Annotated in this window: 102 protein-coding genes (1 of these 102 cut by a window edge); 50 read left to right on the top strand and 52 right to left on the bottom strand. The window is 72.4% G+C overall.

Annotated elements, in window-relative coordinates:
• From ACRAS8_RS25795 to ACRAS8_RS25785, 3 genes are all read left to right on the top strand, one after another.
• On the top strand, positions 1–93 hold the end of the coding sequence (locus tag ACRAS8_RS25795) for a DUF4240 domain-containing protein (RefSeq protein ID WP_438488381.1). The gene continues 426 nt to the left of window position 1, outside the view; 93 of the gene's 519 nt are visible here — the last part of the coding sequence; its start codon lies off the left edge, out of view; the stop codon is at positions 91–93.
• Positions 94–141: 48 nt separating this feature from the next.
• Positions 142–1,035 carry a TIGR01777 family oxidoreductase gene (locus tag ACRAS8_RS25790; RefSeq protein WP_438488380.1) on the top strand — a complete coding sequence of 298 codons (894 nt, stop codon included), beginning with the start codon at positions 142–144 and terminating at the stop codon, positions 1,033–1,035.
• Between the two features lie 185 nt (positions 1,036–1,220).
• Positions 1,221–2,477: an FAD-dependent oxidoreductase gene (locus ACRAS8_RS25785; protein ID WP_438488379.1), complete on the top strand. Its 1,257-nt coding sequence runs from the start codon at positions 1,221–1,223 to the stop codon at positions 2,475–2,477.
• A gap of 44 nt (positions 2,478–2,521) precedes the next feature.
• On the opposite strand, the gene ACRAS8_RS25780 is transcribed toward ACRAS8_RS25785, so the two are convergent.
• Complete coding sequence (locus tag ACRAS8_RS25780) at positions 2,522–3,988, bottom strand: regulator (RefSeq protein ID WP_438488378.1); 1,467 nt, start codon at positions 3,986–3,988, stop codon at positions 2,522–2,524.
• A 313-nt stretch (positions 3,989–4,301) separates the two neighbouring features.
• On the opposite strand from ACRAS8_RS25780, the gene lipB reads away from it, so the two are divergent.
• From lipB to ACRAS8_RS25760, 4 genes are all read left to right on the top strand, one after another.
• On the top strand, positions 4,302–5,117 hold the full coding sequence (lipB, locus tag ACRAS8_RS25775) for a lipoyl(octanoyl) transferase LipB (RefSeq protein WP_438488377.1): 816 nt from the start codon (positions 4,302–4,304) through the stop codon (positions 5,115–5,117).
• Between the two features lie 142 nt (positions 5,118–5,259).
• Positions 5,260–6,210: a lipoyl synthase gene (gene lipA, locus ACRAS8_RS25770; protein ID WP_438488376.1), complete on the top strand. Its 951-nt coding sequence runs from the start codon at positions 5,260–5,262 to the stop codon at positions 6,208–6,210.
• Between the two features lie 221 nt (positions 6,211–6,431).
• Positions 6,432–6,647, top strand: coding sequence for an SCO2195 family GlnR-regulated protein (locus ACRAS8_RS25765; protein WP_018539603.1), 216 nt, complete (start codon positions 6,432–6,434; stop codon positions 6,645–6,647).
• Between the two features lie 10 nt (positions 6,648–6,657).
• Complete coding sequence (locus ACRAS8_RS25760; protein WP_438488375.1) at positions 6,658–7,368, top strand: DUF4191 domain-containing protein; 711 nt, start codon at positions 6,658–6,660, stop codon at positions 7,366–7,368.
• Between the two features lie 191 nt (positions 7,369–7,559).
• Here ACRAS8_RS25760 and ACRAS8_RS25755 read toward each other — a convergent pair whose 3' ends face one another.
• A complete protein-coding gene (locus ACRAS8_RS25755; RefSeq protein WP_438488374.1) occupies positions 7,560–8,027 on the bottom strand; it encodes an RDD family protein in 468 nt (155 codons plus the stop codon).
• 306 nt (positions 8,028–8,333) lie between these two features.
• Between ACRAS8_RS25755 and glnA (ACRAS8_RS25750) the strand changes: the two genes are divergently transcribed.
• The 4 genes from glnA (ACRAS8_RS25750) (at position 8,334) to ACRAS8_RS25735 (ending at position 14,045) form a co-directional block, all read left to right on the top strand.
• Positions 8,334–9,743, top strand: coding sequence for a type I glutamate--ammonia ligase (glnA, locus tag ACRAS8_RS25750; RefSeq protein WP_438488373.1), 1,410 nt, complete (start codon positions 8,334–8,336; stop codon positions 9,741–9,743).
• Between the two features lie 624 nt (positions 9,744–10,367).
• Positions 10,368–10,901 carry a hypothetical protein gene (locus tag ACRAS8_RS25745; RefSeq protein ID WP_438488372.1) on the top strand — a complete coding sequence of 178 codons (534 nt, stop codon included), beginning with the start codon at positions 10,368–10,370 and terminating at the stop codon, positions 10,899–10,901.
• A gap of 203 nt (positions 10,902–11,104) precedes the next feature.
• Positions 11,105–13,261: a hypothetical protein gene (locus ACRAS8_RS25740; protein WP_438488371.1), complete on the top strand. Its 2,157-nt coding sequence runs from the start codon at positions 11,105–11,107 to the stop codon at positions 13,259–13,261.
• A 37-nt stretch (positions 13,262–13,298) separates the two neighbouring features.
• Positions 13,299–14,045, top strand: a complete 747-nt coding sequence (locus ACRAS8_RS25735; RefSeq protein WP_438488370.1) for a hypothetical protein — start codon at positions 13,299–13,301, stop codon at positions 14,043–14,045.
• Positions 14,046–14,207: 162 nt separating this feature from the next.
• On the opposite strand, the gene ACRAS8_RS25730 is transcribed toward ACRAS8_RS25735, so the two are convergent.
• Positions 14,208–14,741, bottom strand: coding sequence for an NUDIX domain-containing protein (locus ACRAS8_RS25730; protein ID WP_438488369.1), 534 nt, complete (start codon positions 14,739–14,741; stop codon positions 14,208–14,210).
• A gap of 1 nt (position 14,742) precedes the next feature.
• Positions 14,743–16,098: a tetratricopeptide repeat protein gene (locus ACRAS8_RS25725; RefSeq protein ID WP_438488368.1), complete on the bottom strand. Its 1,356-nt coding sequence runs from the start codon at positions 16,096–16,098 to the stop codon at positions 14,743–14,745.
• A 223-nt stretch (positions 16,099–16,321) separates the two neighbouring features.
• Here ACRAS8_RS25725 and ACRAS8_RS25720 point away from each other — a divergent pair, with 223 nt between their 5' ends.
• The 4 genes from ACRAS8_RS25720 (at position 16,322) to ACRAS8_RS25705 (ending at position 19,357) form a co-directional block, all read left to right on the top strand.
• A complete protein-coding gene (locus ACRAS8_RS25720) occupies positions 16,322–17,071 on the top strand; it encodes a hypothetical protein (protein WP_438488367.1) in 750 nt (249 codons plus the stop codon).
• A gap of 80 nt (positions 17,072–17,151) precedes the next feature.
• On the top strand, positions 17,152–18,063 hold the full coding sequence (locus ACRAS8_RS25715) for an aminoglycoside phosphotransferase family protein (protein ID WP_438488366.1): 912 nt from the start codon (positions 17,152–17,154) through the stop codon (positions 18,061–18,063).
• On the top strand, positions 18,064–18,750 hold the full coding sequence (locus ACRAS8_RS25710) for a class I SAM-dependent methyltransferase (protein ID WP_438488365.1): 687 nt from the start codon (positions 18,064–18,066) through the stop codon (positions 18,748–18,750). It abuts the gene before it with no gap.
• A gap of 28 nt (positions 18,751–18,778) precedes the next feature.
• Positions 18,779–19,357 (top strand): HAD domain-containing protein, encoded by a 579-nt coding sequence (locus ACRAS8_RS25705; RefSeq protein ID WP_438488364.1) that lies wholly within the window; start codon positions 18,779–18,781, stop codon positions 19,355–19,357.
• A gap of 92 nt (positions 19,358–19,449) precedes the next feature.
• Here ACRAS8_RS25705 and ACRAS8_RS25700 read toward each other — a convergent pair whose 3' ends face one another.
• The 4 genes from ACRAS8_RS25700 to ACRAS8_RS25685 all read right to left on the bottom strand — a co-directional run bounded on the left by ACRAS8_RS25700 (position 19,450) and on the right by ACRAS8_RS25685 (position 24,066).
• Complete coding sequence (locus ACRAS8_RS25700) at positions 19,450–21,126, bottom strand: relaxase/mobilization nuclease domain-containing protein (RefSeq protein WP_438488363.1); 1,677 nt, start codon at positions 21,124–21,126, stop codon at positions 19,450–19,452.
• A complete protein-coding gene (locus tag ACRAS8_RS25695) occupies positions 21,116–21,847 on the bottom strand; it encodes a hypothetical protein (RefSeq protein WP_438488362.1) in 732 nt (243 codons plus the stop codon). The genes ACRAS8_RS25700 and ACRAS8_RS25695 overlap by 11 nt, the downstream gene beginning before the upstream one ends.
• Positions 21,848–22,037: 190 nt before the next feature.
• Positions 22,038–23,243, bottom strand: coding sequence for a DUF3631 domain-containing protein (locus ACRAS8_RS25690; protein ID WP_438488361.1), 1,206 nt, complete (start codon positions 23,241–23,243; stop codon positions 22,038–22,040).
• 592 nt (positions 23,244–23,835) lie between these two features.
• Entirely contained in the window at positions 23,836–24,066 is a 231-nt protein-coding gene (locus ACRAS8_RS25685; RefSeq protein ID WP_438488360.1) for a helix-turn-helix domain-containing protein, read from the bottom strand.
• A 417-nt stretch (positions 24,067–24,483) separates the two neighbouring features.
• Here ACRAS8_RS25685 and ACRAS8_RS25680 point away from each other — a divergent pair, with 417 nt between their 5' ends.
• The 3 genes from ACRAS8_RS25680 (at position 24,484) to ACRAS8_RS25670 (ending at position 27,552) form a co-directional block, all read left to right on the top strand.
• Positions 24,484–24,750 carry a helix-turn-helix domain-containing protein gene (locus ACRAS8_RS25680; RefSeq protein ID WP_438488359.1) on the top strand — a complete coding sequence of 89 codons (267 nt, stop codon included), beginning with the start codon at positions 24,484–24,486 and terminating at the stop codon, positions 24,748–24,750.
• Positions 24,743–26,020, top strand: coding sequence for a tyrosine-type recombinase/integrase (locus ACRAS8_RS25675; protein ID WP_438488358.1), 1,278 nt, complete (start codon positions 24,743–24,745; stop codon positions 26,018–26,020). The genes ACRAS8_RS25680 and ACRAS8_RS25675 overlap by 8 nt, the downstream gene beginning before the upstream one ends.
• Before the next feature lie 299 nt (positions 26,021–26,319).
• A complete protein-coding gene (locus tag ACRAS8_RS25670) occupies positions 26,320–27,552 on the top strand; it encodes a hypothetical protein (protein ID WP_438488357.1) in 1,233 nt (410 codons plus the stop codon).
• Between the two features lie 623 nt (positions 27,553–28,175).
• On the opposite strand, the gene ACRAS8_RS25665 is transcribed toward ACRAS8_RS25670, so the two are convergent.
• Positions 28,176–28,448, bottom strand: coding sequence for a hypothetical protein (locus tag ACRAS8_RS25665; RefSeq protein ID WP_438488356.1), 273 nt, complete (start codon positions 28,446–28,448; stop codon positions 28,176–28,178).
• A 124-nt stretch (positions 28,449–28,572) separates the two neighbouring features.
• A complete protein-coding gene (locus ACRAS8_RS25660) occupies positions 28,573–30,147 on the bottom strand; it encodes an AMP-binding protein (protein ID WP_438488355.1) in 1,575 nt (524 codons plus the stop codon).
• A gap of 522 nt (positions 30,148–30,669) precedes the next feature.
• Between ACRAS8_RS25660 and glnII the strand changes: the two genes are divergently transcribed.
• The 3 genes from glnII to ACRAS8_RS25645 all read left to right on the top strand — a co-directional run bounded on the left by glnII (position 30,670) and on the right by ACRAS8_RS25645 (position 33,815).
• Positions 30,670–31,692 (top strand): glutamine synthetase, encoded by a 1,023-nt coding sequence (glnII, locus tag ACRAS8_RS25655; RefSeq protein ID WP_438488354.1) that lies wholly within the window; start codon positions 30,670–30,672, stop codon positions 31,690–31,692.
• A gap of 359 nt (positions 31,693–32,051) precedes the next feature.
• Entirely contained in the window at positions 32,052–32,714 is a 663-nt protein-coding gene (locus tag ACRAS8_RS25650) for a rhomboid-like protein (RefSeq protein ID WP_438488353.1), read from the top strand.
• A gap of 429 nt (positions 32,715–33,143) precedes the next feature.
• Entirely contained in the window at positions 33,144–33,815 is a 672-nt protein-coding gene (locus tag ACRAS8_RS25645; RefSeq protein WP_438488352.1) for a winged helix-turn-helix domain-containing protein, read from the top strand.
• On the opposite strand, the gene ACRAS8_RS25640 is transcribed toward ACRAS8_RS25645, so the two are convergent.
• A complete protein-coding gene (locus ACRAS8_RS25640; protein WP_438488351.1) occupies positions 33,791–34,741 on the bottom strand; it encodes a lysophospholipid acyltransferase family protein in 951 nt (316 codons plus the stop codon). The genes ACRAS8_RS25645 and ACRAS8_RS25640 overlap by 25 nt on opposite strands.
• Before the next feature lie 89 nt (positions 34,742–34,830).
• Positions 34,831–35,697 carry a GNAT family N-acetyltransferase gene (locus ACRAS8_RS25635; RefSeq protein ID WP_438488350.1) on the bottom strand — a complete coding sequence of 289 codons (867 nt, stop codon included), beginning with the start codon at positions 35,695–35,697 and terminating at the stop codon, positions 34,831–34,833.
• A gap of 377 nt (positions 35,698–36,074) precedes the next feature.
• Here ACRAS8_RS25635 and ACRAS8_RS25630 point away from each other — a divergent pair, with 377 nt between their 5' ends.
• From ACRAS8_RS25630 to ACRAS8_RS25605, 6 genes are all read left to right on the top strand, one after another.
• Complete coding sequence (locus ACRAS8_RS25630; protein WP_438488349.1) at positions 36,075–36,323, top strand: DUF397 domain-containing protein; 249 nt, start codon at positions 36,075–36,077, stop codon at positions 36,321–36,323.
• Between the two features lie 91 nt (positions 36,324–36,414).
• Entirely contained in the window at positions 36,415–38,412 is a 1,998-nt protein-coding gene (locus ACRAS8_RS25625) for a hypothetical protein (RefSeq protein WP_438488348.1), read from the top strand.
• A 164-nt stretch (positions 38,413–38,576) separates the two neighbouring features.
• Complete coding sequence (locus ACRAS8_RS25620; protein WP_438488347.1) at positions 38,577–39,494, top strand: metal-dependent hydrolase; 918 nt, start codon at positions 38,577–38,579, stop codon at positions 39,492–39,494.
• Positions 39,495–39,513: 19 nt separating this feature from the next.
• The gene (locus tag ACRAS8_RS25615; RefSeq protein ID WP_438488346.1) at positions 39,514–40,725 is read left to right on the top strand and encodes a PDR/VanB family oxidoreductase; all 1,212 of its coding nucleotides are present in this window, start codon (positions 39,514–39,516) and stop codon (positions 40,723–40,725) included.
• 94 nt (positions 40,726–40,819) lie between these two features.
• Entirely contained in the window at positions 40,820–41,521 is a 702-nt protein-coding gene (locus ACRAS8_RS25610; RefSeq protein ID WP_438488345.1) for a TetR/AcrR family transcriptional regulator, read from the top strand.
• A gap of 130 nt (positions 41,522–41,651) precedes the next feature.
• The gene (locus tag ACRAS8_RS25605) at positions 41,652–42,194 is read left to right on the top strand and encodes a GNAT family N-acetyltransferase (protein ID WP_438488344.1); all 543 of its coding nucleotides are present in this window, start codon (positions 41,652–41,654) and stop codon (positions 42,192–42,194) included.
• A 139-nt stretch (positions 42,195–42,333) separates the two neighbouring features.
• Here ACRAS8_RS25605 and pulA read toward each other — a convergent pair whose 3' ends face one another.
• On the bottom strand, positions 42,334–45,096 hold the full coding sequence (gene pulA, locus ACRAS8_RS25600) for a pullulanase-type alpha-1,6-glucosidase (RefSeq protein WP_438488343.1): 2,763 nt from the start codon (positions 45,094–45,096) through the stop codon (positions 42,334–42,336).
• 249 nt (positions 45,097–45,345) lie between these two features.
• On the opposite strand from pulA, the gene ACRAS8_RS25595 reads away from it, so the two are divergent.
• Positions 45,346–46,206: an SAM-dependent methyltransferase gene (locus ACRAS8_RS25595; RefSeq protein WP_438488342.1), complete on the top strand. Its 861-nt coding sequence runs from the start codon at positions 45,346–45,348 to the stop codon at positions 46,204–46,206.
• 184 nt (positions 46,207–46,390) lie between these two features.
• Here ACRAS8_RS25595 and ACRAS8_RS25590 read toward each other — a convergent pair whose 3' ends face one another.
• Both ACRAS8_RS25590 and ACRAS8_RS25585 read right to left on the bottom strand, forming a co-directional pair.
• Positions 46,391–46,588 (bottom strand): hypothetical protein, encoded by a 198-nt coding sequence (locus ACRAS8_RS25590; RefSeq protein ID WP_438488341.1) that lies wholly within the window; start codon positions 46,586–46,588, stop codon positions 46,391–46,393.
• A gap of 253 nt (positions 46,589–46,841) precedes the next feature.
• Positions 46,842–47,300, bottom strand: a complete 459-nt coding sequence (locus tag ACRAS8_RS25585; RefSeq protein ID WP_438488340.1) for an ATP-binding protein — start codon at positions 47,298–47,300, stop codon at positions 46,842–46,844.
• 156 nt (positions 47,301–47,456) lie between these two features.
• Here ACRAS8_RS25585 and ACRAS8_RS25580 point away from each other — a divergent pair, with 156 nt between their 5' ends.
• Both ACRAS8_RS25580 and ACRAS8_RS25575 read left to right on the top strand, forming a co-directional pair.
• Entirely contained in the window at positions 47,457–48,299 is an 843-nt protein-coding gene (locus tag ACRAS8_RS25580) for a helix-turn-helix domain-containing protein (RefSeq protein ID WP_438488339.1), read from the top strand.
• Positions 48,296–48,550: a DUF397 domain-containing protein gene (locus ACRAS8_RS25575; RefSeq protein WP_438488338.1), complete on the top strand. Its 255-nt coding sequence runs from the start codon at positions 48,296–48,298 to the stop codon at positions 48,548–48,550. The genes ACRAS8_RS25580 and ACRAS8_RS25575 overlap by 4 nt, the downstream gene beginning before the upstream one ends.
• Here ACRAS8_RS25575 and ACRAS8_RS25570 read toward each other — a convergent pair.
• The 5 genes from ACRAS8_RS25570 to ACRAS8_RS25550 are packed head-to-tail and all read right to left on the bottom strand — an operon-like array spanning position 48,522 to position 54,438.
• On the bottom strand, positions 48,522–49,574 hold the full coding sequence (locus ACRAS8_RS25570) for a LacI family DNA-binding transcriptional regulator (RefSeq protein ID WP_438488337.1): 1,053 nt from the start codon (positions 49,572–49,574) through the stop codon (positions 48,522–48,524). The two genes, ACRAS8_RS25575 and ACRAS8_RS25570, sit on opposite strands and share 29 nt — an antisense overlap.
• The gene (locus ACRAS8_RS25565; RefSeq protein ID WP_438488336.1) at positions 49,562–51,349 is read right to left on the bottom strand and encodes a glycoside hydrolase family 13 protein; all 1,788 of its coding nucleotides are present in this window, start codon (positions 51,347–51,349) and stop codon (positions 49,562–49,564) included. Before ACRAS8_RS25565 ends, ACRAS8_RS25570 begins: the two co-directional genes overlap by 13 nt.
• A gap of 1 nt (position 51,350) precedes the next feature.
• Complete coding sequence (locus tag ACRAS8_RS25560) at positions 51,351–52,229, bottom strand: sugar ABC transporter permease (RefSeq protein WP_438490592.1); 879 nt, start codon at positions 52,227–52,229, stop codon at positions 51,351–51,353.
• Positions 52,230–52,231: 2 nt separating this feature from the next.
• Complete coding sequence (locus ACRAS8_RS25555; protein ID WP_438488335.1) at positions 52,232–53,167, bottom strand: carbohydrate ABC transporter permease; 936 nt, start codon at positions 53,165–53,167, stop codon at positions 52,232–52,234.
• Positions 53,164–54,438: an extracellular solute-binding protein gene (locus tag ACRAS8_RS25550; RefSeq protein ID WP_438488334.1), complete on the bottom strand. Its 1,275-nt coding sequence runs from the start codon at positions 54,436–54,438 to the stop codon at positions 53,164–53,166. Before ACRAS8_RS25550 ends, ACRAS8_RS25555 begins: the two co-directional genes overlap by 4 nt.
• Before the next feature lie 221 nt (positions 54,439–54,659).
• Between ACRAS8_RS25550 and ACRAS8_RS25545 the strand changes: the two genes are divergently transcribed.
• The 3 genes from ACRAS8_RS25545 to ACRAS8_RS25535 all read left to right on the top strand — a co-directional run bounded on the left by ACRAS8_RS25545 (position 54,660) and on the right by ACRAS8_RS25535 (position 58,398).
• Positions 54,660–56,309 carry a glycoside hydrolase family 13 protein gene (locus ACRAS8_RS25545; RefSeq protein WP_438488333.1) on the top strand — a complete coding sequence of 550 codons (1,650 nt, stop codon included), beginning with the start codon at positions 54,660–54,662 and terminating at the stop codon, positions 56,307–56,309.
• A 25-nt stretch (positions 56,310–56,334) separates the two neighbouring features.
• Positions 56,335–57,399, top strand: coding sequence for a LacI family DNA-binding transcriptional regulator (locus tag ACRAS8_RS25540; RefSeq protein ID WP_438488332.1), 1,065 nt, complete (start codon positions 56,335–56,337; stop codon positions 57,397–57,399).
• A gap of 147 nt (positions 57,400–57,546) precedes the next feature.
• Complete coding sequence (locus ACRAS8_RS25535) at positions 57,547–58,398, top strand: phosphatase PAP2 family protein (protein WP_438488331.1); 852 nt, start codon at positions 57,547–57,549, stop codon at positions 58,396–58,398.
• Positions 58,399–58,427: 29 nt separating this feature from the next.
• Here ACRAS8_RS25535 and ACRAS8_RS25530 read toward each other — a convergent pair whose 3' ends face one another.
• From ACRAS8_RS25530 to ACRAS8_RS25515, 4 genes are all read right to left on the bottom strand, one after another.
• Positions 58,428–61,451, bottom strand: a complete 3,024-nt coding sequence (locus ACRAS8_RS25530) for a bifunctional [glutamine synthetase] adenylyltransferase/[glutamine synthetase]-adenylyl-L-tyrosine phosphorylase (RefSeq protein WP_438488330.1) — start codon at positions 61,449–61,451, stop codon at positions 58,428–58,430.
• 85 nt (positions 61,452–61,536) lie between these two features.
• Positions 61,537–62,898, bottom strand: coding sequence for a type I glutamate--ammonia ligase (gene glnA / locus ACRAS8_RS25525; RefSeq protein WP_274916014.1), 1,362 nt, complete (start codon positions 62,896–62,898; stop codon positions 61,537–61,539).
• A gap of 310 nt (positions 62,899–63,208) precedes the next feature.
• Positions 63,209–64,060: an alpha/beta fold hydrolase gene (locus ACRAS8_RS25520; protein WP_438488329.1), complete on the bottom strand. Its 852-nt coding sequence runs from the start codon at positions 64,058–64,060 to the stop codon at positions 63,209–63,211.
• Positions 64,057–64,836, bottom strand: coding sequence for a DUF998 domain-containing protein (locus ACRAS8_RS25515; RefSeq protein ID WP_438488328.1), 780 nt, complete (start codon positions 64,834–64,836; stop codon positions 64,057–64,059). Before ACRAS8_RS25515 ends, ACRAS8_RS25520 begins: the two co-directional genes overlap by 4 nt.
• A gap of 347 nt (positions 64,837–65,183) precedes the next feature.
• Here ACRAS8_RS25515 and ACRAS8_RS25510 point away from each other — a divergent pair, with 347 nt between their 5' ends.
• Positions 65,184–67,274: a multicopper oxidase domain-containing protein gene (locus ACRAS8_RS25510; RefSeq protein ID WP_438488327.1), complete on the top strand. Its 2,091-nt coding sequence runs from the start codon at positions 65,184–65,186 to the stop codon at positions 67,272–67,274.
• An 86-nt stretch (positions 67,275–67,360) separates the two neighbouring features.
• Positions 67,361–69,115: an NAD+ synthase gene (locus ACRAS8_RS25505; RefSeq protein WP_438488326.1), complete on the top strand. Its 1,755-nt coding sequence runs from the start codon at positions 67,361–67,363 to the stop codon at positions 69,113–69,115.
• A gap of 21 nt (positions 69,116–69,136) precedes the next feature.
• On the opposite strand, the gene ACRAS8_RS25500 is transcribed toward ACRAS8_RS25505, so the two are convergent.
• From ACRAS8_RS25500 to ACRAS8_RS25460, 9 genes are all read right to left on the bottom strand, one after another.
• Positions 69,137–70,303 carry an MFS transporter gene (locus ACRAS8_RS25500; RefSeq protein ID WP_438490591.1) on the bottom strand — a complete coding sequence of 389 codons (1,167 nt, stop codon included), beginning with the start codon at positions 70,301–70,303 and terminating at the stop codon, positions 69,137–69,139.
• A gap of 97 nt (positions 70,304–70,400) precedes the next feature.
• Entirely contained in the window at positions 70,401–71,615 is a 1,215-nt protein-coding gene (locus tag ACRAS8_RS25495; RefSeq protein WP_438488325.1) for an MFS transporter, read from the bottom strand.
• Between the two features lie 181 nt (positions 71,616–71,796).
• Positions 71,797–72,351 carry a GNAT family N-acetyltransferase gene (locus ACRAS8_RS25490; RefSeq protein WP_438488324.1) on the bottom strand — a complete coding sequence of 185 codons (555 nt, stop codon included), beginning with the start codon at positions 72,349–72,351 and terminating at the stop codon, positions 71,797–71,799.
• Positions 72,348–72,971: a lasso peptide biosynthesis B2 protein gene (locus ACRAS8_RS25485; RefSeq protein ID WP_438488323.1), complete on the bottom strand. Its 624-nt coding sequence runs from the start codon at positions 72,969–72,971 to the stop codon at positions 72,348–72,350. The genes ACRAS8_RS25490 and ACRAS8_RS25485 overlap by 4 nt, the downstream gene beginning before the upstream one ends.
• Entirely contained in the window at positions 72,968–74,653 is a 1,686-nt protein-coding gene (locus ACRAS8_RS25480) for an albusnodin/ikarugamycin family macrolactam cyclase (RefSeq protein WP_438488322.1), read from the bottom strand. The genes ACRAS8_RS25485 and ACRAS8_RS25480 overlap by 4 nt, the downstream gene beginning before the upstream one ends.
• 95 nt (positions 74,654–74,748) lie before the next feature.
• Positions 74,749–74,907 (bottom strand): albusnodin family lasso peptide, encoded by a 159-nt coding sequence (locus tag ACRAS8_RS25475; protein ID WP_438488321.1) that lies wholly within the window; start codon positions 74,905–74,907, stop codon positions 74,749–74,751.
• 625 nt (positions 74,908–75,532) lie between these two features.
• Entirely contained in the window at positions 75,533–75,796 is a 264-nt protein-coding gene (locus ACRAS8_RS25470) for a hypothetical protein (protein ID WP_438488320.1), read from the bottom strand.
• A gap of 678 nt (positions 75,797–76,474) precedes the next feature.
• Positions 76,475–76,675 (bottom strand): hypothetical protein, encoded by a 201-nt coding sequence (locus ACRAS8_RS25465; protein WP_438488319.1) that lies wholly within the window; start codon positions 76,673–76,675, stop codon positions 76,475–76,477.
• Positions 76,676–76,841: 166 nt separating this feature from the next.
• Positions 76,842–77,207 carry a hypothetical protein gene (locus ACRAS8_RS25460; RefSeq protein ID WP_438488318.1) on the bottom strand — a complete coding sequence of 122 codons (366 nt, stop codon included), beginning with the start codon at positions 77,205–77,207 and terminating at the stop codon, positions 76,842–76,844.
• A gap of 466 nt (positions 77,208–77,673) precedes the next feature.
• Here ACRAS8_RS25460 and ACRAS8_RS25455 point away from each other — a divergent pair, with 466 nt between their 5' ends.
• Together ACRAS8_RS25455 and ACRAS8_RS25450 are read left to right on the top strand one after the other, a co-directional pair.
• Complete coding sequence (locus ACRAS8_RS25455; protein ID WP_438488317.1) at positions 77,674–78,924, top strand: helix-turn-helix domain-containing protein; 1,251 nt, start codon at positions 77,674–77,676, stop codon at positions 78,922–78,924.
• Positions 78,909–79,448 carry a GNAT family N-acetyltransferase gene (locus tag ACRAS8_RS25450; protein WP_438488316.1) on the top strand — a complete coding sequence of 180 codons (540 nt, stop codon included), beginning with the start codon at positions 78,909–78,911 and terminating at the stop codon, positions 79,446–79,448. Before ACRAS8_RS25455 ends, ACRAS8_RS25450 begins: the two co-directional genes overlap by 16 nt.
• 200 nt (positions 79,449–79,648) lie before the next feature.
• Here the strand turns inward: ACRAS8_RS25450 and ACRAS8_RS25445 are convergent, their stop codons facing one another.
• The 3 genes from ACRAS8_RS25445 to ACRAS8_RS25435 form a co-directional block, all read right to left on the bottom strand.
• Positions 79,649–80,569 carry an endonuclease/exonuclease/phosphatase family protein gene (locus ACRAS8_RS25445; protein WP_438490590.1) on the bottom strand — a complete coding sequence of 307 codons (921 nt, stop codon included), beginning with the start codon at positions 80,567–80,569 and terminating at the stop codon, positions 79,649–79,651.
• Positions 80,570–80,883: 314 nt separating this feature from the next.
• On the bottom strand, positions 80,884–81,549 hold the full coding sequence (locus ACRAS8_RS25440; RefSeq protein WP_438488315.1) for a TetR/AcrR family transcriptional regulator: 666 nt from the start codon (positions 81,547–81,549) through the stop codon (positions 80,884–80,886).
• Positions 81,546–83,195 (bottom strand): DHA2 family efflux MFS transporter permease subunit, encoded by a 1,650-nt coding sequence (locus ACRAS8_RS25435; protein WP_438488314.1) that lies wholly within the window; start codon positions 83,193–83,195, stop codon positions 81,546–81,548. Before ACRAS8_RS25435 ends, ACRAS8_RS25440 begins: the two co-directional genes overlap by 4 nt.
• A 259-nt stretch (positions 83,196–83,454) precedes the next feature.
• Here ACRAS8_RS25435 and panB point away from each other — a divergent pair, with 259 nt between their 5' ends.
• The 3 genes from panB to ACRAS8_RS25420 all read left to right on the top strand — a co-directional run bounded on the left by panB (position 83,455) and on the right by ACRAS8_RS25420 (position 86,316).
• Positions 83,455–84,360 carry a 3-methyl-2-oxobutanoate hydroxymethyltransferase gene (panB, locus tag ACRAS8_RS25430; RefSeq protein ID WP_438488313.1) on the top strand — a complete coding sequence of 302 codons (906 nt, stop codon included), beginning with the start codon at positions 83,455–83,457 and terminating at the stop codon, positions 84,358–84,360.
• Positions 84,361–84,451: 91 nt separating this feature from the next.
• Positions 84,452–85,489 carry an ATP-binding cassette domain-containing protein gene (locus ACRAS8_RS25425; RefSeq protein WP_438488312.1) on the top strand — a complete coding sequence of 346 codons (1,038 nt, stop codon included), beginning with the start codon at positions 84,452–84,454 and terminating at the stop codon, positions 85,487–85,489.
• A complete protein-coding gene (locus ACRAS8_RS25420; protein WP_438488311.1) occupies positions 85,486–86,316 on the top strand; it encodes an ABC transporter permease in 831 nt (276 codons plus the stop codon). Before ACRAS8_RS25425 ends, ACRAS8_RS25420 begins: the two co-directional genes overlap by 4 nt.
• A gap of 6 nt (positions 86,317–86,322) precedes the next feature.
• On the opposite strand, the gene ACRAS8_RS25415 is transcribed toward ACRAS8_RS25420, so the two are convergent.
• Positions 86,323–89,757, bottom strand: a complete 3,435-nt coding sequence (locus ACRAS8_RS25415; RefSeq protein ID WP_438488310.1) for an AfsR/SARP family transcriptional regulator — start codon at positions 89,755–89,757, stop codon at positions 86,323–86,325.
• 255 nt (positions 89,758–90,012) lie between these two features.
• On the opposite strand from ACRAS8_RS25415, the gene ACRAS8_RS25410 reads away from it, so the two are divergent.
• The gene (locus ACRAS8_RS25410) at positions 90,013–90,825 is read left to right on the top strand and encodes a site-2 protease family protein (RefSeq protein WP_438488309.1); all 813 of its coding nucleotides are present in this window, start codon (positions 90,013–90,015) and stop codon (positions 90,823–90,825) included.
• Between the two features lie 31 nt (positions 90,826–90,856).
• Here ACRAS8_RS25410 and ACRAS8_RS25405 read toward each other — a convergent pair whose 3' ends face one another.
• The 6 genes from ACRAS8_RS25405 to ACRAS8_RS25380 all read right to left on the bottom strand — a co-directional run bounded on the left by ACRAS8_RS25405 (position 90,857) and on the right by ACRAS8_RS25380 (position 96,176).
• On the bottom strand, positions 90,857–91,087 hold the full coding sequence (locus ACRAS8_RS25405) for a hypothetical protein (protein WP_438488308.1): 231 nt from the start codon (positions 91,085–91,087) through the stop codon (positions 90,857–90,859).
• 108 nt (positions 91,088–91,195) lie between these two features.
• Positions 91,196–91,939 carry an NADPH-dependent F420 reductase gene (gene npdG, locus ACRAS8_RS25400; protein ID WP_438488307.1) on the bottom strand — a complete coding sequence of 248 codons (744 nt, stop codon included), beginning with the start codon at positions 91,937–91,939 and terminating at the stop codon, positions 91,196–91,198.
• A 42-nt stretch (positions 91,940–91,981) separates the two neighbouring features.
• Entirely contained in the window at positions 91,982–92,833 is an 852-nt protein-coding gene (locus ACRAS8_RS25395) for a carbohydrate ABC transporter permease (RefSeq protein WP_438488306.1), read from the bottom strand.
• A complete protein-coding gene (locus ACRAS8_RS25390) occupies positions 92,830–93,813 on the bottom strand; it encodes a carbohydrate ABC transporter permease (RefSeq protein WP_438488305.1) in 984 nt (327 codons plus the stop codon). Before ACRAS8_RS25390 ends, ACRAS8_RS25395 begins: the two co-directional genes overlap by 4 nt.
• Complete coding sequence (locus tag ACRAS8_RS25385) at positions 93,810–95,153, bottom strand: ABC transporter substrate-binding protein (RefSeq protein ID WP_438488304.1); 1,344 nt, start codon at positions 95,151–95,153, stop codon at positions 93,810–93,812. The genes ACRAS8_RS25390 and ACRAS8_RS25385 overlap by 4 nt, the downstream gene beginning before the upstream one ends.
• Positions 95,154–95,492: 339 nt before the next feature.
• Positions 95,493–96,176 carry a FadR/GntR family transcriptional regulator gene (locus tag ACRAS8_RS25380; RefSeq protein WP_438490589.1) on the bottom strand — a complete coding sequence of 228 codons (684 nt, stop codon included), beginning with the start codon at positions 96,174–96,176 and terminating at the stop codon, positions 95,493–95,495.
• A 173-nt stretch (positions 96,177–96,349) separates the two neighbouring features.
• Between ACRAS8_RS25380 and ACRAS8_RS25375 the strand changes: the two genes are divergently transcribed.
• Both ACRAS8_RS25375 and ACRAS8_RS25370 read left to right on the top strand, forming a co-directional pair.
• Positions 96,350–97,324, top strand: coding sequence for a dihydrodipicolinate synthase family protein (locus tag ACRAS8_RS25375; RefSeq protein ID WP_438488303.1), 975 nt, complete (start codon positions 96,350–96,352; stop codon positions 97,322–97,324).
• A gap of 53 nt (positions 97,325–97,377) precedes the next feature.
• A complete protein-coding gene (locus ACRAS8_RS25370) occupies positions 97,378–98,046 on the top strand; it encodes a hypothetical protein (protein ID WP_438488302.1) in 669 nt (222 codons plus the stop codon).
• Between the two features lie 55 nt (positions 98,047–98,101).
• On the opposite strand, the gene ACRAS8_RS25365 is transcribed toward ACRAS8_RS25370, so the two are convergent.
• Positions 98,102–98,371: a hypothetical protein gene (locus ACRAS8_RS25365; protein ID WP_438488301.1), complete on the bottom strand. Its 270-nt coding sequence runs from the start codon at positions 98,369–98,371 to the stop codon at positions 98,102–98,104.
• A 67-nt stretch (positions 98,372–98,438) separates the two neighbouring features.
• On the opposite strand from ACRAS8_RS25365, the gene map reads away from it, so the two are divergent.
• Together map and ACRAS8_RS25355 are read left to right on the top strand one after the other, a co-directional pair.
• The gene (map, locus tag ACRAS8_RS25360; protein WP_438488300.1) at positions 98,439–99,296 is read left to right on the top strand and encodes a type I methionyl aminopeptidase; all 858 of its coding nucleotides are present in this window, start codon (positions 98,439–98,441) and stop codon (positions 99,294–99,296) included.
• 243 nt (positions 99,297–99,539) lie between these two features.
• Complete coding sequence (locus ACRAS8_RS25355) at positions 99,540–100,199, top strand: heme oxygenase (biliverdin-producing) (protein WP_438490588.1); 660 nt, start codon at positions 99,540–99,542, stop codon at positions 100,197–100,199.
• Between the two features lie 46 nt (positions 100,200–100,245).
• Here the strand turns inward: ACRAS8_RS25355 and ACRAS8_RS25350 are convergent, their stop codons facing one another.
• A complete protein-coding gene (locus ACRAS8_RS25350; RefSeq protein WP_438488299.1) occupies positions 100,246–101,052 on the bottom strand; it encodes a PhzF family phenazine biosynthesis protein in 807 nt (268 codons plus the stop codon).
• 159 nt (positions 101,053–101,211) lie between these two features.
• Here ACRAS8_RS25350 and ACRAS8_RS25345 point away from each other — a divergent pair, with 159 nt between their 5' ends.
• Positions 101,212–102,198, top strand: a complete 987-nt coding sequence (locus tag ACRAS8_RS25345) for a hypothetical protein (RefSeq protein WP_438488298.1) — start codon at positions 101,212–101,214, stop codon at positions 102,196–102,198.
• Between the two features lie 143 nt (positions 102,199–102,341).
• On the opposite strand, the gene ACRAS8_RS25340 is transcribed toward ACRAS8_RS25345, so the two are convergent.
• The gene (locus tag ACRAS8_RS25340) at positions 102,342–103,082 is read right to left on the bottom strand and encodes a bifunctional DNA primase/polymerase (RefSeq protein WP_438488297.1); all 741 of its coding nucleotides are present in this window, start codon (positions 103,080–103,082) and stop codon (positions 102,342–102,344) included.
• Between the two features lie 141 nt (positions 103,083–103,223).
• A complete protein-coding gene (locus tag ACRAS8_RS25335; RefSeq protein WP_438488296.1) occupies positions 103,224–103,823 on the bottom strand; it encodes a TetR/AcrR family transcriptional regulator in 600 nt (199 codons plus the stop codon).
• A gap of 172 nt (positions 103,824–103,995) precedes the next feature.
• Between ACRAS8_RS25335 and ACRAS8_RS25330 the strand changes: the two genes are divergently transcribed.
• On the top strand, positions 103,996–104,175 hold the full coding sequence (locus ACRAS8_RS25330) for a DUF6243 family protein (RefSeq protein ID WP_438488295.1): 180 nt from the start codon (positions 103,996–103,998) through the stop codon (positions 104,173–104,175).
• Positions 104,176–104,232: 57 nt separating this feature from the next.
• On the opposite strand, the gene ACRAS8_RS25325 is transcribed toward ACRAS8_RS25330, so the two are convergent.
• From ACRAS8_RS25325 to ACRAS8_RS25315, 3 genes are all read right to left on the bottom strand, one after another.
• A complete protein-coding gene (locus ACRAS8_RS25325; protein WP_438488294.1) occupies positions 104,233–105,186 on the bottom strand; it encodes a small ribosomal subunit Rsm22 family protein in 954 nt (317 codons plus the stop codon).
• A gap of 52 nt (positions 105,187–105,238) precedes the next feature.
• Positions 105,239–106,321 carry a serine hydrolase domain-containing protein gene (locus tag ACRAS8_RS25320; RefSeq protein ID WP_438488293.1) on the bottom strand — a complete coding sequence of 361 codons (1,083 nt, stop codon included), beginning with the start codon at positions 106,319–106,321 and terminating at the stop codon, positions 105,239–105,241.
• Positions 106,322–106,386: 65 nt separating this feature from the next.
• Positions 106,387–107,712: a multidrug effflux MFS transporter gene (locus ACRAS8_RS25315; protein WP_438488292.1), complete on the bottom strand. Its 1,326-nt coding sequence runs from the start codon at positions 107,710–107,712 to the stop codon at positions 106,387–106,389.
• A gap of 319 nt (positions 107,713–108,031) precedes the next feature.
• Between ACRAS8_RS25315 and ACRAS8_RS25310 the strand changes: the two genes are divergently transcribed.
• The 3 genes from ACRAS8_RS25310 (at position 108,032) to ACRAS8_RS25300 (ending at position 111,141) form a co-directional block, all read left to right on the top strand.
• On the top strand, positions 108,032–108,964 hold the full coding sequence (locus tag ACRAS8_RS25310) for an SDR family oxidoreductase (protein WP_438488291.1): 933 nt from the start codon (positions 108,032–108,034) through the stop codon (positions 108,962–108,964).
• Positions 108,965–109,052: 88 nt separating this feature from the next.
• The gene (locus ACRAS8_RS25305; protein WP_438488290.1) at positions 109,053–109,955 is read left to right on the top strand and encodes a PhzF family phenazine biosynthesis protein; all 903 of its coding nucleotides are present in this window, start codon (positions 109,053–109,055) and stop codon (positions 109,953–109,955) included.
• A 160-nt stretch (positions 109,956–110,115) separates the two neighbouring features.
• A complete protein-coding gene (locus ACRAS8_RS25300) occupies positions 110,116–111,141 on the top strand; it encodes a trypsin-like serine peptidase (protein WP_438488289.1) in 1,026 nt (341 codons plus the stop codon).
• Between the two features lie 75 nt (positions 111,142–111,216).
• On the opposite strand, the gene ACRAS8_RS25295 is transcribed toward ACRAS8_RS25300, so the two are convergent.
• Both ACRAS8_RS25295 and ACRAS8_RS25290 read right to left on the bottom strand, forming a co-directional pair.
• A complete protein-coding gene (locus ACRAS8_RS25295; RefSeq protein WP_438488288.1) occupies positions 111,217–111,606 on the bottom strand; it encodes a hypothetical protein in 390 nt (129 codons plus the stop codon).
• Positions 111,607–111,751: 145 nt separating this feature from the next.
• The gene (locus ACRAS8_RS25290) at positions 111,752–112,342 is read right to left on the bottom strand and encodes a hypothetical protein (protein ID WP_438488287.1); all 591 of its coding nucleotides are present in this window, start codon (positions 112,340–112,342) and stop codon (positions 111,752–111,754) included.
• Between the last annotated feature and the right edge of the window lie 5 nt (positions 112,343–112,347).

Here is a 112,347-nt window from a genome sequence, read left to right as displayed (position 1 = left end):
CCGCCGGAACCGCTCGGCGGCTACCTCGACTTCGACGACGACGCGGCCCTGGCCGAGCGCTTCCCACGCCTGTGGGCCCGCTTCCGCCGCTGAGCCCGCCCGGTCCCCCGCATCGCCCCGGATTGCGGGCAGGATGGCCCCATGCGGATCGCGATCACCGGCTCGTCCGGACTCATCGGCACGGCCCTCGTCCGGAACCTGCGCGCGGACGGCCACGACGTCGTCCGGCTCGTCCGCCGACGGCCGGCGGCGGCCGACGAGGTGGCCTGGGACCCCACGGGGCGGCGGCTGGACCCGGCCGCGCTGGCCGGCTGCGCGGCGGTGGTGCACCTCGCCGGGGCGGGCGTCGCCGACCACCGCTGGACGGCCGCGTACAAACAGGAGCTCCGTGACAGCCGGGTGCTGGGCACCCGGACGCTGGCCACCGCGCTGGCCGCGATGGACGAGCCGCCGCGGGTCCTCGTCAGCGGCAGCGCCATCGGCTTCTACGGCGACACCGGCGACCGGCGCACGGACGAGAGCGCGCCGGCCGGTACGGGCTTCCTGCCGGAGCTGTGCGTGGCGTGGGAGGAGGCGGCGGCGCCCGCCCAGGAGGCCGGCATCCGGACCGTCTTCGCCCGGACCGGCCTGGTCGTGGCGCGCTCCGGCGGTGCCTGGGGGCGGCTCTTCCCGCTGTTCCGGCTGGGGTTGGGCGGCCGGCTCGGGGACGGCGGCCAGTACTGGAGCTTCATCTCGCTGCGGGACCACCTCGCGGCGCTCCGTCATCTGCTGGCCACCGAGGGGCTGTCCGGGCCGGTCAACCTCACCGCGCCGGAACCGGTCACCAACCGCGAGGCGACGGCGGTGATGGGCCGGGTGCTGCGCCGCCCCACGCTGTGCACGGTGCCGGCGCCGGTGCTGCGGCTCGTCCTCGGGGAGTTCGCACAGGACGTGCTGGGCAGTCAACGGATCGTGCCGCGGCGGCTGCTGGAGTCCGGTTTCGCCTTCGCTGACCCGCGGATCGGCGACGCGGTGCGCGCCGCCCTGGCGTCGTAGGACGGCCCGCGGGCACCCGAGCCGGGACGTGGCGCGGGGGCCGCTCCGACGCGCCCCCAGGGCGCCCCTGTCGGCCGGGGCGCGGTGGTCCCTACGGTCCTCTGACACACCACTGGGCATCCCGGGCGGCCGCACCGGGCATCAGAACCGTGCGCTGCCGCTGGGACCGACATCGGGAGGGGAATGTGCTGCGCTCCGCATCGGCCGTCGACGTCGTCATCGTGGGGGCCGGGCCGGCCGGCCTCGCCGCCGCCCGCCATCTGACCGGGGCCGGGCTCTCGGTCACCGTCCTGGAGGCCGCCGAGCGGGTCGGCGGCCGCTCCGCCACCGACGAGGTGGACGGCTTCCGTCTGGACCGCTGCGGCCGCCCGCTGGCGGTCTCCCCGGTCGTGCTGCGCCGGACACCCGGCCTGGCCGAGCTGACGCTGCGTCCGTTCGCGGCCGGTCTTGGCCTCCACAACGGGCAGCGGGTCCAGCGCATCAGTCCGCTGCGGTGCACAAGGGGCGCACTCTCCGCGGCACGCGCCCTCACACGCGCCGACCGGCGCACGGAGCGGACCGCCGACCGGCCGGTCAGCGACGCCCTGGCCGGCCGCCCGGCGTTCCCGCCGCGCACCCACGACACCTTCCTGCGGCCGCTGCTGGGCGCGCTGCTCTGCGATCCCCGGCTGGGCGGCTCCAGCCGGGGCGCGGCACAGGTGCTGCGGGCCTTCGCGGAGGGCCGGCTGGCGCTGCCGACGGGCGGCGCCTCGGCCGTGCCGGAGCTGCTGGCGGCCGGCCTGCCACCGGGCACCGTACGGACCTCCGTGGCGGTCACGGCCGTGGACACCAACGGCGTCCACACCCGCGAGCACGGCCGGATACCGTGCCGGGCGGTGCTGGTGGCGACCGGCGCGCGGGACGCCGCCGCCCTGCTGCCGGGGCTGCGGATGCCCGCATTCCACCCGCTGACGGTGCTGCACCACACCGCGGACGCCCCGGCCGGCACCCGCGGCGGCCCCGCCCGGGACACCGCCCTGATCCTGCCGAGCGAGGGCCCCATCGGCTTCAGCTACCTCGCCGGCGCGATCGACCCGTCCCGCACCCCGCCCGGCCGGCCGCTGGTCACCACCGTCGTCCTCGGCCCCGCCGCGGCACTGCCGCTGGACGTCCTCGACAAGACCGTCCGGCCCCGGCTGGACCGGATCTACGGCGTGCGGACGGACGACTGGCAGCTCCTGACGGGCCATCACGACCCGTACGCCGTACCGGCGATGGCCACCCCGCACGACCCGCAGCGCACCGTACGGGTGCTGGCCGGGCTGTATGTGTGCGGCGACCACCGCGACACCAGCACCCTCCAGGGCGCCCTGCGCTCCGGCCACCGCGCCGCCCGCGCCCTCCTCCAGGACTTCGGCCTCCCGGCCCGCCCGGAACCGGACACCGTACCGGCGGCCGCCTAGCGCGCGTCCGCAAAGGGACCGACGGGCCGGGGCCGCACAGCCCGTCAGCCCAGCGCGGCCACCCGCTCCCGGTAGCCGCGCACCGCCGGCGCGTCCCGGTACGGCTCCAGCCTGCGCTCGAAGTCCCGGACGTACTCGTGGGCCCGGACGGAGCGCATCTCGGACGCCTGCAGGGCCGCCTCGGCGCCGAGCGTGCACGCCTGCTCCAGTTCGCCGAGGCCCAGCCGCGCGGTGGCCAGCACCACCCGGCAGAACAGCCGGCTGCGGGCGAACCCGGCGGCGCGCAGCTGCAGCGAGCGCTCGGCGTGCTGGGAGGCGGCACGGTACTGCTGGAGATCGCGATGGCAGTGCGCGAGTTCGTCGGCGAGCTGCGCCTCGTCGAAGAAGCGCGCCCAGTAGGGGGTGTCGTCCCCGGGGCGGGCGCTCTCCAGGGCCCGTTCGGCGCGGGCCAGCGCGGCCGTGCAGGCCCGGACCTCGCCGAGGACGCCGTGGCCGCGCGCCTCGGCGGCGTGCAGCAGCGCCTGCACGGTGGGCGGCACACCGCTGCCGACGCCCTGCTGGGCGACCCGGGCCAGCTGGACGGCCTCCCGGCCGTGCCCCAGATAGACCGCCTGCCGGCTCATCGTCACCAGGACATAGGCGCCGTACGCCCGGTCGCCGGCGGCCTGGGACAGCCGCAGCGCCTGGACGAAGTACCGCTGCGCCAGCCCGTGCGCGGCGATGTCGTACGAGGTCCAGCCGGCCAGCCGGGTCAGATCGGCGGCGGCCGAGAACAGCCGACGGCCGACGGTCTCCCCGTAGGTGCCGCGCAGCATCGGCTCGGCCTCGTGCTCCAGATAGCGCACCAGGGCCTGGCGGGCGTGGCCGCCGCCGTAGGCGTGGTCCAGGGCGCGGAACAGCTCGCCGACCGAGCGCAGCGCCGCGATGTCGCCGGAGGTGACCCGGCCGCCCTGGGTACGGTCGACCCGCTCGGTCTGCCGCTGCCGGGGCACGGCCGACCGGCCGCCCTGCGGCGGGACCCGCTCGCCGGCCTGGCCGGCCTCGCCCGTCGGCTCACCGTGCGCGACGCGTTCGTCGGGGCGGCCGATGAGCCAGTCCCGGCTGGGCACCACCAGGCCGGCCGGGGTGAAGGCGATCTTGCGGAGTTCGGCGTGGCTGCCGGAGTCCTTGCGCCACAGTCCGCTGACGATGTCCACCGCCTCGGTCGGCGTGGAGGCGAATTCGAGCCCGGCGTACACCGGCGCGCAGGCATCCAGACCGAGGTCCTGCGCGGAGAGTCGGCGCCCCAGCCGGCGGGTGAAGACCTCCGCGATCAGTGCGGGGGTGGTGCCTCTGGGCTGCTGCCCGCGCAGCCAGCGCGTCACCGACGTCTTGTCGTAGCGCAGATCGAGGCCGTGCTCGATGCCCAGTTGATCAACCCGTCTGGCCAGCCCTGCGTTGGAGAAGCCCGCCTCGGCGATGAGCGCGGCCAGTTGGCGGTTGGGCGTGTGGTGCGGGGGTCGTTCCGTCATCAGCTTTACCGGTCTCCTGCCTTCCGGGCCGGGCCGCCGGGTTCGACTGATCCCGTCCGGCATGCTCTTCGCCCTTGTGGAACGGCGTGAATGTAACGGCCTTCAGCGCCTTTCTCGCGGCTTGCGCCCCGCGTTCATCCGATCGTGTGAGCACGTCACGGGCGCTTCGAGGGCCGTGCGGCGCACTGGCCCGGTGATGGGGGCGCGGAGGGCGGCCGTACAGTGGCATGGGCGCGACGTGGCATCGGAAGTGCCTCGCAAGAGGCATCGCACGTCGCAGGGATCTGCGACAAGGGTTCGAAGAGGAGCTGCCGTGACTGCGATCTCTCGGGGGGAGACCCCCGTACCCGAGGGGCTGCGCTTTGTGCATCTGGGCTTCGGGACGGACGCCGTCGAGTACGAGTCGGCGTGGCAGGAGCAGCGGCGTGTCCACGCGGCCCGGTTCGCCGACGAGATCCCCGACACCTGCCTGCTCCTGGAGCACCAGGCCGTCTACACCGCGGGCCGCCGCACCTCCGAGGACGAGCGCCCGCTGGACGGCACCCCGGTCGTCGACGTGGACCGCGGCGGGAAGATCACCTGGCACGGCCCGGGCCAGCTGGTGGGCTACCCGATCCAGAAGCTGCCGCGCCCGGTCGACGTGGTCGCGCACGTCCGGCGGCTGGAGGAGGCCCTCATCCGGGTCTGCGCCGAGTTCGGCGTCGAGGGCACCCGGGTCGAGGGGCGCAGCGGTGTCTGGGTGCTCGGTGACCCGGTAGAGCAGCGGCCGGCTCTCGGCGGCCTGCAGCTCGACTTCGACCCGCGGACCGCGGACGAGCTGTTCGACCCGCGGCTGAACGGCCCGGAGTACGCCCCGTCCAACGCCGGCCAGCGCGGCGAGGACCGCAAGCTCGCCGCGATCGGCATCCGCGTCGCCAAGGGCGTCACCATGCACGGCTTCGCCCTCAATGTGAATCCGGACACCACCTCGTTCGACAAGATCGTGCCGTGCGGCATCCGGGACGCCGGCGTCGCCTCGCTCTCCGGCGAGCTGGGCCGCGAGGTCACCATCGCCGAAGTCCTGCCGGTCGTCGAGAAGCACCTGGGGGACGTCCTGGAGAACGCCGTCCTGCTCCCCCGCGCGGTCTGAGCGCCGCACCCGCGGCCCGACCGCGGGAATGCCGCCCTCCCGTCCGGGGTTCGGCCAAGCACGACCCGCACGTGGAAATGCGTGCGAATTGACGGGCGTACCCTGGTGTACGCCGAAGAATCGAAGTGGTTAGGGAGCCGACGTGTCCGCAGTCGCACCCGACGGACGCAAGATGCTGCGCCTGGAGGTCCGCAACAGCCAGACCCCCATCGAGCGCAAGCCCGAGTGGATCAAGACCCGGGCGAAAATGGGTCCCGAGTACAACCACCTCCAGGGCCTGGTCAAGAGCGAGGGTCTGCACACGGTCTGCCAGGAGGCGGGCTGTCCCAACATCTTCGAGTGCTGGGAGGACCGCGAGGCGACCTTCCTCATCGGCGGTGACCAGTGCACCCGCCGCTGCGACTTCTGCCAGATCGACACCGGCAAGCCGCAGGCGCTGGACCGCGACGAGCCGCGCCGGGTCGCCGAGTCCGTGCAGACCATGGGCCTGAAGTACGCCACGATCACCGGCGTCGCCCGCGACGACCTGGAGGACGGCGGCGCCTGGCTCTACGCCGAGACCGTCCGCCAGATCCACGCCGCGATGCCCGACACCGGCGTGGAACTGCTGATCCCGGACTTCAACGCCGTCCCCGAGCAGCTCGCCGAGGTCTTCTCCTCCCGCCCGGAGGTGCTGGCCCACAACGTCGAGACGGTCCCGCGGATCTTCAAGCGGATCCGCCCCGGCTTCCGCTACGAGCGGTCGCTGGAGGTGATCACCAAGTCCCGCGAGGCCGGCCTGGTCACCAAGTCCAACCTCATCCTGGGCATGGGCGAGACCCGCGAGGAGATCAGCCAGGCGCTCCAGGACCTGCACGACGCGGGCTGCGAGCTGATCACGATCACCCAGTACCTGCGCCCCTCGGTCCGCCACCACCCCATCGAGCGCTGGGTGAAGCCGGCCGAGTTCGTGGAGCTCAAGGAGGAGGCCGAGGAGATCGGCTACGCCGGCGTCATGTCCGGCCCGCTGGTCCGCTCCTCCTACCGCGCCGGCCGCCTCTACCAGCAGGCGGTCGAGCGGCGCGAGGTCGAGGCGTCCAGTCAGGCGGTTTGACGCCCCCGGCGCGCCAACTTGTGAAACGTGGCACATGCTTGGAAGACGCGGCCCCGCACTCCCCCAGGCAGGGGGGCGTGGGGGCCGCGTCAACGTTTCATAGGTGTTTGACCGGCAGGTCATCCGTTGGTAACACCGTTCGGTAACGATGGATGTACGCACCGCAAGACACCTCCCCCCGCCCCCTGTTCGTTCCGTTCCGTCCGAGGGAGACCATCACCATGGAGGTCGCGCCGCTCCGCGCCACCGCTCGCCCCATCCCCTCCGTCACCGGTGCCCTGCGTGCCATCGAGGCCGTCCTGCTGCGCGGCGGCCAGCGCACCGCCCGCCGCAACGCCTGGACGTCGGTCCTGGAGGACCGCCGCCGCGCCAAGGACCGGTACGACGCCGGATACGTCCTGGAGGCCGCGGCCACCCGGCGTCCGCACGCCACGTAAACTTCGGAGTATGGCGAGGAAGGCAAACGCAACCGGCGCTGGCGGCGCTGAGAACTCCGGGCGGCTGAAGCAGATCGCCCTGACCTACAAGATGACCCGTCGGGTCGATTCCAAGGTCGGTCTTGTCGTCGCTGGCACAGGAATCGTCGTCTTCGGCGTCCTCCTCGCCATCGGCTTCGCGATCGGCCACCCCGTCTACGCGGGCGTCCTGGGCTTCGTCCTGGCGTTCCTCGCGATGGCGATCGTCTTCGGCCGGCGCGCCGAGCGGGCGGCCTTCGGGCAGATGGAGGGCCAGCCCGGTGCGGCGGCCGCCGTCCTGGAGAACGTCGGCCGCGGCTGGACGGTGACCCCCGCCGTCGCGATGAACCGCAACCAGGACGTGGTGCACCGCGCCGTCGGCAAGGCCGGCATCGTGCTGGTCGGCGAGGGCAACCCGAACCGGCTGCGCGGCCTGCTGGGCGCCGAGAAGAAGCGCATGGCGCGCACCGTCGCGGACGCCCCGGTGCACGACGTCATCGTCGGCGACGGCGAGGGCGAGGTCCCGCTCAAGAAGCTGCGGACGCACCTGCTGAAGCTCCCGCGGGTCCTCCCCGGCCCCCAGGTGACGGCCGTCAACGACCGCCTGCGCGCCCTCGGCGACCTGATGAGCAACATGCCGGTCCCGAAGGGCCCGATGCCCAAGGGCATGCGGATGCCCAAGGGCGGCGGCAAGACCCGCTGACCGGCTCCGCCGGTTCTCCCCCAACCACGTGCGACGCCCCGAGGCTTGGCCTCGGGGCGTTCGGTGTCGGTGGGGGCCGTCCGGTGTTGGCGGGGAGCCTGAGGGCCGGGGCCTCCTCGGGGCTGGGGTCTGTCCCGATGGGTCCCCGATGAGTCAGGGCCTGGATCGATGGGTGAGGGCCCAGGCAGTGTCTAGATCCGCACCTGCACCGCGCGGCTGAGCCGGTCGTGCAGCCCCCGGCCGTCCCGGTCCCAGATCGCCGCCGGGATGACCAGCACCAGCAGCAGCGTCCGCAGCACCACCCGCGGCAGGGTGATCCGGCCGCCGCCCTCGGCGACCACCCGCAGACCCAGCAGCCGCTTGCCGGGGGTGCAGCCGACGGTGCCGACGGTCAGCACGCTCAGCACCGCGAACACCAGCAGCGCCCAGTTGCTCGTCGACTGCGGCTTGCCGTCGCTGAGCAGCCCGTGCGCGATGAGCAGGCACAGCGCCCAGTCGATGAAGAGCGCGCCGAAGCGGCGGCCGACCCGTGCGATCGAGCCCGGGCCCTCCGCGGGCAGCCCGAGCTGCTGCCCGCGGTAGCCGAAGTCGACACCCATGTCCTCGGCTGCCGCCCGGGGCCCGGAGATCCACGATCCGATTGCTTGCCTGTTGTCCACCCGTCCACGGTACTGCGACCGCATACGTTCCCCGGGCGCCGGGTTCCCGGACGGCCGTGACCGCACCGCGGCCACCGTGCCCCGGCAGCCGTACCGCAGCCGTGCCGCACCCGGCTCCGCGTCCGCTCCCGCGGGCGCACACTGGGGGTGAGAGCGACAGCGCGCCGGTTAACCTCGGCGAAACAAATGGGTCATGCTTGGGAAATCCCGCCTGCCTATGGTCGGGCGAGCGCGCCACCGCACGAGGTCGCGCTCCGAGTCGCAACCCCGCGTCCGCCGAGCGGTGACCGGGCTAGGAGGAGTTGGATGTTCCAGAACGCCGACGACGCGAAGAAGTTCATCGCGGATGAGGACGTGAAGTTCGTCGACGTCCGTTTCTGCGACCTGCCGGGCGTGATGCAGCACTTCACGATCCCCGCCGCGGCGTTCGACCCGGACGAGGACCTGGCCTTCGACGGATCGTCGATCCGCGGCTTCCAGGCCATCCACGAGTCGGACATGGCCCTGCGCCCCGACCTGTCGACGGCCCGCCTGGACCCGTTCCGCCAGGAGAAGCACCTCAACATCAACTTCTTCATCCACGACCCGATCACGGGCGAGCAGTACAGCCGCGACCCGCGCAACATCGCCAAGAAGGCCGAGGCGTACCTCGCCTCCACCGGTGTCGCGGACACCGCGTACTTCGGTCCCGAGGCGGAGTTCTACGTCTTCGACTCGGTCCGCTTCGAGACCTCCGCGAACCAGGGCTTCTACCACATCGACTCCGAGGCCGGCGCCTGGAACACCGGTGCCCTGGAGGACAACCGCGGCTACAAGGTCCGTTACAAGGGCGGCTACTTCCCGGCCCCGCCGGTCGACCACTTCGCCGACCTGCGCGCCGAGATCTCCCTGGAGCTGGAGAAGTCCGGCCTGCAGGTCGAGCGCCAGCACCACGAGGTCGGCACCGCCGGCCAGGCGGAGATCAACTACAAGTTCAACACCCTCCTCGCCGCCGCCGACGACCTGATGCTGTTCAAGTACATCGTCAAGAACGTCGCCTGGCGCAACGGCAAGACCGCGACCTTCATGCCCAAGCCGATCTTCGGTGACAACGGTTCCGGCATGCACGTCCACCAGTCCCTGTGGCAGGGCGGCCAGCCGCTCTTCTACGACGAGCAGGGCTACGCGGGCCTCTCGGACACCGCCCGCTACTACATCGGCGGCATCCTCAAGCACGCCCCCTCGCTCCTCGCCTTCACCAACCCGACGGTGAACTCCTACCACCGCCTGGTCCCCGGCTTCGAGGCCCCGGTCAACCTCGTCTACTCGCAGCGCAACCGCTCCGCCGCCATGCGCATCCCGATCACCGGCTCCAACCCGAAGGCCAAGCGCGTCGAGTTCCGCGCCCCGGACCCGTCGTCCAACCCCTACCTCGCCTTCTCGGCCCTCCTCCTCGCCGGCCTCGACGGCGTCAAGAACAAGATCGAGCCCGCCGAGCCGATCGACAAGGACCTCTACGAGCTCGCCCCGGAGGAGCACGCCGGCGTCCCCCAGGTCCCGACCTCCCTCCCGGCCGTCCTCAACGCCCTCGAAGAGGACAACGAGTACCTCCAGCAGGGCGGCGTCTTCACCTCCGACCTGATCGAGACCTGGATCGACTACAAGCGCACCAACGAAATCGCCCCGATCCAACTCCGCCCCCACCCGCACGAGTTCGAGCTGTACTTCGACATCTAAAGGGCGGGGTCGGGTGACCTGAGCCTGAGGCTCGGAAACCTGCTGTGACCTGGGAAAACACTGCTCGACAGTGCTCGCTGTTCCCAGCTGGTTTCCAGGGTCTTGTGCACCGGGTGTGCACCGGCCGCCTCGGCGCCTGACCCACAATCAGATACGCGAGTGAGGGCCGCCATCTCCGGGGAGGAGGTGGCGGCCCTCACTTGTGCGATGAAATGCAGTGTAGTCGCCACACGGGTAGGGGGGCGGACCTGTCAGAGCCAGCCCTCAGGTGCCAGATAGAGCGCCTCGAAGCCGTCGGCGTTGAGATTCTGGATTACGCCCCGGACCCGGTCGAGGCTGGTTGAACGTCGCCTCGGCCACCTTCGCCGCAGGCACCATGCGCGGACAGCAGCACATCTAGGCCCACCGCAAGATCACCGGCGACCCCGAGCTCAGGCCACATCGTCCGCAGCTGATCCAGAGGCCCATATGTCTACTGCATCCTTGAATAGGGGCATTTCAGGTTTCGACCCAATAGCTGGCGAGGTGTGATTTTAAGTCAGTTCCAGCAAGTGAGTAGAGGGCGGCGCGGGACTGCGGCGAGAATCCCTTTGAACCTGGCCGCATCGGCATCCTGGGAGTACCGTGACGGATTTTTCCGCCTTGTCTGCTGTGATCGGCGCCGGACTGACCCCCACCATGACGTTCCTCTACCAGCGTCTCGAACGGCTCTTGGACCGCGGTGACGCCCCCGAGTCCGATCCGGAGATTCCCGCTGAGCTGACGGGAACCCTCAGCTTCCCCCTACAGGTCAATTCCGACCAACTCGCCGCACGCCGACAGGAGTTGGAGCGGCTGCGAGGCGAGTTGAGCGTGTACCACCGTGGGAGTGCTCCCATCGATCTGACTGATGCCCCGCTAATGCAGGCGTTGGGACGACTGCGCTGCATCTTGGAGGAAATCTACGGCCAGCGCCTGACATTCGTTGGCGAAGAACGCCAGGAATCAGGACCCTTCGTGCACCAGCGCGCCGAACACGTCGCGGGCCAGCAGACTGGCATGGACGCCGATGAGATCACCGGAGCGGCCAGCGTGCTTCAGGAAATCGGCACCGTGGAGCAGGGCGGCGTCAGCATCGGCATGCGCGCGCGCCGGATCGGCGGTCCTCGGCCGTCATAAGTGCCCCGCACGTCGGAATGTCAGTGCCCGTTAGCCGTCTGCGAGATGTAGGAATGACCACCGAGAGCGACACCCCACCCCCGCCTCAGCTTGACACGCCGCCGAGCCCTTCTATTCCGCCCAACACCCGCGACGACTTGAGTGACACTCCACCTCCTGCCTTCGAAGGCCCTTCTCCGGAGAACACTCCAAGGCCCTCCGCAATGGGCGGGCAGCCTTTCGCGGACCGCTCCGAGCCGCCGGCGTCTACCCAGGATGCCCCCTCTCCCGACAGCCAGGCACCTTCAGAAGGGCCGCACGGGCCGTCGCGGGATGAGCAGGAAAGGGCAACCCAGGACCCGGAGGGTGGCTCGGCTGATGACTACGACCCTCAAATCTCGGTCGAGCAGCGATTCGGACGTAACTACGGCGTTGCTATCGGCGTCCAGATCGCTCAGGAGATCCACCGGCTGCGCGGTGACCTGCTGAACCCGGACTGGGTCGCCCAGCGTCTGGCAACCTACGAACGGTCCCCTGAGGAGCGGGCTGCGCTGACCAACATTCTCTCCAGGGGGAATGTGCTCGTGCTGCATGGCCCGGAGGGTGCTGGCCGCTACACCGCTGCCCTGGACGCCCTTCATCAGATGGTGGGTACATGTATTCGGCAGGTGCGACGCGAACCCGGGGAACCCTTCAACGGTGCCGAGGGTCTGCAGGGTAAGAACACCGGCTGGATCCTGGACTTGCGTGACGAGGGGGACAAACGCCACTCGGGGATCGGCCCCGCCCTGGCTGAGGATGCCCCACATCTGCAGGACTCCGACTCCTACCTGGCCGTCCTCATCAGCACCGAAGCCTGGGAACGAGCCGCCAAGGGAACCACCGGCCTCGACCATGAACTCGCGTATCCCGACTCTGAGCAGGTCCTGCGAGCCCACCTGGAGAAGGTCGCGCCGCCGGTGGTAGCGGATCGTTGGCTCAACACCGAAAAGATCACCGAGGGCATCAAGGACCTAGTCCCGGCTGCAGCGGTCGAGTGGGCCCACATCATCCGGGAGGCCGAACGCCTTGAAGAGGAAACGGAACAGTCCTTCGAGGAGTTGGTCGACCATGTGGTCGAGGCAGCGGAAGACTGGCGCACCCGGCTGCTGGAGTGGCACAACGAACACGACGATAGCGCCCACCGCAACTACCTCCTCGCTGCATCTGTCTTGGAGGGTGCCCCGACGGAGATCGTGTACGAAGCTGCCGACGCCCTCGCCCGCGCTCTGGGCGAGACTCCTGCACCTCACACCGGCCAGCAGGGCCTAGGCGTCATCGCCCTGACCGATGCCATCGAAGCCGACCTGACGGAAGAGGACACCATCGCCTTCCGCCGGCCCCGCTTCGCCGAGGCCATCGTCGACTACTTCTGGGCTGACCGTCCCCATCTCATCAAGAACTTCACTCGCTGGACCGCGGCGCAGACCAACGACAAGGATCTGCCAAATAAGATCACTGACCAGCTAGCTGACCGGGTGATTGGCTGGGCGCTGGACTACATGCATCGCAAGCGCACCACAAAGCTACTGCGTGAGATCGCCGAGCAGTGGGCTGAGTCCCTTCCTGAGCAAGCTTGTGACCTCCTCACCGCAGCAGCCCTGGACCCCGAGACCAGTCGCCGTGCGTGCACGGCCTACCTGACCTGGGCCCGCCGCGGCGACGAGGAAGTCCCGCCTCGCCTCAAGGTGGCGCTGGCCAAGGCGTGCGAGCGTCTCGCCGCTGCCTACCCGACCATGATGCTTTTGAGGTTGACCGAACTGGCAGCCCACACCGAGAAGGAGGAGGTTCTCGGCGCGGTCGGACAAGCGCTGACTGTGCTGTGGGACCAGCCCAAACAGCGGCAAGCCATCCAGGAAAGGCTCAAGGAGTGGGCTGCCAGCACGCAGGAAGGCCGCCGTACCGCCGCCCACCACGCCTTCGTTCACCTGGCCGCACGCACAACTGAAGATGGCCGCCCCGTCCTGCTGACCGCAGCACGCGAGGACGCCCACTGGGGCTGGCATGCTGCCCGCTGGCGAGGCTTGCTGGACAACAGCGTGCCTCTCCAAAAGCCCCTTGGGAAGGCTCTCAACGTTTGGATGGACGCGGCAGCCGCGCACTCTGATTTGCGTGAGCCGATCCTGGCCATCCTCCAGTACGCCGTCTATCAACCGCAGACCGATCCCATCTATGTGGCCGACCGCTTTCTCGCTCTCCACCGCCTGCTCTACGCCTGGGCGCCCGTACAATCTTCGCATTCGTCTACCGTGCAGGAGCGCCTGCGGGACCAGTTGGTCGTTGTCCTGAACCGCGCTGACCCAGCTGCCCCCATGTCCGAGCCGCATGCCCCAGTGGGCTAGCAAGCCGTGGCGTCGGCGGCGTCACGGCAGACTGGATTTGAGCTGCACCCTGCCCAGCCGAACCCCCGGATATCACTTCGAGGCGCACTTCACCGGTGCCTGGCAGGACCTGCCTGGACGTCATCGGCACCAGAATCCGCATGACGCGGCCGCCACCCATGCGCTGAACGTGGCCCAGGGAATCGCTGGAAAACGGCAGCTCAGTATGGAGGCAGCTGCCCAAGCAACCATCAATAGCCGCCTCGGCCAGGCTGTCGACGTGCCGGGGGCGCCCGTCCGACTGCTGTGGGCCCGCGTCCATCTGACTGTCGACCCTCACCAAGCTGCCGACATCAACCGTCTCCTACGCGACCAGCACCAGGCCGAACGACGTGCCCTCGACGACCAACATCGCCTGCAACGAGCTCGAGATCTGCGTGATGCCCTACTCAGCGACCCATCTCTGGCTTTCGCCTACTGGTTCCTCGACCACCCTGAGGCCATCGACGCGGAGACTGTGACACGGGTTGAAAGGCTTGTTGCCTCTGCGGCTTCTTATGCTCCACACAACGCATGGGTACAAGTGGCCGCGCTGTTACAGGACTTCGTGCGGGACCTAACGGGAGACGCTCACCAGCACCTGGTCACCAGCCTGGCCCATATATTTGACCGCTACGGCCAGCCCGAACGTGCTCAGAGCCTGCGAGCCCTGAGAGATGAGATTGTGACGCCGCAGCACCCTTCATCGGACCCGCTATTGGCGGATTCGCGCGAAGGGGGGACGCCTGGCGCGGCGCTGAATTAGGGGCAGGGGAGAACTAACTGGTCTGAGTTCCAGTTGATCCGTGGCGTATTCGTTCCGCGCCCGGAACCGCGCTCCCGACGGTACCGAGCGCGCAGGGCGGGCATGGTCGTGAACCATGTGGATTGCCATGGGCCGCCGTCGTCGTTTCCGGGGCAGTGGGCTCTATCGCCAGCCGTCAAGGGAGACCTCCGGGCCTCCCGCGAGATGCCGCTGGAGAGCGCTTGAGGTGGTTTCGACAAAGTTCTCGGGGATGGCGTCGACGTCGACCCAGCGAACCTGTGCGTGCTTGCGCGGTTCGCGGTTTTCGGGTTCGCCGGTCCAATCGTGGGCGGCGAAGACGACGGTGAGGAAGCCGTTGGGGGCTTCGACGCCCCAGGCGCCGTGGATGATGTGGGCGACCTTCAGGGACTCCGGCTTAACCGTTAGCCCCGTCTCCTCGTAGAGCTCGCGGACGGCGGTCTCGGTGATCGGTTCGCCGGGTTCGCTTTTGCCGACGGGGAGGTCCCACATGCCCTGGGCGAACTTGGCGTTCTCGCTGCGCTGGAGGAGGACGACGCGGTTGGTGGCTTTGTCGTGAACGATGACGGCGGCGACCAGCAGGGTCATGGAGTCGAGGGCGGGCTTGAGGGCTTTGGGCTGGTCGTCGGTTGTCGACTGAGCCACGGTGGTCCCTTCATCGGCCGGGTTGGTGGGCATGTTAGGCGAGTGCCTCGCGTGCGCGGCGGGCGAGTTCGGCGGCGCCCGGTACTTTGCGTCGCTGGTAGATGGCGAGGGTGGAGCGGAGTGAGGTGATCGCCTTGCGGGTGCGGTCGGAGGTCATGCCTTCCATGAGGGTCAGGGCCTGGGCCCAGGTGGCGACTGCCTCGTCGGCGCGGGCCTGGGCGGCGAGGCTGTCGCCGAGGTCGGCGTAGGTGAGGGCGTGGACGCGCTTGTACTTCTGAGGGTCCCAGCGAATGAGGGCGTCACGGTGCTGTTGCTCGGTGCCGATGTGGTCGGCGAGGTCGGTCAAGGTGCGTGCGGTGTGGCTGGCGACGGTGCCGGCGGCCGGGCCGCTGACGCGGGAGTAGCTGGGCTGAGGCCCGTCGTCGCGTAGGAGGGCGTCTTCGGCTGCGAGGAGGGCGCGAGCTGCGGCGGGTTTCTCGCCAATCGCGGCGTAGGCGCGGGCGTGGGTGATGTGGAGGAGGGCTTCGGTCTGGCCGTCGATGCGGCCGAGGCCGCGGGTGAGCGCAGCGGCGGCGAGGTCGACGCAGTGGTGGGGCTGTTTGAGGCTGAGGGCCTGGTGGGCGAGGGCGCGCATCATCCAGGCGGCGTGGCCGTGGGGGTCGGCTTCGCAGGCGAGTTGGTAGCCAACCTGGTAGTAGCGCTGGGCGGCGCCTTCCTGGCCGAGGTCGTGGTGCTTCCAGCCGGCCAGATAGGCGAGTTCGGCGACCGCGCTGAAGGCGGCTCGGCGTAAGGCTTCGTTGGGGAAGCGTCCGTGGAGCATGGGGGCTGCGGTGTCGGCAAGATAAGCGGTGACGGTGGTCAGGCCGTGGCCGCCGCCGAGGCGTTCGTCGGCGGCGCTGAAGGCGGTGGTGATCTGGCGTACGACGTCCACGTCCTCCGCGCCGACCAGGGCCGTGGCAGTGCGTACGCGGAGCATGCGGGCGGTGGCCTCGTGGTCGTAGGCGAGGGGCATGGCGACGCCGGCGGTGGTGAAGGCGGCTACGGCGAGGAAGCGGCGGCGTTCGACGTCGGCGCGGCCGAGGTCGGTGGCAGCGAGGACCGGATCCGATTCCGTTGGCACTTCGGCGTCGGCTGGGCGCAGGCCGATCTCGGTTTGGGTGATCGTGCGGCCTGCTCGGCGGGACAGGGCCTCGGCGAGGTACTGGCCAGTGTGACCGGTGGGCTGGCGGGTGCCGTTCACCCAGTGGGAGACGGCCGACTTGTTGGTCTGAACGATCTCGCCGTTCTCCGCGGCGATGCGCCGCACGTCCTTGGCCAGGGCCTCGTACGTGCAGCCGATCGCGTCGATGGACTCGCGCAGGCGGGAGTTGGGCGCTCTCTGCGCTGCCACGATCGCCTCCGATCCGGAGCTGTAAACCGCGTATACCGCTTCAACTCCCTCTCACCGTACCCACTGTGCGTGAAGGAGGGTTCACTAATCACCAGCCGCCCGGAACGGCGCGACCGTGATCCAGGCTCCCCCTTGGGCCGGGTGGCTTCCCGAAGTTCCGTACGCCTACACCGGCTTCGGGCACCCCTGTGCCTGAAACCGGCCGAAGAGAGACGGAGACACGGTGACCACCATCGACACGACGGCCATCACGGTCGAGCTTCCCGAGGCGTTCGACGACCGATGGAGCCGTCTGCCCGGCATCCAGGTCGACGGCCGGCGCATCACCATCGACCCGACCGAGTACTTCTTCCGCTTCGAGTCCCACACCTGGCTCGTCGCCGACTGGGAGCTGGTCAAGTCCCAGCTCTTGACCGTGTACGAGACGACCGAGAGCGCGGTCGAGCAGCTCGCGCTGAACTTCATCAAGGCTCACAGCCAGTCCACGTCGGACGCCGCCCACGTCCTGGCCACCGCGTACGAGGTATACGCGTATCTGTTCCGCGACGAGCACCTCGCCAGCCTCGGCCTGCCGCAGATCACCACCGAGCACCTGCGGATGCTACGTGAGGCGGCGACGTTGATGGCGCTGAACAAGGTGGAGCTGAACGGGCACATCTCCAACGTCGGCCCGTGCTGGTTCTTCCCCGCCGCCACCTCCGTCGTCTTCGACCTGGACGAGGAGATGGGCGGGCTGCTCGACGAGGTCTACCACGGCGGCTGGTTCAACGAGCACCGCCGCATCGAGTCCATCAAGGCCCACGCGGCCCTCGGCGGCCGGCTGGTGCACGGCTGCCAGTCCGTGCCGGACCAGTCCGGCGGCGTCGTGGCGCCCTACGGTGCGTCGATGACCACCTTTCGCGACGACCTCGCGGCCTTCAAGGCCCGCTGGATCGAGCAGGTCTACGCGCACCGCGTGAGCCCTGCCGCGTAGTCCCCTTCCGCCAGGCTCCGGGGCGGGTCGGCACCACTCGCCCGCCCCGGACGCCTCCAACCCCACACCGGAGCCCCCGCATGGACGCGAACCTCAACGCCGAACTCCTGGACAACCTGCTCAGCATCGCCGACCGCCCCGCCCCAACTCGCAAGAGGGTGCGTGTGTGGTCCATGTCCGGCGTCGAACGACTGACCTTCCCCGACGGCACCACCGCCATCTTCAAGTACGCCAAGAAGCCGTTCGACAACGAGGACCGGGCCCTCCGCCTGGCCCACAGTCACGGCGTCCCGGTCCCGCAAGTCCATGCCTCTGCCGTCCTGGGTGGCTGGCTCGGGATGCTTCTGGAAGACCTCGGCCCTGCCATCCGCGAGGCCGACGACCTCGACGGCGCCGCCGCGGCCGTGGTCCTCCACCACACCCCCACGGCTGCCACGCTGCCCGTCCTCGACCGGGCACGGCTGCTTTCACTGCCGAGCCGAGCCCTGGATCACCTCGATCAACTCCGGAAGGAGGAACGGTGGCAGGCGGCAGACGATATCGAGGATGCCCTCGATCGGATCGTCCGCGCCGCTGAGGCCCGTTCGGCCGGGGCGACGGTGGCACCGTTCGGCTGGGTCCACTCGGAGTTCCATCCCACCAGCCTCCACATCGGCCAGAGCGGCTGGAAACTGCTCGACTTCGCCCGCGCCTTCACCGGCCCCGGACTGCTCGACCTCGCCAGCTGGCACGGCACCCTCGACACCCCAGACCCCGTACGCCTGCGCGTCTTCCTGGAGGTGTACGTCACCGAAGGCGGCACTCCCGATGCCCTCGCCGAGCGTGGTGGGCTCGCCGCCGAGAAGTGGGCGCTGGGCTGGCACCGCATGTGGGCCGTCGAGTGGTTCATGGAGCAGGCCATCCGCTGGATCAACGACCCGTCCACCGACCCCGCGTACATCAAGACCGTCCGCCGCCACCTGACCGACGTCCTCCAGCTCCTGGAGATCTAGATGTTCGCCCAGGCTTCCCCGTGGTACGTCCACGCTCTCCAGCGCACCGAGGCCGGCCCCGCCGAACCGCTGTCCGTGCCAGCGCGGATGGAGTGGACCACGTGGCCCGGCCGAGGCCCTGGCGCCGAGATATTCGGCGTGGACCTGGGCGGCAAGCGGGTGCTGGAACTCGGCTGCGGCCCCGGTCACAACGCCGCCTACCTCGCCACCCGCCGCGGAGCCCGAGTCACCGGCGTCGACCTGGTCGGCCTTCAGGTCCGTCGAGCCCGCTCGCATTACGGACGGCTGAGCAACCTGACGTTCGTAGCCGGCCACGCCTTGCACTACCTACAGGCATCCGACGAGCGGTTCGACGCGATCTACTCCGTCTTCGGCGCGGTCGGCCTCGTCGCCCCCGAACTCCTGCTACCCGCCATCGCCCAGCACCTCAAACCGGGCCGCACCCTGGCCTTCTCCACCCCCCACCCCCAGCGCGGTGGCAGACGACCAACCACTGATGACCGGCCCTGCCTCGACTACGTCACCCTGCCCGACCGCACCCGGCTCCCGATCGCCCGCTGGGACTTCGACACCGGCCGCTGGGAAAAGCACCTCGACCGCGCGGGCCTCTGGCTCACGTCAGCCCGGGAGTTCCACGACACCCGCGGCTGGCCCACCACCTTGCTGATCACCGCACGCAAGCTCTGATCTCGCCCGGCTTCCTCTGGAGGAACCGATGCGCCTGCCCTACTTGCTCCTCGACATCGACGGCGTCCTCATACCGTTCCCCGACGACCACGGGAACACCCCAACGACCCACGCCCGCCACGATGTCGTCCCCACCGGCCGGAACGCCGACGATCCGGTCACGGTCTGGCTCAACGCTGCCGACGGCCCCATGCTCATGGACGTAATCCGCAGCGGGCTGGTCTCTCCGGTCTGGTGCACGAGCTGGCGCCAGGACGCCACCACCCTGATCGGGCCGCTGCTCGGCCTCCCGCCCCTGCCGTACGTCGATCTTCCCCGGCCGCAGATCACCACCAGTCACCCCAACGGCTACCTCTGGAAACGTGACCACGTCGATGCCTGGCTGGCCGACGCACCGGCCGTGTGGATCGACGACGACTTCACCAGCCTCGACCACGCCTGGGCCGCGGAACGCACTGCCCACAGCGCGGCAACCCTTCTTCTTCAGCCCGATCCTCGTGTCGGGCTGCAGGCTGAGCACCTGGTCGAGGCTCTGGAATGGGCCGGGCACTTGCCTGTAACGCCAGCTTGCGGGTCCGGTGCTTCGCACGGAACCGAAGCAGCCTGACGTAATCACAGGGCAGGGTGCTGATGGTGCCCTCGCCCCGAGAAGCGGTGAGGGCACCACGCTGGATCAGCGGCATCGAGGAGTCTGGGGCGCTATCGGCATCGTCCTCGTTCCTCGGGCCTGATGTTCACCAGTGTGGCCACGGGCTGCGGTGCCTGCGTAGCGCGTGTGGTGTTGAGAGTGTTTGGCGTGCGTGCTGCCTGTGCGCGCTTGTTCGGCTGGGCGGTGATGCGCCAGTTGAGGACCTCGGCCGGGCGTTCGGCGGAGTCGAGTTCTCGGCGGGCGCTGACTTCGGCCAGCAGGTGGCGGGGGTTGTGGCCGGCGGATTCGGCGCGGGCCAGGGTCGTGGCGAGGGCGAGCCAGGCAGGGTCGGTGAGGATGCGGTCGGCGTGGTCGGGAACGGCCTGGCGCACGGCGGCCTCGAAGCGCTGGACGGTCTGGGGGCGTGGGGCGCGGCGGGTGAGGCCCGCCAGGACCGGCTCGGCGGCCTGCTGGTAGCTGTCCTGTAGGTGGCGGACGGCTTGTTCGGCTGCGGCGGCCTGCTGCTCGTGGCCGCGTTGCTCGTGCCACTTGACGGCGGCGCGGGCCACATGCAGGGCCGCGAAGAGCACGGCGATGACCAGGCCACCGGGAAGGTTGGGGGCGTACGCGAGTTCCTTGGCGGCTCGGCGCAGTTCGGTGGCGGCTTGGTGGTCGGCCCGGATCGCCGAGCGGCGGGCGCGGTTGAACGCCTGGGCTGCCGCTTGCAGTTGCTCCTGGTGCGGGCCAGGTATGGCGCGGGCGAGGTTGTGCAGGATGTCGCCGAAGGCTTCCAGGTGCCCTTGGGCCACGGCATCGTCGCCCGCATCGAGAACCGTGCGAGCCGTGCGCACGGCGGATTCGGTACGGCGCCACGAGTCGGCCGGGTCCGCCGCCTGCTGGGGTCGGTCGGCCACCTCCTGGGTGGGGAGGCGTTCGGTCAGACGGTTGTAGGACAGGTCGGGGGCGAGTTTGGAGCCGCCGTACCAGACGGTGTCGCCGGGTGCGGCCAGGCTGTAGCCATCCACTTCACCGGTCTTGGTGCTGATGCGCGGCTTGACCTGGATGCCGAGCGAGCCCAGCACGGTGAAGTAGTCATCGATGCTGTGGACGGCGGCGGCGACCGCGTACGCCTGCTCGCGCAGCCACTCCCGCGCGGTCACGTCCTGCCCCTGGCGCTCGGCCTTGGCCCGCTCTGCTCCGGTCGGCGTGCGGGGCGCGGTGAGGTCGCCGGGCTTGAGGCGGCGCAGCCCGAACTCGGCCTCGATCTTGCGGCACTCCTTCTGGGCCCGCCAGCCGTCCCGGTTCGTCCGGGGCCGGCGGCCATCGGCGCGGACAGTGGTGGCCAGGATGTGGATGTGGTCATCCGCGTGCCGTACCGCGATCCACCGGCAGGCTTTCTCGTCGCCCTCGGGCGCGATGCCGGTGGCGGCAACGACGCGGCGGGCGACCTCGGCCCACTCGGTATCGGCCAGGTAGCGGTCACCGGGCGCGGTGCGCACCGGACAGTGCCACACGTGCTGCGGCGGCTTCTTGCCACCCAGCTCGCGCGTGCGCAGGTCGACGTGGTGGTCGAGACGGTTGGCAAGTTGGGTGTAGGTGGCCTCGGGGTCACGGCCGGGGTCGGGGGCGCCGGCCATGTCCCAAGCGGCCACGATGTGCGGGTCGGTGTGCTCGTCGCGCCAGCCCTTGCCAAAGAGGTAGTTGATCAGGCCGCGGGTGTCGGAGCCGGTGGAGACGTCAGGCACCATGCGCGGCGCCTTCCGCCAGGAGCTGGTCCATCAGCCGGTAACTGGCCTCGGCGGCCTGCTCGATGTGGTCGAGGACGGCCTCGGTGCGCTCGGGTATCGCGCCGGAGTGGACGACCATGGTGATCTGGTTGAGGTTGGTGCCGATCCGGTTCAGTGCCTTGGTGTGCGCCTCGATGGCCTCTACCAGTGGGCGGATGGGGTCGTCCTCGGGGCTGCCGGCCATGTTCGTCTTACCGAGCGCGACCGCCAGGGCGGCGTCGCCGACGAACCCGGCGAAAGTCTGGTTTCGCCGCTTGGCTTCTGCATCGATGATCCGTACGGCGGTCGGGGTGAAGCGGATGGTCTTGTCTCGGTCGCGCTTCTCGGTGGTGCGCTTGCGGTTCATCCGCGCGGGCAACGTGGGGGCATCCGGCTCACGCCACGAGGGCTGCTCAATGGGCGTTCGATCGTCGGCGGGCGGTTCGGTGTGTGGGGTGGCGGAGTCGGTAGCGGGCTGCTCGGCGCTGTCGGTGCAGGGCGCGGTGCTGGGCTGCCCCTCCCCTGGCTCGGGTGCCCGCTGGCGCCCGGCCCCCTCGTCCTCCGCCACCCCTGGGGCGGGGGCAAGCGCGGACGAAGCCTCGTTAGAGGCTCGTTCGCTCCAGCTTGCTGCTGTTCGTCGGGCCAGGCCGAACCATCCCCAGCGGCGGGAGGAGGCGGGGTCGGTGTCGTTGTCAGTGTGCATGGCGGTGCTCCAGTGGCATGAGGGGTGGGGCTGTGTCACGTCCGTTGCATGCGTCGCATGCCTGGTCAGGACAGGTACGGACACCAGCCCAGGTACGGAGAAGTGCGTCCCGGCGAAAACGTCCGTCCCCGCGCTGACCTGCGCGGGGACGGTTGCGACGCAGTGCTACGGACTACGCCCCGGGGTGGGATCAGAGAGTTCGCCTCGGCCCGGCGGAGCCTGGCGGGCCGACGGGCAGCGAACCCGCCGGGGCGGTGGGCGGCTTGCCCTGGGCCGGACGGGCAGGCGCGCCGCCGTGTATGGGCTCGGGTGTCGCCTCGGTGAGGTCGGGGCAGTGGCGGGCCCAGGCATCCAGGAACCGGTTGCGCGTGTACGCCTTGGCCTGCCTGCCGCCCGCGAAGCGGTAGTTGGCCGGGCCGATGCCGAAGTCCCGCAGCAGGTTGCCCAGGTGGTAGGCGTTCAGTCCCTTGGTGCCGTGCTCCGCCCACGGGGCGTCGGCGTCCTGGATCAGCGCGGCGACCAGGTCCTGGGTGGACAGGGCCTCGGGGTTGTTCGCCCGCTCGAAGATGCGGTGGATGTCGCGCAGCAGCCGCACCTTCACGCTGGTCTGCTCGTCCTGGACCGCCTCGAAGCGGGTCATGGCCACGCATGCGGCACGGGCCTGGGCGGGCCAGTGACCGCCGGCCAGGTCGGCGATGATGACCAGCGGCTCCCAGGTATCCGCCGCCCGGTCCTCCACCGGCATCTGCGGCACCATACGGGCCGCCGTGCTCCGCAGCGGCCCCAGCCAGGCGGCCAGCCGGTCCCGTAGCGCGTTGAGTTCAGGCGCTGCGTACCGCGAGCGGAACGGGGCGACCTTCTCGCCGGGCTTGCGCTTTTGTATCCGCAGCACGACCGACCGGTCTGTGATGGTGTCGGGCAGGTCACCGATCCCCGCGATCGCGGCCATCGCGAAGGTGGGGAACGGGGTGGGCTTGTGTTCCGGACCGGAGATCCGCCAGGCGGGCCGGTTGCGCTGATGGCCCGCGTTCAGCAGACCGCGCAGGATCTCGCTGTCGCCACTTGCCTTGGGGCCGAAGATGGTGTCCGCCTCGTCCACCAGCAAGGTGGGCGGGATCTTGCCGATGGTGCGGAAGATGACCGCCGGAGAGGTGTTCACCGTCATCATCGGGTCGAGGACGGTCTCGTAGAGCACGTCCAGCACACGGGACTTGCCGCACCCCTTGGTCGCACTTATCACCGCCAGGCGGGGCGCGTGCTGCAGAGCGGTCTGGATGTGCGTGGCCGCCACCCACAGAGTGACCGCGGTCAGCGCCTCCTGGCTGGGCAGCACCACGTACTTGCCGATCGCCGCCCGCAACTCATCCAGCAGCACGGCCCCCTCACCAGCTGCCACGGCTTCGGCACCGTCATGGTCCCCAGTGCCCGATCCGTCATCGGGGACCGTGACGTCGGGAGGCACGGGACCGTCGGTCCCCAACGGGGTATGGGCAGCACGGTCCCCGTTGCGGTCCCCTGGTGCAACGTGCGCATCTTGGGGACCGGTCCCCGTCGTCACGCCGCTGACCTGTGTGTTTCCAGCAGACTGGGAGATCGGGGCCGTAGCTTGCGGGGACCTGGAAGCGGGCACATCGCGGGGACGGTCCCCAGCCGCCGTATCAGCGGCACGCTGGTCCCCGCATGCGGCCTCCTTCGACGAACGCTCAGGGGTCCTCGCCACGGGCGACGGTGTGTCCGCCTGGTTCTCGCGGCGCCAGGGGATGCCCTGGCCTGGGACGGCCGCGGTGGGCCAGATCGTGGGGGATGTGATCGTAGTGGTGGTGGACGTAGAGTCCTCCATAGACGTTCCTCTCCGGTGAGGGGCAGGACGGGCAAGGTCCCGCCCTTCACCAGCTCGTTCGTTCAGGGATGGGCGATCAGTTGGGGAATCTGAGGCCCTCGGCGACGAATCGCCGGGGGCCGCTTCTCTGCCCGCGTCAGCTGCAGGGTCAGGCCGTGAGGTCGTACGAGGTCTGGGCGTTCAGCCACGCATCCACCTCCTGCCAGCGGTAGCGCAGGTGCCGGCCGACCTTCAGGACGTTGGGGCCAATGCGGCGATGGCGCCACTGGTACAGGGTCTTCACCGGCACGCCGAGGTAGACCGCAACCTCCTCCGGCGTGGCCAGCGGCGCACGGACCACACCACCGGCATCGGCCGCGGGGCGAGGGTTTCGGGGCATGGGGCTCCTTCACGGGAATGGCGGGATGGACAAGACAGCCACAGGTTGTCTGCGGCGTCCAGCGGCATTGTGCGGAAATTCCACGGCCGCACCAAACGGCCCTTCGCCGAGTGGGACCAAAACCGTAGTCCCGAATCCCCGGTTGCCGAAATCACGCCGGAAAGCGAGAGGCTCTGTCCGGTTTCTTCCCGGATCATCACCGCCCCGCATGCCAGCCAGCGCCGAAGCACCAGGCCAGAACCATTACAAGCCCCCAGGCCAGAGGCTGTCCGAGGCTCGCCAGATTTCGCGGCGCGGGACCATACCACGGAAATCCGGCTTCGCCGAGCCGCCCAAATAGCCAGCGTCAGCAAGTTTTCTCGGGTGCTTGAGTAAACTCTTGCCATGGCCGGTCTTTTCGAGTTACAGCTATCCACCATGGCTACTCGACCAATTGAAATAGGCCCCGCCGGAATCCGAACCGCGCGCAATATCGAGCGCCTGCGCCTCGCGCGCGGCCTCTCTCAGCAGCAGCTCGCCGAGCGCTGCACCGCCCTCGGGCGCCCGCTGACCAACACGGCCCTCCGCCGCACCGAACGCGCCCGACGCCGTTGTGACGTAGACGACCTCGTCACCATCGCCACCGCCCTCGGCGTCCCCCCGGCCTCCCTGCTCCCGGTCTCCCTGGCGGCACCGCGTGGCTGAGCCGTACGACCGCTGGCACAAGAAGCGGCCGCAGGCCGACGAGGAGAAGTGCACAGCCCACAACAAGGTCCCCTCTCGCGAACACGGTCGCGGCAAGAGGTGGTTGGCCCGGTGGCGCGACCCCGACGGCGAGCAGCAGAGCGAGAGCTTCGACCGGTACGAGGACGCCCGGCAACACCTCACCAAAATGCAGGGCAGCGTCGACGACGGCACGTACGTCGACCCCAGGAAGGGCGAGGCCCAGCTCAAGGCCGTCGCCGAGCAGTGGCTGGAGAACCAGACGTTCGACAATCCCCGGACCTACGCCCAGTACGAGTCCCGCGTCCGCAACCACATCATCGAGCCACTGGGCTCACTCAAACTGCGCCAGATCAAGTCGTCCACCGTGCAGACCTGGATCAAGCGCCGGCTGCAGGTGCTGGACGAGACGACCGTCGGGCTGATCTTCACGCACCTGTCGTCGATACTGGCGATGGCCGTGGACGACGACCTGATCGCCAAGAACCCTTGTGAGACAGGGTCGGTGAAGCGCGTCAAGCCGAGGCGGTCGAAGAAGGCGGCGAAGGACGTGCCGCTGTCCTGGGAACAGACGGACGCCGTGCGCGAGCACCTGCCCGACCGCTACCAGGCCACCGTCGACTGCGGCCGAGGACTCGGCATGCGACAGGGCGAGATCTTCGGGTTCAGCCCCGAGGACGTCAACTGGCTGCAGAAGGACAAGGTCGTTCACATACGCCGCCAGATCACCCACGACCGCGGCACGCTCGTCTTCGCCCCGCCGAAGGGTGGCACCGACGATGACCCCAAGGACCGCTTCGTGCCGGTCGGCGACGAGTTGGCCGTGCGGCTCGCCGAGCACATTCGCAAGCACCCGCCGGTCGAGGTCACCCTGCCGTGGATGACCAAGGACGGTGAGCCGGTCACCGTGCGCCTGGTGTTCACGACGCGGGAGCGCAAGCCGCTGAACAAGAACTACTTCAACTACCTCTGGAAGGATGCTCTGGAGGCGATCGGCGCGATCAAGGCGCTCAACGACAAGCCCGCTGGCAAGGGCCGCAAGTGGGAAGAGTGCCGCGACAAGATGATGCACGCTCTGCGGCACCTCTTCGCTTCCGAGGCGATCAACGAAGGTGTCGACGTCTACACCCTCGCCGACCTCCTCGGCCACGAGGATCCGGCATTCACGCTGCGCCGGTACGTCCACCGCGTGACGGGCGCAGTCGAAAAGGCTCGCAAGGCGATTGGTAAGCGGTACCGGTTCGCGGCTTAACCGAGACGGCTCGCCCGATTCCCGAAGTGTGGCCGGCGGAGTATGCCTTGGCGGGCATGGTTCTGGGATGGCCACGGAGCTGCCAGCGTGCCGGGGCCGGGCGGTGCACAGGGGCGTGACGGCAGAATCCCCTTATGAGCACGTCGACTTCAGCATCGGGCCCAGCCAGACAGCCCTTCAACCGCCGCGTCCACGTTGTCGCCGCAGTCCTGAACCGTCCTGAGGAGCTGGACCTGCTCCGGCAGGTGTGCGACGCGATGGGCTGGCCCCTACGCGAGCCGCTAGCCGGGGAGACCACGGTGACCACGGAGACCAGTTGGACGCTGCGCGTGATCGAGGTCCGTATCCGCGGCGTCCGCGAGACAGCCGTGGAACAGGCGGTCGCCACCCTGGACACGCTGGCCCAGAACGCCGAGCTCTCCCTGCACTGCCGTGACGCCACGCTCGTGGAGCGCGTCCACCAGCCGCAGATCGAGTGGCACCTGCGGGGCAGGCGGAGGCCAGTGAACCGACGGCTCCGCCACGCACTCCACTCGGCCATGCGGACCGGCGAGCACGATCCGCATGCGGGCACTGTCCGGCTGGTCCGCGTCCCGGCCGGTCTCGACGAGCCCCGGGAGCGCCGTCTGGCGCGCACCCGACGCACCGCCCGGGCCACGCTTTCGCACCACCCGCTGGTACTGCGGCGGCTGGACCCGGGCGTCCATGAAGTCGGCAGGCCCTCGGCGTCCCGGGGCTGGCACGCTCTGGCCTTCCTGGCGCTCGTCGTCACCGCGACAGCGATCTGCCTGCTCGGCGCCGGGCTCTGGCCCGCGATCGGCGCGGACAGCCCACGGGTTGGCGGTCCTCTCGTGGTTGTAGTCGGAGGCTACCTGCTGGGCGGAACGTACCTGGCAGTGCGGCGCACCCCCACGCACCGCGCGCTTCCATGGCTCGTCCCGCTGGCAGTACCCCTCGCGGTTCCCCTCGTGCCGTGGCTCGGGACGCTCGTCCAGCGGGCCTACTTGTCGGCGTTTGGGGTGCGCCCCGCGCCGGGGACGGACGGGCTGGGCGACATCCAGGCGGGGCTCTGGGTGCTGTGTGTGTTCGTCGCGGCCGCGCTGCTGCCGGTGGCGTACCTGGGTTGGATGCGGCTCCTCGCCCCCTCCCTGCGGGTCCAGGGACCGTGGCTGTCCTGGGCGCCCGCAGTGACCTTGGGTATAGGGATGGGCATGCTATTCAGCCTGCTCGTCCTCCACACCGCGGCGCGCAATGGCGCGGAGGACCGCGCGCTCGCCTTGGCACCCCGGGACATCCCGGGGTACTTCGGCATCAGCGCCGAGTACGCGTGCGTGGAACCAACCTCTTCCGAGGCGCCGTACTACGGGACGCCGCCTCCCCACGACCATCCGGTGGTGATCTTCGCGCAATCCGGCGACCGAGTTGAGTTCTGGGATCCTGCCAGCAGCCGGAAGACGAGCATCCGTTTGGAAGATGCCCGTATCAGAGTCGTCTCCCATAGCAACTCACCGTGCGCCAAGGCCGCCCGGTAGCGCGCTCACAGAGCTCCCGACGGGTGGGGCTCGCCCCCGGCCGGCGGCGACCAGTGATGCGCCCGCCTCGAACAGGTCATGGCTTGGCTGGGCGTGCACTGACCGGTCGGCAGGCCCAGACAAACACCTGCCTTCCCTGCCATGTGCACCGGTTGTGCACCGGACCCGTCGATCAGCACGGATCCGCGCAGGTCAGAGGGTTCGTATAGCTTTACTTCGATATCTAAAGATCGTCCCCGGGTCGGAGCGTGCTTGCTGCCGCTTCGGCCCGGGCGTGTGTCAGCCGTCGGCCGTGCCTTCCTTTTCGGGAGGGCACGGCCGACGGCTTTTGCATGCGTCGACGCTGGTCAGGTCCGGCTCGTCCTTGGCGACCCGGAAGAGGCGGCGCGGGCGTCGGTGCCGGTTCCGCACTCTGCTCTTCTGTGGGCCCGTGAGGGGAAGTTGTGATTCTGGGTGGGGTTCCGAGGACCGGCTTCCGGTTGAAGGGGAGGACGGTTGCCTCGTTGGCTGTAGGGCTCCGCACCACTCCACTCCCCCCACCAGCCCGGACGCTGCAGGCCGGTGCGCCGGCCCGGAGTGTGGCGCGTTCCGGGCCGGGCGGTGGGTCGACTGGTGGGGCTAGGTCAGCAGTTGTCGTAGAGGAGGGCTCGGACCAGGCGGCAGGTGGTGTCGGAGGGGTGGTGGACGCCGATGGCGAGGGCGGTGGAGCGGATGGTGGCGTTGGTGGCGTGCTCGGGGCGGTAGACGCCGGTGTCGAGCAGGGCTATGGCCAGGCGCATGGCCTTCAGGCGGCGGTTGTGGGATTCGTACCGCTCCCGGGGCCAGCCGGCGGGGAGCGGTTTCTTGGGCAGCGGGTGGGCCGGGAGGGGTTTCGTCATGAGTGTGGCAGCGGCCATCCGGCAGACCTCCTGGAGCTTCGGTGAACCCTCACTTACTGGTTTCTATTTTACTGCCGGGCACTGACAAAAGCCCCTGACCAGGGGGGATTTGAGGGCGGCGAGGCAGGGTGCGGGGAGTGGTTCAGGGGGTCGGGGTCGGGAGGGTGCGGAGGAGGTTTTTGTCGGGCTTGCCTACGGGGGTGAGGGGGATGGTGTTGAGGAGGTGGACGGCGGCGGGGGCGTAGAGGGCGCCCTTGTGGGCGGTGACGAAGGCGCGGAGGGCGGGCAGGGAGACCTCGTCTGCGGAGTGGCCGGGGGCGGGGACGACGGCGAGGTGCACCTCCTCGGTCTCGTCGGGGAGGCGGACGCCGTAGGCGGCGGCGTGGGCGACGGCCGGGTGGGTGTGCAGGAGGTCCTCCAGTTCGGAGGGGTTGACATGGCCGCCGACGACGATGACGACGTCCTTGAGGCGGTCGACGAGGTAGAGGCGGCCGTCGTCGTCCAGGTAGCCGACGTCGCCGGTGCGCAGCCAGCCGTCGCGGAGGACCTCCGCGGTGAGGTCGGGGCGCTTCCAGTAGCCACGCATCACGCCGGCGGAGCGGACGTGGATCTCGCCCGGCTGCCCCGGGGGCAGGTCACGGCCCTCGGTGTCGCGGACGGCGAGGGCGACACCGGGTATCGGGCGGCCGACGGTCATCGGGCGGTCGGTGCGGATGTCGGCGTGGTCGGCGTGGCCGGCCTCGGTGATCGACATCGCCTCGGACTGGCCGTACCAGCCGTAGAGGACCGGGCCGAATGCCTCGGCCGCCTCGCGCATCCGGGACGCGGAGGCGGTGCAACCCCCGTAGGAGATGCGGGTGAGAGATCCGAGGTCGGTGGACGGGAGGGTGGGGTCGTCCAGGAGGCGGTAGAGGAGCGGCGGCAACAGCCAGAGGTGGGTGATGCGTTCGCGGGCGACGGTGGCCAGGACGGCGGTGGGGTCGAACTCCCGGTGGAGGACGACGCTGCCGCCGGCCACGAGGGTGGCGTCGGCCACGATGCCCGCCAGGTGGGCCAGCGAGGTGCAGGCCAGGAAACGGGGCGGGGCGCCGGCGGCCTCCCAGGAGGTGCGGCCGAGCATTGCGGCAATCCCGCTGTGCGCCATCCGAACGCCCTTGGGGACACCGGTCGTTCCGCCGGTGTGCCGGATGCACCAGTCGTCCTCGGGGCGCGCCGCGCCGGGGACGGTGGGGGTGGCGGGGAGGGCGGCGCAGGCGGCGAGCAGGTCGGGACCGAGCGGGGCGGCGCCGGCAGGGGGCGGGCCGAAGGTCATGGCCTCGGGGCGGAGGCCGGTGCAGCCGTCCAGGAGGGCGCGGGCGGTGTCGTGCAGGTCGGGGTCGGCCAGGAGGAGGTCGGTCTCCGCGCTCTCGGCCACCGTGGCCAGGGTTTCGGCGGCCATCCCGTCGTAGAGGAGGACCACCCGCGCGCCCAGGAGGTTGACGGCGTAGCGGGCGGCGAGCGCCTCGGGGCGGTTGCGACTGAGGATGGAGACGGTCCGGCCGCGGCCGACGCCATGGGTGCCGAGGACGGCGGCCATGCGGTGGACGGTGGCGTGCAGGGAGCCTGCGGTGATGTCGTGGCCGTCGGCCGTGGTGACGACGGGGAGGTCGGGGTCGCGGGCGAGGGCGTCGAGCACGAGGTCGACGTAGCTGGTGAAGGGCGGGGTGGTGGTGGGCATGGTGGCTCCTTGAGGGGGGCGGATCCGGTGGGTGGCGGATCCGGTGGGTGGCACGGTGTGTCGGACTACGGTGTTGCCGGACTTACGGTGTGCCGGGCGGTTGTGACGTTAGGCGCGGTCGGTCATGCCTTCCATGACCAAATTCGCCATGTGGTCATGCCGTTGGGGTTATGAAGGGCCTCGGGACGGCTTCTGATGTGGGCGGCGGGTGGCGGAGGGGCTGCGGCAGCCGGCCGTCCATGAATGGCACGTCGGGAGCACCGCGGCCACCATGGGCATCGATGCCGGCGAACTCATGTGCAGGGTCCGGGACTTGGGTTTCGCGGGGTTGCTGCGGGAGCGCAGCCGCGTGCCTGCACGAGGGAATGCCAGGCGTTTTGCGGTGAATCGTCGCAGAATCAGAGGATGTCCGACTGGGTAACCTGTGGTTCACATACGGGCAACGGTCGGGAAACGGCCTGTTGCGAGAGTGCTCCGGTACGCCCGCACGCGTACTCGCACCGACCTGTATAGGAAGACCCCGTGACCATCAAGGCCGAGTACATCTGGATCGACGGCACCCAGCCGACCGCCAAGCTCCGCTCCAAGACCAAGATCCTCAAGGACGGGAGCTCGCTGCCGCGCTGGGGCTTCGACGGGTCCAGCACCAACCAGGCCGAAGGTCACTCCTCGGACCTCGTGCTCGACCCGGTCTTCAGCTGCCCGGACCCGATCCGCGGCGGCGACCACCTGCTGGTGCTGTGCGAGGTGCTCAACACCGACCTCACACCGCACCCCTCCAACACCCGGGCCCTGCTGCGCCCGGTGGCCGAGCGCTTCGCCGGCCAGGAGCCGCTCTTCGGCATCGAGCAGGAGTACACCTTCCTCAAGGGCGAGCGCCCGCTGGGCTTCCCCGAGGGCGGCGGCTTCCCCGCGCCCCAGGGTGGCTACTACTGCGGTGTCGGCGCCGGTGAGATCTTCGGCCGGGAGATCGTCGAGCAGCACCTCGACCGCTGCCTGGCGGCCGGCCTCGGCCTGTCCGGCATCAACGCCGAGGTGATGCCCGGACAGTGGGAGTTCCAGGTGGGCGCGCTGTCGCCGCTGGATGTCTCCGACCACATGTGGGTGGCGCGCTGGCTGCTGCACCGCACCGCAGAGGAGCACGGCATCACCGCCTCCCTGGACGCCAAGCCGGCCCGTGGCGACTGGAACGGCGCGGGGGCGCACACCAACTTCTCCACCCGCGCGATGCGCGAGGGCTACGACGCGATCATCACCGCGTGCGAGGCGCTGGGCGAGGGCGACAAGCCGCTGGAGCACGTCCGCCAGTACGGCACCGGCATCGAGGAGCGGCTGACCGGCGCCCACGAGACCGCGCCCTGGGACCAGTACTCCTACGGCGCCTCGGACCGCGGGGCCTCGGTGCGCATCCCGTGGCAGGTCGAGGTCGAGAAGAAGGGCTACATCGAGGACCGCCGGCCGAACGCCAACGTGGACCCCTACGTGGTCACCCGGCTGATCGTGGACACCTGCTGCACGGAGCTGGAGCGGCGCGCACAGGTGTGAGCGACTGCCCGCGGGAGCGGGGGAAAGCGGCGGGGCTGGACCGGTGGGTCCGGCCCCGTCCGTATGTCCGGGCGATGGCGACGGCGGCGGCGTTGGCGAGGGCGCGCCCTCGCCGCCGGGCGGTCGCGGGCCGAGCGGCCACGGGCCGGACGGTCGCCGGCCGGGCAGCCGCGGGCCGTTGTCAGTGGCGGATGGCACGCTGGACACATGCCGTGATCACCGTGCGGACCGGGTCCGGGTCGTGCGGCGGCGAGGAGGGGCGCGGGATGGCCGGTAGCGGAGGGGGACGGGACGTGCGGAGCACGGTGCGGAGCGGGGGCGGGTCGCAGGGCAGAGGGCGAGGCGGGGCGCTGCCCTGGGTGACGCCGTTGTACGTGGGGGCGTTGCAGCTCGGGGCGTATGCCACCGCCCGGCTGCCGGCGCGGCGGCGGACGGAGCTGCTGCGAGCGCACTCCACCAATGTGGCCAATCTGCGGGCCGGCCGGTGGGGGACGCTGGCCACCAGCGCGGCCTTCGTGGAGGAGCCGCTGCCGGTGGCCTACGGGGCGGCGCTGCTGGCCGCACTCGGGACGGCCGAGGCGCGGTGGGGCGTCGGGCACGCGGCGGCGGTGTTCGCGGCCGGGCACGTCGGCGCCAGCCTGCTGGTCTATGCCGGTCTGCGGGTACGCGGCCGGGCCCGCCCTGCCGGGGGCGCCACCGCGCACGCCGTCGACGTCGGGGCGAGCTACGGCTTCTACGCCACCCTCGGGGCGCTGGTCGCTTCGCTGCCGCACCGGGGCGCGCGGGTGGCGGCGACCGGCGGGCTGCTGGCGCTCGGCGCGGTGCCGGTGGTTCGCCGCGGCCGGACGTTCACCGACGCCGGACATCTGACGGCACTGGCCCTCGGGGTGGCCGTGGGGGCCACGGGGGTCGCGGGGACGGCGATACCGGCACTACGCAGGGCGATACCCACACCACGCAGGGGGATACCGGCCCTGCGCACGGCGATATGGAGGCATGGGACGGCGATACCCGCGCCGTGAACGGCGATCCAGGAGCGTTTTCCGGCCAGCGGGCGGAGTGCCGCCGAGGCGACAACGCGCTCAACTCCCGTTCGCCGGCGGGCAACTCCCGTGCGCTGGCGGGCAGTCGGAGTCGCCACGTCAGCGGCTCGCGGGGCGGTGGGGCCGGTCCGCGGCGGGATCGCGTCACAGCTGGGCCGGGGCGAAAGACAGATCGATGACCGTCTGGTTCAATAGAGCCATGGCCAGCCTTACAGACACCGCGACGGGTCGCAGCGACCTTGAGCCGTTCTGGCCGTCCCGGCAGGCGCACGCCTTCGACCGTCTGTGTTGCCGCGCGCACTGAGCGCGGGCCCGCACTCTCCTCGCCGACACCGCTGACCGGTGTCCCCAGCCCTGCCCGCGCGCACGTCCCCCCGACGATCCCCTGCGCGAAAGAGCTGACGTTCGATGACCAATCTCCGTACCGTGCCTGCCGGTTCCGCCACGGCCGCCGTTCCCCCGCCGTCCCATCCCCGTCACCGGCTGCGCGCCGTGGCGCCCGACGAGGCCCTCCACCCACCGGCCACCACCGGGAGGTACGCCCAGCCCGCCACCGCCCCCGGCAGGGACGTCGCGCGCCACAGTCCGCAGCAGGTCGCCGAGTTGCTGGCCTCCGGCGCGACCTGGCTCCCGGCGCCGCAGCACAGCCTGCCCGCCCTGCCCGGCCAGCCGCCGATGGTCGGCTACCTCGTCCTGGTACCGGCCGAGCAGGCGCCCACCCCGCCCCAGCCGCCCGCCGGACCCACCACGCCCGCCGGGCCTGTCACCGCCACCGAGGACGACTGGACCGGCGACGAGACCGTGCGGATCGACCCCGAGCAGCGGACCGTGTACGTCGACGGCCGACTGCTGGACCTGACGTATCTCGAATTCGAGCTGCTGGCCCATCTGGTCGCGCATCCGCACCGGGTGCACACCCGCGACCAGTTGGTGACCACGGTGTGGGGCTACGGGCACGTCGGCGACGGCCGCACCGTGGACGTCCATGTCGCCCGGCTGCGGCGGAAGCTCGGCACCAAGCACCGCGGCTCGATCGTGACCGTCCGCCGGGTCGGCTACAAGTACGTGCCGAGCGCCTGACCGGCCCGGGCGGGCGCCCCGGCGGCGTCGGGCACCCGGCCGCCGCCGAGGACCGCCCGCTCGGCGGCGGCCGCCAGCGCCCGCCGGTCCAGGCCGCGGCCCGCCGTGGGCAGCGCCGGGTGGACGGTGATCCGCACGGTCAGTCCGCGGGCGGCGGCCACCCGGCGCAGCGAGGCGGCGAAGCTGTCGTCCCCGCAGAAGGCAGCCACCGTGGTGGGGCGGCCCTGTTGGGCGTAGGCGACGGTCACCGGGCGGACGGGGGCGCCGGCGTCCAGCGCGGCCTGGAAGGTGGCCCGGCGGAAGGCGCCCTGCTCGGCGGTGCACCAGGTGGTGGCCTGCGGGAAGACCGCCACCGAGCGGCCGGCGGCCAGCAGTGCGGACAACTCCCCTACGGTGTACGGGAGTCGGCGCGGATTGGTGCGGTCGATGAAGTGGGTGCCGGCGCGCCGGGCCAGGCCACCGACCAGCGGCCAGCGGCCGACCTCGCGCTTGGCGAGCAGCGTGGCCGGTTCCACGGCGAGCAACGCGACGATGTCGAGCCATGAGACGTGGTTGAGGACGATCAGGGTGCCCGGGGAGCGGGCCGCTCCGGGGGCGCGCTCCGCCGGCCCGACCGCCGGTTCCGTACGGGGCACGGACAACGGGCCCGCCACGCCCGCCACACCCGCCACGCCGGCCGCACCGGCCACGCCACGGACCTCCAGCCCGACCGCCAGCGCCGCCAGCAGTGCCCGGGCGTGCGCCCGTAGGCGCACCGGGTCCCCCAGGCGCGGCCCGGCGGCCAGGGCCCGGCCCACCGCGCCGGTGAACGCGGCGGCGCGGGGCGCGGTTCCGGTGAACGGGAGGCGCGGGACGGCGTGCGCGGCACAGCCCGGGGTACACACCGGACGGACGTCGAACGGGCCGTTCACCACGCGCCCGGGCATGGGCCCGTTCACCGCTCGCCCAGGCAAGGGCCCGTTCGCCGCTGTCCCAGTCAAGGCCCCGTTCACCGCTCCCCCAGTCAAGGCCCCGTTCACCGCTCCCCCAGGAAGAAGCGTCGGTAGCGGTCGCCGAGCCGTTCGATGTCCAGGACGGTGAAGAAGTCGGCGACCCCGAAGTCCGGGTCGTGGGCGGGGGCGCCGCAGATCCAGGAGCCGATGCGGAGGTAGCCGCGCAGCAGCGGCGGCAGCTGGGCGAGGGCGGGGCGCTCGGGCAGCGGTGCGGTGGGGTGCCAGGGGCGGCGCGGGGTGACCAGGAACGCGGGCGGCGCGGCGTGGCGGGTGCGGGCCAGCGCCCAGGCGTGGGCCGCGGCGGTGCCCCCGTCGGCGAGCGGTACGGAGGCGCAGCCGGCGAGATAGCGGTGGCCGGAGAGCAGGGTGTAGCGGGCCAGGGCGGCCCACATCTGGTTGATCACGGCGCCGTTGCGGTGGTCGGGGTGGACGCAGGAGCGGCCGGCTTCGATGAGGGCGGGGCGCACCGCGTCGAGGGCGGTGAGGTCGAACTCGCCGTCGGAGTAGAGGCGTTGACTGCGGCCCGGGGGCAGCAGCCGGTAGGTGCCGACGACCGCGCCGGTCGGGGTGTGGGTGACGACCAGGTGGTCGGCGAGGTCGTCGACGGCGTCGATGTCGTGTCCGGGGAGCGGGCTGTCGAGGGCGGCGCCCAGTTCGTCGCCGAAGACCTGGTGGCGCAGGCGCTGGGCGGCCCGGACCAGGTCGGGGGTGTCGGCGATCAGGGCGGCGTAGTCGGGGCCGGCAGGCTGTGTGGCGGCAGCCGCTCCGGTGAGTGGGGCCTCCCCTGCTCGAACCGGGTTGAGAGCTTGAGGAACGGTGCTTGCACCGCGGGCCGGGGCTGAGGTGTGCGGGGCGTTCGAAGCGGGGGGCGCAGTGGGTGCCGTGCTCATCAGAGCCTCCGTAGGTGGTGTTGGGTACGCGCCCTACGGGGTGCGCAACCCAATGACCTGGCGTTCTCCTACCCGGCAGACTGTTCCCGCGCCCTACGGCCGGGTACGTGAAGCCCAGGGAGCGTACGGATGAGGGTCCGCAGAACACTGGTCGCCGCGGCGCGGGGGCCGGCGCTGCACACACGCCCCCACGTCGAGATCCGGCCAATCGACGGCACGGACCGGAGGGTGCCGCCGCCCCTCCCCCGGCGGGGCGCCGCCAACTGCCCTGGCGGGCGGCGCGGAACCCCCGTCCCAGGCCGGTGGAAGCTCGTCCGGGCGCCGCGTACGCTGACCGCCACAGCTCACGCGAGCAACGCGAGTAAGGGGAGCAGGACATGGGCACCGCAGCCGACAAGGAATGGCTCTACGGCCTCGACATCTCCGACGCCGTCTGGCAGCGCCCGCCCGGTGGTGACCCCGAGGCGGAGGCGGTGGAGATCGCCTTCCTGGAGCGCGGCGCGGTGGCGATGCGCAACTCCAAGGAGCCCGAGGTCGTGCTGCGCTACACCGAGGCGGAGTGGCGGGCGTTCGTCCTGGGTGCCCGGGACGGGGAGTTCGACCTGGACCGGCACCACACGGCCTGACGTGCGTCGCCGGGCCCGCGCGGGGTGCGTCACCCGTCCGGGCGGGACCGGCCGTCGGTGACCATCACAGGATTCACTCGTTCCACGGAATGTGGAGCAGCAGCATGCGGTGACCCCGCGCCCGGACCGCGCCTCCCTCGTCGGGCACGCCGACGGGGATGAGCCCATCGACGTCGAGCAGGCCGAGGCGGCCCTGGTCGAGCACTACCCCCGGCTGGCCCGGCTGGCCTATCTGGTGCTGCCGCCGGCCCCCACCCGCGGGCGGCGGGTGCTGGCCGCGCACGCTGTGGTGCAGCGGGCGCTGCCCCGGCGGCCCGGCCCGGCGGCCACACTGCCCGCTCAACGTGGCGCGGACCCGGCGGTCGATCCCGGTTACGCGCTGATGCGGCTGCGGGTACTGAGGGCGGCGCTCACGGGGCGGCGCCGTTGGCGGCCGCCGGCCCCGCTCCCCCAGGTCTGGGGCCTGCGACTTTTCCCACGCTCCGGGGGTGCCGACGAACTCGCCCTCGACCAGGCCCTGTCGGCGCTCTCCGGCCCGGCCCGGGCCGCGTTCGTGCTGCGGGATCTGGAGCGGCTGTCGGTCCAGGAGACCCGGCGGGTGCTGGAGGCGGCGGGGGTCGCCGACGCCCGCGAGGCGCTGGCCGAGGCGGACGGGGCGGCGGTGCCGGCCGGGAGCCGGGACCGGGCGCTGCTGGAGTCGGTGGAGTTCGATCCGTGCGCGCTGCAGGCCCGTCCGACGGACCTGATCCGGCGCCGCCAGAACAGCCGGGCGGCGCTGGCGGCCGGGGCCGCGGTGCTGGTGTGCGGGGCGCTGCTGGGCCTGCCGGGCCAGGGCTGGGGCCCGTATGGTGCCGCGGCCCCGCCGTACGCCCGTAATGCCGCCGCCGAAGCGGCCCTGGATCCGGGCCGGTTGGCGGTCTCCCCGGCGACGGCCTGGAAGACCGCGGCCCGGCCGGACTTCTCGGCCTGGCCGGCCCGCGGCGACCGGACCGGCGACCGGGCGCTGCTCCGGCGGGCGCTGGCGGTGTGGGCCCGGCCCGGCGCCCGGGTGCCGGTCACCGCGACGCCCGGCACACCCGTGGGCCCCTCGGCCGGCCCGCCGCGGCTGCTCTTCGCCGGCGTGGTGGACCACGCGGTGGTGGTGCTCTTCCACGACGGGTTGAGGGTGGTGCGGTACGCCGAGGCGTCCGACGGCCAGGGGCGCGGTGACGGCTCCGGGGCGTCCCTGGACTTCGCGCGGACGGACGACGCGACGGCGGACTCCGCCGGCCTCCTGGTGGTGAACCGCACGGAGGGCAACGTCCGCTATCTGACGGCCCCTTGGGTGACGTCGGTACGGCTGGTGGATCTGCTGAAGCCGGACGCGGCCGGCGAGTCGGTCGCGGTCGGCGCCGACGGCCTGACGGCCCCCGTACCGGCGCCGCGCACCCCGGAGAACTGCACCCGGTGGCCCGCCCTCACGGTCGGCGGGCACCTGGACGGGCAGCCGGGCGGGGTCCCGGGCGGCCGGTCCACCGGGGAGCTGCTGACCGACCTCGGGGAACTGACGCCCGCACGGCTCACCTACGGACCGCCGGGCAGCCCGGGCGCGGTATCCGGGTCGGAAGGCCGTACGGCCTGGGCGCGGACCGCCTGCCAGCTGCCCGCGCTCCGTTCGCAGGGCGTGCGGACGGTGAACACCTGGCGGTTCGCCGAGCAGCCGCTCCCCGGGGGCGCGGGCGTCGCAGCCTGGCTGTGCACCCGGGCGGAGACCTGGCGCGGGGCGGGCGGCGGGGCGCTGGCGCAGTTCCAGGCACCGGCGCCGAGCGGGCAGCGGTACGCGGCGGGGTCGGTGACGGCCCGCGCCGGCGGCGGTACGGCCTGCGGCCCGCGGGAGCCGCGGGTGCTGTCGGGTGTGCTGTGGAAGAGCGGCGGCGGCCGGTGGTGGCTGTTGGCGGCGGGCAGCGACCGGATCACGTCGATCACCGCGAGCGGCGGGGTGCGGGGGCACGCGTCAGGCCGGCTGCTGGCCGTCCCGGCGGCGGCGGGCGCCCACGCCGACCTGAAGGGCACGGTGGCGGGCGGGGGGATGGTGCGGGCGTTGCGGTGAGAGGTGGACGGTGAGGGGCGGACGGGGATCGCGAGGCGGGCTCATTCTTTCGGTGCCCAGGGGGCTCGTTCTCTCGGTGTTCAGCGGGCTCGTTCTTTTGGTGTCCAGGGGGTTTCGGTGTTCAGGGGGTATCGACATTCCTTACCCGCCAGTACATTGACGCCATGTCTAATACGGCCTCGTTGCGGCCCCAGCCGGTCGCGTCCGAGCACACCCCGCTGAAGGCCCGCAACGTGGCCTTCGACTGGGCGGACACCCCTCTGCACTGGATCCCCGGCGATCCGTCCAGCACCCACACGATCAACGTGCTGCATCTGTTGCTGCCGGCCGGTGAGCGCTGGTTCGTGCACGTCTACAAGCAGGTGCTGCCCTACATCCGCGACCCTCAACTGCGCGCGGACGTCATCGGGTTCATCGGCCAGGAGGCCATGCACTCCCGGGCGCACGACGACGTCCTGCCACACCTCAGGGAGCAGGGCCTGGACCCCACCCCGTACACCACGCAGGTCGACTGGTTCTTCGAGAAGCTGCTCGGCGACCGGACACTGCCACCGGGGCGGGCCCGCACGTGGTGGCTGAAGGAGCGGGTGGCGCTGATCGCCGCGATCGAGCACTACACCGCTTTCCTGGGCGACTGGGTGCTCAACGCCCGGACGCTGGACGCCCGGGGCGCCGACCCGACCATGCTCGACCTGCTGCGCTGGCACGGCGCGGAGGAGGTCGAGCACCGGTCGGTGGCGTTCGACCTCTTCGTGCATCTGGACGGCGGCTACCGGCGGCGGGCGCGCACCTGGGCGACGGCCTTCTCCACGCTGGTGTTCCTGTGGCAGCGCGGCATCAGGTTCTTCATGGAGAACGACCCCACGCTCGTGGGCGGGAAGGCCACGGTGAAGGACTTCGTCCGGGGTGGGCGGCAGGGTGTGCTGCCGACCACCGGGGCGATGGTCCGTTCCATACCCCAGTACTTGAGCCGCACCTACCACCCCTCGCAACACGGGAGCACCGAGCAGGCCCTCGCCTACCTCGACCGTTCGCCCGCCGCGACCGCCGCCGCTGCCGCTGCCGCCTCCGGAGGGGTCTGAAGTGGCCGCGCCTGTCCGTGTGTTCACGTCCGCCGGCCGCGGCGGGCCGTTCGGTACGGGCCTGCCGCGCCTCCGTACCGTGCTGGCGGTCGCCGGGACCGCGCTGGTGGCCCGGCGGGCCCTGCGGCGGCGGATCCGGCGGTCGCCGCTGTGGCCGCTGCCCGCTCTGGAGCAGCCGATCTCCGGGCAGGGCCGGGCGGCGCTACGGGAGACCGGCGCGGCTCCGGGGCCTGAGGAGGGGCGGCCGGCATCGCTGCGTCTGCGGGTGGCCGAGCGGACGGCGGCCGCCGAGGGCGTGGTGGCCCTCCGCCTGGAGGGCGAGCGGCTGCCCGCCTGGGAACCGGGCGCGCACCTCGACCTCGTACTGCCCTCGGGGGCCGTACGGCAGTACTCGCTGTGCGGTGAACCGGCCGACGCCATACGGGCGGACGGCGGCTCGTACACCCTCGCGGTCCGGCTGATCGAGGACGGCCAAGGCGGCTCCCGGGAGGTGCACGAGGCGCTCCGCACCGGCACCACGGTCGAGGTACGCGGCCCGCGCAACCGCTTCCCCCTGGAGGACCACCACGCCTACCTCTTCATCGCGGGCGGTATCGGCATCACCCCGATCCTCCCGATGGTGCGGCAGGCCGAGGCGGAGGGGGTGCCCTGGCGGCTGCTGTACGCGGGGCGGTCGCGGGCGTCGATGCCGTTCCTGGCGGAGGTCGAGAAGCTGGCCGGGGGCCGCACCGGGGCGCCCGGTGGCGGGCGGTTGACGGTGGTCGCGGAGGACGAGGACGGGCGGCCCGACCTGGCCGCCGCGCTCGCCGGCGCGCCCCCGCACGCCGCCGTGTACTGCTGCGGGCCCGAGCCCCTGATGGACGCCGTGGCGAAGCTGCTGCCCGAGGGGCCGGAGGGCCTCACCCTGCAGATGGAGCGCTTCGGGCCGGCGGCGTCCGAGGCGGGGGCCGGGCCCGGCGAGGACGTGGCGTTCGAGGTCGAGTTGCGGCGGACCGGCCGTACGGTGACGGTCCCGGCCGGCACCAGCGTGCTGCGCGCGATCCGCGAACAGGCCCTGCCGGACCTGCCGTACTCCTGCGAGCAGGGCTTCTGCGGCACCTGCCGGCAACGGGTCGTGGCCGGTGAGGTGGACCACCGGGACGAGCTGCTGACGGACGCGGAACGCGAGGACTCGCTGCTGATCTGCGTGTCCCGGGCGAAGCCGGGAACGGGGCTGGTCCTGGACCTCTGAAACCGGGGTGGGGCGGCCGCGCCCGCCCCAGGGGCGAACGACCGGCGTGCTCGCTCGGTGGTGCCGTTGTGCGGGCGGTCGTTAGGGTGGGCGCATGGCCACCGGGGTACGCCGCAGGATGGGGGTCGAGGAGCGACGGGAGCAGTTGATCGCCGTTGCGCTCGACCTCTTCAGCCACCGTTCCCCCGACGACGTCTCGATCGACGAGATCGCCGAGGCCGCCGGCATATCGCGGCCGCTGGTCTATCACTACTTCCCGGGCAAGCAGCAGCTCTACGAGGCGGCCCTGCGACGCGCCGCAGACGAGCTGACGGCCCGGTTCGTCGAACCGCACGAAGGGCCGCTCGGCGCCCGCCTGTTGCGCGTCATGGAGCGGTTCTTCGACTTCGTGGACGAGCACGGGCCCGGCTTCTCGGCGCTGATGCGCGGCGGCCCGGCGATCGGCTCGTCCCGTACGAGCGCGCTGATCGACGGCGTGCGGCAGGCCGCGTACGCCCAGATCCTCGCCCACCTCGACATCGACCCCCAGGGGCCCTCGCCCCGGCTGGAGTTGGTGGTCCGGTCCTGGATCTCGCTCGCCGAGACGACCGCGCTGCTGTGGCTGGACGGGCGGCGGGTGCCGCGCGAGGAGCTGGAACGGCAGCTGGTGCACGACTTCGCGGCGCTGGCGGCGGTCAGCGCGGCGTACGACGAGCGGATGGCGCAGGTGGTGCGCCGGATGCTGGCCGACGAGCCCGCGGACGGGATGTTCGCGGATCTGGTGGGGCGGTTGCTGGAGCTTCCGCAGGCCGCGTGACGCAGGCGGCGTGACGCAAGTGGCGTGGCGCAGGCGGGCGGCGGCCGGTCGGGGCGGATTGTCAGACCCCTGCTTTAACGTCGTTGGTGTGGCGGCGCGTTGGACCGCCGCGGAGGCCGAGGGAGGGGCGATGGACTACGGCAGAGTCCGGGGCGTGGACGAGATCACTTATCGGGCGGCCGATCTGGGTGTGGGGGACGACCTGGCCGTTCTGGTCGGGCTGTACGACGCGGCGGCCCGGTGGATGGTGGAGCGCGGCATAGATCAGTGGAAGCCGGGCGGCAAGGACGAGGAACACTTCCGGCTGCGGATCAAGGAGGGGGAGGTCTGGCTGGCGGAGGCGGCCGGGCGGGTCGTCGGCGGCTTCGAGCTGTGGTGGGAGGACGAGCCGGCGTGGGGCCCGCAGCCGCCGGTGGCGGGGTATGTGCACCGGCTGATGGTGGACCGCTCGTGCGCTCCGGCGGGGACGGGGCGGGCGCTGCTGGCCCACGCCGAGCGGCGCATAGCGGAGTCGGGGCGGCCCTGGGCGCGGCTGGACTGCATAGCGAGCAATCCGCGGCTGCGGACGTATTACGAGGGGGCGGGCTATGCGGTCGTGGGCGAGCAGCCGGTCAAGGAGGGGAGCGGGGGGAGCCGGTATGCCGTGACGTTGCTGGAGAAGCGGGTGGGATAGCCGGCGAGCCGGCGCTCCCAGCGCTCGCCCTCAACGAGTGGGGAGCCGGCCCCCAGGCCCGCCCCCAACGAGTGGCTAGCCGGATCCCAGGCCCGCCCCGCCCGCTTCCCCCCTCCCCCTCACCCCTCCTCCCCCGGCGTCAGCCGCGGCGGAAGACGGCGGCGGTGCGGGGCGGGACGGTGAAGGTGCCCGAGGCCCGGTCGTAGGCCGCGGTGGCGGTGGTGCGGTCGGTGCCGTGGGCCTGGAGGGGGTGCAGGGCGTAGGGCTGTCCGGCGAGGGCCGGGACCGTCTGGTCCTGCCGTTGCGGGGTGGCGTTGAAGACGACGACGAGGTCGGCCAGGCGCATGGTGAGGACGCCGGGGGTCTCGTCCGGACCGGAGAGGGGGAAGGCGAGAGCGGACTGGACGGCGGCGGTGGTGGACAGGCCGAAGGCCGGTTCGGTGGCGTGGATGCGGAGCAGGTCGCGATAGGCGGCGGAGACGGCGGTGCGGGTGGCGCAGTCCGGACGGAGGGCAGGGTCGGCCAACAGGGGCTTGGCGTAGGGCCACTTGTCCTTGTTGTCGGCAGCCGGCGGCAGACCGCGCCCGAAGCCGTTGCCATCCCCGATATCCCTGGCATCCCCGACGTCCCTGCCGTCCCCGATGTCCCTGCCGTGCGCGCCGGTCGCGCCGTCCCTGGGGTCGCCGGTCGCGCCGTCCCGGGAATCGTCGGTGCAGCTCCAGTGCAGGGCGTTGAACCAGTCGCCGCTGTTGAAGGAGTTGCGGTCCAGGGACTTGGAACGCAGCAGGTCGGTGCCGGCCTGGGAGAGCGCCGGGCCCTGGGAGAGGGCGGCGGTGGCCAGGGCGACGACCTGCATCCGGGCGCGGTCGACCGGGGAGGCGGTGGGCGGCAGTTTGTAGGCGAGGGCGTCGTAGAGGCTCTCGTTGTCGTGGGCGTCGGCGTAGGCGAGGGCGTCGCCGGGGGCGTCGGCGTAGCCGGCGGGGGCGCCGTTGTAGTCGATCTGCGAGCCCTTGACCCGGCGGCCGGTGGTGTCGGTGAAGGTGTAGTCGGCGAGGTTGCCGGTGAGGCCGAGCTTGATCAGGTCCTGGTAGTGGAGGAGGCGGGTGCGCTGGGCGTGGGGATCACCGTTGGCGGGTGAGGAGTTGGGGTCGGTGAAGAGGCCGGAGGCGAAGCCCTGGATGCGGGGGTCGGCGTCGAAGGGGCTGCCGCCGCGGACTGCGTCGCGGGCCCGGTCGCTGAAGGTGGCGATGCCGGTGCCGGCCATGTTGCGCTGGGTGGCCTGGACGAAGCGGGCGTCGTCGGCGGCCTCGCCGAAGTTCCAGCCCTCGCCGTAGAGGATGATCGACTTCCCGTCGACGCCGTCCCGGGCCGGAGTGAGGGCGTCGAGGGCCTTGCGGACGGCGAGGATGTTGGCCTTGGGGTGGTGGCCCATGAGGTCGAAGCGGAAGCCGTCGACCTTGTACTGCCTGGCCCAGGTGACGACGGAGTCGACGACGAGCTTGCCCATCATGGTGTGTTCGGGTGCGGTGCCCGCGCAGCAGGTGGAGGTGGCGACGGTGCCGTCGTCGAGCAGGCGGTGGTAGTAGCCGGGGACGATGCGGTCCAGGACGGAGCGCGGGTCATCCTGTCCGGACGCGACGGTGTGGTTGTAGACGACGTCCATGACGGTGCGCAGGCCGATGCCGTTGAGGCCCTGCACCATGCGGCGGAATTCGACGGTCCGGGCGGTTCCGTCGGGGTCCGAGGCGTAGGAGCCTTCCGGGACGGTGTAATGCAGCGGGTCGTAGCCCCAGTTGTAGCCGTCCCGGTCGGCGGTCTTCGCCACGCACTCCTGCTGACGCGCGGAGTCGGCGGGCAGCGCGGGCAGGTCGCAGTCGGGGCGCTGCTGGTCGGCGCGGCGTTCGGGGACGGAGGAAAAGTCGAAGGCCGGCAGCAGGTGGACGTGGGTGGTGCCGGCGGCGGCGAGGGCCCTCAGGTGCCGCATGCCGGCGGAGCCGGTGTCGGTGAAGGCGAGGTACTGGCCGGGGTGGTGCGAGGTGGGGTCAGCTATGGAGAAGTCGCGGATGTGGAGTTCCTGGATCCGGGCCCGGCGCAGCGGGACCGCGGCCGGTTTACGCAGGTCGGCCCAGCCTTTGGGGGCGAGCCTGGGGGCGGCGAGGTCGACGACGAGGCTGCGGGCGGAGTCGGCGGTCAGGGCGGTGGCATACGGGTCGGTGACGGCGTTGGTGACGGTCCGGCCGGCGCTCGGGGCCCAGACGGTGACCAGATAGCGGTAGGGCTTCCCGGTCCAGTCCCGGTCGCCCCGCACGCTCCATACCCCGGTCGCCTCGTCGCGGTGCATCGGGACGCGGCGGCCGGCGAGTTCGAGGGCGACGGTGCGGGCGGTGGGCGCCCAGACGGAGAGGGTGGGGACGCCGTGGTGGAACACCGGCCCCAGGGCGGCGCGTTGGGCGCGGGTGCCGTAGAGGTCGTCGAGGACGCCGGGGATCTGCACGCCGGTGGTGTGCTGCTGCCCGTCGGAAGTGGCCTGGGTGGCGACCAGCCGCTGCCGTAGGGCAGTGCGGGCCAGGGGGCGGTCGCGGGGGTCGACGGTGAAGGCGGGGTAGCCGGCCAGGTGCGGGTAGGCGGCGCGTTCGGCGGGGGTGAGGGTGCCGGGGGTGAGTCGGATGCGACCGCCGGGGCGGCGACCAGGCTCACCGAACTCCAGTCGCGCGGCGCTGGGTTGGGCGCCCTTCCAGACCACGGTGGTGCGGTCGATCCATTGGGCCTCGGCCTTGACCTGTCCGCCGGAGGGGGCTGCCTGGGCGCCCGGCTGCGCCGGGAGGGCCAGTGCGGCGGCGCCGGCCAACAGGGCGAGGACGGCGGCGATCCGGCGGCGGGCGCGGTGCGCGGTGGAGGGCATGGCCCCTGGTTGTAGTCGCGCGGAAGGTTTGCTGCAAGACCTTTCGCAAGAGATTGCAACGGTGTTACGTTCCCAGGCGAGCCGGTCCGGCCGGCCGGAGGACCGCCCTGCGCGGCGGTCTTTACGCGCCCGGCCGACCGGACCGGCCACCACGCCCCACACGCCGCACACGCCACACCTGTTGGCGCATAGTCACCCATCCGGCACGCAGGGGGAATTGCCCGGCCGGACGCGGGGAATCCCCTCACCATGATCAACAACCCCGAGAAGGTCACCGCCCGAACCCCGCACCACCACGACGACGCGACCCGCAGCTACTACGACACCGGCGACGTCGACACCTTCTACGACACCGTATGGGGCGGCGAGGACATCCACGTCGGCATCTACGCCGAGGACGACGAGCCGATCGCGGCCGCCTCGCACCGCACCGTCGAACACGCCGCCGACAAGGCCGCCGACCTGCTCGGCCCGCACGCCACCGTGCTCGACCTCGGCTCCGGATACGGCGGATCGTCCCGCGCCCTCGCCGAACGCTTCGGCTGCCGCGTCACGGCCCTCGACCTGAGCGAGCGGCACAACCAGCGCCACCGCGCGGCCAACGCCCGACGCGGGCTGGACGGCCTGATCGAGGTCACGGCCGGCTCCCTCAACGACCTGCCCTACGAGGACGACCGGTTCGATGTCGTCTGGTCCCTGGAAGTGCTGTGCCATGTGGTGGACCGGGAGGGCGCCCTGCGCGAAGCCGTACGCGTGCTGAAACCGGGCGGCGCCCTGGTCTTCTCGGACATCATGCTGGCCGAGGAGACGCCCGCCGAGGCGGTACGGCCGGCGTTCTCCCGCCTGGGCGTCGAGACCCCGGCGACATCGGCCTTCTATCTGGACCGGCTCGCCGAACTCGGCCTCAAGGACATCGACTTCGAGGACCGCACCCCGGACCTCGCCACCCACTACGCGCGCCTCGACGAGGAGATCCACCGACGCGCGCCCGAACTACGGGACGTCATCAGCCCGGCCTACGTGGACGAGCTGCTGGCCAATCTCCCCGTCTGGACGGACATCACCCGCCGGAACCTGCTCCGCTGGGGCATCTTCCACGCCCGTCGCTGAAGCCGTTGATCTTTTCGCCACGCCGCTTCTTCCGAGCATTCCCGAGTACTCCCGAGCATTCCCGAGCACTCCCGAGTCCCTTACGGAAACGCTCGGTTGACCTCCGCGAGGCCCGCGGCTCCTGCCTGCGGGCCTCGCGGATCACTGTTCGGCCTCGCGGATCACCGTCTCAGGCCGGCCTGGGTCAGGTCTCCAGGTAGGCGCCCCACACCCAGCCCTCCTGGCCGCTGCCCACGTAGCCGTACCACCAGCGGTGGCCGTCGTGTCCCGGCTTGCTGCACAGGGTCGAGAACGAACGCCAACCGCCCGTCACGACCTTGGAGGAAGCGTAAGGAGACTCGTGGATGGGCGTGGCCGGGCCCATGGAGTGCAACTTGTCCACTTCCTTACGCGTGCACGCGCTGGCGCCGACGGCCGAGGCCGTCGGAGCGGTGACGGCAACGGAAGCAAACGCCAGGGCAGCGGTGGCACCCGCTAGCACGGCCGCCCTCAAGGACTTCTTCATCAAGCTTCTTTCCTACGGAGGTACCCGGAGAACCGGGAGATTCTCGACACTCCGATCGTTCGGCGACGATCAAGTGTCCGAAAAACCTAACACTCCAGGAAGACTCTGTCGCATAGCAGTTGACCTGCGCTTACCTGCTTCCCGCCGGCAGGTCGAGTTCGGCGCGGACGACCTTGCCGATCGGGTCGCGATCGAACACCGCCCAGCGGGAGGCCAGCGCCGTGACGAGGATCAGCCCACGGCCGGTCTCGGAGTCGGGCGGCGGCGGCACGAGCGTGCCCGGGGCCGGCGGGCGCCGCTCCGTCCGCGTGTCGGCGACCTCGATCCGCAGGGTGCCCGACCCGCTCGGGCCCGGCAGCCTCACGAGCCGCAGCTCGAAGTCCCGGCCGGGCACCCGCCCGTGGGTGGCCGCGTTCGCGGCGAGTTCGCCGACGATGGCGGAGGCGGTGTCCGAGACCTCGCCGTCGTACGGAAAGCCCCACACGTCGAGTTGCTGGACGGCGAGATAGCGCGCGAGGCGGGCGCCCCGCCGGGTGGCACTGAAACGCTGCGTGAACATGTGTGCGGGGGCTGCTACTTGGGCTGACATGGGAGAAACGGTGCTGGTCAGCGGCCTCGTACGCCAGGAACTGAGGTCGTACTTCGGGAAGTGTACGAGTTGAGTACGTGGACGGGTCGGGTAACGGGCCGTAACGATGGGTGACTTGCGGGGACGTCAGCACCATTGACATCGGGAGCACCCGACATGGAAGACAGCAGCACCGACAACTACGACGGCGGCAAACCGGAGCCCTCCGGCAGTCTGCGGACCTTCGGCGCCGTCTATCAAGGGTTTCGCGAGAACGCGGGATTCACGCAGGAGGCCCTGTCGCCGGTGATCCGGTACTCGGCGCACTACATCGGCTCCGTCGAACAGGGCCGCCGCCTCCCGTCGAAGAAGTTCATCGACCGCTCGGAGGAGGCGCTGTGCGCGAACGGCGTGCTGCGGAAGGCGGCCGGGCGGCTGTCCAAACAGCCGGGGCTGGCCAGGTGGTTCCGGGAGTGGGCGGAGCTGGAGAAGCAGGCGATCAATCTCTACACCTATGAATGCCGCCTGGTTCCTGGGCTTTTACAGTCGGAGCCGTACGCGCGGACGTTGTTCGAGAACCGTGTCCCGCTGCTGTCCGAGGAGGAGGTCGAGACCCAGGTGGCCGCCCGTCTGGAGCGGCAGAAACTGCTACGGGACCGGCCGAACACGGGGTTCAGCTTCGTCATCGACGAGCATGTCTTCAGGCGCCCGACCGGCGGCGCGGACGTCGTCCGAGGAGTCATCGACCACGTCCTGGAGTGCATGACGCTCCGGAACGTGGAGGTGCAGGTGATGCCGCTGAGGCGGGGCGTGCATGCCGGTCTGAACGGGCCGATGCAGTTGCTGGAGACACCGGACAACCAGTGGCTCGGCTACTGCGAAGGCCAGGAAAGCAGCCAGTTCATCACCGATCCGCAGACGATCAGCACCCTCTACATGCGCTATGCGAAACTGCTTTCGCAGGCTCTCACCCCCGAAGACTCCGAGAGCCTGCTGAAGCAGATCCGAGGAGCGCTATGAGCAGCACCCCCGAACTGACCTGGTTCAAGAGCAGTTACAGCGGCAGCTCCGGCGACGACTGCGTAGAAGTCGCCCTCTCCTGGCGCAAGTCGAGCTACAGCGGCGACAGTTCCGGCGACTGCATAGAGATCGCCGCCTGCCCCACCACCGTCCACGTCCGCGACTCCAAGGACAAGGACGGACCGCAGCTCGCCGTACCGGCCGGAGCCTGGGCGGCGTTCCTCACGTACGCCGCCGCGCAGGGCCGGTAGAACCCCGTACGACCAGTTCCGGCTGGAAGACGAACTCCGTGCGCTGGACGGGGTTTCCCTGGATCTCCTCGATCAGCGCGCCCACCGCGGCGGTTGCCATCGCCTGGACCGGCTGCCGCACCGTGGTCAGCGGCGGGGCGGTGAAGGCGATCAGCGGGGAGTCGTCGAAGCCGACGACGGAGAGCCGGCCGGGGACGTCGATGCCCCGCTGCCGGGCGGCGCGCACCACGCCCAGCGCCATCAGGTCGCTGCCGCAGACGATGCCCGTACATCCGTCGTCGAGCAGCGCGGCGGCCGCGGCGTGGCCGCCCTCGACGCTGAACAGGGTGTGCCGGACGAGGCGTTCGGCCTGCCCCCTCCGCAGGCCGAACACCTCCTCCAAGGCCGCCGTGAAGCCCTCCGCCTTGCGGCGGGAGGGCACATAACGGGCCGGTCCGACGGCCAGTCCGATGCGTTCGTGGCCCAGTTCGGCGAGGTGGCGTACGGCCATCCGGGCCGCGGCGCGGTCGTCGGGCGAGACACAGGGCGCGTCGACCCGGCCGTTGTAGCCGTTGATCAGGACATAGGGCACGCCGCGGGAGGTCAGGCGGGTGTAGCGGGAGGGGTCGGCGGCGGTGTCGGCGTGCAGGCCGGAGAGGAAGACGATGCCGGTGACGCCGCGCTCCTCCAGTTGCTCGACGAGTTCGTCCTCGGTGGCGCCGCCCGGCGTCTGGGTGCACAGGACCGGGGTGTAGCCGTGGCCGGCCAGGCACTGCTCGATGATCTGGGCGAAGGCCGGGAAGATCGGATTGGTCAGCTCCGGGATGACCAGGCCGACCAGGCCGGCGCTGCGCCGGCGCAGCCGGACCGGGCGCTCGTAGCCGAGGACGTCGAGCGCGGCGAGCACCCGCTGACGGGTGCCCGCCGCCACGCCCGCCCGGCCGTTGAGGACGCGGCTGGCGGTCGCCTCGCTGACCTGTGCCTGGGCGGCGATGTCGGAGAGCCGCGGGGTGGGCCGGGGCGCCGGGAGGGTCACTCCGCCCACCAGATCGTGGTGTCGGCCGGGATTTCACGAAGTTCAAAAAATTCGCGATTCTCGGGAATCCCTTGGCCGTGCCGTGCGTTGGACGGTTCACAGGAAGCGGAGTGGGGACCGGAAACGGAGGGAGCGTGCGATGGGGCGAACGGGGCCCGGGAGGAGAGCAGTTGGCGGACGGGCGGCAGCGGCAGCCGCACGGCCTCCGCCGTGGTGTTGACCGTGCAGAGGAGGCCGCCGGGGCGGCGGAAGGCCAGCACGCCGTCGGGGGCGGGCAGCCACTCGACGGAGTCGCCCGCGCCAAGGCCGGGGTGAGCGCGGCGCATCGCCAGTGCGCTGCGGTAGAGCTCCAGGGTGGAGTCCGGGTCGCCGGTCTGGGCCTCGACGGTGAGCGAGCCCCAACTGTCGGGCTGGGGCAGCCAGGTGGCGCCGGTGCCGAAGCCGTACGGCGGTGCCGTGCCGCTCCAGGGCAGCGGTACGCGGCAGCCGTCGCGGAGCCCTTCCTGGCCGCTGGCGCGGAAGAAGGAGGGGTCCTGGCGGACCTCGTCGGGGAGGTCGGTGACCTCGGGGAGGCCGAGTTCCTCACCCTGGTAGAGGTAGGCCGAGCCGGGCAGCGCCAGCATCAGCAGGGTGGCGGCGCGGGCGCGGTCGAGGCCGCCGCCGAGGCGGGTGCGGTGGCGTACGACGTCGTGGTTGGAGAGGACCCAGGTGGCCGGTGCGCCGACGGCGCTCAGGGCGGAGAGGGAGGTGTCGATGGCGGTACGGAGCGCGGCGGCGTCCCAAGCGGTGCTCAGGTAGTGGAAGTTGAAGCCCTGGTGGAGTTCGTCGGGGCGGACGTAGCGGGCGAGCCGCTCGACGGTGGGGGCCCAGGCTTCGGCGACGCCGATCCGCTCCCCCGGGTACTCGTCGAGGATCGCCCGCCAGGAGCGGTAGATGGCGTGTACGCCGTCCTGGTCGAAGAAGGGGAGGAGCTGTGAGCCGATCAGGCGGGCCTGTTCGCCGTGGCCGATGTCGGGGAGGCCGGGGGCCTTGACCATGCCGTGGGCGACGTCCACGCGGAAGCCGTCGACGCCCAGGTCGAGCCAGAAGCGCAGGAGCGAGCGGAACTCGTCCTGGACGGCGGGGTGGTCCCAGTTGAAGTCGGGCTGTTCGGGTGCGAAGAGATGGAGGTACCACTCGCCGTCGGGGAGGCGGGTCCAGGCGGGGCCGCCGAAGACGGACTCCCAGTCGTTGGGCGGGAGTTCGCCGGATTCGCCGCGGCCCTTGCGGAAATGGAAGCGTTCGCGCAGCACCGAGCCGGGGCCCTCGGCCACCGCGCGACGGAACCACGCGTGCTGGTCGGAGCAGTGATTGGGGACGAGGTCGATGATGATGCGAAGACGGTGGTGATGGGCCTCGCGGATGACCGCCTCGGCGTCCGCGAGGGTGCCGAAGAGCGGGTCGACGGCCCGGTAGTCGGCGACGTCGTAGCCGGCGTCGGCCTGCGGGGAGGCGTAGAAGGGGCTCAGCCAGACGGCGTCCACGCCCAGGTCGCGCAGGTGGCCCAGCCGGCCGCGGATGCCCGGCAGGTCGCCCATGCCGTCGCCGTTGCCGTCGGCGAAGCTGCGCGGGTAGATCTGGTAGATCACGGCGTCGCGCCACCACGCGGTGGCCACGGAATCCGTGGTGTCCGATGTGGCAGCCCCGGCCGTGGTGTCCGAAGTGGCCGCCCTGGAAGGGGTGTTCGCCGGATCGCGGGGCCCGGACCGGGCGGTGTCGGGCATGGCGGCGTGCTGTCGGGTCATGTCATCCCTTGGTGGTGCCGGCGGTCAGGCCGGCGACGAGGTGGCGCTGGGCGAAGGCGAAGACGAGGGCGGCCGGTACGGCGATGAGGACGGCGGCGGCGGTCATCGAACCCCAGTCGTTGGTGTACTGGTTGACGAAGGTCTGCAGCCCGCCGGCGAGGGTGAGGTTCTCCTCGCCGGTCATGAAGGCGGAGGCGTAGGCGACCTCGGCCCAGGCCGTGACGAAGGTGTAGAAGCCGGTGACGGCCAGGCCGGGGCGGGCGAGCGGGAGGACGAGTCGCCAGAAGGTGCCGAAGGGGTTGAGGCCGTCCACCCGGCCCGCCTCGTCGATCTCCACCGGGATGGTGTCGAAGAAGCCCTTCATCATCCAGGCGCAGAACGGCACGGCGATGGTCAGGTAGGTGAGGACGAGGCCGAGCGGCTGGTTGAGCAGGCCGAGGGAGGCGAGCAGGTTGTAGAGCGGGACGATCAGCACCGCGACCGGGAACATCTGGGTGATCAGCAGCAGCCACAGCAGCGGGCGCATGCCGGGGAAGCGGAAGCGGCTGACGGCGTAGCCGGTGGTGGCGGCGGTGAGGACGCCGATGACGGTGGTCAGGCCGACGACGACCACGGAGTTGCCGAACCACGTGAGGAAGGAGGTGCCGGTCAGGACGTGGGCGTAGTTGTCGAGGGTGAAGTGGGTGACGAGGCTGGTGGTGAAGGCGTCGTTCTTGGGTTTGAAGGAGGTGATCAGTAGCCAGAGCGGCGGGAAGACGGCGATGACGACGGCGGCCCACAGGGCCAGGTGCAGTCCGACGGAGGCCAGCCAGTGCCGCTGACCACGGACGCGACTGCGAGTGCGGACGCGGGAGCGGGACCGGGTGCGCGCTGGGGTCACGGTCACCACACCTCCCCTTGCTTGCGCAGCGCCCTGCGGTAGCCGACGGCGACGAGGGCGAGGAGGGCGAGGATGACCACGCCCCAGGTGGCGGAGGCGGAGTAGTCGCGGGGGCTGTCGACGAAGGAGAGCCGGTAGGCGTAGGTCACCAGGATCTCGGTGGCGTCGCCGGGTCCGCCCCGGGTGAGCAGGAAGATCACCGGGAACATGTTGAACGTCCAGATGGTGGAGAGCAGGATCACGGTGCCGCTGACCGCGCGCAGTCCGGGCACGGTGATGTGGCGGAAGCGCTGCCAGGCGCCCGCGCCGTCCATCTCGGCGGCCTCGTAGAGCTCGCCCGGTATGGACTGGAGCCCGCCGAGCAGCGCGACGAGCATGAAGGGCACGCCCAGCCAGACGTTGACGGCGATGACCGAGAGCTTGGCCCAGGTCGGGTCGTTGAGCCAGGGCACGGCGTCGATGCCGCCGCCGGCCAGCAGCTTGTTGAGGAGGCCGTTCTTCTCGTTGTAGAGCATCCGCCAGGTGAAGACGGAGACGAAGGCGGGGATGGCCCAGGGCAGGATCAGCGCCAGGCGGTAGAAGGTGCGGCCGCGCAGCCGGCGGTTGAGCAGGGTGGCGAGGGCGAGTCCGGTGAGGAAGGTGAGGAAGACACAGCCGACGGTCCACACCACGGTCCAGCCGAGGCGGCTCCAGAAGACGCCGTCGGTCAGCACCGCCCGGTAGTTGTCCAGGCCGGTGAAGTGGTAGGTGGCGGGGATGTGGTTCATGCCGATGGAGCGCTCGACGTTGGCCTCGTTGGCGTCGGTCAGCGAGAAGTAGACGCCGCGGACGAGGGGGAGCCCGATGATGACGCCGATGACGAGGACGACCGGGGCGGCCATCGTCCAGGCGTACCAGTGGGTGCCGAACGCCCGGCGGATCCGGGCGGTGAGCGTCACGTGTAGTCCTTGAGCAGCTTCCGGTAGGCGTCCCCGACGGCCTTGGCGGCCTGTTCGGGCGTGGCGGCGCCGGTGAGCACCTTGTTCATCTGGACCTTGAGCGGTTCGAAGAGGGAGTTGCCCTCGGCGATCCAGGGGCGCTGGACGGCGTGGTCGACGGCGGGCTTGAAGAAGGCGACCATCTCGTTCCGCTTGACCGCGGGGTCCTTGTAGACCGAGGTGCGGGTGGGCAGCAGGCTGAGCTTGTCGGTGGTCTCCCGCTGGACCTGCGCGGAGCTCATGTACTTGACGAAGGCGTAGGCGGCCTGGAGGTTCTTGCTGCCGGCGTAGACGGAGAGGTCCCAGCCGCCCTGCGGGGAGCCCTGGGCGGCGGATCCGCCGGGCACGGGGGCGACGCCGAGGTTGCCCTTGTCCTGGAACGCCTTGCCGGCGCGGGCGCCCTCGATGTCCCAGGGGCCGTCGACCGCCATCGCGACGGTGCCGTCCTTGAGGGCCTTGAGCTGGTTCTCCTGCCCGTCGGTGGCGTCGGTGACGGCGGCCTTGGAGTCCACCAGCTGTTTGATGGTGCGGAAGGCGCGGACGCCGGCGGCGTTGTCGACGGTGACCTTCTTGTGGGCCGCGTCGACCATGCCGCCGCCCTCGCCGTAGAGGTAGGGCAGGAACCAGTAGGAGTCGTCACCGCGCAGGTAGAGGGCGGTGGCGCCGGTCTTCGCCTTGATCTTCTGTGCGGCGGCGGCGAGTTCGGCGAAGGTCTTGGGTACGGGGACGCCGGCGTCGTTGAGGAGCTGCTTGTTGTAGAAGAGCGCGAGGGTGTCGATGACCTGTGGTGCGGCGTAGGTCTTGCCGTGGAATCGCGTCGAGCCGACGGCCTGCGGGAGGTAGTCGCCGGTGTTGTCCAGGGCGGGGGTGCCGTCGAGCGGGGCGAGATAGCCGAGGTTGGCGAAGTCGGCGACCCAGGCGACGTCGGTGCGCATCACGTCGGGTGCGCCGGCGCCGGCGCCCGCGGCGTTCTTGAACTTGGCGTTGGCGTCGCCGAAGGGGACGTTCACATAGGCGACGTGGACCTTGGGGTGCTCCTTCTGGAAACCCTCGGCGAGCTTCCGGTAGGTGGCCTTCTCGGCGTCGTTGGAGGTGTCCCAGAAGGTGACCGTTCCGGACAGTTCACCGCCGGCCGCGCCGCCGCCCCCACCCCCGCTCCCGCACCCCGTCGCCGCCAGTGCCAGGCCCGCTACCAGCGCGGTGGCAAGAGCGCCACGTATGCCACGCCGCATGTGAACTCCTTAGGGAAAGCCTCGGTTGGCGGTCTGGAACGTAACAGCGCCGCGAACGAACCGAAAGATGTTGCGAGACTTTTCTGCAAGAATTCTGGAAGGGATTGCGGCCTCTTGGCCGGAACAGGCCCTCCCGGGTACCGTCGCACCGTCACCCCCCGCCCCGCCGAGCGTTGAGTCCGTGGAAGCACCTTCGCCTCATGACCTGACAGGGACGGCAGATGACCCAGGAGCTCACTTCCCCCAGCCCCGCCCCCCAGGCCGCCGGAGACGACCGAGCCCGGAAGTGGTGGCGCGACGCCGTCATCTACCAGGTCTACGTCCGCTCCTTCGCCGACAGCGACGGCGACGGCATCGGCGATCTGCGCGGGGTGCGCGACCGGCTCCCCTATCTCAAGGCACTGGGCGTGGACGCCGTCTGGCTCACCCCGTTCTACGCCTCCCCGCAGGCCGACGGCGGCTACGACGTCGCCGACTACCGCGCCGTCGACCCGCTCTTCGGCACCCTCCAGGACGCCGACGAGCTGATCCGCGCCGCGCACGCGCTGAAGCTGCGGGTGATCGTGGACATCGTCCCCAACCACACCTCCGACCGGCACCCGTGGTTCCAGGACCCGGACCTGGCCCGGCAGCGCTACGTCTTCCGCCGCGGCCGGGGCGAGCACGGCGAACTCCCGCCCAACGACTGGGAGTCGGTCTTCGGCGGCCCGGCCTGGACCCGCACCGACCGCGGCGACTGGTATCTGCACCTCTTCGCGCCCGAGCAGCCCGACCTCGACTGGGAGCGGCCCGAGGTGCACGAGGAGTTCGCCGCGATCCTGCGCTTCTGGCTGGACCTGGGCGTGGACGGCTTCCGGGTCGACGTGGCGCACGGCATGGTCAAGGCGCCCGGCCTGCCCGACATCGGCCACGGCGAACAGGCCCGGCTGATCGGCAGTCAGGTGCTGCCGTTCTTCGACCAGGACGGTGTGCACGCCATCCACCGCGACTGGCGCCGGCTGCTGGACACCTACGGCGAGGCCCATGGCCGGGCCGTCATCGGGGTCGCCGAGGCGTGGGCGCCCAGCGCCGAGCGGCTGGCCCTCTACGTCCGCCCGGACGAGCTCCACCAGGCGTTCAACTTCCAGTTCCTGACCACCCCGTGGGAGGCCGGGGCGCTGCGCGCGGTCATCGACTCCTCGCTGGCCGCCACCGTCGCCGTCGGCGCGCCCACCACCTGGGTGCTCTCCAACCACGACGTCGTCCGGCACACCACCCGCCTCGGCGGCGGCCTGGCCCGGGCCCGCGCCGCCACCCTGCTGATGCTGGCGCTGCCCGGGTCCGCGTACCTCTACCAGGGCGAGGAGCTGGGGCTGCCGGAGGTCACCGACCTGCCCGCCGAGGTGCGCCAGGACCCGGCGTTCTTCCGCGGCCGGCTCGGCGGCGACGGGCAGGAGGCGGACGGCTGTTCCGGCGCCGGCGGCCAGGACGGCTTCCGGGACGGCTGCCGGGTGCCGCTGCCCTGGTCCGGCGAACTGCCGCCGTACGGCTTCGGACCGGGCGGCAGCTGGCTGCCGCAGCCCGCCGACTGGGCCCCGCTGAGCGTCGCGGCGCAGACCGGCGACCCGTCCTCCACCCTGGAGCTCTACCGCGGCGCGCTGGAGCTGCGGCGCCGTCTGCCGGGCCTGGGCGACGGGGAGATGACATGGGAGGCGGCCCCCGAGGGGGTGCTGGCGTTCCGCCGGCCCGGGGTGCTGTGCACGGTCAACACCCGCCTCCAGGAAGCCGCGATCCCGCTGCCCGGGGAACTGCTGCTGGCCAGCGCGCCGGTGGCGGTCGACGGCGCCTCGGCGGTGCTGCCGGGGGACAGCTGCGTCTGGTGGGCAATCTGACATGCGCCCGGTACAGTCCACTCCCATGACCGCACGGCTGGCCGACATCGCAGCACAGGCGGGTGTCAGCGAGGCCACCGTCAGCCGGGTTCTCAACGGGAAGCCCGGTGTCTCCGCCACCACCCGCCAGTCCGTGCTGGCCGCCCTCGACGTGCTGGGCTACGAGCGGCCGGTGCGGCTGCGGCGGCGCAGCGCGGGGCTGGTGGGGCTGATCACGCCGGAGCTGGAGAACCCGATCTTCCCGGCGTTCGCCCAGGTCATCGGGCAGGCCCTGACCCGCCAGGGCTACACCCCGGTACTGGCCACCCAGACCCCGGGCGGCTCCACCGAGGACGAGCTCACCGAGATGCTGGTGGACCGCGGGGTGGCCGGCATCATCTTCGTCTCCGGGCTGCACGCGGACACCTCCGCCGACATGGGGCGCTACGAGCAGCTGCGCGGCCAGGGCGTGCCGTTCGTCCTCATCAACGGCTTCTCCGACAAGGTGCAGGCGCCGTTCGTCTCCCCCGACGACCGGGCCGCGGTGGAGCTGGCGGTGACCCATCTCACCGCGCTGGGGCACCGGCGGATCGGGCTGGCGGTGGGGCCCAAGCGGTTCGTGCCGGTCCAGCGGAAGATCGCGGGGTTCCTGCGCTGCGCACAGGAGCAGCTGGGCATGGCCGCCGCGGAGGCGGAGCCGTTGGTCCAGCACTCGCTCTACACCCTGGAGGGCGGGCAGGCCGCGGCGGCCGCGCTGATCGAGCGCGGGGTGACGGCGATCGTGTGCGCCAGCGACATGATGGCGCTGGGCGCGATCCGGGCGGCCCGGCAGCGCGGGCTGGACGTGCCGCGGGAGATGTCCGTGGTGGGCTTCGACGACTCCCCGCTGATCGCGTTCACCGATCCCCCGCTGACCACCATCCGGCAGCCGGTGCAGGCCATGGGGCAGGCGGCGGTGCGGGCGCTGCTGGAGGAGATCGGCGGCACCCCGGCGCCGCACAGCGAGTTCGTCTTCCATCCCGAGCTGGTGGTGCGGGGGTCCACGGCGTCGGCGCCCGGGCCGGCGTCCGGCACGGCGAAGGTGCCCCGGCCGCTGCGGGCCGGACGGTAGGGGCACCCCTTACGGGACCCGGGCGGGGCGGCCTGCCGGGGGCGTCCCCTAGGGGATGCCCCCTCCTTCTCCGGGTAGAGGCCAGGCGTCGTTTACCCGACCGGAGGATGATCGGGCGTTGAACCCTTTCTGGCAGACTGTCCTCCCATGGGTGAAGTGCACGTGAGGACTCTGGACGATCCGCCGGCCGCCCCGCCGGCCGTCGGGGAGCACACGGAGAGTCCGGCCGGCGAGGGCCGAGTGGCCCGGCTGCGGACCCCACGCGCACCCCGTCTCTGGTTCGAGATCCTGCTGATCGCGGTCAGCTACTGGACGTACTCGATGATCCGCAACGCGGTGCCGGAGCAGAAGGCCCAGGCACTGCGGAACGCCGACTGGATCTGGCGGGCCGAGCACAGCCTGGGCATCGCCGTCGAGCACACCGTCAACCACGCCGTGAACTCGGTCACATGGCTGATCGTGTCGATGAACTACTACTACGCGACGCTGCACTTCATCGTGACCATCGGGGTGCTGGTCTGGCTCTACCGCTGGCATCCCGGGCGGTACGCGGCGGCCCGGCTGGCGCTCTTCGCCACCACCGGCGTCGCCCTGGTCGGCTACTACTTCTATCCGCTGGCGCCGCCCCGGCTGATGCCGGACGGCGGGTTCGTCGACACCCTGATCGAGCACGGCACCTGGGGCTCGATGGCGTCCGGGAACCTCGCGTCGATGTCCAACCAGTACGCCGCGATGCCGTCGATGCACATCGGCTGGTCGCTGTGGTGCGGCATCACCATCGCACTGCTGGCGAAGCCGCTGTGGGCGAGGGTGCTGGGCCTGCTCTACCCGGCCACGACGCTGACGGTGATCGTCTCCACCGCCAACCACTTCTGGCTGGACGCGCTGGGCGGCGTGCTGTGCCTGGCGTTCGGCTACGCGCTGGCCCGCGCCTGGTACGGGCGGCTGCCGCACCGGCTGACGCGGTACGCGAGGGTGGCCGAGCCCCTCAAGGCGTGACCCGGCGCGGGGTGTGACCGGCGCCCGGATCACGCCCCGTAGAACAGCTCCTCGACGACCGCGCGCGCCCGCCGGGTGATCCTCCGGTAGTCGTCGAGCATCTCTCCGACGTGCCCCTCCTCGTAACCGAGGTAGCGGCCGACCGCCGCCAGCTCCCGGCCGTCCGTCGGAAAGGTGTCCCCGGGGCGGCCGCGCACCAGCATCACCGCGTTGCGCACCCGCGCCGCCAGCACCCATGCCTCGTCCAGCGTCCGGGCGTCGTCGGTGCCGATCAGCCCGGCGGCGTGCGCGGCGGCCAGCGCGTCCCGGGTGCGGGTGGTGCGCAGTCCGGGCAGCTCCCAGCCGTGCTGCATCTGCAGCAGCTGGACGGTCCACTCCACGTCGCTCAGCCCGCCGCGGCCCAGTTTGGCGTGGGTCGTCGGGTCCGCGCCGCGGGGCAGCCGCTCGGACTCCATCCGGGCCTTGAGCCGGCGGATCTCGCGGACCGCGTCCTCGCCCAGCCCCTCGGCCGGGTAGCGCAGCGGGTCGATCAGCTCGACGAACCGCTCCCCCAGCTCCGGGTCGCCGGCCACCGGCTCGGCGCGCAGCAGCGCCTGCGCCTCCCACACCAGCGACCAGCGCCGGTAGTAGGCCGCGTACGAGGCCAGGGAGCGCACCAGCGGGCCGGACTTGCCCTCCGGGCGAAGGTCCGCGTCGATCGGCAACGGCGGGTCGGTGGAGGGGAGTTGCAGCAGCCGGCGCATCTCGTTGGCGACCGCGTGGGCGGCCCTGGCGGCCTCCTGCTCGTCGGCGCCCGCGCGCGGCTCGTGGACGAAGAGCACATCGGCGTCCGAGCCGTAGCTCAGCTCGTGGCCGCCGAAGCGGCCCATGCCGATCACCGTGAACCGGGTGGGCAGGGTGTCGCCCCAGTGCTCGCGGACCGCGGCCCGCAGGGCGCCGGCGAGGGTGGCGGCGTTGACGTCGGAGACCGCCGAGCCGACCATGTCGACGGCATGGCCGTGGTCGGTCTCGGCGGGGCTGGACTCGGTGCCGTACGCGCCGATGACGTCCGCCGCGGCGGTCCGGAACAACTCCCGGCGGCGCACCCCGCGGGCCACCGCCACCGCCGCCTCGGCGCCGTCCGCGCGGCCGACGGCGGCCAGCACCTCCTGTTCCAGGGCGGCCCGGCCGCGCGGCTGGAGCCCGTCGGCGGCGCCCAGCAGGGCGACCGCCTCGGGGGCGCGCAGCAGCAGGTCGGGGGCGAGCCGGCCGGCGGACAGCACCCGGGCGAGGTTCTCCGCCGCGGCGCCCTCGTCGCGCAGCAGCCGCAGGTACCACGGGGTCTTGCCGAGCGCGTCGGAGACCTTGCGGAAGTTGAGCAGTCCGGCGTCCGGGTCGGCGGAGTCGGCGAACCAGCCGAGCAGGACGGGCAGCAGCGTGCGCTGGATGGCGGCCTTGCGGGTCACCCCGGACGCCAGCGCCTCCAGGTGCCGCAGCGCGCCGACCGGGTCGGCGTAGCCGAGGGCCTCCAGGCGGTGCCCGGCGGCCTTGGCGGAGAGCCGGGCCTCGCCCAGCTCCAGGTGGGCGACGGCGTCCAGCAGCGGCCGGTAGAACAGCTTCTCGTGCAGCCGGCGCACCTCGCGGGCGTGCCACTTCCACTCCCGGCGCAGCGAGGCGACGGGCTCGGTGCGCAGTCCCAACGACCGTGCCAGGCGCCGGAGTTCGGACTCGTCCTCGGGCATCAGGTGGGTGCGGCGCAGCCGGAAGAGCTGGATGCGGTGCTCCAGGCTGCGCAGGAAGCGGTAGGCGGCGTCGAGCGCGGCGGCGTCCTGGCGGCCGACGTAGCCGCCGGCGGCGAGCGCCGCCAGGGCGTCCAGGGTGGTGGCGCTGCGCAGGGTGGCGTCGGCCCGGCCGTGCACCAACTGCAGCAGCTGGACGGCGAACTCGACGTCCCGCAGCCCGCCGGGGCCGAGCTTGAGCTCCCGGTCGACCTGGGCGGCGGGGATGTTCGCCACGACCCGGCGGCGCATCTGGCGGACGTCGGCGACGAAGTTCTCCCGCTCGGCGACGTCCCACACCATCGGCGCCAGCGCGTCGACGTACTCCTGGCCCAGCGCCAGGTCGCCGGCCATCGGACGGGCCTTGAGCAGCGCCTGGAACTCCCAGGTCTTGGCCCAGCGTTGGTAGTAGGCGAGGTGGCTGGTCAGGGTGCGCACCAGGGGTCCGTTGCGGCCCTCGGGGCGCAGGTTGGCGTCCACCGGCCAGATGGTGCCCTCGGCGGTGCTGTCCGAGCACAGCCGCATCATCCGGGAGGCGAGCCGGGTGGCGGCCTGGAGCGCCTTGGCCTCCTCGGCGCCCTCGCGGGGTTCGGCGACGTAGATGACGTCGACGTCGGAGACGTAGTTCAGCTCGCGGCCGCCGCACTTGCCCATGCCGATGACCGCGAGCCGGCACTGCGCGGCGTCGCCGGGCTGCTCCTCGTAGGCGATCTCCAGGGCGGCGCGGACGGTGGCGGTGGCCAGGTCGGCGAGTTCGGCGGCGGTCTCGGCGACGTCGGTGGTGCCGCACACGTCGCGGGCCGCGATGCCCAGCAGGCAGCGGCGGTAGGCGGCACGCAGGGCGTCCGCCCGCGGCCGGTCGGCGCCCCGCTCGCCCCAGACGCCGTCGGCGAGCGCCTGCTCGAACTCCGGTGTGGTGGGGTGCAGATCGACCGACTCGTAGGTGACCAGCGACCGCCAGTCCCCCGGGTGCCGGGCCAGGTGGTCGCCGAGCGCCTCGGACGCGCCGAGCACGCCCAGCAGCCGGTCGCGCAGCGGCTTGGCGGCGGCGACGGTGGCCAGCAGCTCCTGCCGCTCCGCCGGCGGCAGCGCCTCCACCAGCCGCACCAGGCCGCGCAGCGCCAGGTCGGGGTCGGGGGTGGCGCCGAGCGCCTCCAGCAGCACCAAGTCGTCGCGTACCGGGGCGAGTTCGGGGGCGTCGAGCAGCGCGCCGGCCGCGGAGGGGTCGGTGAAACCGTGCCTCAGCAGCCGGGTGAAGGTGCTGCTCCGCCGTCCCTGCGGAGCGGGTAGTGCCATGGGGCGGCCTCTCGGTGACTGGACGGCTCGGACACGGGGCTGGTCCGCGGGGAGCGGGGAGACGCCCCGGGGAGACGCCCCTGGCTCACAGCACCGGCAGCATCTTCCGCAGCTCGAAGGCGGTGACCTCCGACCTGTACTCCTCCCACTCCTGCTTCTTGTTGCGCAGGAAGAAGTCGAAGACGTGCTCGCCGAGGGTCTCGGCGACCAGTTCGCTGCGCTCCATCAGCTCGATGGCCTCGCCGAGGTTCTGCGGCAGCGGCTCGATGCCCATCGCCCGGCGCTCGGAGTCGGACAGCGCCCAGACGTCGTCGTCGGCGCCGGCCGGGAGCTCGTAGCCCTCCTCGATGCCCTTCAGGCCGGCCGCGAGCAGGACCGCGTAGGCGAGGTAGGGGTTGGCGCCGGAGTCGACGGAGCGGACCTCGACGCGGGTGGAGCCCATCTTGCCGGGCTTGTACATCGGGACCCGGATCAGGGCCGAGCGGTTGTTGTGGCCCCAGCAGATGTACGAGGGGGCCTCGCCGCCGGCGCCGGCGGTGCGGTTGGCGCCGCCCCAGATGCGCTTGTAGGAGTTGACCCACTGGTTGGTGACGGCGGAGATCTCGGCGGCGTGCCGGAGCAGGCCGGCGATGAAGGAGCGGCCGACCTTGGAGAGCTGGTACTCGGCGCCGGACTCGTGGAAGGCGTTGCGGTCGCCCTCGAAGAGGGAGAGGTGGGTGTGCATGCCCGAACCCGGGTACTCCGAGAACGGCTTGGGCATGAAGGTGGCCTGCACGCCCTGCTCCAGGGCGACCTGCTTCATCACCAGCCGGAAGGTCATGATGTTGTCGGCGGTGGAGAGCGCGTCGGCGTAGCGCAGGTCGATCTCCTGCTGGCCGGGGGCGCCCTCGTGGTGGCTGAACTCCACCGAGATGCCCATCGACTCCAGCATGGTGATGGCCTGGCGGCGGAAGTCCATGCCGACGTTCTGCGGGGTGTGGTCGAAGTAGCCGGAGGAGTCGCCGGGGATCGGCCGGGAGCCGTCGACCGGCTTGTCCTTGAGCAGGAAGAACTCGATCTCGGGGTGGGTGTAGAAGGTGAAGCCGAGGTCGGAGGTCTTGGCGAGGATGCGCTTGAGGACGAACCGCGGGTCGGCGTACGAGGGCGAGCCGTCCGGCATCAGGATGTCGCAGAACATCCGGGCGGTGCCCGGGGCCTCGGCGCGCCACGGCAGGATCTGGAAGGTGCCGGGGTCGGGCTTGGCGATCATGTCGGATTCGTAGACCCGGGCGAAGCCCTCGATGGCCGAGCCGTCGAAGCCGATGCCCTCGTCGAACGCCTGCTCAAGCTCGGCCGGGGCCACCGCCACGGACTTCAGGAACCCGAGGACGTCGGTGAACCACAGCCGGACGAAGCGAATGTCGCGCTCTTCCAACGTCCGGAGCACAAACTCCTGCTGCTTGTCCATGGCTCACCAATCCTTGCAGGTCATTCGGCCTGTCCACGCGCGTGGATCATCGCGTTCGGGCCCACCAGTATCACGCCGGCGGGTTACCGTCACATTACGCACCCTTGGCCTGAATCAGAACCGTCGAACCGTGACCCCCTCGCCGCCTTCTGCCGCGCATCTTCCCCGCCGCGTCCAGGGTCAGCGCCCGGCGGCGCCGGAATCGAGGGCCTTGGCCCAGTCTTGGACGGCCACAGAACGCCTGTTGACCTGGTGTTGAGCGGTCCGTGTGACGGTGTTCGGCGGTACCCGGCGGGCCGACGCACGGCCCTCAGCCGAGGTCCAGCACGGCCCGGGCCACCGTGTCCGGCGCGTCCGCCATGACCAGGTGGCCGGCGGGCGCGGCGACCGCGCAGCGCGCGCCCAGCTCCGCGGCGAGCGCCCGCTGCCGGGCCAGCCAGCGCAGCTGACTCCGGGACCCGCTGCCGTCGTGGGCGGCCAGGACGGTGACCGGGACCGCGGGCAGCGGGCGGAGCCGGCGCAGTGCGGCGAGGTCCGCGGCCTGGTAGGGATAGGTCGCGTTCTCCAGGGCGCAGGCCCGCAGCACCCGGCTGGTGCGGTAGCCGGCGCGTTCCCAGCCGCGCCGCGGGTGGCGGCGCAGTGTCCCGGCGCGGGTGAGCAGCCGGCGCGCGGCGGGGCCGAGGAGCTGGGGCAGGCCGGCGGCGGAGAGCGCGCCGGCGGCGCCGCGCGCCCAGGCCGTGCGGATCCGCCGCGGCAGCCGGGGGCGAGGGTCCTCCTCGATGCTGCCGTCGACGAGGACCAGGCCGGCGCAGCGGGCGGGGTGCAGCCGGGCGAACGCCTCGGCGTGGAAGCCGGCCAGCGAGTGGCCGACGACGGTGGCCGGCGCCCGGTGGCCGAGGGCGTCCAGGACGGCGGCGATCCGGTCCGCCTCGGCGGCGAGGTCGGGCGGTGCGGCGGCCGGTGCGCTCAGGCCCAGGCCGGGCCGGTCGAAGCGGACGACGGTGCGGTGCGGGACGAGCCGGGCGGCGACCGCGTCCCAGTCGAACCACGCCATGCCGAGGCCGGCACAGAGCACCACGACCGGGCCGGTGCCCTCGCTCAGCACGTGCAGCGGCAGTCCGCCGACGCGCACCATCCGGCCGGGGGCGGGGCGGAGGTTCATGGGGCTCCTCGGGGTGGGTCGTGGGGCGCGGACGGGGTGACTGACGGGGTGCCGGGGCGGGCGTTGCGAGCGGCCCGGGCGTCGCGGGCCAGGCAGCCGGCGAGCAGGGCGACGTAGAGGGCGACCAGCAGCACCTGGAGGCGCTGGCCGACGCCGAGCGCCCAGGTGCCGCGGCCCGCGGTGAGGGCGGCGACCTCGGCCAGCGTCCAGGCGGTGGCGGCGAGTTCGGCGAGCACCAGGGGCGGGCCGAGGCGGGCGAGCGCGGGCCAGTGGCCGTACCGGCGGGCGGCGACGGTCAGCAGGAGAAGCGCGGCGAGCGCGCCGAGCATGGCCAGCGTGCTGCTGACGGCGTGCGCGGTGTGGGTGGCCGGGACCAGTCCGGCGGTCTCCCGGGCGGCGCAGACCGGGTCGCTGGTGGGGGCGCAGCTCAGCGGCAGCCGGGAGTCCAGCGCGGTGGCGGCGCCGAAGAGGGCCAGGGCGCTCAGGCCGGCCGCCGTCCAGGGCCGGCGCCGGACCGCGGCGAGCGCGGTGAGCGCGCCGGCCAGCACCAGCGCTCCGGCGACCAGGTCGGTGGCGCGGAACAGGCCGCCGAGCGGCTGGTCGGCGGCGGCCAGCTCGCTCACGTAGGCGCGCACCGGGTCCAGGCCGGTGGCGATCACCAGCTCCAGCACCCAGGCGGTGTAGGCGAGCGCGCCGAGCAGCAGCAGGACGGCGGCGGCCGTCGCGGCGGGGCCGGTGCGGGCGTCTGCGGCGGGACGGATCGGGCTCACGGACATCCTGGTGTTCGGGTGATCCCGACGGCGCGTCCGAAATGCCGGATATGCCGTGGGCGTGGGAGGACCAAGAATAGGCAGACGGTCCACCGGACGCGGCGAGCGCGGCGCGATGGGCCACCTCCGGGGGCGGCGCCCCGGGAGCAAGGCTGCGTCCGTAGGTCCCCGGCCGTCGAGAGGTCCGCGATGGGTGAACAGCGCAAGGCCGCCCGGCCCGGCCGCCCGCTGCGCGGACCGCGGCCGATATCCCCGGCCGCGCCGCGCCCCTGACCGCCGGCCGGGGCCCGCCCCCGGCCTCCCCGGACCCGCGCCGCTCCCCCGCTCCCATATCGCCACGAGGTGCTGCCCCCATGGATTCCCTTCATACGCACTCCCGCCGCGCCGTGCTCGGCGCGGGCATCGCGGTCGCCGGCGGCGGTCTGCTCGCCGCCTCCGCCGGCGCGTCCACCGCTCCGGAGAGCCGGCCAGAGCAGGACCGCGCGTCCAGCGGCCGCTATGTCGATCCGCACGGCCCGGAGGTCGCCGACTGCGAGAGCCGGCGCTCCTCCTCCGGACGGGTGCGCCGGCTGAACGTCGAGGCCCGCAGGGACCGGATCGACATCGGCGGCCGGACCGTCCAGACCTGGGTGTACGGCGACCGGCTGCCGGGCGAGGAGGTCAGGGTCACCGCGGGCGACACCCTGTCGGTGGTGCTCGCCAACAGCCTGCCGGAGTCCACCACCATCCACTGGCACGGGATGGACCTGCGCAACGACATGGACGGCGTTCCCGACGTCACCCAGCGCGCGATCCAGCCCGGCTCCTCCTTCCACTACCGCTTCCGGGTGGCGCGGCCCGGCACCTACTGGATGCATCCGCACGTCGGCGTCCAGCAGGACCACGGGCTCTACGCCCCGCTGATCGTCGACGACCCCAGGGAGCCGCTGGAGTACGACCACGAGTGGGTCGTGGTGCTGGACGACTGGCTGGACGGGGTGGACGGCAGCACCCCGGACGACGTGCTGGACGAGCTGACCCACGGCCGGGGCGCCATGCACGGCGGCAGCGGCTCCGGCCATGACGGGCACGGGGCCGGCCATGACGGGCACGGCTCGGGCAGCGGGCACGGGTCCGGCGCCACGCACAAGCGCAAGGACCCCGGCGGCCGGCCGTCGGGCCACGAGAGCCACAACGCCAGCCACTCGTCCGGTCACAGCACCAGCCACGCCTCCAGTCACAGCTCCAGCCACACCACGGCCCACGGCACCGGCAGGCACCACGACCCCGGCAGCCACAGCGGTCACGGCCGCATCGACGGCGGGGCGGCGGACGGCGGACGGGCGGAGCGCCCGGGGGTCCCGCCGGTCCTGGACGGTCTCGTCCACGACACGAACCGTCAGACCGCGGACGGCCTGGGCCTGGGCCTCGGCCTGGCGAACGCGGGCGTGAACGGCACCGGCCTGGGCGGCGCGCCCTCGCACGGCATGACCGCCTCCGCGGGTGCCTCCACATCTGCCGCCACCTCCGCCTCCGCGGGCGCCGCGTCCATGGCCACCGCACGGGCGAGCCGCGGGGCGCGCCGCGACGACGGCCCCGGGCACGGCAAGCACGGCCACAGCAGCCCGTCCCGGCTCCTGCCGTCCGACAGCCGCAGCAGCGTGCTGGGCGGCATGCCGGGCAATGTGAACTACCCGTACCACCTCATCAACGGCCGTACGAAGTGGGACCCGGAGACCTTCCGGTGCCGGCCCGGCGACCGGATCCGGATCCGCTTCATCAACGCCGGCAGCGACACCGCCTACCGGGTGGCGCTGGGCGGCCACCGGATGACGGTGACGCACACCGACGGCAATCCGGTCGAACACGTCCGCGCCGAGCAGCTGCTCATCGGCATGGCCGAGCGCTACGACGTCATGGTCACCGTCGGGTCCGGGGTCTACCCGCTGGTCGCCGTCGCCGACGGCAAGGGCCGGAACAAGACCGCGCTGGCCGTGCTGCGCACCGCGAGCGGCCGCCCGGGGGACCCCTCGGTCCACCCCAGGGAGCTGGACGGGCCGCTGATGACCGCGGACCGGCTCCGGGCGCACGGGAGCGTACGGGCCCGGACCCGGCAGCCGGACCGGATCCTGAGGATGAAGCTCACCGGCAGCATGGACAAGTTCGACTGGGCCATCAACGGGCGCCCGTACACCCCGTCGCAGCGCTATCCGGTCCGGAGCGGCGAGCGGGTGCGGCTGGTGTTCCGCAACGACACCGACATGTGGCACCCGATGCATCTGCACGGGCACAGCTTCTGGCTGCCCGACGGCGGGCCGCGCAAGGACACCACGGTCCTGCGGCCCAACCAGCGCCTCGCGGTGGAGTTCGACGCCGACAACCCGGGGCTGTGGATGCTGCACTGCCACAACGTCTACCACTCGGAGTCGGGGATGATGACGATCCTCGGCTACCGGCGGGACTGACCGCCGGGCCCGGCCGGGCCGCCGCACACCCCCATCGCGTCAGCCCACACCCCCCATTGCGTCAGAAAGACGATTAGACTGGCGGGGTGCCTCAACTACGTCTCGCCCTCAACCAGATCGACTCCTGCGTCGGCGACCTCGCGCGGAACGCCGAGACGATCGTGCACTGGACCCGGCACGCCGCCGGCCAGGGCGCGCACCTCGTCGCGTTCCCCGAGATGGCACTGACCGGCTACCCCGTCGAGGACCTCGCGCTGCGCCCGTCGTTCGTCGAGGCGAGCCGGGCCGCACTGTCCGAGCTGGCCGCCCGGCTGGCCGCGGAGGGGCTGGGCGACGTCCCGGTCGTCGTCGGCTACCTCGACCGCTGTCCGCAGGCGCTGCCGCGCTACGGCCGGCCCGCCGGCGCCCCGCAGAACGCCGCCGCGGTGCTGCACCGCGGCGCCGTCGCGCTCACCTTCGCCAAGCACCACCTGCCCAACTACGGCGTCTTCGACGAGTTCCGCTACTTCGTCCCCGGCGACACCCTGCCGGTCGTCCGGGTCCACGGCGTCGACGTGGCGCTGGCCATCTGCGAGGACCTCTGGCAGGAGGGCGGCCGGGTGCCGGCCGCGCGCAGCGCCGGCGCCGGGCTGCTGCTGTCCATCAACGCCTCGCCGTACGAGCGGGACAAGGACGACACCCGGCTGGAGCTGGTCCGCAAGCGGGCCCAGGAGGCCGGCTGCACCACCGCCTACCTCGCGATGATCGGCGGGCAGGACGAGCTGGTCTTCGACGGCGACTCGATCGTGGTGGACGGCGACGGCGGGGTGATCGCACGGGCCCCGCAGTTCGCCGAGGGGTGCGTGCTGGTCGACCTGGAGCTGCCCGCCGCCGCGCCGGAGGCGCCGTCCGGGGTGCTGGACGACGGGCTGCGGGTGGACCACGTCGTGCTCTCCGCCGACCCCCTGCCGCCGTACCCGCCGCAGACCCTGGGCGGGCAGGCCGAGCGCCTGGACGACCTGGAGGAGATCTACACCGCCCTGGTCGTCGGGCTGCGCGCCTACGTCGCCAAGAACGGCTTCCGTAGCGTGCTGCTGGGGCTGTCCGGCGGGATCGACTCCGCGCTGGTCGCCGCGCTGGCCTGCGACGCGGTCGGCGCCGAGCAGGTGCACGCGATCGCGATGCCCTCGCGCTACTCCTCCGAGCACTCGATCGGTGACGCCGCCGAACTGGCCCGGCGTACCGGGCTGCACTTCCGCACGGTGCCGATCGGCCCGATGTTCGACTCCTACATGGCGGCGCTGGGGCTGACCGGGCTCGCCGAGGAGAACCTCCAGTCGCGGCTGCGCGGCACGCTCCTGATGGGCCTGTCCAACCAGGAGGGCCACCTCGTCCTCGCGCCGGGCAACAAGTCCGAGCTGGCGTGCGGCTATTCGACCCTCTACGGCGACTCGGCCGGCGGCTACGGCCCGATCAAGGACGTCTACAAGACCGTCGTCTACGAGCTGGCGCGCTGGCGCAACGAGGCCGCCGCCGAGCGCGGCACGACCCCGCCGATCCCGGAGCACACGATCGGCAAGCCGCCCAGCGCCGAGCTGCGGCCCGGCCAGGTCGACACCGACTCGCTGCCGGACTACGCGGTGCTGGACCGGATCCTGGAGCTGTACGTCGACCGCGACCGGGGCCGCGCGGAGATCGTGGCGCAGGGCTTCGACGCGGCGCTGGTGACCCGGGTGCTGCGGATGGTGGACCACGCCGAGTACAAGCGGCGGCAGTACCCGCCGGGCACCAAGATCTCCGCCAAGGGCTTCGGCAAGGACCGGCGGCTGCCGATCACCAACCACTGGCGGGAGGGCGCCTGAGGCGCCGGAGGCGGACGGGCGCTAGCTGTTGACGGCGTCCGTGGCGGGCGCGGGCGCGGCCGTCGGCTCCGGCTCGCCGCCGCGGGCCACGATCCGTGCGGGGTCGGGTGCGCCGCGGTCCAGGAGGCCGGCTGCCACCGCGACGACCAGGCCGGCGGCGGCCAGCACCGCGCCGGCCACGGTGGGCGAGGTCCAGCCCCAGCCCGCCGAGAGGACCAGGCCGCCGATCCAGGCGCCGCCCGCGTTGGCGAGGTTGAAGGCCGACTGGTTGGAGGCGGCGGCCAGCGTCGGCGCCTGCCGTGCCTTGTTCATCACCAGCATCTGCAGCGGTGTGGTGGTCAGGAAGCCGATGCCGCCGACGAGGACGACGGTGACCAGCGCCGCCCACTTCACGGGAGCGGTGAAGTGGAAGGCCGCCAGGACCAGGGCGAGCGCGCCGAGGGACCCGTAGAGGGTGGGGCGCAGCGCCCGGTCGGTGAGCGGTCCGGCGGCCAGCGCGCCGAGCGTCATACCGATGCCGAAGAGGGCGAGGACCAGCGGCACGGAGCCGGCGGCGAAGCCGGTGACCTCGGTCATCATCGAGGCGAGGTAGCTGTAGACGGCGAAGACCCCGGCGAAGCCGAAGACGGTGGTGAGCAGGCCGAGCAGTACTTGACGGTCGCCCAGGGCGCGCAGTTCGCCGGCCAGGCCGGTGTGCCGTTCGGCCGGCAGCTGCGGGATCAGCCGGGCCAGGGCGGCCATCGCGACCAGGCCGACGGCGGCCACGACGAGGAAGGTGGCGCGCCAGCCGAGGTGCTGGCCGAGCAGGGTGGCGGCGGGTACGCCGACGATGTTGGCGACGGTCAGGCCGAGGAACATGGTGGCCACCGCGCGGGCCTGGCGCCCCTCCTTCACCAGCCGGGCCGCGACCACCGCACCGACGCCGAAGAACGCGCCGTGCGGCAGCCCGGCCAGCAGCCGGCCGGCGACGAGCAGGCCGAAGGTGGGGGCGAGGGCGGAGGCGAGGTTGCCGACCGTGAAGACCGCCATCAGCACCACCAGCATCCGCTTGCGGGGGACGCGGGAGCCGAGGGCGGTCAGGAGGGGTGCGCCGATGACGACACCGAGGGCGTAGGCGGAGACGAGGTACCCGGCGGTGGGCACGGAGGTGCCCAGATCGTCCGCGACGTCGGGCAGCAGGCCCATCATCACGAACTCGGTTGTCCTGAGTTAAGCACACAGGTGCCCGGACCAGCCAGCGTCGATCAAGCCGTCTGGGCACCTACCGGCGCCCAGACGGCAGCCCTCATGCGGAGACGTGTGCTTCCTGGCTCTCCCGGCTGTCGCCGCGGGCGATGACCCTGGAGATCGAGCCGGTGGCGTGCCGGTCCAACATTCCCGCGGCCAAGGCGATGGCAAGACCGGCCGCCGCGAGGGCGGCGCCGACCAGAGCCGGCGACGTCCACCCGAAGCCGGCCGATACGACGACACCGCCAACCCATGCCCCACCGGCATTGGCAAGGTTGAACGCCGACTGGTTGGACGCGGAGGCAAGGCCGGGCGCGTCCTTCGCCTTCATCATGACGAGCATCTGGAGCGGCGTGGTCGTCATGAAGCCGACGACGCCGAGGAGCACGACGCCGAGGTACATGGCCCATGTGACATGCACGGCCCAGTTGAACGCCAACAGGACGAGTGCAAGGGCAGCGAGCGAGCCGTACAGCGTGGGCCTCAGGGCCCGGTCGGTAAGCGGCCCGGCGATCAGCGCGCCCAGCGTCATCCCGACGCCGAAGAGGGCCAGGACGACGCTGACGCCCGACTCCGGCAGCCCGGTTACCTGGGTGACCATCGAGGACAGGTAGCTGTAGACCGCGAAGACGCCAGCGAAGCCGAACACCGTCGTCAGCAACCCCAGCAGCACCTGCCGGTTCCCGAGTGCGCGGAACTCGGATCGGAACCCTGCCTGCTGATCTTGCGCAATGGGTGGAACCAGTGCGGCGAGCGAGATCATGGCGATCAAGCCGATCCCCGTGACCACGAGGAATGTGGCGCGCCAGCCGAGGTGCTGACCCAGGGCAGTCCCAACCGGGACGCCAACGATGTTGGCTACGGTCAGCCCGAGGAACATGGTGGCCACGGCGCGCGCACGGCGTTCCTCCACAACCATCCGGGCAGCGACGACGGCGCCGGCGCCGAAGAACGCGCCGTGCGGCAGGCCGGCCAGTACGCGGCCGATGATCAAGGTGCCGAAGTCAGGCGCGATCGAGGCCACGAAGTTGCCCAGGGTGAAGAGCCCCATGAGCAGGATGAGCGTGAGCTTCCGCGGCAGCCGGTTCCCCAGCACCGTCAGAAGCGGGGCGCCGATGACAACGCCAAGGGCGTACGAGGTGACGAACCAACCCGCGGTGGGGACGGTCACCCCGAGATCAGCCGCGACGTTGGGCAGGAGGCCCATCATCACGAATTCTGCGGTGCCTATTCCGAACGCGGCGACTGCAAGAGCGAGCAGGGCCAAGGGCATAGCGCGGTGGTCCTCCGGCGAGGTGTGCGAGCGGGTGATGGGGGGCTGCCGACTGCGGTGTCAGGCACGGAAAAGGCCGGTGTGTAAGACACCGGCCCTACAGGCTCTCAGATACAGCGGCAGCCTGCACATCGGTATTCCGCACGCTACCCATGGCGTGCGTCACTTCGAGCCGACGCGTTTATGTGGTGACCGCGGAAGGCTCGACGAAGTCTTCCGGCAGGGCGTCCATGAGGAGCTCGTCGGCGGGCTTCCCGAGCCAGTATCCGGATTGGCGCAAGCGGCCGACGTGCTTGAAGCCTGCCTTTTCGTAGGCGGCGATGCCTGCGTGGTTGGGTGCGAGGACCTTGAGCCAGACCATGCGTAGGGAGGCGATGTGGAAGGCCCAGTCGAGGGTGAGGTGGGTGGCTTCGGCTGCGTGCCCCTTGCCGCGTTCGTGCGGGGCCAGCATCATCACGAATTCCGCCGTCCGAGCCACCTGGCTGACGTGGAGAGTGGTGAGGCCGATGGCTGCTTGGTCTTCGGTCCGGACGACTTCGAACTGCGGTGAGCTGGCACTCTTGCGGAGGCGTTCCCACCCGGCGGCGCGGGATTCCCAGGACTGGGGGAATTGGGCACCGTAGCCGAGGAGGGTGCGGGGGTCGGTCTCCCAGCGGTGGTATTCCGGCAGCATGTCCTCGCGCGGCATGCCCAGGGCGAGGCGGTCACCGGTCAGCACGATGTGTGGGGCGCTCACGTTGCGTTCTCCCTCCGGGCCCGGCGGGCGGGGCCGGGGCCGTCTGGCGTGTAGGTGGCGGTGTAAAGCAGGGTGTCCTCGGGTTCCTCGACGGGCCTCCCTCGGGAATCAACGATCCAGGCGTGTAACCGTACGGGGTCCGTGGCTACACCGTGGCGCCATTCGGCTCGGCGGCCGGCGAGGGCCAGGAGTGCCGCGGCCGCGGCGGATTCCTCAAGGCAGGCCCAGGCGGTGGGCATGGCGTACGAGGCCCAGCGGACGGCGCGGACGGCACATTCGGCCTGGGCGTACGTCGCGGGTGCGAGGTGTCGTCCCATGCAGGCGAGTCGTACGAGGCGGCTGAAGCGGCGGCGCCGTCGTCCGCACGCGCGTGCTGCGGCAGTGAGGAGTACCGCCAGGATCGCGGCCAGGCGCCAGCGGGCGGGAGCGGAGCCGTTGGGGGTGAGGGTGGCGCGGGTTTCCGTTGTGCCCCAGGTGGGGGTGGAGGGCTGGATGTGGACGACCGTGCCGGCGACGGGCCGGCCGTCCAGCCGACGGAGTTCGGTGTCGCCGGTGGTGTAGTTGATGATCACGCGGGCGTTGGCGGTGATGGCGACCACGGTGTGCGCGGCGGGGTTCATCGGCCACCCACCGGGGCGGGTGTGGTGGTGTGCCATCGGACGGCCGGAGTGCGGTTGATGGTGGCGAGCCACTGCTCGGCGGCCAACGTGGCGAGGAGCGTGGGCCAGTTGGTCTGTGCGCCCATCGCGGCGGCGTGGAGGGTAGTGCGGAGGGGGACGGGGTTGATCAGGCCGCGGGCGGCGAGGTGGCCATCGGTGAGGTCCAGGACGTGGTCGAGGTTGGTGCGGAGGCCGTGGTGGAAAGCGGAGGTGAAAACACCTTTGGTGGCGCGGTCGCGGTGGGGTGCGGGGAGCAAGTCGCCTACGGCGTCCACGAGGAGGGGCTTGTATCGATGTGCGGAGAACCGGTCTTTGGCTGGGGCGGAGGCGACGGCGGTCAGGACCGTGCCGTCCAGGTAGGGGTTGTGCAGTTCGATGCCGACCGCGTCGCAGAGTTGGGTGTCGGCGTGGGCGGTCCGTGCCACGGTGCGGATGGAGGCGATCAGAGCCTGGGTGTCGGTGACCGGACGCCAGCGGGGTGCGGAGGGGTCAGCAGTGAGCCAGGGCGGGCGGGCCAGCCCGGGGCGCGCGATGCCTTCGGTGTCGCGTCGGAGTGCGGCGGCGATGAGTGGGCCGGGAGCTTGCCGGCGGAGGCGTGCCCAGGCCAGGGCGTCGCGGACGAGGGGGAGCCAGCGCCGGTTGTGGGCGTAGTCCACGAGGTGTCGGGGTGAGGTGAGGAAGAGGTGGTCGCCGCCGTCGCCGGTGAGGTGCCGGAGGGTTCCGTGGGCTCTTGCGAGGCGGAGTTGGGCAGAGAGCATGGCCCACACGGCGGTGGAGGGCGGTGGCTCGTCGGTCGCCGGGATCGGCGTTGCGGCAGGTGAGAACGGCAAGTGCCCTGTCTCGACAGGGAATTCGATCTTGGTCAAGCCCGGTACGCGGAGAGCGCGGGCGTAGTCGAGGTCGCCGCCCTCGGTGTGACCGAGGGGGTGGGCGGTGATGGCGGTGAGTGGGCGGTGGCGGGCGGCGATGACCGCGAGGGTGGCAGAGTCGGTGCCGCCGAGGTCGGTGGCGGAGGGGGTGTTTTCGACGCGGGCGCGTATGCCCTCGGTCAGTGCGTGGCGAAGGCCGCTGAGGGCTTCGGTGCGCGGGCGCGGAGTCGGGGCCGACCACCAGGGGTCCATGAAGCGGGCGCCGTCCGGGGCGAGGGTGAGGACGTGGCCGGGTGGTACGGGGCGAACTCCCTTCCACGGGCTGCGGTCGTCGGTGGGCGCCGCGGTGTCCCAGAGGTAGCTGGCGAGCCAATCGGGGTCGATCTCCCCGCTGGCGAGGGAGGCGAGGGCGCGGGCGCTGGAGGCCCACACGAGGCCGTTGGGGGTTTGGGTGGTGTAGAGAGGGCAGGCGCCGGAGGGATCGGTGACGATCTCAACCACGGCGCGGGTGGTGAAGCGCACGGCGGTGTAGGACCCGGGCCAGTGCCCGACGGCCTTGGCGAGGTCGCGGGCGGTGAGGGCGGGTGCGAGGTCCTGCTGCGTGGCAGCGCAGGGGCCGATGACGGCCAGGAGCGCGGTTCTGCTCTTGGCCATGTGTATCAGCGGGGTTGGCCATTTGCCTGCCATCCATAGCCGGGGTTCGCTCCAGAGCACCCGGGCGCCCTCAGGGATGATCTGCGGGCCGTCCGGAGCGCATCCTCCAAACCAACGCATGGGCCGTGCCACCTCTTTCGGCAGTGCGGTAGGGGATGAGACGGGTGGCCCCCGTGCCGGAGCGCGGGGGCCACCTTGGTGACGTGCTGGTGCGATCAGTCGTAGGGCGCGCGCTTGTTTTCCACGCCCGTGTCCTCCCCGCCGCGCGTCAGCGTGGCGGCGTTGCCCAGGTTGATCACCTCGGGCTGGTCACCGACCGGCGGCTTCGCCTGTCGCGTGTCCCCGTTCTGGTTCTCTCCGTTCTGGTGGGACAACGTCCTTACCTCCTCTCGGTGTTGTCGATGGGGTGGGGTGCCGCCTTCGTACGGTCGGGATTGCCTGTGCCGGCCGCAAGAGGGCGGAGTCTGGGAAGCCCTAGTTCTTCTTCTTGTTCTGCTTGTCCGCGGCGCGACGCTCGGTTCGGTTCCCGTTCGGATCTGGCGTGATGCCGACCCTCTTCACCTTCGGGGAGTGCATCGCGTCGCCCACGGGCTGGGGGCCTTGTCTTTGCGTGCCACGTGTGTCGTTTCTCCTTTGGCGTGCTGGTTTCTTGCTGGCCCGCCCCGGGCCGCGGACGGGGTGAACGAGCTCGTCGCCCGGAGCGGGAGTCTTGGCAGTGAGCGCTTCGGTGTTCCTCGTGCTCACCGTGGCGTGGTGCGTGGTGCGGCCCTAACCCGAACGGCCGCCATGGGTGTGGTGCGGTGTCGCGGCCGCCCGCCCACGCTGGCTGACATGGGTATGGGCGGGCGGCTGGTGGGACGGGGGCGTTCCGAGCGGCGCAGCGCTCCGTCCCATCCCGGGCCGCTGACGGTGCTTGCTCAGGGCGTCGGCGGCGGTGCAGGTTGCCCCGGGCGGTGGGGAGCCCGCCCCTACCGCCCGGAGCAGGAGTCATGGCGGCGGCTAGCCGCTCGGCTCTTCGAGTTCGCGCACGGCATGCCAGAACGAGGCGTCGGAGCTTGACCCCGTTGTTCCTTTCCTGATCCGGCGCGCGAGCTCTTCGTTGATGCGTCGTTCCGCCGTGGCGAGTTCTTCGGGGGTGTACATCGCCTCGACACCCAGGTGGGCGGCGTCGAGGAGCTGGTACAGCTTGCGGTGGGTGACGTGGCGCCCCCACCACTCTTCGAAGGCCCACAACGCGCGCCCCAGTCGCAGGGACGGCCGCATCACGTCCCGCCCTCTTGCGGAGAGGCGTGGTGTGCCAGCGGCGCTCGCGAAGAGGTATGCGACTGGCTGGGTTGGCCGTTGTCCTCCGACAAACCCAGAGCGTCGAGGATTACGGTGCGGTCGTCGGGGTCGCGTGCGTACTTGCGCACCAGGCCCCGCACGGCTGCTACCTCGTCAGTGGTGCAGTCGCGAGGCAGAGGTAAGAACGTCTTGAGCGCACTCCTTTTCCTCGTCATAGCGGGGCTCCCACAGCGATTGGGCGGTGGGCTGCGGTCGGATGAACTGCCGCCGGCCTGCCAGCGCTCCCCCAAGACACCTGGACGCGGCGCGTCTGCCGGGCCGCGAGTTCCAGCTCGAACCACATGTAGTACGGGCGCACGAGGCCGACCTCGTGCCCGTCGAGCGGCATACGGCGGTCCCGCACGTGATCGGGCAGAGGGCGCCGGTCGTACGCCGCCCGCGGAGGGATGGCGGGGGTGGACCCCGGAGGCGGGGGCGGGGAGAGCCAGTCGCGGGCGCGACGGCGCAGGGTGCGTAAGCTCTGGCGGAGGGGTTCCCCCAACCAGATGAACAGGCAGGCGATAAAGTCGCGCATGCGTTGTCATTCCTTGAGTCGGGTGTGGTGGCGTTCCGCCTCGGCGGCCGGGCCAACGGCCGCCGAGGCACTGCCGGATGTGTTCAGCGCCTCCGTTTGGGGTGGGGGGTGGTGGCGGTGTCGCATGTGGCCAGACGACCGGAGAGGTCGTGTTCGTACATCGCATCGGCGGCCCGCGGGTCGCCGCCGAGGCGGCACAGCAAAGCCTGATACAGCCAGTACCAGTGCTCGTCCGCCCGGCCGACGAGGTACAGCAGTAGAGACCGCAGGATGCGCGGTATCACCGGTGGTCCCCCGCGTGATGGCGACGGATCAGGACGTTGAAGTCGCTCTCCGCACTGCCATCCCCGCGCCGGATCGCAACCTTGCGGTCCCGGTGGAGCGTTACGCACCGGTCGCAGCCCGCAACGGGCTGGGGGACTTCGGGCCAGCCATACATCGAGGGGTAGGTCATTCCGGATAGCCTCCGAGCCGTTCTTGATGCCTGTTGATCTCTTCGTTCAGCCTCTCGGCCTGTGCCAAGAGGTCTTCGACGGTGGGGCGTTCCGTGGCCCCCGCCTGCTCGGCGGACCCGCCTGCGGGCGGCGCGTACCGCTCATCGGCGGGCCTCCCCCATCCCGGCTCGGCCCGCCGCTGCACCACCCGAATTTCGCCGGATTCGTCGGCCGGCCATTCCCTGAAGCCGTTGTCGCGGAGCCAGGGGACGCCGTCGACAATGTCCGTTACGACGGCGGTACGCCCGGGGGCGTACTCGACCACGTCACCGGCTTCCGGCAGCGCCGCGCTGACCTCCGGCGAGTTGGACGGGGTGGTCACGCCAAACCGCCGTAGTGGAGCCACGTCTCCCAGGCGCTGGTGTCCCAGTCACGGGGGTCCCCCCTGCGTGCCTGAAACTCCTTCGCCGCCCTCGGAGTGGGCTTGACCTTGGTGGTCAGCTGCGCGCTCACCGGCTGCGAGCGCGGACCAACGGTGGACGTGTGACGCAGGGGTGGTGCAGGGGGCATCGAGAACCCTCCAAACAGATCGCTGCTGAGTGCGGGCCGGCCCGGGGGTGGGGAGAGGGCCGGCCCACGGCACCGCTACGACGTCCGGCTCCCACCTGACCTTTGCGGCTCCCGGATGCGGGAGCCGTGGGGCTCGGAGGCCGTATCGGCTTACGTCCAGTTGAACTGTTGCGGGGTGGTGAGTGGGAGGAAAGTTGGGGCTGTTTCTGCTCGCACGCACCCGGAAATTTCCGCCCTCAGAGCAGCCAGCTTCCGGTTCGCTGGCTACTGTGAGTTGGGTGACCGAAAATTCCCGTCTGAAGTTCAAGATGGAACAACTCGGCCTCACCCAACGCGAGTTGGCTCTGGCTGTAAACGATCACCTGCGCGCCGCCGGCGAGCACGACACCGTGAGTGAGCGCACGGTTCGGACGTGGCTGACCGGAAGGTCGACCTGGCCGCGTAAAGCGAAGCGCCGTGCCTTGGAGGGAGTATTTCGGTGCCCCGTCGAGGAGTTGGGCTTCACTCCGCCACCCTCGAACGCACGCCCGAAGGAGGGCCCTCACGTGTTCCGCCGCACCTTCATCAGTTCATCCGTTGGTGTCGCAGCGTCACCTCTGATCGGTTCACGGCGTCTGACCGTTGGTGCACCCGACGTAGCCCGGCTCCGGGAACGTCTTGACGCGTTGACCGCCTTGGACGACCAGCGGGGAGGCCACTTGGAACTGGAGGAGGCAACACTCCAGGGAGCCAGGGAAGCTCTTGAACTCCAGAAGGGCTCAGCGTCTCAACGGATCAGGTTGCGCCTGTTCAGCCTGGCTGCCAGCTACACCACAAACGCCGCGTGGTCCTGCATCGATGCACGCCAGCTCGACCGGGCACAGGTGCATCTCAACGAAGCACTGCGGCTGGCCGGGATGGCACAGGACTCAATCGCCCAGGTTCAGGTATGGAACGCGACCGCGATGCTCGCCCACCAACGACGTGACCACGGCGGGGCAGTGGCCGCTGCCCAAGCTGCGCAGGCCCTCGGCGCGACCCGGCGGGACCCTATGGTTGCGTCCTTGGCCCATGCCCGCACGGCGCTGGGCCACTCCAATCTGAGGGACGGCACCGCCGCACTTCGATCCCTTCGCTACGCGGAATCGGCACTCTTGAAGGCGAAGCCCGAACCCCGGCCATCATGGATGCAGTTCTACGGCGTGGCGGAACTGCATGCCTTGACCGCCATTGTCCTTGACCGCCTCGGAGAACACCCAGCCGCCGAGGCCGCCTCTTACCGCGCCCTGTCCGCTCTACCGCAGCACTTCCGCCGCAACCGGGCCCTGGCCACCGCGAGGCTCGCCTTCTCTCAACTCCACCAAGGCGAGGTGGAACAGGCATGCGCGACCACCGAGGGAGTCTTCTCACTCATGGAGGGCACGCCACTGCCCGCTCGCATGCGCTCCCTCCTCGGCGACTTCTACCGAGACCTGCTCACACTTGCGCCGGACGCCTCAACGGCGCGAGCGTGGGGCGATCGTTACCGCAGCGAATGGAGCACCACGTGACGGCGACCATAGAGCTACGCAGGTACACACACGACGACCTCGACGAGATCCGCGACGTTCTCCTCGAAGTGCACGCCGACGCCTACGCGGCTCAGATGGATGACCCCTTCAACCAGCGGTTTCCCTGGTTCGTCAACCACTGGGGCGAGAACCCGGGATTCTCTTGCGTGGTCGGCTACGACGGCTCGGAGCCGGTGGGCTTCGCCTACGGAGCGCCGGCTGCCGACGGACGCGAATGGTGGCGCGAGCACCTCATTCCGGCCCCGTTCGATCCTTCGACCTTCGCGGTGTCGGAGCTGATGGTGCGGGTGAAGTGGCGGAAACACGGGCTCTCCGAGCAGCTGCACGAAGCGCTGTTGAATGCCAGGAACGAGGCCCTGGCTGTCTTGCTCGTAGATACCGCTCACCCAAAAGTTCAGGCCCTCTACGAATCATGGAAGTACCGGAAGGTGGGTGAGCGGCAACCGTTCCCCGACTCCCCTCGGTTCGCGGTGATGGTGCGCGAGTTGAAAGCTGCCACATAGCGTGGCCATCCGGCTCTGCCGAAACGCAAAGTGCCCCCGCTCCGGCACCTGGCCGGAGCGGGGGCATTTCGGTATTCGCAGTACGAGCCGTTTACGTCTTTTCGTGAGAAGGGTCTGGGTGTTCTTCAGCCGGTGCCTTCGGCTCCGCCCGTTGTCGCCGTTTCGGTGATGCCCGGCGCGGGCGGTCCGCGCGGCCGGGTTCAGATCTTCAGGGTGGCCGCCACCGGGCGGTGGTCGCTGCCGGTGGCCGGGAGTACCCAGGCCTTGACGGGGTCGATGCCCTTCACCAAGATCTGGTCGATCCGGGCCATCGGGAAGCCGGCCGGCCAGCTGAAGCCGAAGCCGTCGCCGGCGGCGCCCTGGGCGGAGCGCAGCTGGGAGGTGAGCGGGGCCAGCGAGCGGTCGTTCATGGTGCCGTTGAGGTCGCCCAGGAGCACGACCTGGCGGACCGGGTCGGCGGCGATCGCCTCGCCCAGCGCCCGGGCGCTGCCGTCGCGCTGGTTGGCGGTGAAGCCCTTGTCGACGTGGACCCGTACCGAGGGCATGTGGGCGACGTAGACCGCGACCTGCCGGCCGTCGGGGGCGCTGACGGTGGCGCGCAGCGCCCGCACCCAGCCGATCTTGATGTCCACCGGCCGGGTGTCGGCGAGCGGGCGCTTGCTCCACAGGCCGACGGTGCCCTGCACGGTGTGATACGGGTAGGCGGCGGCAAGTCCCTTGCGGTACACGGGAAGTGCCTTGCCGGTCAGCTCTTCCAGGGCGACCACGTCGGCGCCGGACGCCACGATGTCCCGGGCGGTGGCCGCCGGCTCCTTGTTGTCCGCGTCGACGTTGTGGCTGAGCACCGTCAGATTGCCGCCGGTGCCGGACTTGTCGGTGATCTGCCCGCCGAAGAGGCTGACCCAGGCGACCACCGGCAGCACCAGCGCCACCAGCGCGGTCGCCGAGCGGCGCAGCAGGGCGCAGAGCAGCAGCAGCGGGACGCCCAGCCCCAGCCACGGCAGGAAGGTCTCCAGCAGACTCCCCAGATTTCCCGCGGTGTTGGGGATCCGGGCGTGCAGCAGCAGCGCCAGCCCGAGGAGCACCGCGAGCACCGCGAGCACGATGCCGCGCCGCCACATCCCTTCGCGGCGCCACCAGTTCCGCAGGCGCCCGGACCGGGCACCGGCCCGCTCGGGCCCCCGGCCCTGTTCCGGCTCCGTCATGTATGCCTGCGCCATACCGCTGTCCTCACTGCCTTGCCGCCCTGCTCCGGTGCGCCTCACCTGTGATCTTCGACCCTAGGTGATGGCCGTGAAACGCTTTCTTAGATCCGTCTCACGTCCTTGCGCCGGATCCGTCCGCGCGTTCCGCAGGGGAGGACGGTGGGCCCGGGGGCCCGGGTTCCGGTCCGGGCGTTCGTGACGGCGGCTGTGACAGAACGGGCATGGTCCCGTCATACGCGGCCGGGCTCCGCCGGCGTCCGCGGCCGGACGCCGTCCAGCACCGCGTCGACGATGTCCTCGGCGAGGCCCTCGGGCAGTTCCTTCCACTCGTGCAGGAGGGCGCGGGCCAGGAAGGGGCCGATGAAGAGGTCGGCGAGGGTCTCCAGGTCCTGGTCGGCGCGGATCTCGCCGCCGGCCACCCCGCGCCGCAGCACCGCGAGCAGCGCCTCGTGCCGGGCCCGGACGACCGTCGTGTGGTACTCCGCCCACAGCTCGGGCTGGGACCGGACGTGGCTGACGACGGTGCGCAGCACGGCCGAACTGCGCTGGGACAGGCCGCGGCGGCGCAGGAACTCCAGCAGCCGCACCAGGTCCTCGCGGACCGAGCCGCCGTCCGGCGGCGGGCAGGGCACGTCCAGCGACCGCATCACATCGAGCAGCAGCGCGCTCTTGCCGGACCAGCGGCGGTAGAGGGTGGCCTTGCCCACCCCGGCCTCCCGGGCGATCCGCTCCATGGACAGCTCGCCTATCGCGACACCGTCCTCGATCAGCCGGAGCACCGCCTCGACGATGGCGGAGTCGGCCGCGGCACTGCGCGGGCGGCCCGGGCGCCGGGGGGCCGCCGCACCCGCTCGCGCCCCGGCCGCCCGTCCGCGGTCTTCCGCCACCCGGCTCATCGTGCTGCGCCCGCCTTCCGTCCGTCCCGCGGCTCCGCGGCGTGCGGGGCCGGGCCCATTTTGCCCGGCAGGAACGCGGCGACGATCACGGCCCCGACCAACGAGACGGCCGCCGAGCCCAGCGCGGTGACGTGCATGGCGTGCAGGAAGGCGTCGTCGGCCTTGATCGTCAGCGCGCGGGCGGGCAGCGGGTGCAGCCGGGCGGCGAGGCCGAGGGTGGCCTCGATGGACTCGCCGGCCGCGGCCCGCACCGGGTCGGGCACCCCGCGCAGCGCGTCGAGGCTGCCCTGGATGCCGGTGCGGTAGCTGGTGGAGAGCAGCGAGCCCAGGACGGCGATGCCGAGGGTGCCGCCGACCTGCCGGAAGATGTTGTTGAGCGCCGAGCCGGAGCCGGCCTTCTCGCGCGGCAGCGACTGCATGATCGTGACGGTGACCGGCGGCATGATGTGCGCCATGCCGGTGCCCTGGAGGAAGAACAGCACCTCCAGCACCCAGATCGGGGTGTCGGTACCCAGCAGCAGCATCCCGGCCATGGTGACGGCCACCACCAGCATGCCGACGGTGCACACCGCGCGGGCCCCGAAGCGGTCCACCGCGAGCCGGGCCCGGGGCGCGAAGACCAGCTGGGCGGCGGCCAGCGGCAGGATCAGCAGCCCGGACTCCAGCGGGCTGTAGCCGCGCACGGTCTGGACGTAGAAGACGATGAAGAACGTGACGCCCATCAGCGCGAAGAAGACCAGCGCGATGGCGGCGACGGCGGCCGAGAAGGCCGGCTTGCGGAACTGGCCGATGTCGATGGACGGGTGGTCGCTGCGCTTCTGGTGGACGACGAACCCGGCCAGCACCACCAGGCCGCTCAGCACCGTGGCCAGCACCCGGGGTGCGGTGAAGTCGGCGAGCTGGCCGCCCTTGATGATCCCGTAGACCAGCAGGATCAGGCCGACCACGGAGAGCAGCACGCCGACCGGGTCCAGCCTCCCAGGGGCGGGGTCCCTGGAGTCGGGCACCAGGACCACCATCACGGCCAGCGCGATCAGCACGATCGGGACGTTGACGAGGAAGACCGAGCCCCACCAGAAGTGGTCGAGCAGCAGGCCGCCGGCGATCGGGCCGATGGCGATGGCCAGCCCGACGCCACCGGCCCAGATGCCGATCGCCCGGGGCTGCTCCTCGCGGTCGAAGACGTTCATCAGGATGGCGAGGGTGGCCGGCATGACGAAGGCGCCGCCCAGGCCCATCAGGGCGCGGAAGGCGATGAGCTGGGTGGGCGAGGCGGAGACCGCGGCGAGCACCGAGCCGGTGCCGAAGACCGTCAGACCGAAGAGGAGGACCTTCTTCCGGCCGAGGCGGTCGCCGAGCAGGCCGGAGGTGAACAGCAGCCCGGCGAAGACCAGCGTGTAGGAGTTGATCGCCCACTCCAGCTCGCTCTGGGTGGCGCCGAGGCCGGCCGGGGCCGGGGTCGCGATGGTCTTCATCGCGACGTTGAGGATGGAGTTGTCCAGCACCACGATCAGCAGGCTGAGCATCAGCACGGAGAGGATGAGCCAGCGCCTGCGGTGGATGTGCGCGGGGATGCGGGAGGCGGCGGACGCGCCGCAGGGACCGGGAGCGCCGGGTGCGCCCGGCGGGGGCGGTGAGGTGGCCATGGCGTCACCATACGCTCGTTGCGATACGGGACCGTTCCGTATTGGTGAGTCGCCGTCCGAGGCCACCGGTTCGCCGGAGCGACCCGGTGCCCGGCGGCCCGTCGCCGGTCTTCACCCGCGCCCGCTCCCCCGCCCCCGGGGCGGCCGCGCACGGCCGGCCGCCGCCCCCTTTTGCTCCAGGGGCACCCCGTGCCAGCATGGACGGGAGTCCGGAGACACCGTCAGGGTGCTTCGAGATGAGGAAACAGGAGCCGTCACCATGACGCAGCTTTCGCCTGCCCGGAAGCCGGCCGCGGGGGCCACCGCCGAGCCCACCGCCAAGCCCGCCAAGGACAACCCCAAGGCGCTCTACGGAGGCACCGCCTCGCGCCGCCTCACCGTCCGCGACATCGCCGCCGCCAAGGAGCGCGGCGAGAAGTGGCCGATGCTCACCGCCTACGACGCGATGACCGCCTCGGTCTTCGACGAGTCCGGCATCCCGGTGCTGCTCGTCGGCGACTCGATGGGCAACTGCCACCTCGGCTACGAGTCCACCGTGCCGGTCACGCTGGACGAGATCACCATGCTGTCCGCGGCGGTGGTCCGCGGCACCAAGCGCGCCCTGGTCGTCGCCGACCTGCCGTTCGGCTCGTACCAGGAAGGCCCGGTCCAGGCGCTGCGCAGCGCCACCCGGCTGGTCAAGGAGGCCGGGGTGGGCGCCGTCAAGCTGGAGGGCGGGGAGCGCTCCGCGCACCAGGTGGAGCTGCTGGTCTCGTCCGGCATCCCGGTGATGGCGCACGTCGGGCTGACCCCGCAGTCGGTGCACGCCTTCGGCGGCTACCCGGTCCAGGGCCGCGGCGAGGAGGCCGCCCAGCAGCTGCTGCGGGACGCCAAGGCGGTGCAGGACGCCGGGGCGTTCTCGGTGGTCCTGGAGGCGGTGCCGGCCGAGCTGGCGGCCGAGGTCACCCGCTCGCTGCACATCCCGACCGTCGGCATCGGCGCCGGGGCCGAGTGCGACGCCCAGGTGCTGGTGTGGACCGACATGGCGGGCTTCACCGCCGGCCGGGTGCCGCGGTTCGTCAAGCAGTACCTCCGGCTGCGGGAGCTGCTCGGCGACGCGGCCCGGGAGTTCGCCGAGGACGTGGTCGGCGGCGCCTTCCCGGCCGAGGAGCACACCTTCCACTGAGGCCCGGCGGACGGGCCGCCGACAGCCGCTGCCACCGGGCTGTCGGCGGCCTGTCGGTGCGTTGTCGGTGGCGTGCGGCACCGTTGAGGGCATGACGCGAAAGACGACAACCACCAGGGGCGGCAACGCCGTTGAGGTGCGCGGTCTGGTCAAGCACTTCGGCGAGGTCAAGGCCGTCGACGGGGTGGACCTGGACGTGCGGGAGGGCACCGTGCTCGGTGTCCTCGGCCCCAACGGCGCCGGCAAGACCACCCTCGTCCGCTGCCTGTCCACCCTCCTGGTGCCGGACGCCGGCCACGCCGTGGTGGCCGGCTGCGACGTGCTGCGCCAGCCCCGCGCGCTGCGCCGCCGGATCGGCCTGACCGGGCAGTACGCCTCGGTCGACGAGAAGCTCTCCGGCTGGGAGAACCTCTACATGATCGGGCGGCTGCTGGACCTCTCCCGCAAGGAGGCCCGGTCCCGCGCCGACGCGATGCTGGAGCGGTTCTCGCTCACCGAGGCCGCCCGGCGCCCGGCCGGGAAGTACTCCGGCGGCATGCGGCGCCGGCTCGACCTGGCCGCCTCGATGATCGGCCGGCCCGCGGTCCTCTATCTGGACGAGCCGACCACCGGCCTGGACCCCCGCACGCGGAACGAGGTGTGGGAGGAGGTCCGGCGGATGGTGCGCGAGGGCGCGACGGTGCTGCTGACGACGCAGTACATGGAAGAGGCCGAGCAGCTGGCGGACGAGCTGACGGTGATCGACCGCGGCCGGGTCATCGCCGAGGGCCGGGTCGAGGAGCTGAAGGCCAAGGTCGGCGGGCGGACGCTGCAGATCCGGCCGGCCGCGGCGGGCGAGCTGGACCAGATGGCGGGCGCCGTCGCCCAGGCCGGTCTGGACGGCGTCGCCGGGGCGACGGCCGACCACGACGGGGGTGTGGTCAACGTACCCATCGTCAGCGACGAGCAGCTGACCGCGGTGGTCGGGCTGCTCGGCCGGCAAGGCTTCGCGCTGGCCGGGATATCCACCCATCTGCCCAGCCTGGACGAGGTGTTCCTGGCCGTCACGGGCCAGAAGACGTCCGACGCGGCGGACGGCGGCACGGCCGGCGACGCCAACGACCGGCAGTACGCGGAGGTGACGGCATGAGTGCCGCGACGATGACGGCGCCGGCCGGGAAGGCCGGCGCGGACGAGGGCCGGATCGGGCTGCGGAGCAATCTGCGGCACATCGGCGCACTGGCCCGGCGCAACCTCGTCCAGATCAAGAACGACCCGCAGACGCTGTTCGACGTCCTCCTGATGCCGGTCATCTTCATCCTGCTGTTCGTCTACGTCTTCGGCGGCGCGATCGCCGGCAAGGGCAACCAGCACGGGTATGTGCAGTATCTGGTGCCCGGCCTGATGGCGATGATGGGCATCAACGTCGCCATGGCGGTGGGCACCGGCGTCAACGAGGACTTCCGCAACGGCGTGATGGACCGCTTCCGGACGATGCCGATCGCCCGGTCCTCGGTCCTGATAGCCAAGATCGTGATCGAGGTCGGCCGGATGCTGCTGGCCACCGCGATCCTGCTGGGCATGGGCGCCCTGCTGGGCCTCGAAATACGCGGCTCGCTGCTGGAGTTCGCCGGCGCGGTCCTGCTGTCCACGGTCTTCGGCGCCGCCCTGATGTGGATCTTCATCCTGCTGGGGCTCAGCGTAAAGACGCCGCAGGCGGTGCAGGGCATGGCGACGCTGGTGCTGATGCCGCTCCAGTTCGGCTCGTCGATCTTCGCGCCGACGGCGTCGATGCCCGGCTGGCTGGAGGGCTTCGCCAAGGTCAACCCGCTGTCCAACCTCGCGGACGCGGTCCGCGCGCTGATCAACGGCCAGGGCGCGGTGGCCCATTCGGCGCTGATCACCCTCGGCTGGACGGTCGCCGTCACCGCCGTCGCCATGCCGCTCGCGGTCAGGAAGTTCCGCTCCAAGACCTGACGCGCGTCAGAGGAGGGCGGCGGCCTCGTCGAGCGAGAGGCCACCGCCCTCGGCCCGGGCGGCCTCGTAGTCCGGGTCGGCCAGCAGCGCGCGGACGGCCTCCTCGGCGCGCGCCCGGCCCTCGCGGACGGAGCGCGGCGGCACCTGCGCGCCGCCCCACAGGGCGTCGAAGGCGCCGATCAGCCGGGCCGCGTCCCGGGCCCCGGCCGCGCCCCGGACGGCCGCCAACACCCGGGCGCCGAGCATCAGTTGCACCACCGGCAGATCCGGGTCGACCATTTCCGTGAGCGGGTCCCGGGTCAGCTCCAGCGCCCGCCGGAGCCGCGGGAGGAGTTCCGGACCGTGCTGCCCCTCGTCCACGTCCAGCGAGAGCAGCAGAGAGTCCAGCAGGCCCAGGAAGAGATCCGGGCCGTGCCCGGCGAACGTCTCCCGCACGGCGAGGAGTTCGCGGCGGGCCTCCTGGATACGCCCGGTGACCGACATCTGCACGGCCAGCGCCATGCGCGTGAACGGCACCGCGTCCCGGCCGCTGCTGCGGGTCTCCGCCTCGGCCAGCACCTCCCGCAGCATCCGCTCGCCCTCGTCCGCCCGGCCGGACTCGAACAGCACGCCGCCCAGCCGGGCGCGCAGCATCAGGGTCTGACCGTGGGCGCCCAGCGCCTCGGCGTGCACCATGGCGGCCTTGTAGTCGTGCGCAGCGGCGTCGTACGCGCCACGCTTCTCGGCGGTCTCGCCGCGGCCGGCCAGGGCCTCGGACGCGCCCCAGGCGTCGCCCAGCCGGTGGAAGATCCGCAGTGCCTCGTCAGCGTACGAGGCCGCCCGGGCCGGCCCGCCGCGGCGGCCGTTGCGCACCCGGGAGCGCAGCTGGAGGACGAAGGCCAGCTCCCAGTCGTAGCCGTGGCGGCGGCACGCCTCGACCGCGGCGTCGAGGAGTCCGCTCAGGTCCTCCCAGCGGCCGGTGAGCACCACCGCGAAGTACCACATCACCCCGGGCACCTTGCAGGTCTGCGGCATCCCGGGCCGGTAGGCGGCGAGGATCCCGGACAGCTCCTCCCGCATCTCCGGGCTGTGCAGCGCCCGCAGGCCGGCGTCGAGGGTGGACAGCGCCACCAGCCGCACCTGGCGACGGGCCTCCGCCAGCTGTGCGGGGGCCATCGGCGGGGGTGCGTCGATGGGCCGCTCGTACAGGTCGGGGGCGGGGACGACGGGCGGGGTGAACGGGTTGGGGCCCAGGGCGCCGGCGGCGCGGGCCCAGGTGTGGGCCTCGCCGCGGTGGTCGCGCAGGGACCAGAACCACTGGAGGGAGAGCACCAGGCACAGCGCCTCGTGCTCGTCGCCGGCGGCGATCGCCCGGCGCAGCGCGGTACGGAGGTTGTCGTGCTCCAGCTGCAGCCGGTCGATCGCGGCGCGCTGCCCGCGGCCGCGCAGCAACGGGTCGGTGGTGCGGGCCAGTTCGCGGTAGCGGACCAGGTGGCGGCGCTCGGTGGCGGCCCGCTCCCCGGCCTCGTCCAGCCGCTCCCCGGCGTACTCGGCGACGGTCTCCAGCAGCCGGTAGCGCATCTGCGCCCCGGCCCCGGCGGCCCCGGAGTCGTCGGCGGCGCCGTCCGGGTCGGCCACCGCCAGCGACTTGTCGATCAGCGAGCCGAGCAGCCCGGCGACCTCGTACGGCGCCACGCCGCCGGCCGCGCAGACCTCCTCGGCGGCGGCCAGGTCGCAGCCCCCGGCGAAGACCGACAGCCGGCGCAGCACCGCCCGCTCGGGCTCGTCGGTGAGGTCCCAGGACCAGTCGACCACCGCGCGCAGGGTCTGCTGGCGCGGCAGCAGGGTGCGGCTGCCGCTGGTCAGGAGCCGGAAGCGGTCGTCGAGGCGGTCGGCGAGCTGACGGGGCGTCATCAGGCGGAGCCGGGCGGCGGCGAGTTCGATCGCCAGCGGCAGGCCGTCGAGCCGGCGGCAGATCTCGGCGCAGGCGATCGCGGTCGCCTCGTCGGCGTCGACCCGGAAGCCGGGGCGGGCGGCGGCCCCGCGGTCGGCCAGCAGCCGCAGCGCGACCGGGTCGGGCAGCGGCTCCACCGGCCGCAGCACCTCGCCCGGCACGGCCAGCGGCTCCCGGCTGGTGGCCAGCACCGTCACGCCCGGGCAGGCGGTGAGCAGCCGTTCGGCGAGCTCCGCGGCGGCGCCGATCACATGCTCGCAGTTGTCCAGGACCAGCAGCATCCGGCGGTCGGCGCAGTGTTCGGCGAGCCGGGCGTGCGGGTCGCGGACGGCGTGGTCGGCGGCGGCCCGCAGACCTTCGGCGGTGGTGGCCCGGACGACGGTCTCGCGGGCCCCGAGCGCGGTCAGCACCGCCTCCGGCACCGTCCGCGGGTCGTCCACCGGGGCCAGTTCGGCCAGCCAGACGCCGTGCGGCCAGGCGTCCGGCAGGGCGGCCGCGGCGGTCTCGGCGCCCTCCTGGGAGAGCCGGGTCTTGCCGGCGCCGCCCGGACCCAGCAGCGTCACCAGCCGGTGCGCGGCCAGATCGGCGCGGAGCGCGGCGAGGTCCTGCTCGCGGCCGACGAAGGAGGTGAGGCGGGCCCGGAGGTTGCCGGGACGGGCGGGGGCGGCGGGCGCTTCCGGGGCGGGGGCAGGGGCGTCCGGGGCAGTTGGCGCGGCGGGCACGGCGGCAACCGCCACTGGGACCGACACGACTGCCGGGACCGCCGTGCCCGCCGGGACCCTCGCGAGGTCCGGCTGGAGCAGTTCGGCGTGCAGGGCGCGCAGCTCCGGGCCGGGGTCGGCGCCCAGCCGCTCGGCGAGGCCGGTGCGTATCTCCTCGTACGCGGCGAGCGCCTCGGCGGTGCGGCCGGCGGCGCGCAGGGCGCGCAGCCGCAGCGCGTGCAGGGGCTCGTCCAGCGGGTGGTCCTGGCACAGCGCGGTCAGGGAGGGCAGCGCGTGGGCGGCCCGCCCCAGGGCGAGGTCGGCGGCGAGACGGATGCGCCGGGCGTCCAGCCGACGGCTCTCGGCGCGGGCCGCCTCGACGGCCGCCTCCGGCAGGTCGGCGAGGGCCGGGCCGCGCCAGAGCGCCAGCGCCTCGTCGAGCAGGGCCGCGGCGCGGTCCGGGTCGGCGGCGTCCAGCGCCCGGCCGCCCTCCGCCGTCAGCCGCTCGAAGCGGTGCAGATCGACCGCGTCCGGCTCGGCGCACAGCAGATAGCCGCCGTCCACGGAGGCGATCGCGGAACGGCCCAGGGCCCGGCGCAGCCGGCCGACCAGCGCCTGGAGGGCGCCGGGCGCGTCGGCCGGCGGGTCCATGGCCCAGACGTCGGCGATCAGGGCGTCCGCGGGCAGCGCCCGGCCGGGGCGCAGCGCGAGCGCGGCCAGCAGGGCGCGCAGCCGGGGGCCGCCCAGGGCGACGGGGGTGCCGTCGGCCCGGCCGGCCCGGGTGGTGCCGAGAATTCCGTAGCGCACCGGCCCATTGTCGCCCGCCGCCGGAACTCCCCGGGCACCGAACGACGTTTCCGGGTACGGGGCGTGCCCGACCCGGCCCGACCCGGCACGCCCAGCCCGGCCCCGGCCCGCTCCGGCCCGTGCGCCGGCGGCGGCCCGGCGGTTACGGTCATGGGCGGCCCGTCCGCGGGCCCGTGGCCGGAATCCCCGCCCGTGGCCGGGAAACCCCGCCCGCAACCGACCGCCCACGACCGACCCCTTGGGAGCCCCGTACCGATGACCACCGCAATCCCGCGCGCCGACCGCCGCGTCAGCCCGGTCTTCCTCGCGCTCGTCGCCATACTGGCGGTCTCCGGCTGGGCCGTCTGGAGCGGGACGCTCGCGGCCAGCACCGGCTTCGCGGTCTTCCTGTTCGTGACGGCGGCCTGGGTGGTGTCGCTGTGCCTGCACGAGTACGCGCACGCCCGCACCGCGCTGCACGGCGGCGACATCACGGTGGGCGCGAAGGGCTATCTCACCCTCAACCCGTTCGTCTACTCTCATGCGCTGCTGAGCATCGTGCTGCCGGTGCTCTTCGTGGTCATGGGCGGGATCGGGCTGCCGGGCGGCGCGGTGTTCATCGAGCGCGGCCGGATCCGCGGCCGCTGGAAGCACAGCATGATCTCGGCGGCCGGGCCGCTGACCAACGCCCTGTTCGCCGCGGTGGTCAGCGCGCCGTTCTGGCTGCACGCCCTGGACGGCATCCCGGACCCGTTCCGCTACGCGCTGGCGTTCCTGGCGCTGCTCCAGGTGACCGCCGCGATCCTGAACTTCCTCCCGGTGCCCGGCCTGGACGGTTTCGGCGTGCTCGAACCCTGGCTGTCGGACCGGGTGCGGCGGCAGGTCGCGCCGTACGCGCCATTCGGGATGCTGGCGGTCTTCGGGCTGCTGTGGGTGCCCGAGGTCAACCAGGTCTTCTTCGAGCTGGTGCACACCGTCCTGCGGGGGCTGGGCGTGCCGGCCTGGGACACCTACTGGGGCCAGGAGTTCTTCCGCTTCTGGCAGGGCGAGCCGCAGGTGCCGCAGCTCGTCGGGACCGGGACGGCGTAGGGACGCGCCCCGGGCCCGTCTTCGAGAGCCGTCAGGCGGCGGGGCCGCCGGTGGCCTCGGCCCGGCGGGCCCGCTCCAGCTTCGCCTTGCGGACGTAGTACCACGCCATGTTGCTGGAGACGCCCGCCAGCAGGACCCACACGATGCCGACGAAGCTGCCCTCGACGAAGGAGACCACCCCCGCGGCGACAGCGAGCACGCACACGGCGAGGGCGAGGGCGGCGAGGCGCCGGTCCGGTCCGGGCGGGGGCAGGGAGGGCATGGGGTCGGCTCCTGTCGGGTCGTGCGGTCCGTCCCAGTGTCCCTTATGCCGGGCGGCGCCCCGCCGGCCCCTCCCCCGCCCGGACCCGGAAGCCGGTGCGGGGCCGGCTCAGACGTCGGTGACCCGGAGCCCGGCGTGCGCCTTGTAGCGGCGGTTGACCGAGATCAGGTTGGCGACCAGCGACTCGACCTGGTGGGCGTTGCGCAGCCGGCCGGCGAAGACGCCGCGCATGCCGGGGATGCGGGCGGTCAGCGCCTGCACCAGGTCGGTGTCGGCGCGGCGCTCGCCGAGCACCATCACATCGGTGTCGATCTCGGCGATCTCCGGGTCCTGGAGCAGGACCGCGGAGAGGTGGTGGAAGGCGGCGGTGACCCGGGACTCCGGCAGCAGTGCGGCGGCCTGCTCGGCGGCGCTGCCCTCCTCGGGCCGGAGCGCGTAGGCGCCCTTCTTGTCGAAGCCGAGCGGGTTGACGCAGTCGATCACCAGCTTGCCGGCCAGCTCCGCGCGGAGCGCCTCGAGGGTCTTGGCGTGGCCCTCCCAGGGCACCGCGACGATCACCACGTCGCTGCGCCGGGCGCAGTCGGCGTTGGCGGCGCCCTCGACGCCCAGGCCCAGCTCGTCGGCGGCGGCCTCTGCCCGCTCGGCGGCCCGGGAGCCGATGATCACCTTGTGGCCGGCCCGGGCGAACCGGTAGGCCAGGCCGCGGCCCTGGTCGCCGGTGCCGCCGAGGACGCCGATCACCAGGCCGGAGACGTCCGGCAGGTCCCAGGGGTCGCGGGGGGCCGGCTTGGCGGCGGACGAGGGCTCGGCCGGGGACCCGGCCGGGGTGGCAGCAGCGTCGGAAGTAGTCATGACAGCGATACTGTCACGCCCGGGTCGGTGCCGGCCGCGTGGTCACGCCTTGACGCCGCCCTCGGCCGGCCCGGTGCGCCAGTACCGCTGGAGCACCGTCATCAGGGCCATCAGCGGCAGTACGGACAGCAGCGCGCCGCCAACCGTGTACTGGTAGAGCACCGGCTGCCGGTCCGCGTAGCCCAGCCACGTCGTCAGCCCCAACTGGACCGGGTAGAGGCCGGAGTCGGAGAGCATCACCAGCGGCAGGAAGTAGTTGTTCCAGATGTGCACGAACTGGAACAGGAAGACGGTGACCAGCGCCGGGCCCATCAGCCGCAGCCCCAGCCCGGCGAAGATCCGCGCCTCGCCCGCGCCGTCGATCCGGGCCGCCTCCAGGAGCGCGTCCGGCACCGCCGCGGCCGCGTAGATCCGGCACAGATAGACCCCGAACGGGCTGACCACACTGGGGATCAGCACCGCCGCGTAGGTGTCGGCCAGGCCCAGCGCGCTGAAGAGGAAGTACAGCGGCAGGGCCAGCGCGGTGGACGGGATCAGCACCCCGGCCAGCACCAGGCCGAAGACCGCCTCCCGCCCCCGGAACGGGAACTTCGCCAGCGCGTAGCCCGCCGCGGCGGACAGCAGGGTGGCGCAGACCGCGCCGGCCCCGGCGTAGAGCAGGGAGTTGGCGAACCAGCGGACGTAGACGCCGTGGTCGTAGGTGAGGACGGCGGCGAGGTGGGCCAGCGGCCGCGGGTGGCCGGAGAACCAGAAGCCGAAGGTGCCGAAGAGGTCGGCGCTGTTCTTGGTGGCGGAGACGGCCAGCCAGTAGACGGGCGCGAGGAAGTAGAGGGCGGCGACGGCCAGCAGGGAGCTGGTGATGATCCGGTGGCGCACCGGGACCGGGCTGCTCATCGGCGGTCCTTCCGGCGCCCGCCGGCCAGCCGCAGGAAGACGGACGAGGCCGCGCACGCCACCAGCGCCAGCAGCACCGCCTCGGCCGCCGCCCGGTGCTGGTTGCCGCCGACGAACGCCTCGCTGTAGGCGTGCAGGTTGGGGGTGTAGCCGGAGTCGATGGCGGAGGTGAGCGGGCGCAGCACCATCGGCTCGGCGAACAGCTGGAGGGTGCCGATGATGCTGAAGACGGTGGTGAGCACCAGCGCCGGGCGGAGCAGCGGGAGCTTGATGTGGCGGGCCACCTGCCAGGCGCTCGCGCCGTCGATCCGCGCGGCCTCGTACAGCTCGCCGGGGACGGACTTCAGCTGGGCGATCAGCACCAGCATGGTGTAGCCGGTGAACTGCCAGGTGACGATGTTGGCCAGGGACCACAGCACGCTGCCGCGGGAGAGGAAGTCGACGTCCCAGCCGGCTCCTTGGGCGATCCGCACCAGCGGGCTGAGGCCGGGGACGTAGAGGAAGCCCCACAGGATCGAGGCGATCACCCCGGGCACCCCGTAGGGCAGGAAGAAGGCGCCGCGGAAGAAGGCGACCCAGCGGGCGGCGGCGCTCTCCAGGAGCAGCGCCAGCGCGGTGGCGAGCACCGTCATCAGCGGGATCTGGACGGCGCCGAAGAGCAGCACCCGGCCGAAGCCGGCCAGGAACCGGTCGTCGGCCAGCGCCTGGGCGTAGTTGACGAGGCCGGCGAACGCCTCGCGCTCGGTGCCCAGGCCGAGCGGTCCGGTGCGGGTGGTGCGCCGCAGGCTGGTCCACACCGCGTAGCAGACGGGGGCGAGGTAGCAGAGGGCGAAGACGGCGAGAAAGGGCAGGACGAAGCCGGCCGCGGCCCGGGCGTCGCGGCCGCCGGGGCGCGCGGTCCGGCGTGCGACCCGGCGCGGGCGCCGCGCGGTGGCCGCCCCGGCCGCGGGCCCGCCGCGTCCGCTCATGCGCCGCTTCATGTGCCGCTCTCCGCCTTCAGGCCCTTGTCCCGCAGGTCGGCGACGGTCTGGCGCTGCACCTGGGTGAGCGCCGAGCGGAACGAGCCGCCGTCGGCCAGCGCGTCGGTGAAGGCGTCGCCGAGCCGCTGGAAGAGGGTGTCCACGCCCGGCCCCCACTGCCAGCTGGTGTCCACGTGGGCCCCGGCGTCGGCGAAGACCCGGCTGTAGGGCTGGCCGCCGAAGAAGTCCTTGTCGGCGTCGAGGGCGGTGGCGGCGTAGCCGGCCTTGGCGCTGGGGAAGCCGTAGCCGCCCTGGATGAGCAGGGCGATCGACTGCGGGTCGGTGTTGAGCCAGACGGCGAAGTCCAGGGCGTCTCGGGGGTAGCCGGCCCTGGCGAAGACGGCGGTGGTGGAGCCGCCCCAGTTGGCGTGGGCCCGGCCGCCGGGGCGCCACTGGGGCAGCGGGGCGGCCCGCCACCTCCCCTTGGTACCGGGCGCGTTGCCGGCCAGCAGGGCGTCGCCCCAACTGGCGCCCACCCAGGCGGGGATGGCGCCGGTCTGGAGGTCCTTGTACCAGGCGTCCCGGCGGTCCGGGATGGTCAGTACGAGCTTCCGGCGGACCAGCGCCTCCCAGTAGTCGGCGACCCGGCGGGTGGGGGCGTCGTCGAGGTGCACGATCCAGGTGTCGCCGTGGGTGGCGTACCACCGGGCGCCGGCCTGCCAGGCCAGGCCGGCGAAGCGGTTGCCGTTGGTGGGGGCGAAGGTCTCGATCCAGGCGCCGTGCCGGCGGATCTCCTTCGCCGCGTCCGCGTAGTCGTCCCATGTCCGGGGCACCTGGATGCCCCACCGGTCGAAGAGGTCCTGGCGGACGAAGAGCCCCATCGGGCCGCTGGCCTGCGGGACGGCATAGATGCCGGAGCCGAAGACGGCCTGCCGCCACTGCCAGGCGAAGAACCTGTCGCGGTACCGGGCGGCGCCGAGCGGGGCGAGGTCACGCAACCCGCCGTCCAGGAGGAAGCCGGGGAGCACCGGGAACTCGATCTGGCCCAGGTCGGGCGGGTTGCCGGCCTTGATCGCGGCGTGCATCTTGGCGTACTGCTCGCCGTTGACCGCCGACACCTTCTCCACCCTGACCTGGACGTCGGGGTTGCGGCGGTTCCACAGGTCCACGGGGCGGTCGATGCCCGGCACCCAGGACCAGAAGGTGAGGGTGATCTTCTGGCCCTTCTTCCGCTCCCGGGGCGCGCCGCCGCCGTCGCCGCTGTCGCAGCCGGCGAGCGCCGCGCCGGCTGCGACGGCGGCCGCCCCGCCCAGGACCGTTCTCCGGCGGACGCCGCCGCGAGGGCTGTCTGTGCTGGTCATGCCGGCTCCTTGAGGGGATGCGGCGGAAGGCGGGGGTCTCGCGGGCGCTGCCGTCGCCCGTCGGCTCACCCCTCAGCTGGGCGGGACGTAGGACGTCCCTTGTCCTGCGGACGATAAGAAGGCCCCAACTGCCCGTCAAGGCACGGCACATGACGCCTTTCCGTGTCGGCGACGACACCGGCGACACGGGGTGAAATCCGGGTGAACGGGGCGACCGGGGCGGGGCGGAGCCGGGCATGTGGCACACCGCGCCCACCCGGACCGTCGGACGAGCCCGGCGCGCGGCACACCGGGCAGGCCCTGTCCGCCCGGCCGGGGCACAACCCACGCTGCCGGCCCCTACGCCGTCAGCCGCCGCCGGATCCCGTCGAAGTGCCGGTGCATCGCCGCGACGGCCCGTTCCCCGTCGCCCGCCTCCAGCGCGTCGACGATCTCCGCGTGCCGGCGGTAGGTCACCTCCGGGTCCGTCCGGACGTCGGCGAGGTCGTCGCGGACCCGGCGCAGCGCCGCCCAGAACGCGTCCAGCACCTCGCTCAGCAGATGGTTGCCGAGCGACCGGTACAGCGCGAGGTGGAAGGCCCGGTCGGTGGCGCTGAGCACCTCGCCGCCGCGCGCCTCCTCGGCCATCCGCTGCACCAGCCCCCTGAGGACCGTGAGGTCCGCGTCCGACAGGCCGCGCGCCACCGTGCCGATCAGCCCCGCCTCCAGGGCCTCGCGGACCTCCAGCAGCTCGTAGAGGCTGGGCTCGCCCTGGTGGTGGCGGACGGCGGCCCGGAAGGCGACGCCCTCGACGAACGGTTCCAGGCTGAGCGCGCCGACGTAGGTGCCGAAACCGTGCCGGATCTCGACGATCCGCATGGCCTGGAGCGCCTTGAGCGCCTCGCGGACCGAGTTGCGGCTGACGTCGAGCATGGCGACCAGCTCGGCCTCGGTGGGCAGCGGATCGCCCGGCGTCAGCCCGCGCTCCAGGATCAGCTGCTTGATCCGCGCCTGGACGTCCTCGGACATCGTCCCTCGCGCCATCCCCATCGCCCTCTTCCGTCTCCCGCGCCCCATGTGCCGCGCGCCGTCACCCTGTTCGGCCGCCGTCGGGGCGGCACTCCTTGACCGGGTACCTGCGCGCACACTTATTGTGAACCGCGATATCGGACATCCCATGTCCGATGTCCCAGCTCAGCGCAGCCCTTGGAGCCCTCATGGCACTCACCGTTCCGCTGCACGGCGTCATCCCACCGGTCTGCACCCCGCTCGACCCGCACGGCGAGGTCGACACCGACTCCCTGTCCCGCCTGGTCCGCCGCCTCCTCGACGCCGGGGTGCACGGCCTGTTCGCCCTCGGCTCCACCGGAGAGGCGGCCTACCTGACGGATCGTCAGCGAGCCGCCGTCCTGGAGACGGTGGTCACCGCGGCCGCCGGCCGGGTCCCGGTCCTGGCCGGGGTCATCGACACCACCACCGCCCGCGTCCTGGAGCACGCCCGGACCGCCGCCGCGCTCGGCGCCGACGCCCTGGTCGCCACCGCCCCCTTCTACGTCCGCACCCACCCCCGCGAGATCGCCGCCCACTTCCGCCGGCTGCGCGGCGCCACGGGGATGCCGCTGATCGCCTACGACATCCCGGTGTCCGTGCCCGGCAGGCTCTCCCCCGCCCTGGTCCGCGCCCTGGCCGAGGACGGCACCCTGGCCGGGCTCAAGGACTCCAGCGGCGACGACGGCTCGCTGCGCCGGCTGCTGGTCGGGCTCGGCGGCCGCACCGCCCGGCGCACCGGCCCCGCGCCCGCCTTCGCCGTCCTCACCGGCTCCGAACTCACCGCGGACGCGGCCCTGTTGGCGGGCGCCGACGGCATCGTCCCGGGCCTGGGCAACGTCGATCCGGCGGGCTACGTACGGCTCCACGACGCCGCCCGGGCCGGCGACTGGCCCCGGGCGGCCGCCGAACAGGAGCGGCTGGTCGCCCTCTTCGGCCTCACCGACACCGGCCCGGAGGCCGAGATGGGCCGCGGCTCCTCCGCCCTCGGCGGCTTCAAGGCGGCGCTCCACCTGCTCGGTGTGATCGCCCACCGCGACACCGCCCTGCCGCAGATCCCCCTGAGCGAGGAGTCGGTGGCGGAGGTGGGACGTCGGCTGACCGAAGCGGGGCTGCTCCCGGCACCACACCCCCCGTACGGGTGACACCGCACGTTCCGGCCTCCGTCGGGCCCGTCCGTGCGGCACCATGCCGCGCCATGGATGCCGTACGCGTCGCCCTGCTGCGCGAGGTCCTCGCCGGGACCGAGTGGATCGAGGCCACCCGCCGCTTCGCCGGTTCGCTGCGGGCCGCCGTCGCCCCGCACGGCGGCGGTCTGCTGCTGGTCGGCACCGCCGGCTACGAGCCCTGGCACCTGGCCGCCCACCTCGACGACGAGGCCGCCTGGTCGGGACTGCCGGAACTGTCGCCCACCCTCGTCCGGCACCGCGTCCCCGCCGGGGCGCCCGCGCACCTCGCGGTGGGCCCGGGACGGCTGGCGGCGGCCGGGCGCGGCGCGACGCTGCTGGTGGTGACGCCGGAGCCGCCGGACGACGGGCTGCTGGAGCGGGTGCACGACGCGCGCCGCAACGGCGCCACGGTGCTCGCGCTGGGCTCCGGCGACCGCGATCTGCACGCCCTGGCCCACGACGCGCTGACCGCCGCCCCACCACCGGAGGACCCCACGGCCGCGCCGCCCGGCCCCGGCACCCGGGACGCCCCGGACCTCCCGCGGCCCGCGGACCTCGACCTGGACACCGTCCAGCACCTCGTCAGCGCCGCCGCCGGGGAGAACAGCCGGCCCGCGCCGCGGCACCGCCGCCGCTTCCGCGACCGCCTGGCCCGCCTCGCCGAAACCCTGGCGGCCCCACCGCCCCCGCGCTGGTGAGCCCGCCCGGGCCGGCGCGGGGCGGCGGACCGGCCCTGGCGCGGACCGGCCCTGGCTAGGCCGCGCCCCCGCCGCCCCCGTCACCCCCGCTCTCGTTCTTGCCGCCGCTGCCGCCCTTGCCCATGTCGTGCCACCTGGGGTCGGTCTCCCACTCCAGGTTGCGCTCGCGGGCGGTCTCCATGGCGTGCGCCGCCTCCTCGCGGGTGGCGTACGGGCCGAAGCGGTCGGCGGCGCGGCACTGGGGCCCCTCCTCGACCGTCCCGTGTACGAGGCAGTAGAACCACTCGCCCGGTTTGCCGACCGTCCGCCGTTTGAACAGCGCCATCGCCGCCTCCTGTGCTGGGCTCCCGTGCCACCATCCTGCCCGACGGCCCGCGGATACACTCGCTGGCATGTCTGGCCAGTCGCTTCTTGTCCCGGGGGAGATCTCCCCCACCCGCCCCGTCCCCGCCTCGATCCGCCGCCCCGAGTACGTGGGAAAGCCCGCGCCCACGCCCTATACGGGACCCGAGGTGCAGGACGCCGACACGATCGAACGGATGCGGATCGCCGGCCGGATCGCCGCCCAGGCGATGGCGGAAGCCGCCAAGCACATCGCGCCCGGCGTGACCACCGACGAACTGGACCGGGTCGCCCACGAGTTCATGTGCGACCACGGCGCCTACCCCTCCACGCTCGGCTACCGCGGCTTCCCCAAGTCCCTGTGCTCCTCGGTCAACGAGGTCATCTGCCACGGCATCCCCGACTCGACCGTCCTGCGGGACGGCGACATCGTGAACCTCGACGTGACCGCGTACATCCACGGCGTGCACGGCGACAACAACGCCACGTACCTGTGCGGTGACGTGGACGAGGAGTCGCGGCTGCTGGTGGAGCGGACCCGGGAGTCGCTCAACCGCGCGATCAAGGCCGTCAAGCCGGGCCGCCAGATCAACATCATCGGCCGGGTCATCGAGTCCTACGCCAAGCGCTTCGGCTACGGCGTGGTCCGCGACTTCACCGGCCACGGCATCAACTCGTCGTTCCACTCCGGCCTGATCGTCCCGCACTACGACAGCCCGCACCACACCACCGACATCAAGCCCGGCATGACCTTCACCATCGAGCCGATGCTGACGCTGGGCACGTACGAGTACGACATGTGGGAGGACGGCTGGACGGTGGTGACCAAGGACCGGAAGCGGACCGCGCAGTTCGAGCACACGCTGGTGGTCACGGAGACCGGCGCGGAGATCCTTACGCTGCCCTGATCCGGGCGGGAGTAGCGTTTTTACCGACAGGTTGTCGGGAACAGGTTGACCAGGGCCCGCTCTGCGTAGTGAGGTGATCCTGACCTGGCGGCTGCGCGTATCCGTCACGCATCCGTCACGGCCTGTTCCCGCCGCACCACCGCACGCCGCACGACTCCTGTCCGCGCTCTCCCGGTCCCCCGGAGGCCCGCCTTGGAAGCGTCCCGCCCGACCCCGTCCTCCCCCGAGCCGCCGGCCCCGCCGGTGCAGGAGGAGGCCCCGTCGTTCTCGACGGCCATCCGCACGGCGTCCCACGCGCAGCACACCGAGGCCGAGAACTCCCCGTTCATGGGCCACCTGCTGGGCGGCCGGCTCGGCGTCGCCGCGTACCGCCGCTACACCGAGCAGCTGTGGTTCGTCTACCGCGCGCTGGAGGACGTCCCGCAGCGGCTCGCCACGGACCCGGTCGCGGGCCCGTTCCTCCGCCCGGAGCTGGCCCGCACCGCCGAGTTGGCGCGCGATCTCGCCCATCTCGGCGGCCCCGGCTGGCGCACCGGCCTGGCGCCGCTGCCGGCCACCGCCGCGTACGCCGAGCGGATAGCCGAGTGCGCCCGCACCTGGCCGGCCGGCTATGTCGCCCACCACTACACCCGGTATCTGGGCGACCTCTCCGGCGGCCAGATCATCCGCGGCACCGCCGAGAAGACCTGGGGCTTCGCGCGCAAGGGCGACGGCGTCCGCTTCTACGTCTTCACGGACATCGGCAACCCCGCCGCCTTCAAGCGGGAGTACCGCGAGCTGCTGGACGGGCTGCCGGTGGACGATCTGGAGAAGCAGCGGGTGATCGACGAGTGCCGGCGCGCGTTCGCGCTGAACGGCGCGGTCTTCCGGGAGTTGGCTGAGGAGTTCCCGCACACGGCGTGAGGCGGCGGGCCGGGGCGCGACGCCCGCGCCCCGGCCCCGCCACCGGTCACGGCACGTCCGGCACCCCGGCGCGCACCCGGCCGCCGATCTCGATCGTGCCGTCGGCGCACGGCCGGGTCAGCAGCTGCGAGCCGGCCCCCTGACGGATGTCCAGGGCGCGGCCCAACTGGTGCGTCAGGAGCAGGGCCGCGGCGCCGGTCGCCTCGTCCTCGACGACAGCGTCGCCGCGCCGCGGGAAACCCCGGGCGCGCACCGTGCCCGCGGCCTCGTCCTGCCAGGCCCAGGCGTAGAGCCAGCCCTCGCCGGGCGGCGGCGCGGGCAGCGCGTCCACCTCGGCGACCGAGCCGTACCGCGCGGTGCGGCGTTCGGGGACCCAGGCGGCGCGGGCGCGCACCCACGTCAGGTCGCCGTCGTGGCGGACGTCGACGACGCCGGCCGGCGGCCGCAGCGACCGCACCGGCCGGCCAAGGCTCCGCAGCAGCCAGGCGAGGCCGACGAGGGGGTGCCCGGCGAACGGCAGGCGGACGCTGGGGGTGTGGATGTCCACGGCGGCGAGGTCCGGGGCGTCGCCGGGCGCGGCCGGGTCGAGGAACACCGTCTCGCTGTAGCCGAGTTCGGCGGCGAGGGCGGCCCGGTCGGCCGGGTCGGGAAGGGCGGCACCGTCCAGGACGACGGCCAGCGGATTGCCCCCGCCGCCGTCCGGTCCGCAGAAGACCCGGAGCAGCTCCACCCCGGGGCGGCCGCCGTCGGACACCTCGCCCGGCTCGTCCAGGTCGTTCGACTCGTTCAGCTCGTTCGACTCGTTCAGGTCGTTCGGCTCGTTCGACTCGTTCGGCTCGTTCGGCTCGGTCATCCGCGTATTGTCCGCCGGGCGCCCCGCCGGTCACCGGCCGGGGACGAACGTCACCCCGACCCCCGCGCCCGCCGCGCGCCACCGGGTATCGTTGCGCCGAATCCGTGCCACCCCGGCGGCCCGCGTCCGCCCCGGTCGCCCCGAAGGAGCCCGAGCCCCATGACACGCAGGTCGCCGTTCCGGGTGCCCGCAGCAGTGACGTCGGCAGCAGCCGCGCTGGTGCTGCTGAGCGGATGCATGACGGTGCACGGCGAGCGCGAGGTGCTGCCCGCGGTGTCGCACGCCGACGCCGCCAAGGCGCTCAAACGCTTCACCGACGGCTTCAACAAGGCCAATCGCACGCTGGATCCGACGGTGAACGCCTCGTTCGAGGCCGGTGCGCTGCTCGCCATCGACCAGGCGCAGATAAAGGCCGCGCACGGCGTCCGGCCCAACGGCAACCCCAGCTTCGCCCCGCTGTCGTTCACCGACACCCACTTCACCGTGCCCAAGCAGAAGGGCTGGCCGAAGTACTTCATCGGGGACGCGCTCAGCAACCGCCGGGACCGCAGCGGCGAGAACACCCGCTGGTACCTGGTGTTCAGCCGGGACAGCATCAAGGCGAGGTGGCGGGCGGTGTACTTCGCGACCTTCCCCGGCAACTCCGCTCCGGAGCTGAAGACCACCGGCGGCTACGCGGAGCCGGTGCCGCTGGACGGCTCCTCGGGGCTGACCGTCGATCCGGGCAAGCTCAGCCGGGCGTACGCGGACTACCTCGGCACCGGTAGCGGCGGCCAGTTCGCGTCCGGCAGCGAGACCGACCAGCTGCGGGCCTGGCGCGCCGGTCAGGCCAACCAGCCCGGGGCCCGCATCCAGTGGGAGGACCAGGCGTCGGACCTGCCGCCGGTGGCGCTGCGGACGACGGACGGCGGCGCGCTGGTGTTCTTCTCGACCGTCTACCACCAGCTGAAGACGGTCTCCAAGGGCCTGATGATCACGGTGCCGGCGCAGCTGCGCGGGATCATGGACGGACCGGTGAAGAAGACCACGCGGATGGCGTTCACGACGGTGTCGGGCCAGGCGGTCACGGTCCCGGCGAAGGGCACCGGCGGCAAGATCAAGGTGCTGAACCGCATCGAGGCGAAGACCTCGGCGAAGGCCCTGTAGGGATCGCAGGGAGTTTCGCTACAGGGATCTCAGGGAGTCTCGCTGCAACGGATCTCGGGGAGCCTCAGGGGATCTCCGAGGGTCTCCGGAAAGGGGCCGTCGGGCGACCGGCGGCCCCTGGTACGTCTGGAACGCCCGGCGGGTCAGCGGCCGATCGGCCAGGCCGGCGTCTCGTGGTCGGCCTCGCGGTCGATGACCTCGGCGCAGGCGTCGGTGAGGGTCGCAAGCAGCGTCAGCGGGTCCGGCAGCGCCAGCTCGGGGCCGCGCAGCCAGGTCACCGCGGGCTGGTCGCCGGGGAGGGCGGAGGGCGGCAGGAGGACGTAGCTGCCGCGGCAGTGCCAGCGGAAGCCGGGATGCTCGTCGAGGGTCTCGGGATGGCAGTCCAGCTCGCACGGCCACCACTCGTCCTCGTCGTCGGGGGTGCCGCGGGTGGCGGTGAAGAAGAGCATCCGGCCGTCGCCGAAGCCGGCGCCGCTGAGGCTGACCGGGCCGACGTCGACACCGGCCGCGTCCAGCCGGCCGAGGGCGCTGCGGCCGGCCTCCACGGGGACGTCGAGGACATCGTGGGCCATGCCCGTGGCGGTGATGAAGTTGGCCTGCGGGAGGGTGCGGACCCAGGCGGCGACCTTGGCGCGGTCGGTGGTGGCGACGGTCTGCCAGCCGAAGGAGATGGGGTGGCGGCCGGGGGTGGGACAGCCGATGCGCTCACAGGAACAGCCGTAGCCGGAGGGGTGCGCGGCGGGGGCGACCGGGAAGCCCGCGTCGACCGCCGCCATCAGCAGGTCCTCGCGGCCGCGCGCGGCCGCCGATCCCGTGTCCGTATCGCCGCCCGTTCCGCTCCTCGGCCGGCGCAGCCACTGGGAGAACCTGCTCTTGCGTTCCATCAATCCCCTCACTTCGAGCGGTGGTCTGGGGTCAATGCTGCCACCATCCCGGGCCCCAGGTGACCGGTGTGCGGATCCGGGGTGAACGCGGTACGGGCGAACAGGGCATTTCACGCCAACGCCGCCCGCCCGCCCCGAACGTCAGGTACGCCGGCGCAGACCGCGGAGCACCTGGTCGACGAGGGTGTCGACGAACTCGTGGGTCAGCTCCCCGGTGCGCATCAGCCAGCGCTGTGAGAAGGGACTCAGCACCATCTCGGCGGCGATCCGGAGATCGGTGTCCGGGTCCAGTTCACCGGCGTCCCGGGCGGCCCGGAACCGGTCGACGTAGACCCGGATGCCCGGTTCCATCAGGCGGCCGACGAAGGTACGGGAGAGCTCCTCGTCGTTGGCGCCGGCCGCGGCCAGGGCGCGGTAGGGGGCCTGCCAGGCCGCGTCGTTGAACTCGTCGGCGGTGGCGCGCAGCACGAACTTGAGGTCGGCGGCGAGGTCGCCGGTGTCGGGGAGGCCCTCCTGGTCGTACGCGTCGACGACGGCGCCGAAGGCGTCGAGGAGGACGGCGGCCTTGGAGGGCCACCAGCGGTAGATGGTCTGCTTGCCGACGCCGGCGCGGGCGGCGATGCCTTCGATGGTGAGCTTCTCGTAGCCGACCTCGCCGACCAGGGCGAGGGCGGCCTCGAAGATCGCCTGACGGGAGCGTTCGCTGCGGCGGGAGGCGTCGGGGGCTGCTTTGTTGGCCATGGGTGGGAGTGTAGTCAGAGAGAGGCGAGACGTATCGTCTTGACAAGACGGATCGTCTCGCTTGAGGATGGGGGCATTGCCGGGCGAGACGAGTCGTCTCGCTCGTGGTGTGGGGCGCGGCACGCGTGCGGCCCCGCACGGCCCACCGGTCCCACAGGAAGGAACTCACCTCATGAGCAAGGGAAATGCCGGCGGAATGCTGGGCATCGGCGGGACCCGCAGCAAGCTCTCGCGGGGTGCGCTGCGCGGCGGTGCGGGCGGCCGCGGCCGGGGCGCGGCCGGGCAGCAGGACCCGCAGCGACAGCGGCGCGAGCTGCTGGAGAAGATGCGGGAACGGACCCGGAGCACGTGACGCGATCCGGTCCCCGGGGGCGGCGGGCGGCCGCGGCCTCGGGGACCGGAACCGGCCTCAGTGCGGCCAGGCGTCGCCCCAGGCCGCGTCGCGGGCCTCGCGGTAGGCGGCGCCGTGCCGCTTGGTGACGGTGTCGCGGCGCAGGGCCTCGTCCGCGGTGCACAGCTCCAGCAGCACCTGGCCCTTGCGGATCTGCGGCTTGCGGACGATCCGGGCCGCGGCCGGCTCGGCCGGCAGGCGGGTGGCGGCGACATAGCCGAACTTCTCGTCCTCGTAGGCCAGCGAGCCGCCCTTGACCTGGCGGTGCAGCGAGGAGCGGCTGACCCGGGCGGAGAAGTGGCACCAGTCCTGCCCCGGGACGATCGGGCAGGCGGCGCTGTGCGGGCACGGCGCGACGATCCGCAGTCCGGCGGCGACCAGCTGCTCCCGGGCCTCGCGGAGCCGCAGATAGCCCTCCGGGGTGCCCGGTTCGATCAGTACGACGGCGCGGGCGGCGGCCGCGGCGGCGACCACCGCGCGGCGGTCCTCGGGCCGCAGCTCGCCCAGCACGTAGGAGACGGTGACCAGGTCGGTGCCGTCGGGGAGGGCGAGGCCGTCGCCCAGGGCCTGCCGGCGCCAGGTGACGTCCGGCAGGATTCCGTCGGCCAGTTCGCGGCCGAGGTCGAGCGCGGGCTGCGCCCAGTCCAGGACCGTGCTGCGCGGGCCGTCCCAGGTGGCGGCGGTGGCCCAGGTGGCCGCTCCGGTGCCGCCGCCGACGTCGACGTGGGTGGCCGGGGACCAGTCGGGGACGCGGGCGGCGAAGGCGGCCAGCGCGGCCCGTACCGCCTCGAAGGTGGCCGGCATGCGGTACGCGGCGTACGCGGCGACGTCGCCGCGGTCCCGGAGCACCGGGGCGTCGGTGGGGGTGCGGCCGCGGTAGTTGGCGATCAGCCGCTCGACGGCCTGCGCGGCCTGCTTGGGCGGCAGGCCGTCGAGCAGGCCCGCCAGGGCGGCGCGCAGTTCGTCGTGCATTCCGGAAAGTCTACGGGGGCTCCGGGCGGGGCCGTGCCGGGCCGGGACGGTGTCAGAGCCGGCTCGGGGCGGCGCTCACCGCGCGGGCCAGCCGGGTCGCGGCCGCCGCCCGTGGCGCGCTGCCGCCGGTCCGGCGCCGGGGGTGGACGGTGTTGGCGAGCAGCACCAGGAAGCTGTCGGTGGCGCGGTCCAGGACGAGGCTGGTGCCGGTGAAGCCGGTGTGCCCGGCCGCGCCCCGGCCGGCCAGCTCGCCCATGAAGTACGGCTGGTCGACGGCGAATCCGAGGCCGGGCGGGTCGAGCAGGGCGGCGACCGCGGCCGGTCCGAGGATCCGGGCGGTGCCGTACCCGCCGCCGTTGAGCAGCGTCCGGCACAGCACGGCCAGGTCCTGGGCGGTGGAGAAGACGCCCGCGTGCCCGGCGACGCCGCCGAGCGCCCAGGCGTTCTCGTCGTGCACCTCACCGCGCAGCAGCCCGCGGTCCGCCTTGGCCCACGGCCGCCGCTGGTCCTCGGTGGCGGCCACGCCCTGCGGCGCCAGCGGGCCGTAGCAGGTGCTGGTCATGCCCAGCGGGCCGGTGATGCCGTCGCGGACCAGGGCGTCCAGGCGGCGGCCGGTGAGCCGCTCCAGCAGGAGGTGGAGGGCGATGAGATTGAGGTCGGAGTAGCGGTGGACGCCGTACGGGCCGGAGGGCGCGGCCGCCTCCGCCCACAGCGGCGCCAGCGGGTCGGGCCCGCCGCGGTGCTCGTAGAAGGGCAGCTCGGGCGCGAGGCCGGAGGTGTGCCGGAGCAGATCGCGGACGGTGATGCCGGGGGCGAAGGCCGGCAGGTGGGCGGCGACCGGTGCGTCGAGGGCCAGCCGGCCGCGCTCGGCCTGCTGGACGGCGGCGATCGCGGTGAACAGCTTGCTCAGCGAGGCGAGATCGAAGACCGTGCCGATCCGCATCGGCTCCCACCGGTCCCGGGGCAGGTCCACCCCCCGGTCGCGGCCGGGGTCGTACGCGCGGTAGCGCACCGCCCAGCCGGTCGCCGCCTCGGCCGCCACCACCGGGCCCCGGCCGGCCAGCACCACCGCGCCGGGGCACCACGGGGGACGGCCCTCGGGCAGCGTACGCACACCACTGACCAGCCGCTCCATCCAGGCGGGGTGCAGTCCCGCCTCGGCGGGTGTGCCGGGCCGCAGTCGCGGGGCGTTCGGTGCGTTCAGAGCCCAGTCCTCTCGCCGGCGGTGCGTTCCCCCTTACGCTGCCACGGACGGCACATTCCCAGGAAGCTCACGAGCGCGAGAACGGCACACGACAGCTGGACGACCGCCATCGGAACGGCCGTCCGCTCGCCGGCGATCCCCACCAGCGGCGAGGCCACCGCGCCCAGCAGGAAGGTCGAGGTGCCGAGCAGCGCGGAGGCGGAGCCGGCCGCGTGCGGGGTGCGCAGCAGCGCCAGGGTGTTGGTGCTCGGCATGACCAGGCCCATCGAGGACATCAGCACGAACAGCCCGGCGGCCACCGGCACCAGCCCGGCCTTGCCGAAGACCCCGGACGACATCAGCAACAGGGCGCCGCCGGCCAGCGCGATCAGCGCCAGGCCGGTGCCCAGCACCTTGTCCAGGCCGACCCGGCCGACCAGCAGCTTGCCGTTGATCTGGCCGACCGCCACCAGCCCGACGGAGTTCAGGCCGAACAGCAGGCTGAAGGTCTGCGGGGAGGCCCCGTAGATCTCCTGGACGACGAACGGCGAGGCCGAGATGTAGGCGAACAGCGCGGCGAAGGCGAACGCGCCGACCAGCAGATAGCCGGAGAAGACCCGGTCGGCGAGGAGGTCGCGCATGGTGCGCAGGGCCGGACCGAGGCCGCCCGGCTGCCGGCGCTCCGGCGGCAGCGTCTCGCCCAGCCGCCGCCAGACGAGGAGCGTCAGCAGCAGCCCGACCACGGTCAGCACCACGAAGACCCCGCGCCAGTCGGTGACCCGGAGGATCTGGCCGCCGATCAGGGGCGCGACCACCGGCGCCACCCCGGAGATCAGCATCAGCGTGGCGAAGAACCGGGCCATCGCCACCCCGTCGTACAGGTCGCGCACCACGGCCCGGGCGATGACGATGCCGGCCGCGCCGGCCAGCCCCTGGAGCAGCCGGAAGGCGATGAGGATTTCGGCGTTGGTGGCGAGGGCGCACAGGGCGGTGGCGAGCACATAGACGACCATGCCGATCAGCAGCGGACGCCGTCGGCCCCACTTGTCGCTCATCGGGCCGACGATCATCTGGCCCAGGGCCATGCCCGCCAGGCAGGTGGTGAGGGTGAGTTGGACGGTGGCGGCCGGGCTGTGCAGGGCGGCGGTGACCTGCGGCAGCGCCGGCAGGTACATGTCCATGGAGAGCGGCGGGACGGCGGTGAGCCCGCCGAGGACGAGGGTGACGAGCAGGCTGGTGCGGCGGGCGGCGACCGGTGCCGCGGGCGCGGCCCGCCCGGATATGGCGGGTCTTTCGGGGCGGTCGTCCCGGGCCTCGGTGGCGGGGGCACCGGACTCTGTCATGTGCGTCTCCATGATTCGGTGGTGGCGGCCCTCATCGTGGCACGCGGGACGCACAGCACGGGGCGAACGGAGGCGGTCCTTTGGTCCTGGGCCTTCCGGCGGATCCGGGGTGGAGGGGTCCTACGTCCTACGTCCGCCGTAGGGGTCGGGGTCGGGGTCGGGGTCGGGGTCGGGGTCGGGGTCGGACTAGGGCGCACCGCCCCCGGCCCGCCGTCAACTGCCGCCCGATCCGCGGCTGCTGGCAGCATCGTCCGGCTCGCGCCCGATTCGCGCCCTGTTCGCGCCCGGTTCGCGGCCCGTCCGCCGTTACGCTGCCGACATGGCATATGACGCAGAGCGGGCAGGGGCGGCACAGGCGACACCGGTGGCACGGGCCGGGCAGGTGGGCGGCACTGCGACCGCGGCCCGGCCGACCCTCCCGGCACCCGCCTCCCGGGGCCGCACCCCGCGGACGGCCCCGGTGCCCCGGGAGGCCCGGGAGGACGGCGCGGCGGGCCGGAAGGTGGCGCTGGTCACCGGCGCGGGCTCGGGCATCGGCCGGGCGGTCGCGCTGGCGCTGGCCGCCGACAACTGGACGGTGGTGCTGGCCGGCCGGCGTGCCGAGGCGCTGGAGGAGACCGCACGCCAGGTGGGCTACGCGGGCATCGAGGGCCCCGCCGTGCTGCCCGTCCCGACCGACGTCACCCGCCCCGACGAGGTCACCGCCCTGTTCACCGCGATCCGCGACCGCTTCGGCCGGCTGGACCTGCTCTTCAACAACGCCGGCGCGTTCGGCCCGCCGGTCCCGCTGGAGGAACTCTCCTACGAGGACTGGCGGGCGGTGGTCGACGTCAACCTCAACGGCGCCTTCCTGTGTGCCCAGGCCGCGTTCCGCACGATGAGGGAGCAGGACCCGCAGGGCGGCCGGATCATCAACAACGGCTCCCTCTCCGCCCATGTGCCGCGGCCGCACTCGATCGCGTACACCGCCACCAAGCACGCGATGACCGGCCTCACCAAGTCACTTTCCCTGGACGGCCGTCCGTACCGCATCGCCTGCGGCCAGATCGACATCGGCAACGCGGCCACCGAGATGACCGGCCGGATGCAGAGCGGCATCCTCCAGGCCAGCGGCCGCACCGAGGTCGAACCGATGATGGACGCGGCCGACGTGGCCCGTACGGTCGTGCACATGGCGGCGCTCCCGTTGGAGGCCAATGTGCAGTTCGCGACGGTGATGGCGACCACCATGCCGTACGTCGGGCGGGGCTGACGCACCGCGGGCCGCGGGCCACGAGCCATGGGCCGCGGGCCGCGTCCCGCCCGGGAATAGCCGGGCGGTGGCGGATGGTTACCGGATCATGACTGCCGACACCGCCGCCGGGGACACCGCCCGCACCCCCGAGATCCTCCGCTACACCGCCTTCTCCGCCGACCCCGCGGGGGGCAACCCGGCCGGCGTCGTCCTGGACGCCACCGGGCTGGACGACGCCGCGCAGCTGGCCATCGCCGCCGAACTCGGCTATTCCGAGACCGCGTTCCTCACCGCGCCGCCCGAGGGCCTGGGCGAGCCCGGCCGGGCGTTCACCATCCGGTTCTTCAGTCCGCTCGCCGAGGTCGCCTTCTGCGGCCACGCCACGGTCGCCACCGCGGTCGCCCTGGCCGAGCGGCAGGGCCCCGGCGAGCTGGTCTTCGCCACCCAGGCGGGCCCGGTCCCGGTCACCGTCACCCGGCAGGACGGCGCCCTGCGGGCCACCCTCACCAGCGTCGAGCCGCACATCGAGCCGATCGCCCCGGCCGACCTCACCGAGGCGCTGGCCGCCCTGGACTGGCCGGCCGCCGACCTCGACCCCGCGCTGCCGCCCCGCATCGCCTACGCCGGCGCCCGCCACCTGGTCCTCGGCGCCGCCACCCGCGAGCGACTGGCCGAGCTCGCCTACGACTTCGACCGCCTGGCCACCCTGATGCGCCGCCTCGACCTGACGACCCTTCAGCTGGTCTGGCGGGAGAGCGACACGGTCTTCCACGTCCGCGACCCGTTCCCGGTCGGCGGCGTGGTGGAGGACCCGGCGACGGGCGCCGCGGCCGCCGCCTTCGGCGCGTACACCCGCGCCCTGGGCCTGACCACCACCCCCGCCACCCTCACCCTCCACCAGGGCCACGACCTCGGCCGCCCCGGCCTCCTCACCGTCGACCTGCGCCCCGGCGACCCCCGCTCCCACGTCAGCGGCACGGCCACCCGCATAGGGGCGACGGGCGCCTGACCCACAGGTATCGCCCCCCGGGAACGCCTCCACAGCGCCCCGGGAGGAGGCCCCCGGTCGCCGATCCCTCACTCCCACTCCACACCGTGCCCCCTGCCACCCCACCGCCCCCGGTGGCAGCCTGGCTGCTCCGATCCGCCCCTATCGATCGGAGTGACACATGCGCCCAACTCCCGCCGCCATACGGGCCGTTGCCGCCACCGCACTGCTCGCCCTGCTGCTCCCCGCCGGCCGGGCCGGCGCCGCCACCCCACGCCCCAGCCGCCCCGCCCCCGCTCCCGCCACCCTCGCCGCCCCAAGCCTCGACACCTTCTGGACCGCCGACCGGATGCGCTCGGCCACCCCACTCGCCCCACTCGACCGCCCACCCCGTTCCACCACAGCAGTCCACAGGACCACGGTCCCCCGCAGCACCCCTGAGAACATCCTCCCCACCCTCCCCAATCTCCCCCAACCCCAGCTCCCGCAACTGCCGTCTCTCCCACCCCTGCCACCCCTGCTCCCCGGCGTCGAGACCGGCGGCCCCTGGACGGCCCGCGGCGCGGTCACCCACACCACCGGCCGGGTCTTCTTCACCTACCAGGGGCGCCCGGCCTCCTGCTCCGGCGACGCGGTGACCAGCGCCAACAAGAGCACGGTGCTGACCGCCGGCCACTGCGTGAAGCTGACCGGCAGCTGGCACACCCACTGGGTGTTCGTCCCCGGCTACCACGACGGCTGGGCCCCGTACGGGAAATGGCGCGCGACGAAGACCCTCGCCACCCCCCAGTGGGCGGCCCGCGAGGACCTCGACCACGACGTGGGCGCCGCGGTCGTCGCGCCCCTCGGCGGCCGCAGGCTCACCGACACCGTCGGCGGCCAGGGCCTGTCCTTCAACTCCGGCTACGGCAGGCAGACGTACGCCTTCGGCTACCCCGCCGCCGCCCCTTACGACGGCAGCAAGCTCATCTACTGCTCCGGAAAGACCCTCAGGGACCCACTGCTCTCCACCGACCACGGCCTCCCCTGCAACATGACCGGCGGTTCCAGCGGCGGCCCCTGGTTCACCTCGTTCAACCCGCGGACCGGCACCGGCCTGCAGTCCTCGGTGAACAGCTTCGGCTACCAGCTCCTCCCGAACACCATGTTCGGCCCGTACTTCGGCACCGACGCCAGGAACCTCTACGACAGGGCCCAGCACTCCTGAACCCCGACACCATGAGGGGCACGAGGGGCCGCTCCGCCCGGACAATGCGGGCGGGCCCCACCCCTCACCCCTCACTCACCCGACGCCCGCAACCGCCCCCTCCGCTCCCCCGCCCCGCACCGCACACGCCCCGTCCCGCGACCTGCAGGACACCGTGAACACTCCGGTCCCGACCCCGCCGGACGGCCGGACGGTCACCCCACCCTCCCGGTGCCCGGCACCGAAGGTGTCGTCCCGCCACCCCAGCAGCGCCGACGCCAACACCACGATCAGCACCAGCACCACAAAAACCAGCAACGGCCGCGCCCGCTCCATCAGCCGACGCACCCGCCCGTCTCGCCACCCGCTCCCACGGGACGCCCCCGGCCCGCACCGCACACGCCCCGTCCCGGGACGGCGGCGCCACCCCAGCGCCCGCCCGATCCGCCGCTTCCAATACACCAGCCGGTAGTAGTGCTTCAGCACCTCGGCGCCCCCTCATGTCACTGCCCGGGAAGCCACGAGACTACTGCCACCCATCAACCCCGGCCCCCTACCCGTACACCAAAGGCCCCGCCCCGGCCCCCTGAGCAGGCGGGGGCGGGGCGGGGCCCAGGCGGCATCCGCCGCGTCAGCCAAGGCCGGCCAGTCCCTTGACCGGCAGCTGGTCCGTCGACGGCAGCCCCTTCGTGGGCAGCTCCTTCGTGGGCAGGCCGCCGCCCAGCGCGTCCCCGGACACCGCGTCCGTCAGCGCCTTCCCGGACAGCGCCTCGGCCGGCCCGTGCCCGTGCCCCTTCTTGTGCCCGGACATCCCGTGGCCGTGCCCGTGTCCGTGCTGGGACAGCCCCTCCGTCGGCAGCCCACCGAGCAGTCCGCCGCCGGCGGTGCCCGCCTGCGCCGCCTCACCCAGCAGCCCCCCGGTGGTTCCGGCGGCCGTCCCCGCCGTCTCCGCGGCCGTCGGCGTCAGCTTCGACGCGGCCCCGCCGGCGGCGTCGCTCGCCGCGGGCACCACCTTGTCGACGACCGTGCCCTGGGCCCCGCCCGCGACGTGCGTCACCTGCTGCGCGGCCCCGTCCGCCGCGCTCCCCAGGCTGTCGGAGTCCACGTTGGACAGCCCGCCCAGGTCGGGGGTCTTCGGTACGTCGGCGGCGTGGGCTCCGGCAGCCGACCCCAGCGTCACCGCAGCCGCGGCCATACCCACTGCCGTCAGAACTCGTCGCATCAAGG

It is taken from the genome of Streptomyces sp. S186 (assembly GCF_051603415.1).
GTDB lineage: Bacteria > Actinomycetota > Actinomycetes > Streptomycetales > Streptomycetaceae > Streptomyces.
The sequence above is the reverse complement of the archived record's forward strand: the minus strand, read 5'-3'. Positions and strand labels throughout refer to the sequence as shown.

Coding starts and splice junctions, on each gene's coding strand:
- ACRAS8_RS25790 (WP_438488380.1), top strand. CDS start 142: ATGCGGATCGCGATCACCGGCTCGTCCGGACTCATCGGCACGGCCCTC.
- ACRAS8_RS25780 (WP_438488378.1), bottom strand. CDS start 3,988: ATGACGGAACGACCCCCGCACCACACGCCCAACCGCCAACTGGCCGCG.
- ACRAS8_RS25765 (WP_018539603.1), top strand. CDS start 6,432: ATGGAGGTCGCGCCGCTCCGCGCCACCGCTCGCCCCATCCCCTCCGTC.
- ACRAS8_RS25760 (WP_438488375.1), top strand. CDS start 6,658: ATGGCGAGGAAGGCAAACGCAACCGGCGCTGGCGGCGCTGAGAACTCC.
- glnA (WP_438488373.1), top strand. CDS start 8,334: ATGTTCCAGAACGCCGACGACGCGAAGAAGTTCATCGCGGATGAGGAC.
- ACRAS8_RS25740 (WP_438488371.1), top strand. CDS start 11,105: ATGGGCGGGCAGCCTTTCGCGGACCGCTCCGAGCCGCCGGCGTCTACC.
- ACRAS8_RS25730 (WP_438488369.1), bottom strand. CDS start 14,741: ATGCCCACCAACCCGGCCGATGAAGGGACCACCGTGGCTCAGTCGACA.
- ACRAS8_RS25715 (WP_438488366.1), top strand. CDS start 17,152: ATGGACGCGAACCTCAACGCCGAACTCCTGGACAACCTGCTCAGCATC.
- ACRAS8_RS25710 (WP_438488365.1), top strand. CDS start 18,064: ATGTTCGCCCAGGCTTCCCCGTGGTACGTCCACGCTCTCCAGCGCACC.
- ACRAS8_RS25705 (WP_438488364.1), top strand. CDS start 18,779: ATGCGCCTGCCCTACTTGCTCCTCGACATCGACGGCGTCCTCATACCG.
- ACRAS8_RS25700 (WP_438488363.1), bottom strand. CDS start 21,126: ATGGTGCCTGACGTCTCCACCGGCTCCGACACCCGCGGCCTGATCAAC.
- ACRAS8_RS25695 (WP_438488362.1), bottom strand. CDS start 21,847: ATGCACACTGACAACGACACCGACCCCGCCTCCTCCCGCCGCTGGGGA.
- ACRAS8_RS25685 (WP_438488360.1), bottom strand. CDS start 24,066: ATGCCCCGAAACCCTCGCCCCGCGGCCGATGCCGGTGGTGTGGTCCGT.
- ACRAS8_RS25680 (WP_438488359.1), top strand. CDS start 24,484: ATGGCTACTCGACCAATTGAAATAGGCCCCGCCGGAATCCGAACCGCG.
- ACRAS8_RS25665 (WP_438488356.1), bottom strand. CDS start 28,448: ATGGCCGCTGCCACACTCATGACGAAACCCCTCCCGGCCCACCCGCTG.
- ACRAS8_RS25660 (WP_438488355.1), bottom strand. CDS start 30,147: ATGCCCACCACCACCCCGCCCTTCACCAGCTACGTCGACCTCGTGCTC.
- ACRAS8_RS25645 (WP_438488352.1), top strand. CDS start 33,144: ATGACCAATCTCCGTACCGTGCCTGCCGGTTCCGCCACGGCCGCCGTT.
- ACRAS8_RS25640 (WP_438488351.1), bottom strand. CDS start 34,741: ATGCCCGGGCGCGTGGTGAACGGCCCGTTCGACGTCCGTCCGGTGTGT.
- ACRAS8_RS25635 (WP_438488350.1), bottom strand. CDS start 35,697: ATGAGCACGGCACCCACTGCGCCCCCCGCTTCGAACGCCCCGCACACC.
- ACRAS8_RS25630 (WP_438488349.1), top strand. CDS start 36,075: ATGGGCACCGCAGCCGACAAGGAATGGCTCTACGGCCTCGACATCTCC.
- ACRAS8_RS25620 (WP_438488347.1), top strand. CDS start 38,577: ATGTCTAATACGGCCTCGTTGCGGCCCCAGCCGGTCGCGTCCGAGCAC.
- ACRAS8_RS25610 (WP_438488345.1), top strand. CDS start 40,820: ATGGCCACCGGGGTACGCCGCAGGATGGGGGTCGAGGAGCGACGGGAG.
- ACRAS8_RS25605 (WP_438488344.1), top strand. CDS start 41,652: ATGGACTACGGCAGAGTCCGGGGCGTGGACGAGATCACTTATCGGGCG.
- pulA (WP_438488343.1), bottom strand. CDS start 45,096: ATGCCCTCCACCGCGCACCGCGCCCGCCGCCGGATCGCCGCCGTCCTC.
- ACRAS8_RS25595 (WP_438488342.1), top strand. CDS start 45,346: ATGATCAACAACCCCGAGAAGGTCACCGCCCGAACCCCGCACCACCAC.
- ACRAS8_RS25585 (WP_438488340.1), bottom strand. CDS start 47,300: ATGTCAGCCCAAGTAGCAGCCCCCGCACACATGTTCACGCAGCGTTTC.
- ACRAS8_RS25580 (WP_438488339.1), top strand. CDS start 47,457: ATGGAAGACAGCAGCACCGACAACTACGACGGCGGCAAACCGGAGCCC.
- ACRAS8_RS25575 (WP_438488338.1), top strand. CDS start 48,296: ATGAGCAGCACCCCCGAACTGACCTGGTTCAAGAGCAGTTACAGCGGC.
- ACRAS8_RS25565 (WP_438488336.1), bottom strand. CDS start 51,349: ATGACCCGACAGCACGCCGCCATGCCCGACACCGCCCGGTCCGGGCCC.
- ACRAS8_RS25550 (WP_438488334.1), bottom strand. CDS start 54,438: ATGCGGCGTGGCATACGTGGCGCTCTTGCCACCGCGCTGGTAGCGGGC.
- ACRAS8_RS25545 (WP_438488333.1), top strand. CDS start 54,660: ATGACCCAGGAGCTCACTTCCCCCAGCCCCGCCCCCCAGGCCGCCGGA.
- ACRAS8_RS25540 (WP_438488332.1), top strand. CDS start 56,335: ATGACCGCACGGCTGGCCGACATCGCAGCACAGGCGGGTGTCAGCGAG.
- ACRAS8_RS25535 (WP_438488331.1), top strand. CDS start 57,547: ATGGGTGAAGTGCACGTGAGGACTCTGGACGATCCGCCGGCCGCCCCG.
- ACRAS8_RS25530 (WP_438488330.1), bottom strand. CDS start 61,451: ATGGCACTACCCGCTCCGCAGGGACGGCGGAGCAGCACCTTCACCCGG.
- glnA (WP_274916014.1), bottom strand. CDS start 62,898: ATGGACAAGCAGCAGGAGTTTGTGCTCCGGACGTTGGAAGAGCGCGAC.
- ACRAS8_RS25520 (WP_438488329.1), bottom strand. CDS start 64,060: ATGAACCTCCGCCCCGCCCCCGGCCGGATGGTGCGCGTCGGCGGACTG.
- ACRAS8_RS25515 (WP_438488328.1), bottom strand. CDS start 64,836: ATGTCCGTGAGCCCGATCCGTCCCGCCGCAGACGCCCGCACCGGCCCC.
- ACRAS8_RS25510 (WP_438488327.1), top strand. CDS start 65,184: ATGGATTCCCTTCATACGCACTCCCGCCGCGCCGTGCTCGGCGCGGGC.
- ACRAS8_RS25500 (WP_438490591.1), bottom strand. CDS start 70,303: ATGATGGGCCTGCTGCCCGACGTCGCGGACGATCTGGGCACCTCCGTG.
- ACRAS8_RS25495 (WP_438488325.1), bottom strand. CDS start 71,615: ATGCCCTTGGCCCTGCTCGCTCTTGCAGTCGCCGCGTTCGGAATAGGC.
- ACRAS8_RS25485 (WP_438488323.1), bottom strand. CDS start 72,971: ATGAACCCCGCCGCGCACACCGTGGTCGCCATCACCGCCAACGCCCGC.
- ACRAS8_RS25480 (WP_438488322.1), bottom strand. CDS start 74,653: ATGCGTTGGTTTGGAGGATGCGCTCCGGACGGCCCGCAGATCATCCCT.
- ACRAS8_RS25470 (WP_438488320.1), bottom strand. CDS start 75,796: ATGCGGCCGTCCCTGCGACTGGGGCGCGCGTTGTGGGCCTTCGAAGAG.
- ACRAS8_RS25450 (WP_438488316.1), top strand. CDS start 78,909: ATGGAGCACCACGTGACGGCGACCATAGAGCTACGCAGGTACACACAC.
- ACRAS8_RS25445 (WP_438490590.1), bottom strand. CDS start 80,569: ATGTGGCGGCGCGGCATCGTGCTCGCGGTGCTCGCGGTGCTCCTCGGG.
- ACRAS8_RS25440 (WP_438488315.1), bottom strand. CDS start 81,549: ATGAGCCGGGTGGCGGAAGACCGCGGACGGGCGGCCGGGGCGCGAGCG.
- ACRAS8_RS25435 (WP_438488314.1), bottom strand. CDS start 83,195: ATGGCCACCTCACCGCCCCCGCCGGGCGCACCCGGCGCTCCCGGTCCC.
- panB (WP_438488313.1), top strand. CDS start 83,455: ATGACGCAGCTTTCGCCTGCCCGGAAGCCGGCCGCGGGGGCCACCGCC.
- ACRAS8_RS25425 (WP_438488312.1), top strand. CDS start 84,452: ATGACGCGAAAGACGACAACCACCAGGGGCGGCAACGCCGTTGAGGTG.
- ACRAS8_RS25420 (WP_438488311.1), top strand. CDS start 85,486: ATGAGTGCCGCGACGATGACGGCGCCGGCCGGGAAGGCCGGCGCGGAC.
- ACRAS8_RS25410 (WP_438488309.1), top strand. CDS start 90,013: ATGACCACCGCAATCCCGCGCGCCGACCGCCGCGTCAGCCCGGTCTTC.
- ACRAS8_RS25405 (WP_438488308.1), bottom strand. CDS start 91,087: ATGCCCTCCCTGCCCCCGCCCGGACCGGACCGGCGCCTCGCCGCCCTC.
- npdG (WP_438488307.1), bottom strand. CDS start 91,939: ATGACTACTTCCGACGCTGCTGCCACCCCGGCCGGGTCCCCGGCCGAG.
- ACRAS8_RS25395 (WP_438488306.1), bottom strand. CDS start 92,833: ATGAGCAGCCCGGTCCCGGTGCGCCACCGGATCATCACCAGCTCCCTG.
- ACRAS8_RS25390 (WP_438488305.1), bottom strand. CDS start 93,813: ATGAAGCGGCGCATGAGCGGACGCGGCGGGCCCGCGGCCGGGGCGGCC.
- ACRAS8_RS25385 (WP_438488304.1), bottom strand. CDS start 95,153: ATGACCAGCACAGACAGCCCTCGCGGCGGCGTCCGCCGGAGAACGGTC.
- ACRAS8_RS25380 (WP_438490589.1), bottom strand. CDS start 96,176: ATGGCGCGAGGGACGATGTCCGAGGACGTCCAGGCGCGGATCAAGCAG.
- ACRAS8_RS25375 (WP_438488303.1), top strand. CDS start 96,350: ATGGCACTCACCGTTCCGCTGCACGGCGTCATCCCACCGGTCTGCACC.
- ACRAS8_RS25370 (WP_438488302.1), top strand. CDS start 97,378: ATGGATGCCGTACGCGTCGCCCTGCTGCGCGAGGTCCTCGCCGGGACC.
- ACRAS8_RS25365 (WP_438488301.1), bottom strand. CDS start 98,371: ATGGCGCTGTTCAAACGGCGGACGGTCGGCAAACCGGGCGAGTGGTTC.
- map (WP_438488300.1), top strand. CDS start 98,439: ATGTCTGGCCAGTCGCTTCTTGTCCCGGGGGAGATCTCCCCCACCCGC.
- ACRAS8_RS25350 (WP_438488299.1), bottom strand. CDS start 101,052: ATGACCGAGCCGAACGAGCCGAACGAGTCGAACGAGCCGAACGACCTG.
- ACRAS8_RS25345 (WP_438488298.1), top strand. CDS start 101,212: ATGACACGCAGGTCGCCGTTCCGGGTGCCCGCAGCAGTGACGTCGGCA.
- ACRAS8_RS25340 (WP_438488297.1), bottom strand. CDS start 103,082: ATGGAACGCAAGAGCAGGTTCTCCCAGTGGCTGCGCCGGCCGAGGAGC.
- ACRAS8_RS25335 (WP_438488296.1), bottom strand. CDS start 103,823: ATGGCCAACAAAGCAGCCCCCGACGCCTCCCGCCGCAGCGAACGCTCC.
- ACRAS8_RS25330 (WP_438488295.1), top strand. CDS start 103,996: ATGAGCAAGGGAAATGCCGGCGGAATGCTGGGCATCGGCGGGACCCGC.
- ACRAS8_RS25325 (WP_438488294.1), bottom strand. CDS start 105,186: ATGCACGACGAACTGCGCGCCGCCCTGGCGGGCCTGCTCGACGGCCTG.
- ACRAS8_RS25320 (WP_438488293.1), bottom strand. CDS start 106,321: ATGGAGCGGCTGGTCAGTGGTGTGCGTACGCTGCCCGAGGGCCGTCCC.
- ACRAS8_RS25315 (WP_438488292.1), bottom strand. CDS start 107,712: ATGACAGAGTCCGGTGCCCCCGCCACCGAGGCCCGGGACGACCGCCCC.
- ACRAS8_RS25310 (WP_438488291.1), top strand. CDS start 108,032: ATGGCATATGACGCAGAGCGGGCAGGGGCGGCACAGGCGACACCGGTG.
- ACRAS8_RS25305 (WP_438488290.1), top strand. CDS start 109,053: ATGACTGCCGACACCGCCGCCGGGGACACCGCCCGCACCCCCGAGATC.
- ACRAS8_RS25300 (WP_438488289.1), top strand. CDS start 110,116: ATGCGCCCAACTCCCGCCGCCATACGGGCCGTTGCCGCCACCGCACTG.
- ACRAS8_RS25290 (WP_438488287.1), bottom strand. CDS start 112,342: ATGCGACGAGTTCTGACGGCAGTGGGTATGGCCGCGGCTGCGGTGACG.